This is a genomic window from Fibrobacter sp. UWH5, from assembly GCF_900142505.1.
In the GTDB taxonomy this organism is placed as follows: Bacteria; Fibrobacterota; Fibrobacteria; order Fibrobacterales; family Fibrobacteraceae; genus Fibrobacter.
On record NZ_FRBB01000001.1, the window covers coordinates 1 to 115343 of the forward strand.

107 protein-coding genes, 1 tRNA gene and 2 pseudogenes (1 of these 110 running past the window's edge) are annotated in these 115343 nt (G+C 48.4%); 67 read left to right on the forward strand and 43 right to left on the reverse strand.

Annotation, left to right across the window (positions count from 1 at the left end):
- Positions 1 to 86 precede the first annotated feature (86 nt).
- Together BUB38_RS00005 and BUB38_RS00010 are read right to left on the reverse strand one after the other, a co-directional pair.
- Positions 87 to 1004 carry a TIGR02147 family protein gene (locus BUB38_RS00005; protein WP_254794833.1) on the reverse strand — a complete coding sequence of 306 codons (918 nt, stop codon included), beginning with the start codon at positions 1002 to 1004 and terminating at the stop codon, positions 87 to 89.
- A 126-nt stretch (positions 1005 to 1130) separates the two neighbouring features.
- Positions 1131 to 2078, reverse strand: a complete 948-nt coding sequence (locus BUB38_RS00010; protein ID WP_073155339.1) for a hypothetical protein — start codon at positions 2076 to 2078, stop codon at positions 1131 to 1133.
- 83 nt (positions 2079 to 2161) lie between these two features.
- Between BUB38_RS00010 and BUB38_RS00015 the strand changes: the two genes are divergently transcribed.
- From BUB38_RS00015 to BUB38_RS00025, 3 genes are read left to right on the forward strand one after another with little or no spacing between them, the layout of a single operon-like run.
- Entirely contained in the window at positions 2162 to 2752 is a 591-nt protein-coding gene (locus BUB38_RS00015; protein WP_073155341.1) for a hypothetical protein, read from the forward strand.
- A 13-nt stretch (positions 2753 to 2765) separates the two neighbouring features.
- Positions 2766 to 3479, forward strand: a complete 714-nt coding sequence (locus BUB38_RS00020) for an SDR family NAD(P)-dependent oxidoreductase (RefSeq protein WP_073155345.1) — start codon at positions 2766 to 2768, stop codon at positions 3477 to 3479.
- A 52-nt stretch (positions 3480 to 3531) separates the two neighbouring features.
- The gene (locus BUB38_RS00025) at positions 3532 to 5283 is read left to right on the forward strand and encodes a sensor domain-containing diguanylate cyclase (RefSeq protein WP_073155346.1); all 1752 of its coding nucleotides are present in this window, start codon (positions 3532 to 3534) and stop codon (positions 5281 to 5283) included.
- A 177-nt stretch (positions 5284 to 5460) separates the two neighbouring features.
- Here BUB38_RS00025 and cysS read toward each other — a convergent pair whose 3' ends face one another.
- Positions 5461 to 6921, reverse strand: coding sequence for a cysteine--tRNA ligase (gene cysS / locus BUB38_RS00030; RefSeq protein WP_073155348.1), 1461 nt, complete (start codon positions 6919 to 6921; stop codon positions 5461 to 5463).
- A gap of 119 nt (positions 6922 to 7040) precedes the next feature.
- On the opposite strand from cysS, the gene BUB38_RS00035 reads away from it, so the two are divergent.
- From BUB38_RS00035 to BUB38_RS00055, 4 genes are all read left to right on the forward strand, one after another.
- Complete coding sequence (locus BUB38_RS00035) at positions 7041 to 7799, forward strand: VUT family protein (RefSeq protein ID WP_073155351.1); 759 nt, start codon at positions 7041 to 7043, stop codon at positions 7797 to 7799.
- Complete coding sequence (locus BUB38_RS00040; RefSeq protein WP_073155353.1) at positions 7796 to 8458, forward strand: SDR family NAD(P)-dependent oxidoreductase; 663 nt, start codon at positions 7796 to 7798, stop codon at positions 8456 to 8458. The genes BUB38_RS00035 and BUB38_RS00040 overlap by 4 nt, the downstream gene beginning before the upstream one ends.
- A 94-nt stretch (positions 8459 to 8552) precedes the next feature.
- The gene (locus BUB38_RS00045; RefSeq protein WP_073155355.1) at positions 8553 to 8924 is read left to right on the forward strand and encodes a toxin-antitoxin system YwqK family antitoxin; all 372 of its coding nucleotides are present in this window, start codon (positions 8553 to 8555) and stop codon (positions 8922 to 8924) included.
- 359 nt (positions 8925 to 9283) lie between these two features.
- Positions 9284 to 10147 carry a flavodoxin gene (locus tag BUB38_RS00055; RefSeq protein WP_073155361.1) on the forward strand — a complete coding sequence of 288 codons (864 nt, stop codon included), beginning with the start codon at positions 9284 to 9286 and terminating at the stop codon, positions 10145 to 10147.
- Between the two features lie 144 nt (positions 10148 to 10291).
- Here the strand turns inward: BUB38_RS00055 and sstT are convergent, their stop codons facing one another.
- Positions 10292 to 11512 carry a serine/threonine transporter SstT gene (gene sstT, locus BUB38_RS00060; RefSeq protein ID WP_073155363.1) on the reverse strand — a complete coding sequence of 407 codons (1221 nt, stop codon included), beginning with the start codon at positions 11510 to 11512 and terminating at the stop codon, positions 10292 to 10294.
- Positions 11513 to 11745: 233 nt separating this feature from the next.
- Here sstT and BUB38_RS00065 point away from each other — a divergent pair, with 233 nt between their 5' ends.
- The 3 genes from BUB38_RS00065 (at position 11746) to BUB38_RS00075 (ending at position 14074) form a co-directional block, all read left to right on the forward strand.
- A complete protein-coding gene (locus tag BUB38_RS00065) occupies positions 11746 to 12861 on the forward strand; it encodes an NAD(P)-dependent oxidoreductase (protein ID WP_073155365.1) in 1116 nt (371 codons plus the stop codon).
- 69 nt (positions 12862 to 12930) lie between these two features.
- The gene (locus BUB38_RS00070) at positions 12931 to 13509 is read left to right on the forward strand and encodes a hypothetical protein (protein ID WP_073155372.1); all 579 of its coding nucleotides are present in this window, start codon (positions 12931 to 12933) and stop codon (positions 13507 to 13509) included.
- A 4-nt stretch (positions 13510 to 13513) separates the two neighbouring features.
- Positions 13514 to 14074, forward strand: coding sequence for a 3'-5' exonuclease (locus BUB38_RS00075; RefSeq protein WP_073155375.1), 561 nt, complete (start codon positions 13514 to 13516; stop codon positions 14072 to 14074).
- Between the two features lie 22 nt (positions 14075 to 14096).
- Here BUB38_RS00075 and BUB38_RS00080 read toward each other — a convergent pair whose 3' ends face one another.
- The 8 genes from BUB38_RS00080 to nadA form a co-directional block, all read right to left on the reverse strand.
- Complete coding sequence (locus BUB38_RS00080) at positions 14097 to 15485, reverse strand: glycoside hydrolase family 3 N-terminal domain-containing protein (RefSeq protein ID WP_175547618.1); 1389 nt, start codon at positions 15483 to 15485, stop codon at positions 14097 to 14099.
- 58 nt (positions 15486 to 15543) lie between these two features.
- Entirely contained in the window at positions 15544 to 18117 is a 2574-nt protein-coding gene (locus BUB38_RS00085; protein ID WP_073155380.1) for a DNA topoisomerase III, read from the reverse strand.
- 3 nt (positions 18118 to 18120) lie between these two features.
- A complete protein-coding gene (locus BUB38_RS00090; protein ID WP_073155383.1) occupies positions 18121 to 19257 on the reverse strand; it encodes a glycosyltransferase in 1137 nt (378 codons plus the stop codon).
- 106 nt (positions 19258 to 19363) lie between these two features.
- The gene (locus tag BUB38_RS00095) at positions 19364 to 21526 is read right to left on the reverse strand and encodes an SF1B family DNA helicase RecD2 (RefSeq protein WP_073155385.1); all 2163 of its coding nucleotides are present in this window, start codon (positions 21524 to 21526) and stop codon (positions 19364 to 19366) included.
- Positions 21527 to 21629: 103 nt separating this feature from the next.
- Positions 21630 to 23183, reverse strand: a complete 1554-nt coding sequence (locus BUB38_RS00100) for a carbon starvation CstA family protein (protein WP_073155388.1) — start codon at positions 23181 to 23183, stop codon at positions 21630 to 21632.
- Positions 23184 to 23207: 24 nt separating this feature from the next.
- Positions 23208 to 24428 carry a DUF6588 family protein gene (locus tag BUB38_RS00105; protein ID WP_073155391.1) on the reverse strand — a complete coding sequence of 407 codons (1221 nt, stop codon included), beginning with the start codon at positions 24426 to 24428 and terminating at the stop codon, positions 23208 to 23210.
- 74 nt (positions 24429 to 24502) lie between these two features.
- Complete coding sequence (locus tag BUB38_RS00110; RefSeq protein WP_073155393.1) at positions 24503 to 25180, reverse strand: hypothetical protein; 678 nt, start codon at positions 25178 to 25180, stop codon at positions 24503 to 24505.
- A 117-nt stretch (positions 25181 to 25297) separates the two neighbouring features.
- Complete coding sequence (gene nadA, locus BUB38_RS00115; RefSeq protein ID WP_073155396.1) at positions 25298 to 26314, reverse strand: quinolinate synthase NadA; 1017 nt, start codon at positions 26312 to 26314, stop codon at positions 25298 to 25300.
- 348 nt (positions 26315 to 26662) lie between these two features.
- Between nadA and BUB38_RS00120 the strand changes: the two genes are divergently transcribed.
- Complete coding sequence (locus BUB38_RS00120) at positions 26663 to 27385, forward strand: FISUMP domain-containing protein (protein WP_073155399.1); 723 nt, start codon at positions 26663 to 26665, stop codon at positions 27383 to 27385.
- Positions 27386 to 27401: 16 nt separating this feature from the next.
- Here BUB38_RS00120 and BUB38_RS00125 read toward each other — a convergent pair whose 3' ends face one another.
- Complete coding sequence (locus BUB38_RS00125; RefSeq protein ID WP_073155402.1) at positions 27402 to 29996, reverse strand: DEAD/DEAH box helicase; 2595 nt, start codon at positions 29994 to 29996, stop codon at positions 27402 to 27404.
- A 92-nt stretch (positions 29997 to 30088) separates the two neighbouring features.
- Between BUB38_RS00125 and BUB38_RS00130 the strand changes: the two genes are divergently transcribed.
- From BUB38_RS00130 to BUB38_RS00160, 7 genes are all read left to right on the forward strand, one after another.
- Positions 30089 to 32188, forward strand: coding sequence for a polysaccharide biosynthesis tyrosine autokinase (locus BUB38_RS00130; protein WP_073155403.1), 2100 nt, complete (start codon positions 30089 to 30091; stop codon positions 32186 to 32188).
- Positions 32188 to 33075, forward strand: a complete 888-nt coding sequence (gene rfbA, locus BUB38_RS00135) for a glucose-1-phosphate thymidylyltransferase RfbA (RefSeq protein ID WP_073155406.1) — start codon at positions 32188 to 32190, stop codon at positions 33073 to 33075. Before BUB38_RS00130 ends, rfbA begins: the two co-directional genes overlap by 1 nt.
- 8 nt (positions 33076 to 33083) lie before the next feature.
- A complete protein-coding gene (rfbC, locus tag BUB38_RS00140; RefSeq protein ID WP_073155408.1) occupies positions 33084 to 33647 on the forward strand; it encodes a dTDP-4-dehydrorhamnose 3,5-epimerase in 564 nt (187 codons plus the stop codon).
- A gap of 28 nt (positions 33648 to 33675) precedes the next feature.
- Entirely contained in the window at positions 33676 to 34122 is a 447-nt protein-coding gene (locus BUB38_RS00145; RefSeq protein ID WP_073155412.1) for a low molecular weight protein-tyrosine-phosphatase, read from the forward strand.
- A gap of 18 nt (positions 34123 to 34140) precedes the next feature.
- On the forward strand, positions 34141 to 35283 hold the full coding sequence (locus BUB38_RS00150) for a polysaccharide biosynthesis/export family protein (RefSeq protein WP_073155414.1): 1143 nt from the start codon (positions 34141 to 34143) through the stop codon (positions 35281 to 35283).
- A 35-nt stretch (positions 35284 to 35318) separates the two neighbouring features.
- Positions 35319 to 36698 carry a mannose-1-phosphate guanylyltransferase/mannose-6-phosphate isomerase gene (locus BUB38_RS00155; protein WP_073155417.1) on the forward strand — a complete coding sequence of 460 codons (1380 nt, stop codon included), beginning with the start codon at positions 35319 to 35321 and terminating at the stop codon, positions 36696 to 36698.
- A gap of 109 nt (positions 36699 to 36807) precedes the next feature.
- The gene (locus BUB38_RS00160; protein ID WP_073155420.1) at positions 36808 to 37392 is read left to right on the forward strand and encodes an outer membrane beta-barrel protein; all 585 of its coding nucleotides are present in this window, start codon (positions 36808 to 36810) and stop codon (positions 37390 to 37392) included.
- 136 nt (positions 37393 to 37528) lie between these two features.
- Here the strand turns inward: BUB38_RS00160 and pheS are convergent, their stop codons facing one another.
- Both pheS and BUB38_RS00170 read right to left on the reverse strand, forming a co-directional pair.
- Positions 37529 to 38551: a phenylalanine--tRNA ligase subunit alpha gene (pheS, locus tag BUB38_RS00165; protein ID WP_073155423.1), complete on the reverse strand. Its 1023-nt coding sequence runs from the start codon at positions 38549 to 38551 to the stop codon at positions 37529 to 37531.
- Positions 38552 to 38745: 194 nt separating this feature from the next.
- Positions 38746 to 40149 (reverse strand): toxin-antitoxin system YwqK family antitoxin, encoded by a 1404-nt coding sequence (locus tag BUB38_RS00170; protein ID WP_139258134.1) that lies wholly within the window; start codon positions 40147 to 40149, stop codon positions 38746 to 38748.
- A gap of 33 nt (positions 40150 to 40182) precedes the next feature.
- Here BUB38_RS00170 and BUB38_RS00175 point away from each other — a divergent pair, with 33 nt between their 5' ends.
- The 4 genes from BUB38_RS00175 (at position 40183) to BUB38_RS00190 (ending at position 42453) form a co-directional block, all read left to right on the forward strand.
- A complete protein-coding gene (locus BUB38_RS00175) occupies positions 40183 to 40992 on the forward strand; it encodes a hypothetical protein (protein ID WP_083537946.1) in 810 nt (269 codons plus the stop codon).
- Between the two features lie 8 nt (positions 40993 to 41000).
- Entirely contained in the window at positions 41001 to 41522 is a 522-nt protein-coding gene (locus BUB38_RS00180) for a hypothetical protein (protein ID WP_073155425.1), read from the forward strand.
- 3 nt (positions 41523 to 41525) lie between these two features.
- Positions 41526 to 42305 (forward strand): hypothetical protein, encoded by a 780-nt coding sequence (locus tag BUB38_RS00185; RefSeq protein WP_073155428.1) that lies wholly within the window; start codon positions 41526 to 41528, stop codon positions 42303 to 42305.
- Positions 42306 to 42369: 64 nt separating this feature from the next.
- Positions 42370 to 42453, forward strand: a tRNA-Leu gene (locus BUB38_RS00190).
- 310 nt (positions 42454 to 42763) lie between these two features.
- Here BUB38_RS00190 and BUB38_RS00195 read toward each other — a convergent pair.
- Positions 42764 to 43666 carry a DMT family transporter gene (locus BUB38_RS00195; RefSeq protein WP_073156691.1) on the reverse strand — a complete coding sequence of 301 codons (903 nt, stop codon included), beginning with the start codon at positions 43664 to 43666 and terminating at the stop codon, positions 42764 to 42766.
- A 94-nt stretch (positions 43667 to 43760) separates the two neighbouring features.
- Here BUB38_RS00195 and BUB38_RS00200 point away from each other — a divergent pair, with 94 nt between their 5' ends.
- The 3 genes from BUB38_RS00200 to BUB38_RS00210 all read left to right on the forward strand — a co-directional run bounded on the left by BUB38_RS00200 (position 43761) and on the right by BUB38_RS00210 (position 47349).
- Positions 43761 to 44978: a fibrobacter succinogenes major paralogous domain-containing protein gene (locus tag BUB38_RS00200; protein ID WP_073155431.1), complete on the forward strand. Its 1218-nt coding sequence runs from the start codon at positions 43761 to 43763 to the stop codon at positions 44976 to 44978.
- A 227-nt stretch (positions 44979 to 45205) separates the two neighbouring features.
- Positions 45206 to 46096 carry a DUF4423 domain-containing protein gene (locus tag BUB38_RS00205; protein ID WP_073155433.1) on the forward strand — a complete coding sequence of 297 codons (891 nt, stop codon included), beginning with the start codon at positions 45206 to 45208 and terminating at the stop codon, positions 46094 to 46096.
- Between the two features lie 8 nt (positions 46097 to 46104).
- Positions 46105 to 47349, forward strand: a complete 1245-nt coding sequence (locus BUB38_RS00210; RefSeq protein WP_073155436.1) for a carboxypeptidase-like regulatory domain-containing protein — start codon at positions 46105 to 46107, stop codon at positions 47347 to 47349.
- Positions 47350 to 47501: 152 nt separating this feature from the next.
- Here the strand turns inward: BUB38_RS00210 and argF are convergent, their stop codons facing one another.
- The 3 genes from argF to BUB38_RS16680 form a co-directional block, all read right to left on the reverse strand.
- A complete protein-coding gene (gene argF / locus BUB38_RS00215) occupies positions 47502 to 48446 on the reverse strand; it encodes an ornithine carbamoyltransferase (RefSeq protein ID WP_073155439.1) in 945 nt (314 codons plus the stop codon).
- Positions 48447 to 48922: 476 nt separating this feature from the next.
- Positions 48923 to 49075 (reverse strand): hypothetical protein, encoded by a 153-nt coding sequence (locus BUB38_RS16675; RefSeq protein WP_175547619.1) that lies wholly within the window; start codon positions 49073 to 49075, stop codon positions 48923 to 48925.
- Positions 49076 to 49254: 179 nt separating this feature from the next.
- Entirely contained in the window at positions 49255 to 49791 is a 537-nt protein-coding gene (locus BUB38_RS16680; RefSeq protein ID WP_083541856.1) for a virulence RhuM family protein, read from the reverse strand.
- Positions 49792 to 49972: 181 nt separating this feature from the next.
- Between BUB38_RS16680 and BUB38_RS00225 the strand changes: the two genes are divergently transcribed.
- The 3 genes from BUB38_RS00225 to BUB38_RS00235 all read left to right on the forward strand — a co-directional run bounded on the left by BUB38_RS00225 (position 49973) and on the right by BUB38_RS00235 (position 52922).
- Positions 49973 to 51295: an FISUMP domain-containing protein gene (locus BUB38_RS00225; protein WP_083541812.1), complete on the forward strand. Its 1323-nt coding sequence runs from the start codon at positions 49973 to 49975 to the stop codon at positions 51293 to 51295.
- A 205-nt stretch (positions 51296 to 51500) separates the two neighbouring features.
- Entirely contained in the window at positions 51501 to 51833 is a 333-nt protein-coding gene (locus BUB38_RS00230) for an LEPR-XLL domain-containing protein (protein WP_073155443.1), read from the forward strand.
- A gap of 129 nt (positions 51834 to 51962) precedes the next feature.
- Positions 51963 to 52922 (forward strand): PD-(D/E)XK nuclease family transposase, encoded by a 960-nt coding sequence (locus tag BUB38_RS00235; protein ID WP_073155446.1) that lies wholly within the window; start codon positions 51963 to 51965, stop codon positions 52920 to 52922.
- A 46-nt stretch (positions 52923 to 52968) separates the two neighbouring features.
- Here the strand turns inward: BUB38_RS00235 and dusA are convergent, their stop codons facing one another.
- Positions 52969 to 53988 carry a tRNA dihydrouridine(20/20a) synthase DusA gene (gene dusA / locus BUB38_RS00240; protein WP_073155449.1) on the reverse strand — a complete coding sequence of 340 codons (1020 nt, stop codon included), beginning with the start codon at positions 53986 to 53988 and terminating at the stop codon, positions 52969 to 52971.
- Positions 53989 to 54015: 27 nt separating this feature from the next.
- Here dusA and BUB38_RS00245 point away from each other — a divergent pair, with 27 nt between their 5' ends.
- Positions 54016 to 54696: a hypothetical protein gene (locus tag BUB38_RS00245; protein ID WP_073155451.1), complete on the forward strand. Its 681-nt coding sequence runs from the start codon at positions 54016 to 54018 to the stop codon at positions 54694 to 54696.
- A 16-nt stretch (positions 54697 to 54712) separates the two neighbouring features.
- On the opposite strand, the gene BUB38_RS00250 is transcribed toward BUB38_RS00245, so the two are convergent.
- Entirely contained in the window at positions 54713 to 55537 is an 825-nt protein-coding gene (locus BUB38_RS00250) for a tetratricopeptide repeat protein (RefSeq protein ID WP_073155454.1), read from the reverse strand.
- Positions 55538 to 55609: 72 nt separating this feature from the next.
- Here BUB38_RS00250 and BUB38_RS00255 point away from each other — a divergent pair, with 72 nt between their 5' ends.
- From BUB38_RS00255 to BUB38_RS00305, 12 genes are all read left to right on the forward strand, one after another.
- Positions 55610 to 56125, forward strand: coding sequence for a hypothetical protein (locus BUB38_RS00255; RefSeq protein ID WP_101478675.1), 516 nt, complete (start codon positions 55610 to 55612; stop codon positions 56123 to 56125).
- 29 nt (positions 56126 to 56154) lie between these two features.
- On the forward strand, positions 56155 to 56877 hold the full coding sequence (locus tag BUB38_RS00260; protein ID WP_073155459.1) for a hypothetical protein: 723 nt from the start codon (positions 56155 to 56157) through the stop codon (positions 56875 to 56877).
- A complete protein-coding gene (locus tag BUB38_RS00265) occupies positions 56870 to 57637 on the forward strand; it encodes a hypothetical protein (protein ID WP_073155462.1) in 768 nt (255 codons plus the stop codon). The genes BUB38_RS00260 and BUB38_RS00265 overlap by 8 nt, the downstream gene beginning before the upstream one ends.
- A 41-nt stretch (positions 57638 to 57678) precedes the next feature.
- The gene (locus BUB38_RS00270) at positions 57679 to 58776 is read left to right on the forward strand and encodes an AI-2E family transporter (protein ID WP_254794834.1); all 1098 of its coding nucleotides are present in this window, start codon (positions 57679 to 57681) and stop codon (positions 58774 to 58776) included.
- A gap of 118 nt (positions 58777 to 58894) precedes the next feature.
- Positions 58895 to 59200, forward strand: coding sequence for an HU family DNA-binding protein (locus BUB38_RS00275; protein ID WP_073155467.1), 306 nt, complete (start codon positions 58895 to 58897; stop codon positions 59198 to 59200).
- A gap of 102 nt (positions 59201 to 59302) precedes the next feature.
- A complete protein-coding gene (locus tag BUB38_RS16195; protein ID WP_158236558.1) occupies positions 59303 to 59470 on the forward strand; it encodes a hypothetical protein in 168 nt (55 codons plus the stop codon).
- Positions 59471 to 59577: 107 nt separating this feature from the next.
- Positions 59578 to 61878, forward strand: coding sequence for an NADP-dependent malic enzyme (locus tag BUB38_RS00280; protein WP_073155469.1), 2301 nt, complete (start codon positions 59578 to 59580; stop codon positions 61876 to 61878).
- Between the two features lie 377 nt (positions 61879 to 62255).
- Positions 62256 to 62756, forward strand: a complete 501-nt coding sequence (locus tag BUB38_RS00285; RefSeq protein ID WP_175547620.1) for a hypothetical protein — start codon at positions 62256 to 62258, stop codon at positions 62754 to 62756.
- Between the two features lie 84 nt (positions 62757 to 62840).
- On the forward strand, positions 62841 to 63266 hold the full coding sequence (locus BUB38_RS00290) for a hypothetical protein (protein WP_073155472.1): 426 nt from the start codon (positions 62841 to 62843) through the stop codon (positions 63264 to 63266).
- A gap of 13 nt (positions 63267 to 63279) precedes the next feature.
- Positions 63280 to 64473 (forward strand): Ppx/GppA phosphatase family protein, encoded by a 1194-nt coding sequence (locus tag BUB38_RS00295; protein WP_254794835.1) that lies wholly within the window; start codon positions 63280 to 63282, stop codon positions 64471 to 64473.
- A 27-nt stretch (positions 64474 to 64500) separates the two neighbouring features.
- Positions 64501 to 65220: a pseudouridine synthase gene (locus BUB38_RS00300; protein WP_073155475.1), complete on the forward strand. Its 720-nt coding sequence runs from the start codon at positions 64501 to 64503 to the stop codon at positions 65218 to 65220.
- Positions 65217 to 66050: a metallophosphoesterase gene (locus BUB38_RS00305; protein ID WP_073155477.1), complete on the forward strand. Its 834-nt coding sequence runs from the start codon at positions 65217 to 65219 to the stop codon at positions 66048 to 66050. Before BUB38_RS00300 ends, BUB38_RS00305 begins: the two co-directional genes overlap by 4 nt.
- Before the next feature lie 30 nt (positions 66051 to 66080).
- Here the strand turns inward: BUB38_RS00305 and BUB38_RS00310 are convergent, their stop codons facing one another.
- Complete coding sequence (locus BUB38_RS00310; RefSeq protein ID WP_083537958.1) at positions 66081 to 66698, reverse strand: toxin-antitoxin system YwqK family antitoxin; 618 nt, start codon at positions 66696 to 66698, stop codon at positions 66081 to 66083.
- Between the two features lie 78 nt (positions 66699 to 66776).
- Between BUB38_RS00310 and BUB38_RS00315 the strand changes: the two genes are divergently transcribed.
- Positions 66777 to 68288 (forward strand): B12-binding domain-containing radical SAM protein, encoded by a 1512-nt coding sequence (locus BUB38_RS00315; RefSeq protein ID WP_073155481.1) that lies wholly within the window; start codon positions 66777 to 66779, stop codon positions 68286 to 68288.
- A gap of 279 nt (positions 68289 to 68567) precedes the next feature.
- Here the strand turns inward: BUB38_RS00315 and BUB38_RS00320 are convergent, their stop codons facing one another.
- From BUB38_RS00320 to argB, 3 genes are all read right to left on the reverse strand, one after another.
- Positions 68568 to 69431: a hypothetical protein gene (locus tag BUB38_RS00320; protein WP_073155484.1), complete on the reverse strand. Its 864-nt coding sequence runs from the start codon at positions 69429 to 69431 to the stop codon at positions 68568 to 68570.
- A gap of 438 nt (positions 69432 to 69869) precedes the next feature.
- Positions 69870 to 71063, reverse strand: coding sequence for an aspartate aminotransferase family protein (locus tag BUB38_RS00325; RefSeq protein WP_073155486.1), 1194 nt, complete (start codon positions 71061 to 71063; stop codon positions 69870 to 69872).
- 109 nt (positions 71064 to 71172) lie between these two features.
- A complete protein-coding gene (argB, locus tag BUB38_RS00330) occupies positions 71173 to 71964 on the reverse strand; it encodes an acetylglutamate kinase (RefSeq protein WP_073155489.1) in 792 nt (263 codons plus the stop codon).
- A 181-nt stretch (positions 71965 to 72145) separates the two neighbouring features.
- On the opposite strand from argB, the gene BUB38_RS00335 reads away from it, so the two are divergent.
- The gene (locus tag BUB38_RS00335) at positions 72146 to 72349 is read left to right on the forward strand and encodes a ferredoxin (RefSeq protein ID WP_073155492.1); all 204 of its coding nucleotides are present in this window, start codon (positions 72146 to 72148) and stop codon (positions 72347 to 72349) included.
- A 349-nt stretch (positions 72350 to 72698) separates the two neighbouring features.
- On the opposite strand, the gene BUB38_RS00340 is transcribed toward BUB38_RS00335, so the two are convergent.
- The 5 genes from BUB38_RS00340 to BUB38_RS00360 form a co-directional block, all read right to left on the reverse strand.
- Complete coding sequence (locus BUB38_RS00340) at positions 72699 to 74123, reverse strand: LamG-like jellyroll fold domain-containing protein (protein WP_073155495.1); 1425 nt, start codon at positions 74121 to 74123, stop codon at positions 72699 to 72701.
- Positions 74123 to 74983, reverse strand: a complete 861-nt coding sequence (locus tag BUB38_RS00345; protein WP_073155497.1) for a TIGR02147 family protein — start codon at positions 74981 to 74983, stop codon at positions 74123 to 74125. The genes BUB38_RS00340 and BUB38_RS00345 overlap by 1 nt, the downstream gene beginning before the upstream one ends.
- A gap of 118 nt (positions 74984 to 75101) precedes the next feature.
- Positions 75102 to 75695, reverse strand: a complete 594-nt coding sequence (locus tag BUB38_RS00350) for an AgmX/PglI C-terminal domain-containing protein (RefSeq protein WP_139258136.1) — start codon at positions 75693 to 75695, stop codon at positions 75102 to 75104.
- Between the two features lie 240 nt (positions 75696 to 75935).
- Positions 75936 to 78341 (reverse strand): Tex family protein, encoded by a 2406-nt coding sequence (locus BUB38_RS00355; protein ID WP_073155503.1) that lies wholly within the window; start codon positions 78339 to 78341, stop codon positions 75936 to 75938.
- A 193-nt stretch (positions 78342 to 78534) separates the two neighbouring features.
- A complete protein-coding gene (locus BUB38_RS00360; protein ID WP_073155506.1) occupies positions 78535 to 79668 on the reverse strand; it encodes a dTDP-glucose 4,6-dehydratase in 1134 nt (377 codons plus the stop codon).
- Positions 79669 to 79809: 141 nt separating this feature from the next.
- On the opposite strand from BUB38_RS00360, the gene BUB38_RS00365 reads away from it, so the two are divergent.
- Positions 79810 to 82044 carry an OmpA family protein gene (locus BUB38_RS00365; RefSeq protein WP_139258137.1) on the forward strand — a complete coding sequence of 745 codons (2235 nt, stop codon included), beginning with the start codon at positions 79810 to 79812 and terminating at the stop codon, positions 82042 to 82044.
- Positions 82045 to 82145: 101 nt separating this feature from the next.
- Here the strand turns inward: BUB38_RS00365 and panB are convergent, their stop codons facing one another.
- From panB to BUB38_RS00380, 3 genes are read right to left on the reverse strand one after another with little or no spacing between them, the layout of a single operon-like run.
- Positions 82146 to 82868: a 3-methyl-2-oxobutanoate hydroxymethyltransferase gene (panB, locus tag BUB38_RS00370; protein ID WP_249269471.1), complete on the reverse strand. Its 723-nt coding sequence runs from the start codon at positions 82866 to 82868 to the stop codon at positions 82146 to 82148.
- Positions 82868 to 83710 carry a DNA repair protein RecO gene (recO, locus tag BUB38_RS00375; protein WP_254794836.1) on the reverse strand — a complete coding sequence of 281 codons (843 nt, stop codon included), beginning with the start codon at positions 83708 to 83710 and terminating at the stop codon, positions 82868 to 82870. Before recO ends, panB begins: the two co-directional genes overlap by 1 nt.
- A gap of 22 nt (positions 83711 to 83732) precedes the next feature.
- Positions 83733 to 84089, reverse strand: coding sequence for a histidine triad nucleotide-binding protein (locus BUB38_RS00380; RefSeq protein WP_073155514.1), 357 nt, complete (start codon positions 84087 to 84089; stop codon positions 83733 to 83735).
- A 651-nt stretch (positions 84090 to 84740) separates the two neighbouring features.
- Between BUB38_RS00380 and BUB38_RS00385 the strand changes: the two genes are divergently transcribed.
- Positions 84741 to 85250, forward strand: a complete 510-nt coding sequence (locus tag BUB38_RS00385; protein ID WP_073155517.1) for a type IV pilin protein — start codon at positions 84741 to 84743, stop codon at positions 85248 to 85250.
- 188 nt (positions 85251 to 85438) lie between these two features.
- Positions 85439 to 85747 (forward strand): annotated as a pseudogene (gene tnpA, locus BUB38_RS00390) (IS200/IS605 family transposase); the annotation flags it as partial.
- 243 nt (positions 85748 to 85990) lie between these two features.
- Here the strand turns inward: tnpA and BUB38_RS00395 are convergent.
- Positions 85991 to 87478, reverse strand: a complete 1488-nt coding sequence (locus BUB38_RS00395; protein ID WP_083541813.1) for an LTA synthase family protein — start codon at positions 87476 to 87478, stop codon at positions 85991 to 85993.
- Positions 87479 to 87502: 24 nt separating this feature from the next.
- Positions 87503 to 89197, reverse strand: a complete 1695-nt coding sequence (locus tag BUB38_RS00400; protein ID WP_073155525.1) for a hypothetical protein — start codon at positions 89195 to 89197, stop codon at positions 87503 to 87505.
- Positions 89198 to 89278: 81 nt separating this feature from the next.
- On the opposite strand from BUB38_RS00400, the gene rffA reads away from it, so the two are divergent.
- Genes rffA through BUB38_RS00470 form a run of 14 tightly spaced genes read left to right on the forward strand, consistent with a single transcriptional unit; the run spans position 89279 to position 102274 of the window.
- A complete protein-coding gene (rffA, locus tag BUB38_RS00405; protein ID WP_073156700.1) occupies positions 89279 to 90412 on the forward strand; it encodes a dTDP-4-amino-4,6-dideoxygalactose transaminase in 1134 nt (377 codons plus the stop codon).
- A gap of 5 nt (positions 90413 to 90417) precedes the next feature.
- Entirely contained in the window at positions 90418 to 92106 is a 1689-nt protein-coding gene (locus tag BUB38_RS00410) for a hypothetical protein (RefSeq protein WP_073155528.1), read from the forward strand.
- Positions 92099 to 93280 carry an alkaline phosphatase family protein gene (locus BUB38_RS00415; RefSeq protein WP_073155531.1) on the forward strand — a complete coding sequence of 394 codons (1182 nt, stop codon included), beginning with the start codon at positions 92099 to 92101 and terminating at the stop codon, positions 93278 to 93280. The genes BUB38_RS00410 and BUB38_RS00415 overlap by 8 nt, the downstream gene beginning before the upstream one ends.
- A 22-nt stretch (positions 93281 to 93302) precedes the next feature.
- A complete protein-coding gene (locus BUB38_RS00420; RefSeq protein WP_073155534.1) occupies positions 93303 to 94250 on the forward strand; it encodes a glycosyltransferase family 2 protein in 948 nt (315 codons plus the stop codon).
- Complete coding sequence (locus BUB38_RS00425; RefSeq protein WP_073155536.1) at positions 94251 to 94784, forward strand: GNAT family N-acetyltransferase; 534 nt, start codon at positions 94251 to 94253, stop codon at positions 94782 to 94784.
- Positions 94785 to 94790: 6 nt separating this feature from the next.
- Positions 94791 to 95024, forward strand: a complete 234-nt coding sequence (locus tag BUB38_RS00430) for an acyl carrier protein (protein WP_073155539.1) — start codon at positions 94791 to 94793, stop codon at positions 95022 to 95024.
- Position 95025: 1 nt separating this feature from the next.
- Positions 95026 to 96084: a 3-oxoacyl-ACP synthase III family protein gene (locus BUB38_RS00435; protein ID WP_073155542.1), complete on the forward strand. Its 1059-nt coding sequence runs from the start codon at positions 95026 to 95028 to the stop codon at positions 96082 to 96084.
- A 1-nt stretch (position 96085) separates the two neighbouring features.
- Positions 96086 to 97627 carry an HAD-IIIC family phosphatase gene (locus BUB38_RS00440; RefSeq protein ID WP_083541814.1) on the forward strand — a complete coding sequence of 514 codons (1542 nt, stop codon included), beginning with the start codon at positions 96086 to 96088 and terminating at the stop codon, positions 97625 to 97627.
- Between the two features lie 48 nt (positions 97628 to 97675).
- Positions 97676 to 98860, forward strand: coding sequence for an ATP-binding protein (locus BUB38_RS00445; protein WP_073155544.1), 1185 nt, complete (start codon positions 97676 to 97678; stop codon positions 98858 to 98860).
- Positions 98857 to 99072 (forward strand): acyl carrier protein, encoded by a 216-nt coding sequence (locus BUB38_RS00450; RefSeq protein WP_073155547.1) that lies wholly within the window; start codon positions 98857 to 98859, stop codon positions 99070 to 99072. Before BUB38_RS00445 ends, BUB38_RS00450 begins: the two co-directional genes overlap by 4 nt.
- Before the next feature lie 19 nt (positions 99073 to 99091).
- Positions 99092 to 100150 carry a pyridoxal phosphate-dependent aminotransferase gene (locus tag BUB38_RS00455; protein WP_073155550.1) on the forward strand — a complete coding sequence of 353 codons (1059 nt, stop codon included), beginning with the start codon at positions 99092 to 99094 and terminating at the stop codon, positions 100148 to 100150.
- Between the two features lie 23 nt (positions 100151 to 100173).
- Entirely contained in the window at positions 100174 to 100890 is a 717-nt protein-coding gene (locus BUB38_RS00460; protein WP_073155552.1) for an IspD/TarI family cytidylyltransferase, read from the forward strand.
- 13 nt (positions 100891 to 100903) lie between these two features.
- Complete coding sequence (rpiB, locus tag BUB38_RS00465; protein ID WP_073155555.1) at positions 100904 to 101335, forward strand: ribose 5-phosphate isomerase B; 432 nt, start codon at positions 100904 to 100906, stop codon at positions 101333 to 101335.
- Positions 101336 to 101353: 18 nt separating this feature from the next.
- Positions 101354 to 102274, forward strand: a complete 921-nt coding sequence (locus BUB38_RS00470) for a LicD family protein (protein ID WP_073155558.1) — start codon at positions 101354 to 101356, stop codon at positions 102272 to 102274.
- Here the strand turns inward: BUB38_RS00470 and BUB38_RS00475 are convergent.
- From BUB38_RS00475 to BUB38_RS00505, 8 genes are all read right to left on the reverse strand, one after another.
- On the reverse strand, positions 102267 to 103253 hold the full coding sequence (locus tag BUB38_RS00475; RefSeq protein ID WP_073155560.1) for a glycosyltransferase family 2 protein: 987 nt from the start codon (positions 103251 to 103253) through the stop codon (positions 102267 to 102269). The genes BUB38_RS00470 and BUB38_RS00475 overlap by 8 nt on opposite strands.
- Positions 103250 to 104410 carry a Coenzyme F420 hydrogenase/dehydrogenase, beta subunit C-terminal domain gene (locus BUB38_RS00480; RefSeq protein ID WP_073155563.1) on the reverse strand — a complete coding sequence of 387 codons (1161 nt, stop codon included), beginning with the start codon at positions 104408 to 104410 and terminating at the stop codon, positions 103250 to 103252. The genes BUB38_RS00475 and BUB38_RS00480 overlap by 4 nt, the downstream gene beginning before the upstream one ends.
- Positions 104407 to 105084 carry a DUF3800 domain-containing protein gene (locus tag BUB38_RS00485; protein WP_073155566.1) on the reverse strand — a complete coding sequence of 226 codons (678 nt, stop codon included), beginning with the start codon at positions 105082 to 105084 and terminating at the stop codon, positions 104407 to 104409. The genes BUB38_RS00480 and BUB38_RS00485 overlap by 4 nt, the downstream gene beginning before the upstream one ends.
- Before the next feature lie 168 nt (positions 105085 to 105252).
- On the reverse strand, positions 105253 to 106767 hold the full coding sequence (locus BUB38_RS00490; RefSeq protein WP_073155569.1) for an oligosaccharide flippase family protein: 1515 nt from the start codon (positions 106765 to 106767) through the stop codon (positions 105253 to 105255).
- Complete coding sequence (locus tag BUB38_RS00495) at positions 106768 to 107775, reverse strand: polysaccharide pyruvyl transferase family protein (protein ID WP_073155572.1); 1008 nt, start codon at positions 107773 to 107775, stop codon at positions 106768 to 106770. It abuts the gene before it with no gap.
- 100 nt (positions 107776 to 107875) lie between these two features.
- Entirely contained in the window at positions 107876 to 108130 is a 255-nt protein-coding gene (locus BUB38_RS16200; RefSeq protein ID WP_175547621.1) for a hypothetical protein, read from the reverse strand.
- Entirely contained in the window at positions 108127 to 109209 is a 1083-nt protein-coding gene (locus BUB38_RS00500) for an acyltransferase family protein (RefSeq protein WP_073155575.1), read from the reverse strand. Before BUB38_RS00500 ends, BUB38_RS16200 begins: the two co-directional genes overlap by 4 nt.
- A gap of 187 nt (positions 109210 to 109396) precedes the next feature.
- The gene (locus tag BUB38_RS00505) at positions 109397 to 109825 is read right to left on the reverse strand and encodes a hypothetical protein (RefSeq protein WP_073155578.1); all 429 of its coding nucleotides are present in this window, start codon (positions 109823 to 109825) and stop codon (positions 109397 to 109399) included.
- Between the two features lie 45 nt (positions 109826 to 109870).
- Here BUB38_RS00505 and BUB38_RS00510 point away from each other — a divergent pair, with 45 nt between their 5' ends.
- The 7 genes and pseudogenes from BUB38_RS00510 to BUB38_RS00545 all read left to right on the forward strand — a co-directional run.
- Complete coding sequence (locus BUB38_RS00510; protein ID WP_073155581.1) at positions 109871 to 110707, forward strand: tyrosine-type recombinase/integrase; 837 nt, start codon at positions 109871 to 109873, stop codon at positions 110705 to 110707.
- Between the two features lie 318 nt (positions 110708 to 111025).
- Positions 111026 to 111580, forward strand: coding sequence for a hypothetical protein (locus BUB38_RS15720; RefSeq protein ID WP_083541815.1), 555 nt, complete (start codon positions 111026 to 111028; stop codon positions 111578 to 111580).
- Between the two features lie 2 nt (positions 111581 to 111582).
- A complete protein-coding gene (locus BUB38_RS00520; RefSeq protein WP_073155584.1) occupies positions 111583 to 112011 on the forward strand; it encodes a putative toxin-antitoxin system toxin component, PIN family in 429 nt (142 codons plus the stop codon).
- 296 nt (positions 112012 to 112307) lie between these two features.
- Positions 112308 to 112775: pseudogene (locus BUB38_RS00525) on the forward strand (ORF6N domain-containing protein); the annotation flags it as partial.
- A gap of 572 nt (positions 112776 to 113347) precedes the next feature.
- The gene (locus BUB38_RS00530) at positions 113348 to 113599 is read left to right on the forward strand and encodes a hypothetical protein (protein ID WP_073155589.1); all 252 of its coding nucleotides are present in this window, start codon (positions 113348 to 113350) and stop codon (positions 113597 to 113599) included.
- Positions 113600 to 113643: 44 nt separating this feature from the next.
- A complete protein-coding gene (locus tag BUB38_RS15915; RefSeq protein ID WP_073155591.1) occupies positions 113644 to 114261 on the forward strand; it encodes a PD-(D/E)XK nuclease family transposase in 618 nt (205 codons plus the stop codon).
- 642 nt (positions 114262 to 114903) lie between these two features.
- Positions 114904 to 115343 carry the 5' portion of a hypothetical protein gene (locus BUB38_RS00545; protein WP_139258139.1) on the forward strand. The gene runs 85 nt beyond the window's last position, so 440 of the gene's 525 nt are visible here — the first part of the coding sequence; its start codon is at positions 114904 to 114906; its stop codon lies off the right edge, out of view.

The window sequence follows — 115343 nt, forward strand, 5'->3', positions numbered from 1 at the left end:
ATGGATTTGTATAATTTTGACATGGGCTTTTTCTTCTGTTTTTTTTGGCGATTAAATTTTAGAAAATAGCCCATTTTTTGTTTAATTTAGGCGAAAGTCAACAAAAAAGGGTGGCGAAGCCACCCACACATGTTGATGAAGAGCCTTTTTTTACATCCTTTATTTGCGGAACCAGATTCACCTTTTAAAATTTTTTCGGTTAGAGGGAACAACTGCAGATTCACTCGATAGACTCGATTGCCTCCCTTCTTTGCTGTCGCTATGGAAATAATCCTTTTTCGACAGGCGTCAAGTTCCTCTACGATCTTGGCGTAATCTTCTTCATCGATTCCGATGGTGGCTCCAGAAAAATTTCTTTCGCTTACGGGATATTTTTCAATGGCGTCTTTCGCAAAGTTTGCCATTTCCTTGTGCATGGCGCGAACCTGCGTGGGCATGGCCGCTACAGAGGCCTGAAGCGAACGATCCTCTTGCTCATAGACATCGCTTGCTGTTTTCCTAAGAAATCTTGCGCGGGTCAGAAATGCCAGTGCGTTGCGGACTTCTTCTGCGGAGAAAACGCCTCTGCAAGCCTTGGATAAATCCGAAGGTTTTGCCCCGGGCATCATGGGCACCAACTCACGAAGCACCGGATATTTCCAGGACTCATAAAACGAAATGGACTCGCCTTCCAGTACACGGACTTGGTGAGAACTTACAATGTTGATCATTTCCGCATAGGCGTCTTCTTTTTCTGCATCTTTCTTGGCTTGGCCAAATCTGACCAGTTGCTGAAAGTAATCGTATTCTGCCCCGACAAGCCCCATCGCCTTTGCAACGCGTTTTGTTCCTGGGTTGGAAAGCCCACTTTTACCATCGCAAACGACTTTCAGATAATTTGGTGATGAAAAACCGCTGACTTTTGCAAATTCACGCCAGGAAAAAGCGGAAGTCCTTTTTTTCCACTGGTAATAATCGCTCATGAAAGAACGGTAGTCGTCGTATTCAAATACAGATTTTATCACATCTAAAATATAAACCTCCACGGAATGGTCGTGGAGAAGATTACTACATGAAAATTTTGTTTTTTTGCTGGTTTGTATTATAAAGTGTATAGTATAGCGACTTGCGGCTGAATTTTTGCTGCTATGCTAAAATAAATCCAGCGTGCTGTCCAGGTAAATTTCTTCGCGGACGTTCAGCTGGTATTCTGGCTTGATCATGTAGTAAAGCAAAAATTCCAGGATGAGGGCGCTGCCGAGGCTGCGACCTTCAATTTTAAATTGTGAAAAACCTGCGGGGGCATAAATATTTTGAATGTCGTCAATCCCGATAAAACCAGGATTTTTCATGGCGTCGGAAAAGCGGTAGCCCTTCTTTGCACCCGGCGATTTGCAGATATGATCCTTGCAATCTTCGCCCAAGTTTTTGCGGCTCACGTTCTCGTAACAAATTTTGCGATCCTGGCAACCGAACCAACAGCATTCATTGCAGAGAAATTCCACTTTCTGTTTTTGGGCTGGTGACAGCGTGGCGAACTTATCCAATTCCTTGTTTAGTCTAAAATCTGGAACAACATAACGAAATTCATCGCGGCTCAATTCTTGTTGGAACTGCGCGAAATCCGTAATGACCTTCGTTGTGGAAGAGACGAAATAGAATCCCGGATATTTTGACTTTAAATAATTCAATAGCAAGTCGGAATGAATGATGATGCCATTTTGCGCGCAGTCTCTATCTGGATTTCGTGCACGGTCCGAGTTTTGCCCGGCGCATTCACTACTAGCATTTCCTTCAAACATTTTGCATAGATCGTTGCAACGAGTGTCGGAAAGATGTTCTTCCCTTAACAGGGAATTGCTGAACGTCAATCTTGCAGAAATACCATATTCCTTTAAAAGCTCCGCCACCCGTTCTGCAGGCTCGTCGCCAAAGCCAACGCGGCCGCCGCCCCAGATGCAGTCGGCGGGAGCCCCATAAATGGAACCGATTTCACACCAGTCGTAAAACCACTCCCGATGCTCACGGAACAGCGGCAAAAACGCCTTGTACAGATCGTAGAATTCGAATAGCCCGGGAAGGTGGTAAAAAACTTTCATTTGCAATCCTTATTGCACAAAATAGAATTTCTACGGGCTTCGCACAGCCGCGACAGATTCAAAACATTTATATTTACCATGGTATGAAAAAGCGCGTTTTAAAAGATCATTTTGTTATTGCCTATGCGGTGGTGATTGCGGTCTGTTGCGTGATCTGTCTTGTTACGACTTTGAAAATTCATTCCTTGCCAGAACTTGGGTATGTAATCAATAATGACTTTTTGAAGTTGCTTGTTCAGTACAAAAATTATGAGATCATCCAGGACGCATCCGCTGTACTTGCCGTCACTTTTGGAATAGCCATTTGCATTTACATCGCCCTCAAATACAAGTTTCCAAGGTTTGAAGAGAAACACAAAAAATGGAATCTGGGTTGTGCGCTCATTGTGTTTCCTGTTATAGGCCTTTCGGCCTCTATTGCCCCTAACCTGGATTTCCCCACAAGGTTAAAGGCGGAGCCTAAACTCCATAAGGAATTTGTCGTCGATAAGTATAAGTCTCATGGATCAAAAAGCGGAACCTCTTACCACTTGCTGTTTAGTAGCGGTTCCTCATTTATGGTGGGTTCAAAAAAATATAACGCCGCTTTTGTCAGACAGGAATATTATACGGTTTATCAAGGTGATATTTTGATCCAGATTTTTTCGCCTGATAGATATCGTTTAGCTGAATAGACAAGGAAATACGATGAACGGATTTAAAGATAAAGTAATTGTTGTGACGGGCGGTGCCCACGGCATCGGCAAGACCATCGTTAGCGAATTTGAACGTGAAGGAGCCAAGGTGGCTCTCATTGACATTCGCGAAAATCCATGCTTTGTAGGTGACCTTTCCAAGAAGGATGTCCTGGAAAAATTTGCAGCCTTTGTCATTGAAAAATATGGCCATGTCGACGTGCTGGTGAACAACGCCCTGCCTTTGATGAAGGGCATTGATGAATGTTCCTATGAAGAATTCAGCTACGCCTTGGCTGTGGGTGTGACCGCACCATTTTATCTGGCGAAACTTTTTGCTCCCCACTTTGCGCCGGGCGCTTCCATCATCAACATTTCTTCTTCCCGCGATCGCATGAGTCAGCCACAGACTGAAAGCTATACGGCGGCCAAGGGCGGCATTGCTGCCCTCACTCACGCGCTGGCTGTGAGCCTCGGTGGGCGAGGCGTCCGGGTGAATTCTATTTCGCCGGGTTGGATTGATACGGACTTTACTGTTTACGAAGGTCCCGACGCTACGCAACAGCCTGCAGGTCGTGTGGGCAACCCGCTGGACATTTCAAACATGGTGCTTTTCCTGGCCTCCGATAAGGCTGGGTTTATTACAGGTGAGAATATCTGTATCGACGGGGGGATGACCCGCCAAATGGTATATCATAACGACTGCGGTTGGAGATTAGAACAGTAGTTTGTAAAATACTTTTGTTATCTTTTCAAGAGTAAAACTATATTGATATTGGATGAAACAGCTTCAGTTTGCATACGTTAACCCGGAACACCTGGGTGATGTACTTCAGAATATAGCCCGTTTCCGCGGAAACAGGCAGCTGAAGTTGTTGTTTCATATATACTCGGAACAGCCTGGTTTTAGACAGTTGAAGATTGTCTGCAGCGCCATTGTCAAGTTTTTCCCTGATGCCCTTTGTGTGGGTTGTTCGGGTAATGGCAATATTGTGGATGGCGCGTTCTCGGGCGAGTCTGTGACTGTAACTTGCTCTGTGTTTGAAGATCCCGCTACTCGGATCGAGGTTCTTCAGTATGTGCTGAAGGAGGAGTCTGCCGAACCTATTGCGGAAGATCTGGCCCGAGAAGTTGGAAAGCGCCCCTGGGTGTCGGCTGTAGAAATGCTTGCGGCTACTCCCGGATTTTCCTTTACCGGTTTTTGCAATGGCTTGAGTACCATGCGGCCCGAAGTCCAGGTTTTTGGCGGGCTGGCAGGTCAAACTTGTGAAGAAACTCCGGCTTATGTATTTTCCAACGTCTATGACTTCTCTAACGAGTCCGTCGTCTGCGTTCTGTATGGCGGTGAAAATTTCCATGTGGAGACGGTCAAGGTTTCTGGATGGAAACCCCTGGGTAGACCGTTTACGGTGACTAAGGCTCAGGGGAACGTTCTTCATGAGCTGGATGGCAAGCCTGCCTTTGAAGCTTTCTCCAAATATCTGAATATCCAGAACGACTATTACTTCTTCCAGAACACTCTGGAATTTCCCCTGTTCTATAACGAGGATGGTGAGAACCTGTTGCGTTGCCCTATGGCCTGTTCTGAAAATGGGGCCCTGCTTTTGGCATCGGACATGGGTGTCGGGATCATTACGAAGCTTGCCTATGGCGATCCTCAATCCATTATGGATAGCGTGCGCCTGGGTACGACGAAACTGTCAAAGTTCTGCCCGGATGCCATCTACATGTATTCAGGCATGGGCCGCCGAATGTTCTGGGGTGAAACAGATGTGAACAACGAAACTGTTCCCTTCGATACCATTGCTCCGGCTTCTGGTTTTTATGCGACGGCACAGTTCCTGCGCACAAGAAATTTTGTAAAGCTGCATAACCTGTCCATTGTGGTGGTAGGTATGCGCGAAGGCGAAGCGAATACGTCCAAGATGAAGACTGCCGTGGTGAATGACGATTCACGGGCGGGCAGGGTTTCTGTGATTACCCGCTTGGCGAACTTTACCAACGTGTCTTCTGCCGAACTGGTGGAAATGTACAACATGATGACCAAGAACTCCATTACGGATGCCTTGACCGGTTTGTACAATCGTGGTGAAATCCAGCGCCGCATTGCAGAACGCCATGCAGAAAATCCCGATGCTCCTATGTCGCTGGTGATGATCGATATCGACAACTTCAAGTCGGTGAACGATACCTATGGCCACAAGATTGGTGACATTGTGATTCAGGGCCTTTCTAAGCAGATCCAGATTGCTACCTACGAAAAGGCTCCCGATGCAGATGCCGGCCGTTGGGGCGGTGAGGAATTTATGATCATGCTTCCTGATATGGGTATTAAGGAAGCGGTTGAGTTTGCGGAAACGGTTCGTACCGGATTCGCCCAGGTGATGTTCCCCGAAGTGGGACGCAAGACCATCAGTCTTGGTGCTACAGAAATGAGATGGGGTGATTCCATTGACGCCATTTGTGTGCGTGTGGACGAAGCCCTTTACAAGGCTAAGAATTCAGGTAAGAATAGGGTGGTTACCCTTTAAAGAGTTTACTTCGTTGGCGTTGTAAAATTAACAATGGTTTGTTTGAATTGCCCATACCAAGGGCAATTTTCTTTTGTATAAAATGAAAACCCCCAGCTATGATGAACGCCGGGCGGTTTAATTTTTTATCCTTCGACTTTGCGCTTATGCGCTTCGCTCAGGATGACGCGGAGAACCTTATTCCTTGACGCTCCAGGTGGTGCCTTCCTTGCTGTCCTTGATCACGATATTCATGGCGGCAAGTTCGTCGCGGATGCGGTCGCTTTCGGCCCAGTTCTTGTTGGCGCGTGCTTCCTTACGGGCGGCCAGCAGTTCTTCCACCTTGGCGACGTCAACGCCTGCGGTGCCTTCGTCAGCCTTCTTCTTGTAGTCCTGACGGGGTTCGTCCAGCTTCAGGCCGAATACCTTGTCCATATCCAGGACAAGAGCTGCCTTTTCGCCGTCGTCGATGTCGGACTTCAGCATGGTATTGAGGATGCCGAGAGCGCGGGGCATATTCAGGTCGTCGCCGATGGCGGTCTTGAATTCTTCCTGGAATGCCTTGGCGGCTTCGCTCTTGATTTCGGTTGCCTTACCGATGAGGGCGTCGGTCTTCTTGTGGAGACTCTTGAGGCCTTCCTTAGCGCCTTCCAGAGCTTCCCAGGTGAAGTTCAGGTAGTTGCGGTAGTGGCTGCCCACTGCGAAGAAGCGGTAATCCAGCGGATTGAAACCGCGGTCTACCAACAGGTCAACAGTGAGGAATTCGCCGCTAGACTTACTCATCTTGCCGAAGGTAGTGGCGGTGGTGCCGTCTTCCAGCTTTTCTTCGCTGGCGGTACGGAGGAATTCACCGTGCATCCAGAAACGGCTGAAAGTTACGCCGTTGGCGCATTCGCTCTGGGCGATTTCGTTGGTGTGGTGCACGCGGATATGGTCAGTACCGCCGCAGTGAATGTCCAAGGTGGGGCCGTTGTACTTCATGGCCATAGCGGAGCATTCCACATGCCAGCCCGGGAAGCCTACGCCCCAGGGGGAATCCCATTCCATGGCGCGCTTCTTGTCGGTGGGGCTGAACTTCCACAGAGCGAAGTCGGTGGCGGCACGCTTTTCGCCCATGTCGATACGGCTACCCTTGCGGAGGTTTTCCACGTCCAGGCGGGCGAAGTCGGCATAGCGGGGGAACTTCAGGCTGTCGAAGTAGATGCCATCGGAAGTGCGGTAGGTAAAGCCCTTTTCTTCCAGGGTCTTCACCAGGTCGATCTGTTCCTGGATGTGCTGGGTGGCGGGAGTCCAGCGGGTGGGTTCCTGAATGTTCAGACGATGCCAGTCGTTCATGAAGGCGTCGGTGTAGAACTTTGCGATATCCCAGACGGACTTGCCTTCGCGGGCTGCGCCCTTTTCCATCTTGTCGTCTCCGGAGTCGCCATCGCTAGTGAGGTGGCCTACGTCGGTGATGTTCACGATGTGGTTGACCTTGTAACCGTAGTAGTTCAAGGTACGGACCAGGAAGTCTTCGAAAATGTAGGTGCGGAGGTTGCCGATGTGGGCGAAGTGGTACACCGTGGGGCCACAACAGTACATACGCACGGCGGGAACGCCTTCAGGAAGTGTGAAAATCTCTTTCTTGCGTGATGCGGTGTTGTAGAATTGAAGTGCCATTTTAGCCTCCGGTTAAGTTTGGGTGCCGCGGGATGCGGAACCATGGTGCGCCAAAGATAGAAAATTTTCTATTTTTCGTGATACAGAAGTCATTGTCTAACCTTCTTTAAAAAACAACTATGCGTACACTATTTGAAAAAATCAAGTACGAGGTGAAAGACCTCGTTGTTCTCCTGAGAAATATCCCTTCCCTGGCTGTTACATTTTTTGTATTGTCTGTGGTTTGCATGAACCTGCTCGCCAACAAGGAGCTGTTCTCTACGGAGTACCTGGCCCTTGATTGCGGTTTTACCCTGAGCTGGTTCTCCTTCCTCTGCATGGACATGATCTGCAAGCGCTTTGGCCCCAAGGCCGCCATGAAGGTTTCCATGGTGGCGCTGTTTATCAACCTGGTCACTTGCGCCTTGTTCAGTCTGCTTTCACGCACCCCCGGAATGTGGGGCGAATTCTACAGCTACGTGGATTCCAATCCCGAAATGGCGAACGTAGCCAACGCGGCGCTGAATGCCACATTTGGCGGTTCCTGGTATGTGGTGCTGGGTTCTGCTCTTGCCATGTTCACTTCGTCGGGCGTCAACTCCATTGTGAACTACCTGATTGCCAAAAGTACGAAAACCACGGGCTTTAAAAATTTTGCACTCCGTTCCTACATCTCCACCATGGTGGCCCAGTTTGTAGACAACTTTATTTTCGCCATGGTGGTGAGCCATGTGTTCTTCGGTTGGACCATGACCCAGGTGATCGTCTGTTCCATTACCGGTTCCGTGATGGAGCTGCTTTGTGAAATTCTGATTAGCCCCATTGGCTACAAGATGGTCTGCAGCTGGGAAAAGCATGACGTGGGCCGTGAATACCTGAACATGAAGGCTGCAAAATGAACGTCCTGATTAGCGGTACAAGTTGCGGTATTGGCCGCGCCATTGCGGAACTTTTTCTGCAAAATGGTTGCGCTGTTTTTGGATTGGATATTGGGCCCGCAAGTATCCAGAGCAAACTATATAGACATTACATCGCCGATGTCTCGGACAAGGATTCGCTTCCCGCAATTGATGAACCGATGGATATCGTAATCAGTAACGCTGGCGTCCAGAATTCCGGTAGGGACATCGAAGTGAATCTGAAAGGTTCCATCAACTTTGTAGAAAAGTATGCCTTTCATGCCGGCATCAAGTCGGTACTTCTGGTGGCATCCGCCTCCGCTCACTCCGGTGCCGAATTTCCGGAATATTCCGCTTCTAAGGGCGGACTTCTTTCTTACATGAAAAACGTGGCTTTGCGGGTTGCCAAGTATGGCGCCACCTGCAATAGCATTTCGCCGGGTGGCGTTACCACGGAATTGAACCGCCCTGTCATGGATGATGCAAAACTCTGGAAACAGATCATGGATGTAACGCCCCTAAAGCGCTGGGCGTCTCCCGAAGATATTGCCCAGTGGGTGTACTTCCTTACGGTGGTGAACAAGAACTGCACTGGTCAGGATATTCTCATCGATAACGGCGAGAAAGATCTGAACGCCACCTTCGTGTGGCCGGAATAGATTAGACGGAATATTTTCCGTTTTTTGATGTCGCCTGTCAGGCGACCTAAAGAGCGTTTCCGAAAGGTCCATTGTAGGCATAAGGAGGTCTACAATGGACAACATGGAAAGACGTTACCACGAAAATGGGAAAGTATGGTTTGAATGCCCTCTGAAAAACGGCTATCGCGATGGAGCCTGCAAGGAATATTATCCCTCTGGCGCACTGCGTAGTACCGCCACCTATCGGGAAGGTTTGCTAGATGGGCCAAGAATCATGACCTTTGAAAATGGCTTGCGGATTTGTCGCCATGTTTTTCGGGATGGTCGTGTGATTGATGGCTTTGTTCCTGTGTTTGGAAGGGACGGCTCTCTTGCGTTTTCTGAATACTGGGAAAAAGGCCGTTGTCGCTGTTATGATCGCAGTAACCGTCTTTATCGAGAATTTGGAATGTTGAACAGAATGGAAATTTGCCTGAAGGTGTAGAGTGCTCCTATCACGAAAATGGTCAGCTTAGTATGCGTTTGTTTTTCGTGAAGGGGATGGTGAAAGATGGACCGGTAAATTATTTTGATGGAGAAGAATGTGAATCAAGGGATGACTTTCTGAATAGAACGTTTGACCTTTTGTCTCATAAGCTGGAATGGATTCTCTGTCTAGCGGTACGTGAATTTATGTTGCGATTGCGCTTGCCTAATGACGGGCCGACTGAGGAACTTTGAACGTGTTCTGGCAAATTTAAAAAAATTAATAGGATAGCTCTTTTGAAAAAGACATTTTTTAATTTGTATAAAAATAGGTCTGCCTTTATTTCTTATATTTTAGAAATAAAGTTGAGGCCTTATATGAAAAAGTTCTTAAGTGTATTTGGTGTCGTAGCGGTGGCAGCTTGCATGACCGCTTGCAATGAACAGAAAACCGCGCAGAATCAAACTGCTGCGGAACCTGACGCAAAGGCGCAGAAAACCGCTGTGATTTATTATTCCCAGACGGGAACCACCAAGAAGGTTGCCGAGGAATTTGTAAAGCAGCTAGGTGCCGATGCCATTGAACTGCAACTTGTAACGCCCTATCCCTCCACTTACGACAGCACCATTGCCGCTGTCCGTGCAGAACGCGAATCTAAGAAGTGGCCTGCCCTCGCTAACGCCAAGCAGGATCTTTCCAAGTACGATACGCTCTATGTGGGCGCTCCCATTATGTTTGGTTTCTTTGCCCCGCCTATGTATACCTTCCTGGATTCTAACGACTTGAGCGGAAAGGTGGTGGTGCCCTTCTGTACTTACGGAAGCGGCGGTCGCCTGGCCAGTGCCAAGGAATTAAAGCAGTTGGAACCCAACGCCAACGTGGTGCTTTCCTACGGCATTTCTAATCGTCGCGCCAACAATCCCGAAGTGAATGTGGCCGAGGAAATTGAAAAGCATATTGCCGCAGTCCGCGCTGGTACCGATGAGAAAAATTTCGTAGGCGCATATGGTGAATCTCGCCAGCCCACGGAAGAAGACTTGGCTGTGTTTGCCGAAGCCACCAAGGATTACGGCTATTTGAAGCTTACACCCATGAGCGTGTCCACCCAGATTATGGCGGGAACCAACTACATGTTTACCTGCAACATGAAGGCCTTCGGCGAAGAACTTACCGCCATGGTAAAAATCTTCAAGCCCCTGCCCGGCCGTGGAAACGCACAATTGATTAGTGTGGATAAGTAGAAATCTGTTTCTAGGGGGTAGACCTCTGTGTTGGAGGCTGTATGGTGTATTATCTAATTTCTATTCTAAAAAAGTGAATAAGAAAAACCTCCCGAAAAAAATCGGGAGGTTTGCGATTTTTGATTTCTTGCGTTGCGCGAGACCTTAAATCTTCAAGCAGTTCTTTTTCCTGTGGTGATATTCCGCCGTGGCGGTGAAGATGACGTCACTGCTGGAGTTCAGTGCGGTTTCCATGGAGTCCTGTACCACGCCCAGGATAAAGCCCACAGCTACGGCCTGCATGGAAATGTCGCCGCTGATGCCCAGGATAGAGCAGGTCATGGGAATGAGGAATAGGGAGCCGCCAGCGATACCGGAAGTTCCGCAAGCGCCAATGGCACTCATAACGCAGAGAATGCAGGCGGTGGGAAGGTCCACATGGATGCCCAGGGTGTTTGCTACGGCCAGAGTCATGACGGCGATAGTCACGGCGGCACCGCACATGTTGATGGTGCAGCCCAGAGGAATGGAAACAGAGTAGAAGTCCTTTTCAAGACCCAGGCGTTCGCAAAGTGCCATGTTCACCGGAACGTTGGCTGCAGAACTACGGGTGAAGAAAGCGGTAATGCCGCTATCGCGAAGGCAGCGGAATACCAGGGGGTAGGGATTTTTACGGAGTGTGATGAAAATGATGATGGGATTCAGGGCAAGGGCGACTACCAGCATGCAGCCCACCAGTAAGGCCAAGAGCTTTCCGTAGTCGGCGAAGATGCTCATTCCGTTTTCGGCAACGGAGGAGAATACCAAACCTAGAATGCCGAAAGGTGCCATCTGGATAATCCAGCGGATGACTTGGGATATGGCGGCGGAAGCGTCGGTGATGACGGTGACGGTATGGTCTACAGGAAGTTTCTTAAGAGCCAAGCCGAATACGATAGACCAGAAGAGGATTCCGATGTAATTTGCACCGGCCAGGGCTGCGATGGGATTCTGGACGCAGTTCTTTACCAGGTTCGTCAGAACTTCGCCAATGCCGCTAGGGGCGGCACCTTCTGCAGCAGAGACGGACAATTTCATGGTGACTGGGAATAGTTCGCTTCCTGCGACAGCCAAGGCGGCTGCGCCAATGGAACTGATGACGTAAAGAAGAATCACCTTGCGGAATCTGCTGCCGATTCCTTCTCCGGCTCCTGCAATGGAACTTGCCACCAGGGCGAACACCAGGATGGGGGCGGCACCTTTCAGGGCGCCTACAAATAGGGTGCCGAGAATGCCGATGGCGCTGAGCTGCGGAGCGAATAATCCGAGGACAGCGCCAAGAATTAGTCCGATGATAATACGAATGATGAGGCTAAGCTCAATCCATTTCCTTGCAATACGTTTCATAAGAGTTCCTTTTTTATCAAGTGGAAATATAGTTATGAATCACACCGAATGAGGTTCGAGGTATGAGATATGAGATATCTCCTTTATTCTTTAAGCTTTACACTATTCACTATTCACTATTCACTATTCACTATTCACTCTCCTCAATCCTCTAGGTAGCGAAGCTACCGACCTCGGGCCTCATAGGGAGGCGAATGCCGACCGACCTGTTCGCTAATTATTAACTTTGTCGCATGCTTTTTGAAGAGATTATCAACGAACATTATGATCCCCGTGAGTATCCCGCCTTGGCTTTCCTTGCGGACCAGTGGGTTTGTGAACGCCCCTTTGAAGGCCTCAAGGTTCTTGTGGCGACTCCCATTTACAGGAATACTCTCCTGGAATACCGAACCCTGATTGCTGGCGGGGCTCAGGTCTATGTGGGACATGCGGTATCAGGCGATACCCAGATGCCTTGTGATGAATCGGTTATCGAACTTCTGACCGAATCTGGGGTCCCTGTTGTTACGGATGATGATATTAAATGCGGTAAGGTGGCTGATGACTTTGACCTGATTCTTGATTGTGCGGGTCAGTTCGCTTCTTGCCATCCGAAGCTGGGCTTTGTGGAATTGACTCGCAGCGGTGTGCAGTTCTTTGAAAAGTCTGAATTCCCCGTGTATGTGGCTGATAGTGGGATCGTGAAGCGCATTGAAACCATTCTGGGAACAGGCGATGGTTGCTTTAGAGGTTTGGAGCAACTTGGCTATAATGATTTCGAAAATAAGAAGCTGATTGTTTTTGGAAGCGGCAAGGTTGGTTGCGGCATCGCCCTGCAGGGAGTTCGTCGCGGAATGCAGGTGACAACTGTTACCGACACAAACCGCAGAAGTTCTTCGTCTGATTTTTGCCATGTGCTGGAACGCAACGATGTAACTATCGTGGATTGCTTTAACGATGGTGCTGTAAAGGCTGCTGTTGAAGAAGCTGACTTCCTGGTGACCGCTACTGGCGTAAAGGGCGCTCTGTCTATCTCGGCGACGACAGTCATCATGAACCGCCCGGAATTGGTGGTGGCAAACATGGGCGTCGAAGATGAGTTCGGTGAATTCGTTCCCGAAAGCCGTGTGCTGAACCACAAGGCTCCCTTGAACTTCATGTTAGATGAACCTACCCATCTCAAGTACATCGATACGAGTCTTGCTTTGCATGCCGCACTTGGAGAACGTCTTGTTCAGGAATACAGGACCTCGGGTAAGGCTCCCTTTGTGGGACCTGCGGATCCGCCGGACGATATTGAACAGCGTCTATTGATGACCACGATCCAGAATGGTGTCATCGGTTCTGAAGTCTGCGACATGATGAGATAGGCTGTTTATAAAAACATTTTTTCAAAAGGTTTGCAGTCCTTTTTTTGACTTTCATATATATTTGGTTCTATGATGAATAAATTTGCTTTCGTTTCTGTTGTTTCCCTGTCTATGGCCTTGACTGTTGGTGCCTTTGCCGAAGATATTATTGCCAAGACTTCCAATGGCTCTACCGTTATCCTGCACGACAATGGCCGTTGGGAATATTATCAGAACAATGCTCAGATTCGTGATGTGCGCCCGACCGCCATTCCGGAGGATGTGAAGTATCAGATTTCTGTGGATTACGAAAGTGTAGACAAGTTAAAGAAAGATGTCCGCATGGCTATGGAAGCGGACTTTGCCACTGAAGAAGAAATCAAGGATAGTCTGCGTAAGGTTCCCAAGGGTGGTATCGTCTATTTCCAGGTTCCCAAGGAACAGATCAAGAAGGGTATGGTCCGCGACTTGACATTCTACATTTACGACAAGGGCAAGAATCCCATCTTTACACAGTCTGCCAGCGATGATGCCGCCACTCCCAGCGAAAGCAGCAAGATTATGAACTTGATGGTGGCTCCTCTTTATGCTCGCCCCAAGGCAAACGTGTTGAAGGCCAAGGCTGTTTGCGGTCGCGAAACTATTGAATTTGAAATTCCTGTAAAGTAGACTCATGAAGTTTGCTGTTGTGGATTTGGAGACCACCGGCGGTACGCCGGAAAATGGTCGCATTACAGAAATCGGGATTGTTCTGCTGGATGATTTCGAGGTGGTGAAGACGTACCAGGTCTTGCTGGATCCGGGAATGCCCATACAGCCTTTTGTGCAGAACTTAACCGGAATTACCGACGAGATGGTTCAGGGGCAGCCGCAGTTTGCTTCTGTTGCCGAGGATGTTGCCGAACTTTTGCAGGGCCGCATTTTCGTGGCGCACAATGTTCAGTTCGACTGCCGTTTTTTGCGGGCTGAATTGCGTCGTTGTTGCGTCAAGATTGATCCGCCCAGGCTTTGCACTGTAAAGTTGACCCGTCGATATTTTCCGGGGCAGGGGAGTTACAGCCTGCACAACCTGATCATGAGTTTGAATCTTCCGGACTTTAATCACCACCGGGCGCTGGCAGATGCCATGGCTGCTGCGGAATTGCTGAAGCTGTGCCTGCAGAAAGCAGGTCCCGAAAAAATCCGGAAGGAAGTGAAGAACATTACCAAGGCTGAAGCAGAAGTGATGTTCTAATTTTTTGATAACCGCGTCGCGCTTACTTTAGAATGCCGGCGCGGTATTTCATTTTAAGAATACGGGCGCAGGACTCTTCGATTCTCTGTTTGTACTTGGCGTTCTGATTGGACATGGCCGTAAGGATTTTTACCATTTCCACTGCTTTCTGGGGATAGGTGATCATGAACATGTCGTTGCCTGCAGTGAGGGCTGTCTGCACAAGTTTCTTGAAATCCTTAGAGGGGTAGTTTTTGCTGGTGACTCGTTCGGTCCCACTGATCCAGGCGCGGAGTGAAACGCCCCACAGGTCGTCGGTGAGGATGACTGTTTCTGGTGACATGCGACGGGCCAGCGAAATAATCTTGGGCTCGAAAACGGCAGGGCGGTTTGACACGCGGACAAAGCGGACGCTGCTCATCATGGTGATGGGAATGTCTGCGGCGAGGGCGTTGAAAAATGCGACGTTTTTCTTGATTGACTTTTTGGGAGTGGTGCTGATGGCGATCTGGTGGTCGCTATTTGTCCAGGAATCATAACCGGGAAAATGCTTGGAAACGCAGACGATGCCGCTCTGGGCCATGCCCTTTACGAAGGCGCGGACCTTGTAGGCATTGGTGGTGTCTTCGCCCCAGCTGCGGTCCGATTCTTCCATGAAGGAACGCTTGCCTCGGCTGTCTTTTGCCGGGTCCAGGACGGGAGCCAGATTCATGTTGATTCCCGCTTCCTTCAGCACGTTTCCGATTTGCTGAGCCAGTTGCTGGATAGAGTCCGCCTCCATTTTTCTCATGGCCTTAGCGCTGGGAGTTCTTGCCCACTGGGGCGAGATGCTGGAGATGCGGTTTACTCGTCCGCCTTCCTGGTCTACGGCGACGACGGGGGGGATTGCGAGGTTGTCGTTGATGGTGCTGATGACATCCTTGAATTTTTCCAGATCCTTAAGGTGACTGCGCATTACAAGGATACCGCCGAATTCATTTTCGATCATGAAGCTGGCGGGGGTCATATAGACCATGACCATCTGGGCGGCCTTTTGCTTGATGCTCATGGAATTCCATAGGGGCATCAAGGCGTCGGGAAGGTCGTAGGGGTTTGGGACCGCTGCGGTGTCCTGGATGGACTCTGTTGCGGTGGCTGCGGTTGCAGTGGGCTCTGCGGCAGATTCAGGGGCTGATTCTGCGGAGACGGCGCCTGCGGAGGTGGTGCCTGCTGTGGATTCTGCGTCGGTTCCGGTACTTGCGACGGACTCGTTGACGGTAACGGAATCTGCGGCGGCCTTGGCGGCCATGGCAGAAAGGTCCTGCAGGACAATATCCTGGGACGTGTCCGGGGAAACCTGCATGACGGCACTGTCTAGGGCGGACGGCACCGGCTGTGCGAAAACGGCACAGAATGCGCTTGATACAATAAAGACTGCTGTTCTAAATTTCAAAATCCATACACCTCTCGACTTGCTCGTTACCCTTTAAGGTAAGGAACTTGCCGATCCATTACGGAACATAATCTTCATCGGAGCTCTTGCTTGCGGAGGCCTTCTTGGCGCCCCAACGGCGAGGCTTGAATTCTCTGGGCGGGAAGTCAAACTTTAACTTGCCTTTCTTGTCGATGTAGAGGAAAGCGTCAAAGGTGCGGTGTGTCTTGTTGCTGCGGAAACCCTTGATCAGTTCGGTCTTCACTTCGGTTCCGGAGAGCATCTTCTGGATCTGTTCCAGGGGAATTTCCTTGCCGAGAAGAATCTTGGGCAGCTGCAGGCCGCTAGGTTCCTTCTTTACATAGCTATCGCTGACGTAACCGGTCATGGTTTCGTACACAGCGGAGTTGTCCAGCGGAGAGTTGCCTACCTGCTGGCCCAATTCAATTTCGGATCCTTCCTTGTTATCATCGAAGACGAACTCGATTTTGTTCTGGTCGTTGATGATAACTACGGCAGAAAATTCTACGCCCTTCTTGCTGCGGAATCCGGTAAGGGGACCAATCTTGTGGTTGGTCAGGAGTTCCACGATTTCTTCGTTGGAAAGTCTCTTGCCGCCGATCATCTTGCGGATGACGATTCCATCTTCGGTGGTGTATCGGCTGACGGTCTCGAAAACCTTCTTGCCGTTCACCGGGCTGAAACTTGCTTCGCCTGTAGTGCTTTCTTCCTTGAAGCCCTTGATGTTCTTCACCATGGTGCGGGTCATTTCTACAATGCCGTTCATGAAGTTCTCGCGGGTTTCCTTGCCCTTCTCGATCTGCTCCATCTTATATTCCCACTCACCAGTTAGCTCTGGACTTGTGAGGGCCTCAATATCCATAGCCTTTAATACCTTGATCAGGTCGAAGGCCTTGGCCGTAGCGATCATGTCCTTGCCGTCGCGGACCACGTACTTGTCGGTGACTAGCTTTTCGATAATGGCTGCGCGGGTGGCAGGAGTGCCCAGGCCGCGTTCCTTCATGGCGTCGCGGAGTTCTTCGTCTTCCACCAGTTTACCGGCACTTTCCATCATGGAGAGGAGGGTACTTTCGGTGTAGTGGGCAGGAGGCTTGGTAAAGTCTTCCTTGGCTTCGATTTCAACGGTCTTGGCCTTGTCGCCCTTCAGCTGCGGGATGTTGGCTTCGTCGTCTGCATCCTTGCCGTACACGGCCTTGAAACCGGGTTCCACCAGGATCTTGCCTTCGGTAATGAAGGTCTCGTTTTCGACGGTGGTCACGCGGGTGGTGTTCAGGTACTTTGCAGGCGGGTAGAAGACAGCGATAAAACGCTGACAGATCATGTTGAACACTTTCTGTTCCGCTTCGCTCAGGTCTGTGGGCATGATGCCTGTGGGGATAATGGCAAAGTGGTCCGAGATCTTCTTGTTGTCGAAAACCTTGGGTGTCTTTACGACCCAGTTGTTGTTGAGGGCGGTCTGTGCGAAAGTGGACAGGGAGCCTGTAATCTTGCCGAGGGTAGCCTTGACGGGACCTACGTAGTCTTCGGGCAAGTGCTTGCTGTCGGTACGGGGGTAGGTGGTTGCCTTGTGGCGTTCGTAGAGGGCCTGGGCGATTGAAAGGGTTGTCTTGGCGCTAAAGCCGAAACGGTTGTTGGCTTCGCGCTGGAGGGTAGTCAGGTCGTACAGGGGGCCGCACTTCTGGAAACTGGGTGCGGTGGTCTCTTCGATGGTACCAGTCTTGCCCTTGCACTTGGAAAGGATTTCCTGGACCTTGGCTTCGTCAAAAATCTGTTTCTGCTTGCTGTCGCCGTTGGGGGTAAACCACTTGCCCTGATAGTTGTTGCCGCTGTTGTCGAAGTTGGCCTCGATGGTCCAGAACTTCTTGGGGACGAACTGGTGGCGTTCTTCTTCGCGGTTCACGATGATGGCGAGGGTGGGGGTCTGCACACGGCCGCAGGGGGTAATCTGGAAACCGCCCATGGAACTGTTGTAGGCGGTAAGTCCGCGGCTGCCGTTCATGCCGATGAGCCAGTCGGCTTCGCTACGGCAAATGGCGGCTGCCTTCAGGTTTTCCATGTCGGCGCCATCGCGCATGTTGTCAAAGGCTTCCTGGATGGCGGCGGGGGTCATACTCTGCATCCACAGGCGCTTGATGGTCTTGCCTGTGAACTTGCCCTTCAGCACGTAGTCCAGGATGTAGAAGAATATCAATTCACCTTCGCGGCCAGCATCGCAAGCGTTTACAAGGGTGGTTACGTCCTTGCGCTTGATCAGCTTGCTCAGGATGGAAAGCTGGCTCTTGGTGGTGGGGTTGGCAGAAAGGGGGAACTTCTCCGGCAACATGGGGAGGGTGCTCATTTCCCACTTCTTGTATCGTTCGTCGATTTCCTTGGGGTCGGCGATTTCAACCAAATGGCCGATGGCGTGACTGACGATGGTGGTGTCACTTTCGTAGACGCCGTTTCCCTTGGTGAAGTTTTTCTGGCCTAGGACCTTGACCAAGTCCAGGGCGACGCTGGGCTTTTCTGCAATAATGAGAGTCTTCCCTTCGACGGGGACTGCAGATTTCTTTGCTTTTGTGGCGGGCTTAGCTGCCTTTGCAGTTTTTGTAGCCTTTGCCGCAGTAGTATCAGTTGCCTTTGCTGTTGCCATAGATTACTTCCATTTGAAGCGTCCGAAGAGGCCGAAGAGTACGGCCAGAACGGTGAAGGGGGCGTGGATGAACTCCACCGGGATACACCATTTGATCAAGTGTTCCTGCCTAAAGATTCTTAGCCCCCGGAGTATTAAAATCAGGTCACCGGCGCACTTGACGACGAATGTTATCGCTGTGGCCAGGAAAATTGTAAAGCTGAACGGTGAAAGGGCCGCCCCGATGCATTCCATCAGCAGGAACAGGAACACCATGCTCAGTACGAAAACGATTTTCGGTGTGTAATATATGGTCTTGGAGGCCCAGCGTTTGCGCTGTTCCCAAAGTTCCTTCAGGGTTTCCTTGCCGTTAGTCGTAACGAAGGTGGCTTCGTTGATACAGTAGCGCATGGCCCAGGGGCGGTCGGCTGCCAGTTTCTGCATCAGCAGGTCGTCGTCGCCGCTCTGGATCTTGATGACGTTTTCGAAGCCCTTGACGCTCTTGAAAAAACTCTTGCGGTAGGCCAGGTTGTTACCGGTACTGGTCAGGGGCAGGTGCATGGCCAAGCCAGCGGTTCCTGCCACTCTATATATAAGAGTCTCTACGGCCTGCATACAGATTAGAACGCTAGACTTACCCTTGACCGTGGGAATGTAGGAGTGACCTGCTACCAGTTCAATGCCGGGTTCGAATTCGGCGACGATGCCTGTGACCCAGGTGGGCTTTACGATGCAGTCGGCGTCGGTCAGGCAGAGGATTTCGCCGTTGCAGGCCTCGATCATCAGGCTCAGGGCGTGCTTCTTGGGGCTGACTCCCTCGGGAATGTCCTTGATGGTCAGGACATGGAACCTGTCGGGGTATTTGTCGACGTACTCGGCCAGGATTTTGGGAGTTCTGTCTGTGCTGCGGTCATCGGCGACCCAGACTTCCCAAAAACCGCGGTAATCCTGCTTCATGACCGATTCAAGAGTTTCGCGGATCCCTTCTTCTTCGTTTCGGGCCGCAATGAGGATGCTTACCTTTGGAGCGGGTTCCACATCGGAGTCGCCCTTACGCACAGAACCCAGCGCGCGGAAAAAGCGCACTTCGAGCCATGCGTAAAAAAGGCAGAACACTGCCAGGAGTGAAACCACTGTGTATGTAAGCACTGTAAAAAGCATTTCCGCGCAAAATGTAGTTCAAGAAAAAAGTTTTTTGATTCTTACAACGTCAAATGGTAGGCGAAAAAGCGTTTTTTGAGGGAATTTGGTTCGTTTAACCCCGAAATTAGAATCCTGTAGCCAGCCTTTCGGTAAGACGGGTAAAGCGGCGGGCGTTACGGATGGTACGTATGGCCTGGTGCAGGGAACCGGGTGCCGAGAGAATCCACACATGGCCCTTGGCACGGGTAATGGCCGTGTAGATCAGGTTCCGCTGGAGCATAACGTAATGGCTGGAATCCAGTACCACGATGACTGCCGGGTATTCGCTGCCCTGGCTCTTGTGGATGGTGCAGGCGTAGGCTAGGGTCAGTTCTTCCAACTCGTCGTCTTCGTAGTCTACGGTCTTGTCGTCGTAGAAAACGGTAATCTTCTTGTTGACCGCGTCCACGCGCCAGATTGTACCGACGTCGCCGTTAAAGACGTTCTTTTCGTAGTTGTTCTTCACCTGCATGACGCGATCGCCCTGGCTCCATTCGACGCCCATCATCTTGTGGCGGGGAACATTGGGGTTCAGCAAACCTTGCAGGAAGGGGTTCAACTCGAAAATACCAAGGGGACCCTTGCGCATAGGTACCAGGACCTGCATCTGCTCGGTGAGATTGATGTCCAGTTTGCTCTTGATGCCGGTGGAGATTAACTGCTCCAGATGGGCCTTGCATTCTTCGGGAGTCTCGAAGGGGACAAAGTGAAAGTTGGGGCCGTCAAGGGGAGTGGGGGTGATTCCCTGGTTAATCTTGCTTGCCTTTTCGGCGATGTCGTTGTCGCTGGCCTGACGGAAAATGTGCTGCAGACGGATATGGGGGAAGCCGGGGCTGCTGAGTAAATCGTTCAATACGTTGCCAGGTCCGACACTTGGCAACTGGTCGGCGTCGCCAACAATGACGATGCGGGCCTTCATGGGGATTGCGTCTAACAGAGAGGCGGCAAGCCAGGTATCCACCATACTGAATTCGTCAATGACCAGCAGGTTACAATCCAGCTGGTTCAAACCGTTTTTCGAGAATTTCCTGGAAACCGGATCCATTTCCAGAAGGCGGTGGATGGTGCTTGCCTTTTCGCCACAGCATTCGCCCATGCGCTTGGCGGCACGGCCCGTGGGGGCGGCAAGCAGGATGTTGTCGCCCAGCTTTCTGGCCAGATGGAGGATGCCCTTTAGAATGGTGGTCTTACCGGTGCCGGGTCCGCCCGTGATGATGAACATCCTGTGGCTCAGAGCCTGGATAATGGCGTCGCGCTGAATGGGGTCAAAAGAAAATTTCTGTGCCCTTTCCCAGTCCCGTAATTCCCTGTTGGCGAATTCTTCGCCGATGGCTTCGTAGGCGGTATTGCATAAACGGAATTTGATGTTGTCTGCAATTCGCTGCTCGGCGTTAAATAGGAGGGGGTGGAAACAGTCGTCGTTTATACGTCTGATTCTTTCGTTGCCGCAGAGGATGTCGAACTGGTCAATAAGACGGTTTACGGAATCCTCATCGTAAATGTCAATTCGCAGATTTTTGATGGCGCGGCTCAGCAACTGTTCCCTAGGGAGGAATACGTGGCCGTCTCCCATGGAGGCTTCCTGCAGGGTGTACAGCAAGGCTTCCTGCATACGGGTGGGACTGTCCTTGGGGAGCCCCAGCTTCATGGCGATTTCGTCGGCCTTTAAAAAGCCGATGCCGAAAACTTCCTCGCAGAGCATGTAGGGATTGTCGCGGATCTTGGGGACAGTCCCCTGGCCGAATCGGGTCCAGAGTTTTTTGGCGATGCTTCCTACGATGCCGTGGCTGTACAGGAACATCATGGTTTCGCGGCTGTGGCGTGCCTCTTGCCAGCGGGCCAGGAAAAGTTCCACCTTGGCCTTGGGCAGACCTTTAATTTTTACGCTGCGAAAACGGTCTGGATCGTTGTCTAAAACGTCGAAAGTTTCTTCGCCAAAAACATCATAGATGTTCTGCGCGGTCTTGGGACCGATACCCTGGCAAAGTCCGCTACCCAGGTAGGCCACCACGTCGCTGTCGTCGGCCATGGCGATGAGTTCAAAGGATGTACACTTGAACTGTGTGCCGAACTTGGGGTGACGTCCCCATTCTCCTTCGAACTTTATATTCTCGCCTACGTTCAGTTCCGGGAGGGTTCCCGTGACCACTACCACCTTCTTGGATTCCGCCTCATTAAGGCGCAAAACGGTAAAGCCATTCTGCGGACTGTGGAATGTGATGGATTTAATGGTCCCCTGGATTTGCATAGTTTAAAAGTTTAAAGTTTAAAGGTTAAAGTTTCTCTTTCCGCTTAAACCTTTCCGCTTTAAGCTCGCTGCTCATAGCTCACGGCTCTTTACTTAGGTTGGCTTACTTTTGTTTTCTGCGCAACTGCGGATTGAAGTTATTCTTCTTGTCCAGTTCGTGGTCCCACTTGTCGGGGTCGAATTCGTTCCTCCTGGAAAGTTCCTTGCCGCGACGGACCAGCCAAACGCCCAGGGCGATGGCTACGAATACGGCCATGACTCTTGCGGTGTTATAGTCCAGACCGAAACCTACGGGAGCTCCCTTCAAGTTGGTGGGGCTGACCCAGAGGATATAATCTGCGGTAATGAAAGTCATGAACATGCAGGGCAGAAGTGCAATCCAGAAATTCTTTTTCTTGCAGCGAAGGTAGACCACGGTAACGCAGAGGCTGCAGACGGCCATGAGCTGGTTACTCCAACTGAAGTAGTTCCACAGGATGTTGAAACCTTCCTTGTCCAGATTGCTCCAGAAGATAATGGCAAGGCAGATGGCGAACATGGGAACGGTCAAGAACAAACGGTTCTTGGCGGAAGTCTGATCAATGTGCAAAAGTTCTGCAATGGTCAGACGGAGGCTGCGGAGGCTTGTGTCGCCACTGGTAATGGCAAGTACAATCACGCCAACCACGACCAGCACAGAAATGGGGGCGAAGGGCAGCACGGTAGAAACCAGGGTGCTCAAGACCTTGACGCCGCTGGCGCCAGTAATCAGTTCCGGATGGAGGTGATAGATGAACATACCGCCGGCAGCCCAGATCATACCGATGAGACCTTCCAGAATCATCATACCGTAGAATGTCTGACGGCCGGTCTTTTCGGTAAATTCGGTACGTGCCACCAGAGGGCTCTGGGTACTATGGAATCCGCTGATGATGCCGCAGGCGATGGTTACGAACAGCATGGGCAAGATGGGCTGGTGAGCCGGATGTTGCGTAAAGTTGCTGCCGAAGTCGTTGAAGTTGATTTCGTCAAGTACGTTCAGGTTGGGGGCGATGCCCACGAGAATGGCGAGAGAGGCTAAAATCAGCAAACCGCCGAACACCGGGTAGATACGTCCGATAATCTTGTCGATGGGGAAGAATGTGCTGAGGAAGTAGTAAACGAAAATGCAGGCCACCGCAATCCAGAACAGGGTGGGGGATACGGCGTTACCGACGAGGATGGGGGTGTTGATCAGCTGGGCGGGGGTGTTGGTGAATACGGCGCCCACCAAAATCAGGGCTACGGAAATCAAGGTCATTACCACCTTGGAAGGACCCTTGCCCATGAACTTGCGGGAAAGGGCCGGCACGTTGTAACCGTTGTTGCGCATGCTGACCATACCGCTAAAGTAATCGTGTACGGCTCCGCCCAGCACGTTTCCCAGAGGCAGCAAGATGAAGACGATGGCGCCGAACTTGATGCCCAGAATCACGCCAATCACAGGACCGATACCGGCAATGTTCAAAAGCTGGATCAGCATATTCTTCCAGTGAGGGAGAACCAGACGGTCCACACCATCGGGATTTTCGGTGGCGGGAGTCTTGCGGTCGTCGGGGCCGAACACGTGTTCTACGAACTTGCCGTAAGTGAAGTAGCCGCCAATAAGGATAGCAACGCCAATTAGGAAAGTAATCATCTTGTGCCTTTTTGTTTTATTTGATTAATCGTCGTAAGACGGGGAGTCGAAATCGTCGTTGGAATTATCTGCGACAGGTTCTTCGTTGGAAATCTGTTCTGCAGAGTCATTCATTTCATTGTAGGAATCCTGAGCTTCTTCCTGGACTGATTCAACCTTGGATTCTTCCTTTTCGTTCACGGCGCCGCGAACGTAACCCTTTTCCTTTGCGATTTCGTCGGGGGTCTTGTCGTGACCCAACTGCTGACGGAAGTAAAGTACGTTGGTTGTGTAGCTGGACTTGCCGGCGTAATCGAATCCGAGAACCGGGTGGAAGGAACTACCGAACTGGAAGGCCACGGCCAGGCCGAACTTGAAACCGTTATTGCCGTCTACAGAAATGTTGGGGTTAATAACGTTGGTTTCGATTTCAGCGCCGGTGAAGGGATCTGTTCCGGCAACCTGGTACATGTGGCCAGAAGACTTCATGGTGGCGCTCTGGTAACCCAAGGTCATCATCACTTCGATAAAGTTGATGGGCTTATAGCCAATGACAACGTCAAACGTGGTGGCGGAAACATCCAGATCGAGAGAGCCCTTGTATTCGTCGGGGCGGTAGCCGATGCCGCTGGTGCTGTAGCCGAAGACAAAGCTTACGTCAAGGCCCTGGGCTGCGGGAGGCAACATATACTGGAACAGGTGACCGAAACTATACTGCAGACCGAAACCGAAAAGATTGAACTTGGTCAGGTTGCTGATGCTGGGCAGGAACATACCGCGCAGGATAACGCGTGCGTGGTAGAAACTACCTGCAACTTGCAGATAGGGGTAAGTGAAAACTCCCAGACCGTTCAAGGTCTCGTTACCGTAAACTAGGCCGGTGTTTTCCTGGGGATTGCCGTGTTCGCCGAAAATGGTGGGGACATCGAAGGCCATGGGAGTTCCGTAGATGTCAAAGGTTTCGGAGAATTTTCTGTCATCATCTCCGATAGGGACGATGGAGAAGGGCATGCCCACTTCAAATGTCAGACTCTGGGGAACGTTTGCGCTTACATACCAGTTGCTGTTCAGCACATTGCCCAGATTGTCGATAATGGGCTTTACATAGCCGGGGCGGTTGTTGTAATACTCGTTGAGTACGCCCTTGTCTTCGAAGGCGGCCATGGATTCGTAGGTGGATGCCCAGCCCTTGGCGTCCATGGCAAATGTGTTGGCGGTTGCTGCGAGGCAGCTGAAAGCGAAAGCGATTCTAGAGATTGTTTTCATGGTCGCCAAAGATAGAAATTGACGACCTTTTTTGCATGGCCTCTAAATGTAAAAGTCCGAGGTTGATGTATTGTCTAGAAGGTATACTGCAGACTGACAGAGGCCAGCACGAAGGTCTGCCACAGGTACGGATCCAGATCGCAATTGTCGGTTCTTCCGCTGTATGCGTTCTTGAACCAGTTTTCGTAAACCTTGATTGCCGGAACCATGGAAAGCTGGTCTGTAAAGTAGTAATGGAGGTTGGCGATAAAGCCTACTGCAGAACCCATCAGTTCAGAACTCTGGACGCCTCCATCCTGGAAGTAGACAGAATTTTTAGTGTTGATGCTTGTGTAGGAGTAACCGCCGCCGAGGCCGATCTGGAAATAGTCGGGCCAGAATAAGTTGTATGTAAACTCAAAGCCGAGACGCCAAATGCGGGAATCTGCCGTGTAGGATTCATCGGAAAAACCGGCTAAGGTCTGGTTGGATGTCCAATACTGGAAATTCAGGGCTAGGGTGAACTGGGCGATGTTGGCACCGATGGTAAGGTCGGGTGTTGCCAGAAAATCCAGGGCGGGCTGGTGAATGAGACCTTTTTTGCCTGCGGTATCTGTGATTGCAGTCGACCTTTCGTTAAAGTCGCCCTTAGATGCAATAATGCCGAAACCTACTTCTGCAAAGTAGGACTTGGGCCAGTATCCCTCGTCGGCAGCTGCCTGAGAAAACAGCATACCGACCACGGCAATCAGAACAAAAAGAAACTTCTTCATCAATTTCCTCAAAAAGCGATGGGCTGTGAGAGGTGAGCAATGAGTTAAAGTTTGGCACCTCGCATAACTCTACCCCAGTAAACAGTCTACAGTCTACTGTCTACTTCCAACTTCCAACTATTTCGCTGCGTAGTAGAACATGGCGTCGATGCACTTCTTGGCGGCGACGCGGGTGGCTTCGTCCAGTTCCACATGCTGGGCTGCTTCCGGATGGCGCAGGGTTTCCAGGATGTTTTCCAGGGAGTTGGACTTCATGTACTTACACATGCTGCAGCTGCCGATAAAGCGCTTGTTGGGGAACTCGTACTGCATACGGGCATTGAGACCGCATTCGGTAAGGAGCAGGAACGGAGTATTTTCCGGCTGTTCCTTGATGTAGGAAACCATCTGACCTGTGCTGCCCACGTAATCGCTGAGGAGGGCGACACCCGGGTGGCATTCGGGATGGCTTACCACCTTCAGACCCGGATTCTGGCTACGGAAGAAGTTGATCAGTTCGGAATCGTAGGTTTCGTGCACGTAGCAGCAACCGCTGTGGAGCACGATTTCCTTCTTGATGTTACGCTTCTTCATTTCTTCGATGAGGTTCTGGCCCATGAGTCCATCGGGTACGAACACAATCTTGTCGTTTTCGAGACTGCTCACGATCTTCATCACGTTGGAGCTGGTAACGCAAACGTCGCAGTTTGCCTTTACGTCGGCGGTGGTGTTGATGTAGCAGACGAAGGTGTGGTCCGGATACTTTTCGCGGAGGGCGCGGACTTCGGCTCCGGTAATGGAGTCGGCCAGGCTACAGCCGGTAAGGGGTCCGGGAATCAAGACGTCCTTGGTGGGGTTCAGAATCTTTGCGGTTTCACCCATGAAACGGACTGCGGAGAAGACGATGGTCTTTGCTTCCACCTTGGTGGCGTCCTGGCTCAGCTTGAAACTGTCGCCGTCGTAGTCGGCAACACCCAGGATGATTTCCGGGGCAACGTAACTGTGGGCGAGAATGACGGCGTCACGTTCCTTCTTCAGTTCGTTGATTTCGTTGATGATGGGAAGCATCTGTTCCACTTTTTCCATGGAATAGGTGCAAAGGACAGCTCCAGGCTGGATACTCTTAAGACGGTTGTAAAGTTCTTCTGCGGTCATGGCCTAAATATAAAAAAATTAGACGGACCCCATCAGCGTCCCCACCCCAGAACCGCGAGACATTGGATACCAGATATAGGATATGAGATATCAGATACGAGATACGAATTATCATAATCGCGCCGATGGCGCCTTGCGTCGCCCTGTGGGCGCTCAGGGTCTCATGCATTCATGGGATTCTGAAACGAGTTCAGAATGACAGTCCGCTCAGCATACTTCTTTTGTGTCTCATAATTCCTCTTCACTCTAGTCTTTCTCCTCCCTTGGCATGGGTTTTGCGTATAGGGGACGTCCAATTGGAAAAGAAATGAAAAGATTTCAAATAGTGTAAAGAGTAGGATGTAAATTATGTTTTTTAACCGTACTGAATTTACGAAAACTGTAAAAGACGAAGAGCATGCCGCATACTTGATGAAAAACGGCGTGAAATTCGATTATGGTTCCTTAGTTGACGAACGTGACGGTGAAATCTACAGTACGGTAAAAATCGGAAACCAAATCTGGATGGCGGAAAACCTTCGTTATGTGAGTAAGGGCGGTGCCGCCGACGACGATGTGGGAAGTTACGCCTACGGCGAGGTGGAAAAAAATGTGGGCAAGTTCGGTAGACTTTATACCTGGGCCGCCGCCATGAATTTAAGCCCCCGCTATAACGAAGACGAATTGGGCGCTGAAGGGGAATCGCTGATTACGTCGGGCAGGTTCCGCGGAATCGCACCCGAAGGTTGGCACATCCCTTCTGAAGAAGAATGGCATGAACTGTGCGAATTTTGCAGAAGCTTGCAGGACGGTCTGCCGGGAACCATGCTAAAGTCTTCCGAGTACTGGGAAGAATGCTACGGCTCCGTGGTGGGCAAGGATAGCGTAGGTTTTGCTTCCATACCTTCTGGCGGCCGCTATAGCATGGGTTACTTTTATGACTTGAACAAGTCTGCCTATTACTGGACTTCCACCAGCATGGGAAATGAATATGCTAGATATCGCAGCATTTCATTTCGTGGCGGAAAGATCGGTGCCGATTATACCTACAAGACCGACGCCTTTGCTATCCGCTGCGTGAAAGACTGCTAGGCGCCGGCGCGATGTTTTAGACTTCCCCGATGCGGACCATGTTCAGGAGGGGCATGCCTGCCTCACGGCATTCCTTTAGATCAATCTTGAAGTCAATACTCCAGTCATTGAAATCTTCTTCGTCCTGAAGCATCTGCTGGACGTGCATGATTTCGCCTTCGTAGGTAATGATGGTGTGGTGTATGGAACGTCCTTCCACATCCAGGCGGAACTTGTGGTGTTCTGCAATGTAGGCTGCCATGATTTCCATCAGACGGTTTTCGGTCCAGGGTTTGCCTTCGCCATCCACTAGCATTTGGCCTTCTGCAAGGTCGTCTGCCAACATATCCAATACGTCGCCAAAAGCCTGCTTCTGCAATGCACTCATGAGCTGGAAAATGCGCTGGCGGACCATGTTGATAAAGCGCTTCTTGTCGTAGGTAATGTCTGCGGCCACCTTGTCGGCACCGAAGGCGGTTTCCATTTCGGTGGCGCCTGCATCGTCCATACGTTTCTGGTAGTCTTCGGGGTGGGCCATCTTTTCCCATTCTTCCAACAGGCTGCTGTCCGTTCTGCGGATCATATCGCCTAGGAAATCTTCCATGTCGTGAAGTTCCTCGTTCTTGTAGCTGTCGGGAACGGTCTGGGCCAACACCTTGTAAACCCCGTTCAGGTGTCGGAGCAAGATGGCTTCCATGCGCTGCAAACCATACTGCTTGATGTAACCGCTGAAGGTGCTGAAGTTTTCGAACATCTCGCGGACAATAGACTTGGGTTCCACATTTACGTCTACCCAGGGGTGGGTTTCGGCAAAGTTATTGTAGGTGTCGTAAATGAAATCCCGCAACGGCTTGGGGTATTCCACCTTTTCCAATTCTTCCATGCGCTGGTTGAATTCCATGCCCTGGGCCTTCAGTTCTTCCATGCGGGCGTTCTTGGCCTTGTTCATCTGGATGCGGAGAATGGCTTCGGGATTTTCAACGATGCTTTCGCATAAAGTAATGACGTCCAGTGCGTATTCGGGGCTTTCACGATCCAGCTTGGGCAAGGTATCCAGCAAGTACAGGGAAAGGGGCTGGTTCATGGAAAAGTCATCTTGCAGATCCATGTTCACGCGAAGTTTGCTGTAGCCCGGTGCCACTTGCGGGGCAAATTCGATAATATGGCCTTCTACCAGACCACGGAAAAGCTGGAAGGCGCGCTTGCTCAACTGCTTTTTGCTGGCGGCCGTTTCGTGACAGTCCTTGATCAGGTTGCGCATGGCCTTGCAACCGTCGGTGGGACGGCTGAGAATGTTCAAGAGCATGCCATGGCTGACGTGGAAACTGGACGTTAGCGGCTCGGGCTGTGCCTGGATCAAACGTTCGTAGGTGTTCTTGTCGAAGGGAACGTAGCCGTGTTCGGGCGGTTTCTTCTTCTGGAATTTCTTGCCGGTCTGTTTTGTCTTGGCTTCCAGTTTCAAGTTCTCGATAACGTGTTCCGGGGCCTGGGCCACAACGTAACCGATGTCGTCAAAACCCTTGCGGCCTGCGCGGCCTGCAATCTGGTGGAAGTCTCTAGCGGTTAGAATAGCGGTCTTGTCGCCGCTATATTTGCAAAGCTGGGTGAACAGCACGGAACGAATGGGTACGTTCACGCCTACGCCAAGAGTGTCTGTTCCGCAGATGACCTTCAGCAGACCTTTTTGGGCCAGTTTTTCACACAGGATGCGGTACTTGGGAAGTAGACCCGCATGGTGGATGCCAATGCCCTGCTTCAGCCAACGTTTTACTTCGGGGCCGTAAGGACTGCTGAAACGCATTTCCTTGATGGCCTCGTTAATGGCCACCTTTTCTTCCTTGGTGCAAAGGTCCAGACTCATGAAGTTCTGGGCGTTGGTAGCGGCTGCGGCCTGGGTAAAGTGAACCACGTAAACAGGGCCCTTCCCTTCGTTGATCAGGCGCTGAACTGTGTTGGAAATTTCGGTTTCGGAGTAGGTAAAATCCAGGGGTACGGGGCGCTGGGTGGAGCGAACGGTGACGGATTCCTTGCCCGTATGCTTGGTCATTTCCTTTTCGAAAAATTCCGTGGCGCCTACGGTGGCGCTCATGAGCAAAAAGCGGGTGTTGGGCATGGTCAGGAGGGGGACCTGCCAGGCGACGCCGCGTTCCTTGTCGGAATAGTAATGGAATTCGTCCATGACCACGTCAGAAATGGTGGACTGTTCCCCTTCGCAGAGGGCCATGTTGGCAAGGATTTCTGCGGTACAGCAGATGATGGGGGCGTCGCGGTTGACGGTAGCGTCTCCTGTAGAAAGTCCTACATTTTCGGGACCGAACTCCTTGCACAAGGCCATCCACTTTTCGTTGACCAGGGCCTTGATGGGGCAGGTGTAGACGCTGCGTCGGCCGTGGGCCAGACTGTCAAAATGGAGCGCCAGGGCTACCATGGATTTTCCTGAACCCGTAGGCGTATTTAGAATAACGTTTTTCCCGTCTAAAAGTTCAAGGATTGCCTCTTCCTGGGCGGGGTACAGCGTAGTACCCTTGGCATCAGCCCAGGCCAGAAAGTTTTCCAGCAGGGCTTCAGATGATACATCGGAATCGGCTTTAGTCAAGTAGTCTTTTAAAGAAACGGGGGCTTTTTCAGTCATAAAAGTAAAGATAGTTTTTTTGAGGGAACGTCTGATTTTTTAAATTTGAGTTCATTGGTGTGAATTTAAACTCGTTCTAGATAAGGGTCTTTATGGCATCGAAAAAGAAAGAAGAAACCGACTTGACTGAATTGCTTAAGGATGTTGCCAAAAATTGGTATATCATGCTGCCTTGCTTAGTGGTTGCTGGCATTGTAGGTGTCTTTGTCTCCTTGTGGATTAGGCCTGTTTACCAGGTAGATGCTCTTCTTCAGATTGAATCGAAAAACAGCAAGAACTCTATGGGTATGATGGGTGGACTTGGAGCCCTTTTCTCCAACGCTTCTCCTGCCGAAACAGAAATTGAGTTGATTCGTAGCCGTCAGGTGATGGGTGCCGCTGTCGAAAAGATGCGCCTGCAGTACGAGGCTGAACCCTTGAATTTCCTGGACCGTCTTCTCCATAGGGAAGGCAGACTTGACCTTGCGCAGATTGAAGTCCCCTGGGATAGCGTCCCCAAGACTGACAAGATTAAGGAATGGGAAGTGGAAATCAAGGACAGTACTGGTCGTTTTGACCTGTATGACCACCTTGATAAAGTTGTTCTATCGGGTGAACCTGGCCATACCTACAAGTTTCCCTATGCCGGTGATTCTGCCGCATTTGGCATTATCAGCTGCGATGTTCGCCCGGGTCAGCGTTTTGTCGTCCGTAAGCGTAAGCGTCTCGATGCCATCAGTTCGTTCCGTAGCGCCTTTGACGTAAAGGAAAAGGGTAAAAAGACTGGAATCCTGGAATTTACCTATCAGGATATCTATCCGGATCGTGGCATGGCCGTATTGAATGAGGTAGCCTCTTCTTATTTACGTCAGAATGTGGAAGAACGTAATGCTGAAGCCCAGAAGACGTTGGAATTCCTGGAAAAGCAGCTGCCTGATGTGAAGGCCCAGATGGATTCCTCTCTCATGAACTTGAACGCCTATCGTAACCGCGTGGGTTCTGTAGACGTGAATGCAGAAACTCAGTTGGTGCTTCAGCGCCGCATGAAGTTGCAACAGGACATTCTTGCCTTGCAACAGCGTAAGCAGGAAGCGATTCGACTTTTCCATTCTGAACATCCTACTGTAAAGACTCTGGAAGATCAGGAAGATGCCTTGAAGCGTGAACTGGCAGGAACCGCCAGCCAGGTAAAGAAACTTCCCACCACTCAGCAGGAAGTGCTAAAACTGACTAACGAAGTGGAACAGAGCAAGATTCTCTACACCACCATGCTGAACAATATCCAGCAGCTGCGTCTTGTTTCTGCCGGTGAAGTGGGCTCCGTGCGTATTGTGGACTTTGCTGAAAAGGCTCTCAGACCCACTAAGCCCAAGCCCAAGCTGATTGTTGCTGTCGCCCTGTTCCTTGGCTTCCTGTTTGGTACTTTGATTATTTCTCTGAAGACCAAGTTCAGCAGCGGTGTAAAGAGCGCTAGCTTTATCGAAAAGGAAACTGGTTTTACGGTTTATGCAAAGGTGCCCAAGGGCAATCCCCAGGGAACCAAGGGCACAAGACCGCTGGCCGTGGTGGAACCCGACGACGTGGCCGTGGAATCCCTCCGTGCTCTCCGTTCTTCCCTGGAATTCTCTATGATGGACGATAATGGTTCTGTCATTGGTGTTAGCGGCCTGATTCCCGGCGTAGGCAAGAGCTTTATTTCTGTGAACTTGGCAGCCTTGTTTGCAGGTCTGGGCAAGAAGGTCTTGCTCATTGATGCGGATCTCCGTAAGGGTCGCCTCCATAAGGAATTCGGAATCAAGCGCGGCAACGGTCTTTCCCAGGTGCTGCTCCGTGAAGTCCAGGTGGAAGAAGTTATTCACCCCACCGAAGTGGAAAACATGTTTGTGATCCCCTGCGGCAATGTCCCTGCCAACCCGGCTGAACTTCTTGGCTCCAGGCATTATGCCGATTTGATTGAAAGATTTAAGTCTGAGTATGATCTGGTGATTGTGGATACTCCGCCGATCATGCTGGTGACGGATGCTGCCCTGGCTTGCCGCCTGGCTGCCCAGATCGTTATGGTCATCGAATACAATAGGCATTCTATTGAAGCCATTCAGGAAGGTATGAGCCAGATCCTCAAGGGCAACAGTACTGCACATGCTTCTATTGTCATCAACAAGTATGAACATAGCCGCACCGAAGGTTACGGCTACAAGTACGGGAAATACTAATGAAAGGTATTGTGCTCGCCGGTGGTTCCGGTACTAGACTTTATCCCCTGACCATGGTGACTTCGAAACAGCTGTTGCCTGTTTACGACAAGCCCATGATCTATTACCCGCTGTCTACTTTGATGTTGGCGGGAATCCGTGATATTTTGATTATTTCCACTCCGACGGACCTTCCCAATTTTGAACGTCTGTTGGGTGATGGTTCCTCGATGGGTCTCAACCTTAGCTATAAGGTTCAGCCCAGCCCTGATGGCCTAGCCCAGGCTTTTATTCTGGGTGAGGAATTTATTGGAAATGATTGCTGCGCCATGGTTCTCGGCGACAATATTTTCTACGGCAACGGCTTTAGTCCCCTTCTGAAGGCTGCCGTCAAGAACGCCGAACAGAACGGTCGCGCCAGTGTGTTCGGTTACTATGTGGATGATCCCGAACGTTTCGGTGTTGTGGAATTTGACGAAGCCGGAAAGGTGATTTCTGTAGAAGAAAAGCCCAAGGAACCCAAGAGCAATTATGCCATTACCGGCTTGTATTTCTATGACAACCGCGTGGTCGAATATGCCAAGTCCCAGAAACCCAGCGCTCGCGGAGAACTGGAAATTACGGACCTGAACAAGACCTACCTGGATCAGGGTGACTTGGATGTGAAGTTGCTGGGTCGCGGTTTTGCCTGGCTGGATACCGGTACCATGGACAGCCTGATCGAGGCTGGAGACTTTGTTCGTATGGTGGAAAATCGCCAGGGCATCCAGATCAGCGCCATAGAAGAAATTGCCTACATCAATGGCTGGATCAGCAAGGACAAGTTGCTGGAATCTGCTGCCAAATATGGTAAGAGCCCCTATGGCCAGCACCTGCGTAAAGTCGCCGAAGGAAAGATTAGATATTAGGTAATCATATGGGAAAGTTCAATTTTATAAAGACCAGTATTGAAGGCGTAACTATCGTTGAACCCACCGTCTATGGTGATCATCGCGGTTACTTCATGGAGACCTATAACAAGGCCGAATTTGATGAAGCCGGTCTTGATATGGTTTTTGTTCAGGATAATGAATCCCGCTCCAAGAAGGGTGTCCTTCGCGGCCTTCATTTCCAGAAAAAGAATCCCCAGGGCAAGCTTGTCCGCGTGTTGGAAGGTGAAGTTTATGACGTGGCTGTGGACCTGCGCAAGGGCAGCCCCACTTTCGGCAAGTACGAAGGTGTGGTGCTTTCTGCCGAAAACAAGCGCCAGTTCTACATTCCCGAAGGCTTTGCTCACGGTTTTGTGGTTTTGAGTGAAACTGCAACCTTTGTGTACAAATGTACACGCCTTTATGATCCCAAGGATGAAGGCGGTCTGTTCTGGAATGACCCGGCCATCGGAATCGAGTGGCCTGTGGGAAATGGTTTTGAACCGCTTCTCAGCGAAAAGGACACCAAGAACCCTCTGTTGAAGGATCTTGGCTTCGCTTTTGAATTGTAATCGGCCTAATTTTTTTATTATTGACCTGATGAAAAATATTCTTGTTGTATGTACCGGCAATATTTGCCGTAGCCCCACGGGCGAATACCTTCTCAAGAAGGAACTCGGCCCCGATTATAATGTGATGAGTGCTGGTCTGGGTGCCCTGGTGGATCACCCTGCTCACGAAATCAGCCAGAAGATTGCCCTGGAACATGGTGTAGATATGAGTGCCCATCGTGCACGTCAGATCAACCTGGATATTGTAAAGTGGGCCGACCTGATTCTAACTATGGAAAACGGTCAGAAGATGGATATTCTTGCCCGCTATCCCTTTATGGAAGGCAAGGTTTTCCGTTATGGCGAAAACATGAGGGTCGACGTACCTGACCCCTATCGCCGTCCGGAAAATGCATTTGTTCTTGCATGGAATTACATCTCCAAGCTGACTCCCTACTGGGTCGAAAAAATTAAACAGAGTGAGGGCCAGGCCTAGGCCTGGTGTGAGGAATTTATGAAGAAGATTTGTTTGGGACTTTGCGGTGTTGCTGCTGCCCTCTTGTCTGGATGCGCCGCTGGTCCCCAGATGCAGATGGCTCTGCCTGGCGATTCTGCCGAGTATAATGGTTATACCGTTCGTGTTCACTACATTGATCAGGGCGATCTGGGCAAGGCAAACGTTGCCGCCGCCTCTGCTGAAGAAGAATCTGCCGCAGGCAATCTCAAGGATTTGATGGTGGATTCCCTGCCTCAGCTGGAATACCATATTGGACCTCTGGATATGGTCCAGATCGTGGTTTGGGAACATCCGGAACTGACTTCTCCTATGGGTCAGTACCAGCCTGCCGGTCAGAAGGTCACTACCGATGGTAAGCTGTTCTACCCCTATGCCGGTGAATTGAATGTCGCTGGCTTGACTGCACAGGAACTTCGTTTAGAAATTACAAAGCGCCTCTCCGATAAGATTTTGAACGATCCCCAGGTGGACGTGCGTGTGACGGGTTACAATGGTCGCAAGGCTTTTGTTTCTGGCGCCGTGAACAAGCCCGGTGCTGTAGGCTTTGATGAAAAGCCCATGACTTTGCCCGACGCTATTTCCCTTGTGGGTGGATTTGATGAATATGCCGATCCTTCCGCCATGCAGTTCCGCCGCGATGGCAAGGTTTATAGTATCAACTATCTGGATGCTTTCCAGAACAATCTAGCTCTTGAAAAGATTCTGCTCCGCCCCGGTGACCAGATCTTTGTTCCCGCTCTGAAGGAAACTCAGAAGAGCAACAAGGTTTACGTTCTTGGCGAAGTTGGCCGTGTAGGAACCGTAGATGTGAACAATGGCAAGCTGAGCCTTGTAGAAGCTTTGGCTTCTTCCGGTGGTCTGAATGCCTTGAATGCGGATTCCCGTTCCGTGTATGTGATTCGCAATTCCAATGAGACGACAATCGATGTCTATCTGCTGAATGCCAAGAATGCCATGGCCCTTGCTATGGCAGAACGCTTCAACCTGTCTTCTCATGACGTGGTCTATGTGGACGCTTCTGGCCTTGCAACCTGGAACCGTATCATTTCTTTGATTGCTCCGACCGGTGCTCTGCTTAACAATGCTGCAAGTACTGGACGTAATATCCAGTTGATGTCCAGCGGTCAGTGGGGACGGTAATAATTCTCTAAGTTTAATTTATAGGGTGTAACTCAATGATCAACCTTATCCTTTGTGGTGGTAACGGCACTCGCCTCTGGCCCGTAAGCCGTTCCCTGATGCCGAAACAGTTTGCTCCGCTCTTTGACGGACAGTCCCTCTTCCGCAAGACCGTGGTGACCAACTCCGCAGTCTGCGAAGCCCAGTTCATCGTTTCCAACGCCGACCAGTTCTTCCTGGCTAAGGACCAGCTGGAAGCCGAAGGCAAGAAGGGCGGCAAGTTCCTGCTGGAACCGGTGGGCCGTAATACCGCCCCTGCCATCGCCCTGGCCTGCTTGACCCTGGATCCCGAAGAAATCGTCCTGGTTTCTCCGTCCGACCATGTAATCCGCAAGAAGGATGAATACAAGGCTGTTTTGCTCCGCGCCCAGGAACTTGCCAAGGAAGGCAACCTGGTCACTTTCGGTATCACTCCCACCAGCCCCGAAACTGGCTACGGCTACATCGAAGCCGATGGCGAAAACGTAAAGCGTTTTGTAGAAAAGCCGGACCGTGCCACCGCCGAAAAGTATTTGCTGGCAGGTAACTTCTACTGGAATTCCGGTATCTTCTGCTTCAAGGCAAAGACCTTCCTCGACGAACTCCAGAAGCATTCTCCGGATATTTTGGCCGCTTCCAAGAAGGCTCTGGCCAATACGGCCATTGAAGAAAAGGAACCCATCCGCGTTTCTATGGATGACATGATGGCCATTCCTTCCAATTCCATCGACTACGCCGTCATGGAAAAGTCCGACAAGGTGAAGGTGGTTCCCAGCGATATCGGCTGGAGCGATCTCGGTTCCTTCGACAGCCTCTATGGCGAATATCCCCACGACGAAAATGGTAACAACGTAAACCCCCGCCACATTGCAGTGGGCTCCAAGAACTCCCTGGTCATGGGTTCCCAGCGTGCCATCGCAACCATCGATCTCGATAAGATGCTCATCGTGGATACTCCCGACGCGCTTCTCGTTGCTCCTCTCAGCAGCAGCCAGAAGGTAAAGCAGGTGGTGGAAGAACTGAAAGTCCGCGGCTCTGACCTGATCAGCGTGCCTCAGACTGTGAACCGCCCCTGGGGTACCTACTCCGTGCTGGAATCTTCCGAACGCTACAAGATGAAGCGTATCGTGGTGAAGCCGGGCAAGCGCCTCTCCCTGCAGAAGCACCTGCACCGTTCTGAACACTGGGTCGTAGTCAGCGGTACCGCAACCGTCACCGTGGGCGACAAGGTGTTCTACGTCCGTCCCAACGAATCTACCTACATTCCTGTTGGCGAAGTACACCGCCTGCAGAACGAAGGCAAGCTTCCGCTGGTCATCGTCGAAATCCAGGTGGGCGAATACACCGGCGAAGACGATATCATCCGCGTCGAAGATGACTTCCATCGTGTAAAGTAACATAGCTGTTTGTTTAGCAATAGTGGGCCGCGAAAGATTTTCTTTCGTGGCCTTTTTTTATGGATAAGTTTTTATATTTGCTCCACCTTAAATTAAATATGGAGGAAACATGAAAAAACTAATCGTTCTTGCTTTCGTTGCTTTTGCCGCCGTGCAGAGCTTTGCTGTGGGTCTCGGTCTCCGAGATGCTTTTATCGTTGGTTCCCTGATGGGTGATGCCGATGGTAACATCGGTACCGGTGATGCTTTCACTTTCGAAATGCTCTTCCCGGTTAACGAAAATTTCGGCATTCATACCGGTGCAGGTATTGAATACGCCATATATGACTTTGATGTGGATGATTATGATAACTACCATAGATACATCATGTATGTTGACATGAGTATCCCCGTACTGGCCCGTCTGAATTTTACTCCGGGTTTCTTCATGGATCTGGGTGTTAACCTGGGCCTTAACCTGACTACCTTGAGCTGGGCTGAATATGGAAGTAGGTCTACCGATGCAGAATCCATAGATGAGGCCAGTGGATTTAACGTAGACTTCGCTGCAGGCTTGGGCTATGTGTTCAAGTTCGGTCTGGGCATTGATGGCCGTATTACCTACGGTTTGACCAATGTTTTTGATTTGGATAATGTGGATTCAAACCGTTTCGGTATCCAAATCGGTCTTAGCTACTGGTTTAAGCAGCGCTAATTGTTGGACGTCTTAAACGAGATCGCAAACTATTAAAGAAAGGCGGACCTTGCAAGGTCCGCCTTTCTTGTTCGTAATTTTGTACGTAAAAAAAGACCTCGCCAAAGGCGAGGCCCTGTAAAGCTTTTGGCTCGGACTAGAACTGGTCCAGGAAACGCTGGTCGTTGCCGGTGAGCAAGCCGATTTCCGGGATAGCGTGGCGGAGCATGGCGATACGGTCTAGACCGAAGCCGAATGCAAAGCCGGTGTACTTTTCACCGTCGATACCGCAGTTCTTGAACACGTTGGGGTCCACGGAGCCGCAGCCACCGATTTCCATCCAGCCGGTGCCCTTGCAACGACGGCAGCCGACCCCACCGCAGAACACGCAGCTCACGTCCATTTCAGCGGAAGGTTCCGTGAAGGGGAAGAAGCTGGGGCGGAAACGGGTCTTGACGCCTTCACCGAAGAGCTTGTTCATGAACACCTGGAGGACGCCCTTCAGGTCTGCAAAGGAAATGTTTTCGTCTACCACCAGACCTTCGCACTGCTGGAACATGGGGGCGTGGGTAGCATCGTTATCGACGCGGAATACGTGACCCGGAGCGATCATGCGGAAAGGCGGCTTGTGGGTTTCCATGTAATGGATCTGGGTACCGCTGGTGTGGGTACGGAGCATCACCTTGTCGTCCACGTAGAAGGTGTCCTGCATGTCGCGGGACGGGTGGTCGGGAGGAGTGTTCAATGCTTCGAAGTTGTACCAGTCGGTTTCGATGTCGCGGCCGAAGTCCACTTCAAAGCCCATCTGGCTGAAGAAGTCGATGATTTCTTCGCGGACGTCGTACAGCGGGTGGGTCGAGCCAGACGGAATGCCTGCGCCGGGGAGGGATACGTCGACGCTGCCGCTGGAAAGTTTCTTCTGGAGGGCGGCTTCGTTGGCGGTAGCAATGGCCTTTTCGATTTCTTCGGAGACGGCCACCTTAAGTTCGTTGACGAGCTTGCCGAAAGCCGGCTTTTCTTCTGCGGAAAGGGAACCCATCTGCTTCATCAGGTCGGTTACCATGCCCTTCTTGCCAAGGTACTTCACGCGGAGGTTGTTAACGGCTTCTTGATTAGTGAGGTCAGTTTGAGCAAGTTCTGCGTCAAATGCCTGTTTTACGTTATTAATAGCTTCACTCATAGTGGGGCATAAGATAGAAATTTTTTGAGGTTCTTCTTGCAAGAGGCGATTAACAATGAACGATTAACAGTTATGAATTATGAGATATGAATTAGTAAGTTTGGCGCCTCTGGCGCGATTATAATATCTCAAGGGAGTCGCAGGCTCCGCCCTCATACCTCGCGCCTCATACCTCGCGCCTCATACCCGTCCTCTTACCGTTCGCTGCCTAGGATATGCATAATCACGGGGCGGTTCTTGCCGTTCTCGGTCTTGTGGATGGTCAGCTTGCCGGTGGAGTCGTAGCCGAATTGCTCGCCAACGCGCTCGCCGTTGACGTAGGTGAGGGAATCCTTCAGCACGCCGTTTTTGTACCAGTTGCGCCAGATGCCGTTGCGCTGCGATCCCTTGCTAAAGTGGTATTTCCAGAAGCCTTCACTGGCCATTTTGCCGCCCATGCTGTCGGGGTAGAAACTGCGTGTCGCAAGGAGGATCTGACCTGCAGATTTTGCCGTGCTGTCAAAATCCCAGTACTCTTCGTAAAGCAACTTGTGGTCAGGCTTTATGTAGCGAATCGAGGCCTTGTATTGACCAACGTTTTGACTGAAGGCGTCTTTCTGGCTTAAGGTACTGCTGTCCAGAACTCCATACCCATATTGGACGAAGGAAGTTTCCGCGCAGAACAAATTGGTTGATCCTTCGCAGAATCCGTAAGCATAACCTTCGGAACCATCATGGTTGATGTTCTTGAAAATGGTTTCTCTCAACAGTTTGTCCTGTTCATCGAACCATGATGTTTTGGACCTTACCATTCCGCAATCGCTTTCTTGATATTCGATTTTCTTTATGACGGATCCGTTTGCCCTATAGAAAGTTTGAGGGAACATTGTGCCTTCACATCCGTCGATGACGCCTTCTTCCCGAATTTTTGCAGTGTTGCAACTGGCTCCGGTGGAGTCGGGCTCGTCAAAGGATTCGTAGTAACGCTTGTATTTTCCAACCTTCATTCCCTGGCGGCAATCGTAATATTCAAGAATCTTGCAACTCTTGGCGAACTTCTCGAAGTGCCCGTTTTCGTTAGACCTGAAGCAGGAATTTTCTTCAACCAAGGTTCGGTTTTCGTCCCACTTTTTCCAGACGCCAACGGAATCTCCGTTCTCGTTATAATGTTCTTCAAATGCTTTCTCACCATTAAAGTGCCAGCCCTCCCAGTCGCCTACAGGGTGGTCTTCCTTGTAGTAACGGATGGCTTCCTTCTTCTTGTTGAAATGTCCGCCGTAATAGCTGATCCATTTTCCGTGGCGTAAGCCCTTCTTGTATTCCCCTTCGAGAACCAGGTCGCCGTAGCCCGTCCAGCGCTTGAATTCACCGTCGGGCTCGTTATCCTTGTAGGGAATTTCGTATTCCTTGATTCCGTCGGAGTACCATTCGTTGCGCTTTAGAATTTCGCCATTGGGGTAAACCCAGATGGAAGTTTTCTTGGCGCCATTGGCATGGGTGGCCAGAATGGTTTCTTCGGCTCGTTCGATTGTGCAACTGCAGAGTGCTCCGCAGACGGCAAAGGTTGCAGAAAAACGGGAAATGACCCGAAAAACAGCTGTAAATCGAAAAGCTCTCATACGAACTAAAGTAGAAAAAGGTAATTTCGTGTTGTGTTAGATATTAAGAATAAACAGCTTGCTGATACCTTCAATACGCGGGTCCGTACGCCTTGGGTCTGGCTTGTCCTGGCCATTACGGTTGGGCTTACGGCGCTGTTCTATTTTTCCCAGAAGCCGCAACTGGTTATCTACTCCCGTCATCTGAAATCTCTGACGGATTACCAGCTGCAGGAAGCTTTTACCATGCGCGGTATGGAACGTGTCCGCATCGGCTTTGGAGCGGATTCTGTTTTTGTGCAGGCCCAGACCATGAACCTGCGGGAAATGGCCGTTTCCTTTTCAAGGGAAATGGATAACATTCGCGGTCTTGGTGTAAAGGTCCCGTCCTACGAGTCCGTGTCCCGCTTTGAAAAGGAAGTGTTGAGCAAGGTGGCGGGAATGCGCCGCTATACGACCGGTCGAATGGCCTGGAATCATCAGCTGGAAGGGGTGCGGTCCCAGGTTATGGAATTGGAAGGCTCCCTTCATCAAAAGATGGTGATGTCCCTGGATTCCATGCGTGCCGGATACCTGGTGGGCTTGGGATCTCTAAGTGAAGATGAAATTGCCCGCTTGCCCCAGAACTTGAAGACGGACTTTATCAAGCTGTCTCGTGAAAACGAGGAACTTGCCCTGGCCTGGAGCCGTTTCGACAATTCCATGGCGGCTATGTATTGTGAAGACATGATCCAGTTCTTCCAGTCCCAGAATATGGATGAGCTTTCCCTGAAATCCAGGATTCCCATGGCCTTCTATTTCTTGAGTCTGGTGCTTTTGCTTTCTACATTTTTCTTTATCTTCCGTTCTAAAAATATTGACTAGTGGGTTTTATGTTCCGTTTCTATACCTCCCGTAAACCGGCCTATTTGCATTTCGCCTTCCTGCTGCTGTTCTTGGCGGGCTGGCTGCTTTCCTATATGATGCCTGCCCTCAAGGGATTTACGGAAGAAGACAAGCTTTTCTATGGTACGGTGACCCACGCCTCGATTCCAAGCATCTTTGGCGGAACGGACATTCCCTTTTTTGACAAGACCAACTTCCAGATTAACGGTGACGACAATGTGAATTTCGTGCTGTATGCTTCCAAGGACATGATGGATGATATGGCTGAATGGTACAGTTTTGCCGCCATGGATGCTGGGGATATTCCGTTGCAGATTACGGCTGTACGAGTAAAAAGCAATTTGTTTGTAGTACACTCCATTTCGTCTATGGATGGGGAACTGAGCTTTGATGAACTGGTGATGGATTACCAGGTCTATTATGCCTTTATCGGTTGCGGCATTGTGGGGGCGATGGCCCTGGCTGCGCTGGTGCTCTTGATCATGTGGCTTGTTAAAAAGCGGGCATAGCCAATGAAATTTTTTAAGTCCGTCTGGGCGCTGTTTCTTGTGGTGGGCCTTGCGGCTTCGTGCTGGGGATCCTCCGCTGAAGATACCTTGAACGTGGTCGCCTATGGCTCAGCTTCGGGCATGTCTGCTCCTAAAAAGGGATTGGTGGGCGTCTGGAATTTAAAGTCTAACGGACAAAACAAGGGCAATGATCACCGTTCTGTCGCCGTGTGGTTCCACGGCGGTATGACTAGCGGTAATTGTGAAAAGGGGTTAGTTGCAGGCGGCGATATGGCGGAGCTGCTTCCCGGTTTTATCGTAATGAGTGCGTCTGCCTGTAAGCAGGACCATTGGGTAACTCCCGTGGCTGTTGGTTGGGTGGATGCGGCCCTGGATTCCATTGCGGGGCGTCGTGGTTACCCTATCGATAACATCTACCTGGTGGGAATTTCAGACGGGGCGCTGGGTGTAATGGCTTATTCCCTGTGGGGCCGTCGACAGGTGAAATCCAGACTGCTGATCAGTTCCTATGGGGCCGCCTTTGGCGATGCCGCAGAAATTGCCCGGGAACGTCGTCTGCAAACCGGACGTTGGCGTTTTATTCAGGGCGGTTCCGACCGGCTGTATCCTGCCGATGTGACAGTTCCCTGGATTACCCGCTTTTGCAATTCCCTGGACCAGGGAGCGGAGGCAAATTCCTCTCTTCAGTGCGATATGAAGTTCGATCCGGCCGGTGAACATGACTGGAGTTACTGGAAAAGTCATCAAAAAGACTGGATTTTGGAAATTTTTAATGAAAAATGAATAAAATTTGCCCTTTACCCTTGACAAATCGCAAATAATTTTCAAAATTTGGGCACACGAACATGCGGATGTGGCGGAACTGGTAGACGCGCTAGATTCAGGTTCTAGTAATCGCAAGGTTGTGGAGGTTCAAGTCCTCTCATCCGCACTGAAAAAGACCTCTCGAAAGAGAGGTCTTTTTTTATGCTTGGAGATGGAGATGCCTCGCGGAGGTAATGAAAAAAGGCGGTGGAAAAGGGCGTATGAACCGATTTTCCACTGCCTTTTTGTTTGTTCGTTCGCAAAATTGGGGGCCAGAGGTGGGGTAAGGCTGTGTTTTTCTGCATTTTTACCCCTGTTTGAGGTAAAATTTGTCTTGTTTTGAGAGTTTGTTTGATACAAATTAAAAGAAAGGCGGTGGAAATGGAGTGGAATTTCTCTTTTCCACTGCCTTTTTGCCCCCTGTCCTTTCGGACGAGCTATTTCTTGATGCTGAGAATGACGGCTACCATCATGATGATGCAGCCAAGGCCCTCGCGAAGGGTCAGCTGTTCTCCCAGCACGGCCCAGCCTCCCAGAACCGCAAACACCGATTCCAGGCTCATGAGCAACGAGGCGATGGTGGGCTTGATTTTATTCTGGGCCACAATCTGCAAGGTAAAGGCCACACCGCTAGAAAGTACGGCGGCATAAAGCAGCGGAATCCAGGCGGATCCGTGGGAGTAAATTTCTACGGCACGGACCATGCCCGCAGCCGAACATTCCATATCCACTAGGAACATGGGGGCGGCACTAAGGACGCAGGCCACTAGACACTGTATGGCAGAAAGGCGGACGTTATCTACGTCGGGGCCGTACTTGTCTACGAATAGGATCTGGATGGCGAAAGATAGCGCGCACAGCAACAGCACCCCATCAGAAACTTCGACTGTGAAGCCGTCCTTGATGCAGAGCATGTAGAGGCCCACCAATGTGATGCCTACGCAAATCCAGGACTTTAAGTTGATTTTTTTCCCGATGAATACGCTTAAGAACGGCACGAGGATAATGTAGCAGGTGGTCAGGAATCCGGATTTTCCGGCGGAAGTCCCTAGGTACAGTCCCAGCTGTTGGAAGTTGGTTCCGAAGGTTAGGGCGATGCCACAGAGAATGCCTGCCTTCCAGAGTTTCTTGCGCTGGGCAGGAGTGGCGGGACGCCGAGGGCTTTTGCCAGTGGCATCAAGGGTCTTGGCTAGGCCGAAAAGCAGTGCGGCGGCAATGAGATTGCGGGTGCAGGTGAAAACGAAGGGGCCTGCAGAATTGCCTTCTGCCTGGGCCACAAAGGTCGTTCCCCAGATGAAGGCCGCCAGAATAAGCAGAAAACTATATCCGATGTTAGCCATAGCGATAAAAAAGATAGAAAAAAAGGTCGTTGGATCCATTTTTACGGAGGATTCAAAAAATTTTTTTATCTTTGCGATATCATTAGGAGGTTTTATGACTATCTTGAAGAATGCTCTTTATGTTGGCTGTGTGGCCGGCGTTTGCAGTGCCCTCACTTTTGGCCTTGTGGCTTGCGGCGATAGCGGTAACGGTAGTGCGAGCGAAGAACAGGAAGAAATCCTTTCTTCTTCCAGCGCCAAGATTGACAACGAAGCTGATGACGATTTGGAATCCAGCAGTTCCGTGCGCGCGAGTTCCTCTTCCGAAGAGGTTGATTTTGAAGAATTCAATCCGGCCATTTCCTACAGTGACTTTAAGGACAGCCGCGATAATAAACGTTACAAGACCGTGACTATCGGTAATCAGCTCTGGATGGCGGAAAACCTGAACTACAAGTCCTCCAATTCTTTCTGCTATGATGACAAGACAGACAACTGTGAAGATTACGGCGCCCTGTATTACTGGGGCGATGCCCAGGATGTCTGCCCCGATGGGTGGCATTTGCCTTCTAAGGATGAATGGCAGGAATTGTTTGACGCTGTGGGAAGTGACCCCGGCAAGAAGTTGAAGGCAACCTTTAGCTGGGATGATGACGGTAACGGAACCGACAAGTATGGTTTCCGCGTGTTGGCTTCCGGCTACAAGAAGGGTAACGAGTTTTTGGAGCAGGATGATTACGCCTCCTTCTGGAGTTCCGATGAATTTGACCTGAAAAACGCTATCAGCTGGCGCTTTACCAGCACCGATGGCGGTGTCAGGAAGAATACCCTGGAAAAGTCCATCTACCGTTCCGTGCGTTGTGTCAATGACAGGTCTGTCAATTCCAAGTACGATGTAGAAGTGATGACATCCTCTGATCTTTCTAAGTATGCCTGCTCCGAAAAGACCAAGGGTCAGACTGCCTACATCAAGGACGTGGAGCAGGAATTGATCTGCGCTTACGATTATGACCTGGAAGACTACATGTGGATGGACGAAGAAGATATTACTCCGCCTAGCTCTTCTTCCAGCGATGATGACGACGATGATGACGACGATCTTTCCAGCTCCAGCACTCTGCCTTCTAGCTCCAGCGTAACTCCTGCCAGCTCTAGTGGCGATTCCGGAAGCTATGATCTCATGCTGGATGAGGTTGACGACTTGGGAGTGTATGCTTGCGATGAAGATATGGAGGGTACTACCGCCTACATAGCAGATCTTGATGTAGTGGTGGTCTGCACCTATGACGAAGACCTGGAATACTACGACTGGTTTGATTACAGCGCTCCGTAAGCCGTAGGGAATTCTGACTGTTTAAAAAAAGCCCCGGGACCTTCCCGGGGCTTTTTTGTGGTGTGGTTTTACGATACCTTTAAGTTAGCTTCTTGACCGTCTGCGGTAACCCCTTGATCCAACAAATCCTTTGCAATTTTTGCAAAGGGCATTTTTTAACGGGGGCAAAAAATCAGGAGGCGAATCTATCTTATAGATGGGAAATTATATAGAATTAAGAAGGGCCTATGCTGAATATCGACGAAATTGGTGATTACAGGGATCTGCTGAAGAATTACTATGCCCAGCGCAAGCTGGAGTTGCCCCTGTATTCCTATAAGATGATGGGGCAGAAACTTGGCCTTGAAACCAGTCAGATGTTCCGCGTACTGAACAAGGAACTTCACTTGCCCAATCGCAGCATCCCCCTGGTCAAGGACCTGCTGGATCTGAAGGGCCGAAGTGGCGAACTTTTTGAAATCCTGGTGGCGGCTTCCAAGACGAAATCCCCCGCCAAGAAGGATAAGCTTTATAAGATGGCGCTGTCCCTGAAGGACGTCAAGATGCGCCAACTCAATACCAACGAGCTTCTGTTTTTAGGCAAGTGGTGGATTCCGGTGGTGCGAACCCTGATCGAGATGAACAACGGCTCGGCGGTGGTGTCCCAGCTGGTGAAGCAGATTACGCCTGTGGTTTCCAAGGAACAGGTGGAAGAAGCCATCCGCGTCTTGAAGGAACTGAAACTGATTACGCCCCTGGCGTCGGAACGGTTTGCGGTGGGGCAGGCTAACTTTACCTCGTCGGGTACCGCCAAGGTGACAGCCATTCGCAGCTACCAGAACCAGTTGCTGGCTCTGGCTCAGAATGCCCTGGCTACCATCGAACCTGACCGGCGAAATATGTCGTCGCTGCTGGTGGGCGTAGATGAAGATTGCTTTAACGACCTGAAGGAAATGACCTTGGAATTCCGCCGCCAGGTGCAGAAACGCGTAGAAGAGGTGCAGAAGCCTACCAAGGTGATGCAGTTCATGTTCTCGCTGTTCCCGGTGGCCGACATGGACGCGGTGGCGGGCAAGGCCGCTGTCAAGAATGGAGGTGTGGCGGGCAAGGCCGCTGCCACCAAAGGGGTAAAAAAATGAGGTGTGGTATGGTTAAGATGTTTAAGTGCATTGTTGCCGGGCTTGTGGGCGGCTGGCTTGTGGCCTGCTCCACGGATAGCGAGGTGGCAGGTGTCAGTACTGTCGAAACAGAAAACGCCTATGTGGTCCAGGTGGTGGACGAAGGTGGTGCCCCTGTGGCCAACGCCACTGCAGTCTTGAGGGCTGCGAACTATCTGCCTGCCTTGGAAGTCTTGAAGAAGGAAACTGCCGTCAGGATCTTTACCTCGGATTCCGTCGGCATTGTCCGCGTCGATACATTGTTTGCAGATTCCATGACCCTCGAGGTGATGGATGAAGGCCGTGGCGCATTTGCCCTGCTCCTGGCCAATCAGATCAAGATGGGGGATTCCTCTGAAATTGCCGTTAGCCCCCTGAGTGTCATGTCGGGTAGGATCGACTTGCCCGAAGGCAGCGATGGCGTCTGGATCCAGGTTTACGGTACCGATCGGAAGGTCAAGACCGATAGCGAAGGCTTCTATAAGATTGAGGGCCTTGCTCCTGCAGATTACCGCGTTCGAATCGTCGCCGGCGATTCTATTGTCGAGGACCTGGTGACTGTTCCTCTGGCGGCTCCTGAAAGTTCGTCTAGCGGTCAGATTGCCGAAAGTTCCTCCAGCGATGAGTCGGAATCCTCATCCGACGAGGAACCGGGTTCCTCCGCGCCCCTGGGATACCTAAATGTCCTGGATTTCGAAAACGGATTGAAGTCTAACGTCCTGTTTGCCGGAGATTCTAGCGAACTTTATTTGAAGCCTACGGACACCACGGTGGTCATGTCTCCTGTTGAAGATAGCGCCGCCCTGGCCGTTGTAGATGCCGGTGCAGGTCGCGAGGGCAAGGCATTCCACTGGACAACTTCTGGAATGCAGGGACATTGGTCTTTCATGGGCCTGTGGATTTGCTCCAGTTCCAATCCTTGTGACTTCAGCGGCATTGATTCCGTGGAATACTTCGTTCGTGGCACGGGCTCCTATTCCTTCAATCTTGAAGCCATTGTTGACGGAACTTCTGGCAAGGCAGTGTTCCTGGACACCCTTGGTGGTGCGGATGAATGGGAGCGTGTGGTGGTGAAACCTTCCGACTTTATGGTGGGCGACAGCACCTATGGAAACATGGGCTGGGATTACGTTAGTAAGCAGGCTACGAACATCGCAGTTTCCGCATATTTTGATACGGAAATCTGGATTGATGACATCAAATTTTATGGAGTTAATGAAAAGGACTTAAGGTAAGGACTGTTCTGAACGCGCCGGAGTGCGGAACAGCTAAAGTGAATTTGGTGGTTAGAAAGGCAGGCTCTCGCGGGAGCCTGCCTTTTGTACTCTAACGGAAACGAAAAAAGGCCCCCCAGAGGGAGCCTTTTTAAAAAGTCTACGCTGTTCAATTACTTGTTGAACGGGGGCATGACCTGCCACAGCACAGCCTTGTGGGCGTGGAGGCGGTTTTCGGCTTCTTCGTAGCTCATGTTCAGGTCCAGGTTGTCCATCACTTCGTCGGTGATTTCGTCGCCGCGGTGAGCGGGCAGGCAGTGGGAAACCTTCACGTGAGACGGAGCGTACTTCAGGAGGTCTGCGTCGATGCGGAACGGCAAGAAGTGGTTCTGCTTGGATTCCTTCTGGCCTTCCTGACCCATGGAGACCCATACGTCGCTATAAAGGATGTCGGCGTCCTTGACAGCTTCCTTCGGATCGTTGAATACGCGGTACTGGCAGCCGTGGCGCTTGAAGTCAGCCTGGGCTTCTTCGATCACGTGAGCCGGCTGTTCAAAACCCTTGGGGCAAGCCAAAGTAAAGTTCATGCCCACCTTGGAGCAGAGGGCGAGGAAAGAGTTAGCAACGTTGTTGCCGTCGCCGATGAAGGCCACAGTCTTGCCCTTCATGCCACCGAGATTTTCTTCGATCATCTGGGCGAAAGCGATAGCCTGGCAGGGGTGGTAGTCGTCGGTCAGGGCGTTCACAACGGGAATGGAACCGTATTCAGCCAGCTGTTCCACCAGGTCCTGCTTGAAGCAGCGGACAACGAGAGCGTTTACCCAGCGGGAAAGGCAGCGGGCCACATCCTTGATGGATTCGCGCTTGCCAAGACCGATGGAGTCCGGGGAGAGCAGCACAGCGTGGCCACCCAGCTGGTTCATGCCCACCTGGAAAGTAGTGATAGTTCGCAGAGACGGCTTTTCGAAGAACATACCGATGTTCTGGCCGTGAAGACGGTCGGAGACCTGGCCTGCATGGACTTCCTTTTTCAGGCGGGAAGCAATGGCTACGGTTTCGAGAATTCTTTCTTCGCTCCAGTCGGCGAGGCGGAGGAAGTGCTTGCTGCGATCGATCATTTTCTATTCCTTATTTTGGTGAGCTCAGGAACTGCTCGGTTAAAAAAACAAAAAACGAAAAACGGAGCTTGTCACTCCGTCTTTCAATTCCTTAACAGGAAAATCACAAGAGAATGCTAACGGAAATTAGCGAATTTTCTTCTTATGACGGTCACGACGACGGCGCTTCTTACGCTTGTGAGTCGCAATCTTCCTGCGCTTTCTTTTCTTTCCGCAAGGCATATTGTATCTCCGTTAAAGGTGAAACTTAAAATTGTGCCTCCAAATAGAGAAAAAAACAAGTCGTTTGTCAAGGGATAGGGGGGAAGTTTCCCCCTGGCTGCAGCCTTTTTTTACGCCGTGGCATCGCCAAAAACAGCCTAGAACATCCAAAAACGCAAAAAAATAACATTAGGAGGCCGCCCGACGGCTCCCCCTGGTCGCCGGCCCCGGCTAAAAGTCTTCCGCCACCCCCTCTCAGCCCGCTGCGGATACCGTTAAGGATTTCCCACCATTTCCATTACCTGCTCTACGGTCGCAAAATCCATAAGGCTATAGCCACAAAGTCCGTTTCCCATATCCTTGAAGCTGGCTCCAAAGTGATAGACCTTGTCATCGACGAGAAGGAACCTGTCGTGAACTTGACGCATGTTCCTGAGTTGCAACCCGGGGTATTGTCTGTTATGGATTTCCACCTGGTTTTGTAATGCCGTGGTGATGCGAGCTGTATAGACGATTGCTGTAACTTTCGGCTTTCGAAATGCTGCGAAATTTAATGCGGTGACATCTGCAAATGGGTCGATGAACACTACGGATTTTTCGGCGGATTTTACAAGTTCTGCAATGAGGGCGAAGCCGTCCCAGCGGGAATTGGCTGGGAGAGTGCAGAGTGATCCTCCTGCTCGTTTTTCAAGTCGGTAATGCGATTCTCGTGATTTGCCAAATGGTGGTCGATGCGCTCTTCTGCTATAAGAAGCCGCTGATTGATGCTGAAGCCTTTGAGGAGGTGATCTTTAAGGACTTTGTTGGCCCATTGGCGAAAACGGGTTGCATTTTTGCTGTTAACTCTATAGCCGATAGAGATGATTGCGTCTAGATTGTAAAGTTTTGTTCTGTAGTTTTTCCCATCGGCGGCAGTTAGTTCCATTTTGGAACTAACTGAACTTTCGATGAGTTCCTCTGACGAAAAAATGTTTGCTAAATGCTTTGTTATAGCTTGCCTTTTCGTCCCGAATAAATCCGCAATTTGTTGTTGCGTCAGCCATACGGTTTCGTTTTCGAGACGGACATCAAGATGCAACTCGCCATCGGTGTGGTAGGCGATGATTTCACCCTTTTCGGGCGTTTTTTCCAGTTGATTTTCCATCGGATACTCCGAGGAACGCATTTCCCATGATGCGAGGAAACTCGCGGGCCCCTGTCGGGGGATGTAATAAAAACCGGCGTTTCCGGCTGGGATAAATATACAAATTGCAAAAGTCAGATTATGACAGTCTGCGTTTTTGACTATATTTTTTTTGAAAAAAGGGAATAAATTAGGAGAACATATGAAAAATTCTTTTCCGAGTGTCATTCTGAGCGTAGCGAAGAATCTAGCGATGTTGTCCATCGCCGCGATCATGCTTATTGCCTGCGGAGGCGATAACGGCTCCAGCGCCAAGGACGAAGATTCCTCTAGCAGCGTTGCTGACGAGGAAAAATCCTCCTCTAGCACAAAGAATGGCTCCTCTAGCGATAAGGAATCCTCCAGCTCTGCTAAGGAATCTTCTAGCTCCAGCGTAGCAAAGTACGTCTGCGACATTTACACCTTGGCTGATGCCTTGAGCTGCAAGTGTGACGAAAACCGCGAAGGCAAGCTTTCTTACAACTACGACAGCAACGTGGAGCTGGTCTGCATCCACGACGCCGAACTGAATAAGTGGGGCTGGATCGTCAAGAAGGACGAATCTTCTTCCTCCAGCGAAGCCAGGAGCAGCTCCAGCTCTGCAAAGAGCAGCAGCTCTTCCAGCGTCATCCTGAGCTCATCGAGCGAAGGATCCAGTAGCTCGGTCAAGAGCAGCTCCTCTGTTGCTTCTAGCTCTAGCGCAAAGTCCTCTTCTAGCACAGCAAAGAGCAGTTCTTCTGTTGCTTCTAGTTCCAGTGCTAAGTCTTCCTCCAGCTCTGTGAAGATTTCCAGCAGTAGTGAATATGTGCCGTTTGATCATGCAAAATTCTTGTCAAAAGCAAAGTATGAAGACGGCGTGTACAAGCAGTTTACTGATGAACGTACTGGCCGTAGCTACTACTATATCACCATTACAGGTAGGGATACCAGTTACAAGGCTAATTCTGTGACCGTCATGGCCGAAAACCTGAATATTGGTGAAATGGTCCGCGGAAGAACAAACCAGGAAGATGATTCCAAGATTGAACGTTATTGTTATGATAACGACACCACCAATTGCGATAAGTATGGCGGTCTTTACCAGTGGGCGGAAATGATGGCTTTGCCCAGCCGCTGCAATACGGAAAGTTGCGCCGATTTGATTCAGAAAAACCATCAGGGCATTTGCCCCGAGGGCTGGCGTTTGCTGACCTATAACGATATGTACACCATAGTCCATGCAGATGGAAATGAGGATGGTATCAAAGGTGTTCGCTCAGTTCCTTTTGGAGGCTTTAATACTACCGGATACTCTTTGGTTGGTGCTGGGTATTTGTTTAACCAAAGTTTTAGAAACGTAAATACGGGTACATATTGGTACTATCCTGAGGAATTGAATATAGAAACTGTTAGATCGTCATTTTCTGCAAGTACAAGTACGATTCTTGAATTTGATAACGTTCTGAAAACGCAAGGTTTCTCCGTCCGTTGTGTAATGGTGGAGTAACACCAATCTCCTAAAAAATTTCCCATAAAAAGATTCTCGGGAACCCTCATGGTGAGGGCTCCCATTCCCAAGTTTAATCTATAACGACGCACATCGTGCGTCTCAAGGCTAATCTCATGTCTAAATAGCGTGCTAAACGAGCGTCGCAAAATCAAGTTCACTTGATTTTATGACCGAGTGACGCCGCTAACGCCGCAGGCGTTCAATGAACAATAACTCCCGTAAGTCCTCCAAGAAAGTCTCCTCTAAGTCAGCAAAGGCTAAAAAAGTCTCTAAGAAGAATTTCAAGATCGAAAATCTAGAACCACGCTTAATGATGGATGCCGCCTCCGGATTCGAGGTGGAAAAACTGGATGCTTATGCAGAACAGTTTGAAAGTCTGTCTGCGACAATCGGTGATGAAGTTACAAAGGCTATTGATTCCGTTTCAAGCTTTGACATTTCTTCTCTTGGCATCTCTGAAAAAATTGATTCTGTAACATCTCTGTTAAGCGATACCGCCGAAAAGTTTAAGGGAATTGAATGCAGATGGCAATGAAAACCTACTTGAGTTTTTACAATTATTTTACATAAAATCATGCAACATTTCCTCGTTCAAAACGTGTTATAGTATGTAGGGCGAAACCGCCTTGCGCCATTGCGGGGGCGTTCCCGCCTGGATAAAACTATGGCAACTTTTGAGGAAAAAGTCGAAAAGCAAGTTGAAATTTTAAAGCAGCATACGTTCCTGGATCCGACCCGGGACAGGGTCTTCAAGGAAATCTTTTCGAAGGATGCGACTCTAATCCATTTCTTGAACGCAATCTTGCACCTGCCCGAGGAGCGGAAGATTGTAAGCATCGAACGCAAGAAGCCTGCATCGACGCTAACTTCCGGAATTGACGTGGAGGAAGTGCGTTTCGATGTTCACGCCAAGCTGAACAACAACGAGTTTATTGACCTGGAGATGCAGCGGGCGTCCCACGAGGATTTTGCAGATCGTGTGGAACTTTATGCCGACCAGCTTTCCATTGAATCTAAGATTCATTTCGATAGTCAGCGCACCGCGACTGAGAAGGAAGACCATCCCTATTTGATGCCCAGTACCTACAGCGTATGGATCTGTAACTTTCCGGTGGATTTCTGCGAAAACTACCGTGAGGAACTGGGATTGTTCCGTTTTTCCAGCCTGGGTAATCCTGACGCCTTGCCGGTATACAATAAAAAAAAGTATATTGTCATTGACTTGAGCAAGGTGGATGCGAAGGTTCTGAACCTGAACACTGCCGAGACGGAATGGCTGGAGCTTTTCACCAAGATGGCCTCGGCGAAGGACGCCCCCAAGACGAAGGATCCCGTCATTGCGGATGTTTACAGCCGTCTGGCAGTAAACGCCCTCGAGAAGAACTTTATCACGGAGATTGCAACAGGTATGGTCACAGAAGCTGAAATCAGTACACGCATCGGAACCGCCCGCCGCGAAGGCCGTGAAGAAGGACACAAAGAAGGCTGTGAAGAAACCAAATTCAGTGACGCAGAAGCGCTTCTACGAGATAATGACCCTGTGGAACGAGTCTCTCGAGTCCTCAAGTTGCCTCTTGAAAAGGTACAGGAGCTAGCGGACAAAATCGCCGCCGAAAGGGTATAAAGTTGATAAGAAAAACTCCGGTGCATTGCACTGGAGTTTTTCTTGCTTATTCTTCCACCACAAATTCCATGGCCTTGCGGATTAATTCCGCGGGTCCGCCGTAATTTTTGGCTCTGGGGGCGCCTTCGCTGAGCATCTGGCGGAACTTGCGGGCGCCGGGCAGGCCTGCGAAAAGGCCGTAGATGTGCTTCACCAGGATGGTGGCGGGGCAACCTTCGGCGAACTGCTTTTCTACATAGGGTAGGTATGCTTCAAGGACGGCCTTGCGGGACTTGGCGGCGGGAGCGGTATCTCCGAAAACACGTTCGTCGGCGTCGTGCAGGAACCAGGGATTTTCGTAAGGTTCGCGACCAACCATGACGCCGTCCAGCGCCACACCCGTGCCAGCAGAAGTGGGGTCGCCATTCAAGTGGGCAAGCACCTGGTCCATGCTGCGGATGCCGCCGTTGATGGCAATATTCAGCTGGGGCATTTCTGCCTTCAACTTATGAACAAACTCATAATGCAGGGGAGGAACCTCGCGGTTCTCCTTGGGACTTAAACCTTTCAGCCAGGCCTTGCGGGCGTGAATAATAAAGTACTTGCAGCCTGCATCAGCGACGGTGCCGACGAAATTCCGGAAAAATTCCCAACTGTCGAATTCATCTACGCCGATGCGGCACTTGATGGAAACGGGAATGCTCACAGCGTCCTGCATGGCCTTGAAGCAGTCGGCCACCAGGTTCTTGTCTTTCATGAGGCAGGCTCCGAAACTTCCGCTCTGGACGCGATCCGAGGGGCAGCCGCAATTCAGGTTCACTTCCTGGAATCCGGCGGCTTCTACCATCTTGCTGCATTTGGCCAAATCGGCGGGGTTGCTTCCGCCCAGTTGCAGCACGGCGGGATATTCGAATTCCTCGTGCCCCAGGAACATCTCGGGCTTAGCGTGGAGCAGTGCATGGGTCACTACCATTTCGCTGTACAGCAAAGTATGTTTTGAAATCAAACGCAAAAAATAACGTTCGTGGCGGTCGGTGCAATCTAGCATCGGGGCGATAGACAATCTGCGGTTGAAATCAATATTCATAAAATCAAATGTAGAAAAAATGTAGATTTGGAATGGTTAGAAGGTCTGATTATGAAAAGTCTAAATTTGATTCTGATTGTGTGTTCCGCTGTGCTTTTGGGCTGTTCCAGCTCATCAAAGGTTGGTTCGATTAGTGATAATTCAGAAAAACTTTCGGAAGCAGAGCCCATAGATGAAAGCGATTTGAATGCCTACCAGTCTGCAGTTCAGCATGGTGATGAGAGAACTTTCCGGTACGAGTACGGTTCTCAGGTGACTTTTTTCGAAGCCAGCAGATACTGTTACAGCTATGGAGAGGATGCCCTAAAGTTCGTGACGAATGATTCGAAAAGCGTCATTTCCATACCGGTAGAAAAAATCCAGATTTGTGAAGGCGGAACGGAAATTTGGACTCCCAAAAGTAATGGAAAGGTTTTCCTTGATCATTTGTCCGGGGGCGCCCAAAAGGGGCTCTATTGGGGAGGATATTTCTTTTTTAACGTAGCTGAGAATACCTTTGTCGCTAATCCTGTTGTAGGCTCCTTGATGTTTGCCATGTTGCCCATTGGTTTTGCTGTTGGAGCCTCTGTTGGTACAGTTGTTGGTGGAACCGCAGGCCTGGTTGGCATGGGGATTAATTACGCTGACGGAATTAGAGTCTGTCGTGGCGATCTCACTGAAAAAGAAAAGACGGAATTCCTAGAATCCCATCTTTGCTTTAAACATTAATCTAAAAAATATTAAACTAGATGAACATGATCGTGTTCAGCTTGGCGCGGTACTTCCAAGTCAGTTCGTGCTTGGGTCCCAGAACGCCGAATAGCGTGAGCATGGCCTTCTTTGCTGCGCTGTCGTTCCATTCCGGGGCTTCTACGTACAAATTAAGGAATGCCTGGAGGGCGCTTTCAAAATTTTCGGCGGCGGCCATGCAGCAGGCTTCGTGATAAACGATGGCTTCCTTGCCCTGAACATCCTTCTTGGCGGCTTCCGCATGGAAATCCAGAAGTTCCAGCAGGGACTTGGCTTCCTTATACTGGTCGTCGGCTTCGTTGAACTTCTTGAGAATTTCCTTTGCCTTTTCGGTATCGCCCATGCCGAGACTGGCCTTGGCCCACAGGAGCAAAAGCTTCTTGTCGTCGGGAGTCTTCTGCAGAGCTTCGTTCAGCATGGGCAGGGCGACCTCGTAGTTCTTGCTGGCGATGGCGATTTCGAGGGCTTCCATAAAGCGGGATTCGTCGCTGGTGTAGAACTTTTCGAGACGCTTCTTCAGTTCGTCTTCGGGCAGCACGCCTGCGATCACGTCGGCAATCTGGCCTTTTTCCACCACGTGGATTTCGGGGACGGAACGTACGCGGAATGCCTGGATCAACTGCATGTTGGCGCGATCGTCGCAACTGACGACGCCCAGGGTAAAGTCAAGTTCGGTGCTGAACTTTCCCACCAGCTGGGAATAGGGGGCGCAATCCGGATACTCGGCGGAAGAGAAGAGGACTGCAACGGGACGGGTTTCGGAAGCCTGTGCAACTTCCGTTTCAAAATTTTCTGCGGTAATCTGTACAACTTTTGCCATGGGGTGCAATATAGTAAAGCGGGAACGCTTTTTTCGGGCAATGTTCTTTGTTCATTTTTTATATTGCATAACATGAGTAATTGCCCCTTTTGTAATTCCCAGGTAGCCGAAATTAAATTCCGCCACTTGGATCTTCGTATTTGCCCCAAGTGCTGTTCCACCTTTTTCCCTTGCGACCAGACCATGGCCTTTCGCGGCGAACTGACTGACAAGTCCCGCGAACTGTGGTTAGACGCGCTCCTCAAGAAAAACGTCCAGGATCCGGTAATCGAAAATCCCAAGTGCATTGATCATGGTGAACCGCTGGAACGGGGCAAGGTTCCCGACTATGGATTTGACGGCTACGTGACCAATTGTTGCAAGATGTTCCACTTGCCCCCTTCCCAGACCGTCCAACTTTTAAAGAGAACTTTGGAATTCAAGTTCCAGACTCCCCAGAAAGAAGGGAAACACCACTTCTTCTTTATCCGGGCATTATTTAATGTGGTGGATAAGCTTTTTGGTGAAAAGCTGCCCGACGAAGATCCGTTGGACCTGGTACAGTACAATCTTCATATCAAGCCGGTTGTGGATCCTGATGAGACCTAACCGAAAAATCTAATGCTGTTTGGTGCATAATGAAAAAGACTTGCTTCATTCTTGCGATAATTGCTGCCGCAACCTTGGTGGCGTATTTCAATTTGCCCATACGATTTTTTATAGATGGTGTTTTCCCCTTTGAATGCCAGGGTTCTGTCGTTGTTTATGATGATAGGTCGGATGGTGGTGCCTCTGTAGTTTCTTCCGAAGCGGATGAATCCAGCATTCGCTTTACCTGCGCCCTGGGCGAATCTGAAAAGGGCGGCTGGTGCGGCATCCTTTTTGACTTGCGCAAAAAGGATGAGGCTGGTTTTGCCAATCGCGACTGGAGTTTTGTAGACTCCGTTATCGTTGACCTGGAGGCCGAAGGCACTTCTGAAATTCTGCTGAAGTTGTGGGCCTTCGATCCCGAGGTTACTGATACCAATGTGGCCAGGACTTACCGTCTGCTCATGAAGGAACTTCCTCTGGTCCAGGGACGTCAGCGTGTTTCCATTCCCATGGATCAGTTCTACACTCCCGAATTCTGGTATAGCGACAATCGCGTGGATACTTCTCTGGTGGACCGTCATCAGGAGGCCATGGTGCGTCTTGAAATCGCTCCGGGCTGGAACCAACCCCATGGCAAGCCGTTCTTCCTGAAGATTTACAAGATCGAGGCCAAAGGTCTGAGCAACAAGGTATTTGGCGGAGTGCTGTTCATTATGCTGGTCTTGACCATCGTGGCTGTGGGCCGCAAGCATTCGGTACATCATGACTAAGTCTGCCCTCAAGAAAGTTCTTGTTTCCGTAGGCAGCCTGGTGGTGTTCCTGGTAGCTTGGATTTTTGTTTTTGGAAAGTTCCACGAAAATCACATGGTGCTGTTCCCTACGGGACATCACGAAGTTTATGCCTTGACCGATGGCGTGGTAGGCGGATTTTCAACATCTGAACTTTCTCGTACAGATTCTGTGGTTAGCGCCCGGGTGAATATCCGTTCGGGCATGGCTTACCCTTATGCGGGTATGGGGCTGAACTTGCTTTCGGTAGATAATCGCCCTGCTGCGGATTTCTTTGACTTTACCCGTTTTGATTCCATGGCTGTCTTGGTTGAAACAGGGAGAATGGCCAAGGTTTCGTTCCGCTTTATGAACAACGACCCGGTGTACAGCCGTCAGGGGTCCTATGCCAGCTATCGTCCGCTGGTGGCCTCGGTGCCTGTTCCGGCGAAGGCTGACCAGGAAGCCCGTATCGCCTTGTCTGATTTCAAGGTGCCCGAGTGGTGGTTGGCTGGTCTGGGGCTTGAAGAAGATGATGGCTTACGTTATATGCAACGTGGCGTTTTGTTTGAAGTCTATAATGGGGAAGGAACCCTCCGCGGAATTCCTGACGAAATCATTCTGCGCTCCATCCGTCTGTGGGGCGAGAATCGCCCCTTTAAAAGTTTGATGTACCTGGCTCTCGGTCTCGCCCTTATTGGTTTTGCACTTTCCGTGTACCTCTCTGTTCGCAAGCCCGTGGCCCGTACTTCCAAAAACTAGGAAGAAGAAAAATGACGAAAATCTGGACGCTGGACCGCATTATGCGGTTTTTGATCATGGTGCTCGGGGCGGTGGCGCTCCTGTGGGTCTTGAACTACCTGAGTGGGGTGCTGTCTCCGTTCTTTGCCGCCTTCCTTATGGCATATATTCTGGACCCGCTGGTCTGTAAATTGCAGACAAAGGTAAAACATCGTATCGTGGCCGTAATCATTGTGCTGCTGGTGGCGTTGCTTCTTATAACCGGAGCCCTGTGGATCTTTATTCCGATGGTGGTGAACGAAGTGCGGCACCTGGGGGAACTGATCCCGCGCATGTTCAGTGACTCTGCCTGGAGTAGTCGTCTAACGGCTTTCGTGCCTGCTGATATGTGGAGGACTGCCCGTTCCCTGATTTCCTGGGACCAGGTGGCCGATGCCATGAAGACATTGGATTTCTGGAATGCAGTGCAGTCTGCGGCCGGAAAGATCTTGCCCGGCGCCTGGGGTGTGCTTTCGAAGACCTCCAGCATCTTCCTGGGAATTTCGGGCGTGATTGCGGTAATCATGTACCTGGTGTTTATCATGCTGGATATGCCTAAGCTGCGTCGTGCGGCGGTGAGCGTTTTGCCTTCCAGGTTCAAGCATACGGCCAGTTCCGTGGGCAAGGAAATGGACCGCTTCATGGGTAACTATTTCCGCGCCCAGTCCCTGGTGGCCTTGAGTGTTGGTGTGCTTTACGCCATCGGCTTTAGCATTGTGGGCTTGCCTATGGGTGTAGCTTTCGGTTTGTTCTCGGGAGCCTTGAACATGGTGCCCTACCTGCAGCTGACCACCATTCCCGTGGCCTTGCTGTTGGCGGTGGTTTACGCCCTGGATACGGGCATGCCTTTCTGGGAAGTGGCGATTATCGTGCTGGTGGTCTACGCCGTGGTGCAGGTGATTCAGGACTTTTTCCTGGTGCCGAAAATCGTAGGTTCCTCTATGGATTTGCCGCCGGTGGGAATCCTTCTTTCCCTTTCGATCTGGGGCAAGTTGCTTGGATTCCTGGGGCTGATCGTGGCCATTCCCTTTACCTGTCTGTGCCTGGTCTACGTGGAGAAAATCCAGCGCAAGGCCGATGAAATCGTGGATCGCGGGGACGAAACGGCGCCGAAGGCTTGATTTTATTGGGGTTTTGTGAAAATTTTTTGAAAACTTTTTGAAAAATCTCTCGCAGAGCTTCAAAAAAAAGGTATAATATACGCATAAAAATTCTCAACCTAACTCAAGGAGTTATATAATGAACAAGCAAGATCTCATCGAAGCAATTCTCGCCAACAAGGAAGCTGGCATTGAATCCAAGGCTGCTGCTGGCCGCGCTGTTGACGCTGTGCTCGACGGTATCACCGCTGGTATCAAGAAGGACGGTCTCGTTCAGCTGATCGGTTTCGGTACCTTCCAGGTTAAGGAACGTGCAGCACGTACCGGTCGCAATCCGCAGACTGGCGCTACCATCAAGATCAAGGCTTCCAAGACTGTTTCCTTCAAGGTTGGTGCTGGCCTCAAGGCTACCGCTGCTGCTAAGAAGAACTCCAAGAAGAAGTAATCCTTCTTGCTGGCTTGATTTAGAGCTTTTGAAAATGCCTGGCTTTCAGCCTGGCATTTTTTTTGTATTTTGTTGACTGTTATTGAATTAGAAGAGGTTCTTATGAAACGTAAATTCCTGGGTCTGTTCCTGTTGCTCTCTATTGTTGCCGCTTTCTCTGCCTGCGGTGGCTCCGCTAATGCCGAAGAAGAAGACGAATGCCTTCTGGATCCTAGCTCCGAGAATTGCTCTACCGGAATTGAGGATTTGAACGGCGAAACTGCTGAATAAAAAACTTTACAAATTTTGTGAAAATTTCTATCTTGCGCGCCGAAAATTGAGCCTAAAGGGTGATCTAGCTGAATGGATCTGTTGCACAGGCTCTCAAGGAGTAAAAGATGACCTTCGAAGAAAAGGCACTTGCATACCATGCTAACGGCAAGCCGGGTAAGATTGAAGTTGTTCCGACCAAGCCCCATAGCACTCAGACCGACCTTGGCCTGGCATACACCCCGGGCGTAGCAGTTCCCTGTCTCGAAATTGAAAAGAACCCGGAAACCGCTTACGACTATACCGGTAAGGGCAACCTGGTCGCTGTTATTTCTAACGGTACCGCCGTTCTTGGCCTGGGCGATATTGGCGCCATGGCCGGCAAGCCTGTGATGGAAGGTAAGGGCCTTCTGTTCAAGATCTACGCAGGTGTTGACGTTTTCGATATCGAAGTGAACGAAAAGGATCCGAAGAAGTTCATCGAGATCGTTAAGGGTATCGCTCCCACATTCGGCGGCATCAACCTGGAAGACATCAAGGCTCCGGAATGCTTCGAAATCGAAGAAACCCTGAAGAAGGAACTGGACATCCCCGTGATGCACGATGACCAGCACGGTACCGCCATTATTTCCAGTGCCGCTCTCGTTAACGCTCTCGAAATCGCCGGCAAGGAAATCGACAAGATCAAGCTGGTGGTGAATGGTGCCGGTGCTGCAGCTGTGGCTTGCACCAAGCTGTACCTCTCCCTGGGCGTCAAGAAAGAAAACGTGGTCATGCTGGACTCCAAGGGCGTTATCTACAAGGGTCGCGGCAAGCTCACTCCCGAAAAGGAATTCTTTGCTACCGATCGTACCGACGTCAAGACTCTGGAAGAAGCCATCAAGGGTGCAGACATGTTCCTTGGCCTTTCCAAGCCCAACATCCTCACCAAGGAAATGATCCAGTCCATGGCAAGCAAGCCTATCGTGTTTGCCCTTGCAAACCCCACTCCGGAAGTTTCCTACGATGTAGCCGTCAGCGCCCGTGAAGACATCATCTTCGCTACTGGCCGTTCCGACTATCCCAACCAGGTGAATAACGTTATCGGCTTCCCCTACATCTTCCGCGGTGCTCTGGACGTTCGCGCCACTGCCATCAACGAACACATGAAGCATGCCGCCGTCCGCGCCATTGCCGCTCTTGCCCGCAAGCCGGTGCCCGATGTAGTGAACATTGCCTACAACTCCGAACGCTTCAGCTTCGGCCCCAAGTACATCATTCCCAAGCCGCTGGATCCGCGCCTGTTGACCGACGTTTCTATCGCCGTTGCCAAAGCCGCTATCGAAAGTGGCGTGGCCCGCAAGCCCATTACCGACTGGGATGCCTACGCCGATAGCCTCCGCGACATGATGGGTTACGACAACAAGCTGATTCGTGAATACGAAAACATGGCTCGTTCCAACCCCAAGCGCGTGGTATTCACCGAAGGCCTCAGCGTCAACATGATCAAGGCTGCAATCCAGGCCAAGGACGAAGGAATCGCATTCCCCATCCTGTTGGGCAACCCGGAACGCATCAAGGAACTGGCCGCTTCTGAAAAGCTGGATGTTACCGGTATCGAAATTGTGAACCCTCGTTCTCCGGAAGAATTTGCTCGCCGTCAGAAGTACGCCGAAATCTACGCTGCCGAAAATGGCCGTAACGGTGAAACCTTCGAAAAGGCCGCCTACGAAATGCCGGAACACAACCACTTCGGTATGATGATGGTGAAGACCGGTGACGCCGACGCTCTGATTTCCGGTTCCAACAGCTCCTTCGCTACCAACATCGGTCTGGCCAAGAAGATGATCGGTATCCGCGAAGATTACAAGCACTTCGGCGCTCTGCACATCCTCTCTACCAAGAAGGGTACTTTCTTCCTGGCAGATACTCTGGTGAACCGCGACCCGGATACCGAAACTCTGGTGGACATTGCAAAGCTCACTCACGACGCCGTGAAGTTCTTTGCTCATGAACCGGTGATGGCTATGCTCAGCTACGGTAACTTCGGTGCCGACAAGAACGCAAGCCTGGGTACCGCTGGTAGCGTTCGTGATGCCGTGAAGATCCTTCACGAACAGTATCCGGACTACGCCGTGGATGGCGAAATGCAGGTGAACGTGGCCTTGAACAAGGATCTCCGCGACAAGAAGTTCCCCTTCAATACCATCAAGGGCCAGGACGTGAATACCCTCATCTTCCCCTGCCTCTCTTCTGCAAACACCACCTACAGAATGCTCCTGGAAATGGGCGTTGGCGAATCCATCGGTCCTGTACAGATGGGCTTGAAGAAGCCGGTTCACTTCACCGACTCCGAAGCTTCTGTCCACGACATCTTCAACCTGACCGTTGCTGCCGTTATCGACGCTATCGTTCAGGAAAGGCTTGATAAGGCGAGTGCAGCAAAATAGGCGTAGCCTATTTTATTGCCGAGCCGACAGCCTAGCACTCGTAAGAGTGCAACGTCTCGACAAGGCTCGTAGCGTACTGAAGAAGTAATCTGAGGTGGTGCGGCGAATTTGTCGCTGACAAGTTCGTTATTGATAAGTTCGTCGCCGTCGTTGTTTGAAACGCCTCGAAAATTTAAGGGCTGTACCTAGAAGGTGCAGCTCTTTTTTTTTTGTTTTTAACGCCGATAGTTTATGCTGATTTTTTATAAAAAAATGTGATGAATGTCGCCTGAAATACTTTTTTACAAAAATTGTTTAAATAAGTGTTGATTATTTGTGGATTGGAATTTATTTTATAAACAATAAATTCACAATAACTCACCATAAGGAAGGAAAAAATGGCTACAAAAACTGTAATTGCAAAGTCCGCCGCCAAGAAGGCTGCCGCCAAGCCCGCTGCAAAGCCCGCTGCAAAGCCGGTCGCCAAGAAGGCTGCCGCCAAGCCCGCCGCCAAGCCCGTTGCCAAGCCGGCCGCCAAGAAGGCTGTTGCCAAGCCGGCCGCCAAGAAGGCTGCTGCTAAGCCTGCTGCAAAGCCGATCGCCAAGAAGGCTGCCGCCAAGCCCGCCGCCAAGCCCGCTGCAAAGCCGGTCGCCAAGAAGGCTGCCGCCAAGCCCGCTGCCAAGCCGGTCGCCAAGAAGGCTGCCGCCAAGCCCGCTGCAAAGCCGGTCGCCAAGAAGGCTGCCGCCAAGCCCGCTGCCAAGCCGGTCGCCAAGAAGGCTGCTGCCAAGCCCGCCGCAAAGCCGGCCGCCAAGAAGGCTGCCGCCAAGCCCGCTGCAAAGCCGGCCGCCAAGAAGGCTGCCGCCAAGCCTGCTGCAAAGCCGGCTTCCAAGAAGAAGTAATCGTTGTATTTACCTCCTTGTTATGGACCCTGGACGTGTTCCAGGGCCCCTTTTGTATGAACGCATTTTTCTATCTTTATCCCTATGATTTCAGAGAAAGATCTTGCTGAGTTTGAGGGTGTTCCTTACGAGGAACGCATTTCCCGTGTAGAAAAGCTTTTGGAAGGAAAGTCCGAACCCCGTCCTTTTGAATTGGGTTTGCTTCTGGCCCTTAAGATGGGTCAGGAACTTCGCCAGGGAAAGGAACTTGGTTCCGAATCCGGCGACCTGGTGGCCAGTTGGGTGGGCAAGTATTCTGAATGGACTGTGGAAGAGGCTATTGCTTCCGCAAAGGAATTTTTGACGAATCCCGCCGCCCTTGCCGAAAAGATCAAGGCTGGCTTCAAGAAGAAGGCCGAAGAGGCTGAAGCCAAGGCTGCCGAAGCCGCCAATGCTGCTGACTCTGTGCCCGCCGCCTCTGCCGAAACTCCCGCCGATGGCCGTGTAGCCGAATCAGAACAGAACGGTTAGCGTCGAGATTGTCATGAAAAACAAGCTTTTAGCTACAGTGGATATAGGAAGCCATAGCTGTATCATGCTGATTGCAGCTTTTGAAGAGGCTCCCGCGCAGGTCGCCGAAATGGCTGGCGGAATGGCTGGAGAGGCCGTTGAGTCTGCCGAGTCCAGCGAATCTGCCGCTAATGAATCCGCTGAATCGTCTGAACATGGGGAATCCGCAGCCTCCGCCGAATCTGCCGAAACTGCAGACTCTGCTGCCGCCGAACCCGTCGGCGAACCTGCCGTCAGCGAACCGGCTGCCCCCAGTGAACCTGCCGCATCAACTGCGCCTCGCAAGATTCTTGTCCCAAAGCTCCAGAAAATTGAAGTATGTCGCCTGGGCGACGATGTCTACGATGGCGATGCCGAAGATGAAGAGGGCAAGCGCCCCATTAGCGAAAAGAAAATCGCTGAACTGGTTTCCATCATGACCAAGTTCCGTATGGACTTGCATGCCTTGGGTGCAGACCTGCAGGCTGTTGTCATGACCGAGGCTATGCGCAAGGCCAGCAACTCCGAAGAAGTGATCGCTGCCGTCGAAAAGGCGATCTGGGTTCGCCCCCGCATTATTTCTGGCGAAGAAGAAGCCAAGCTCACCTTCCGTTCTGTCCGTGAATGGCACGGCAAGGATCTGGTGACCATCGATATCGGTGGCGGTTCGACGGAACTGTCCAACGGCGAAACGGCTTTCTCTATTCCGGTGGGTGCCTTGAAGATGTTCAAGGAGATGGGCCCCATTCCCGGACCCGAGTACAAGAAGTTTGTGAAGGAAGCCTTCAAGGACGTAAGCTTCAAGGGTATGACCAAGAAGCCTGTTTACCTGATTGGTGGGACGGGCCTTGCCCTGGCCATGGTGTTCCTGAACAAGCAGGTGTTCGACTACAAGGCTATCGAAGGACTGGAACTTTCCATTAGCGATCTGGATGCGGTAACGACCCGTATCAGCAACCTGTCCAAGGAACTGCGCGCCATGTTGCCGGGCCTCGAAAATGGTCGTCATGACATTATCATTTGCGGTTTGTTCTGGCTGAAGTCCCTGCTTGAAAAACTCCGCGTTGAAAGTTTCCGCATCAGTACTGCGGGACTTAGGTTCGGTTTGCTGTACCCGCCCGAAGTAGAACCAGAACAAAAACCCAAGGCCAAGCGTACACCTCCCTGGCTGAAGAAGAATAACAGTTAACCGTTCACTATTCACTGATTTCTCGTTATGCGTATAAACAAGTTTATTTCTCTTTGTGGAATTGCCAGCCGCCGTGCTGCAGATGCTCTCATTGCCGATGGCCGTGTAGAAGTGAATGGTCAGGTCATTGACGATTTGGGTCATCAGATCGATGAAAATGTGGACCAGGTCCTGGTGGATGGCAAGGTTGCCAAGCTTCCCAAGAAGACCACCACCATCATGTTCCATAAGCCGGCCGGTTGCGTTTGCACCAAGGACGATCCTCAGGGTCGCCGCACCGTTTACGACTATTTGCCGCCGGCTTACCAGTCCTTGAAGTATGTGGGTCGACTGGACTTGCAGAGCCGCGGCCTGTTGCTTTTTACCGATGATGGTGAACTGCTCCATCGTCTGACTCATCCCAGTTTTGAAGTGCCCCGCAGCTATTTCGTGTGGACGGATCGCCCCCTCAGCGAACATGCCGCTCAGCGCCTGGTAGACGGCGTGGATATTCGCGATGAAGATTCCGACGTTGAAGAAATCGCTTTCGCAACGGATGTCTATCTGGAAAAGGGTTTTGTGGAACTGGTGCTTATTGAAGGCAAGAACCGCGAAATCCGTCGTATGATGCGTGCCGTGGGTTATGAAATCCGCGACTTGAAGCGCGTTAGCTATTGCCGCCTTCAGCTGGGCGACTTGCCTGCAGGCGAGTTCCGCGAACTGACCGCCGACGAAATGAACAAGGTCCGTCAGGCAGTTCACGTATGAGTTCCCGCACACTCTACATCGGGGATGTCCATGGCTGCGCCGATGAACTGGAACGCATTGTAGATGCTTTCGGTTTTGTCCGCGGTAAGGATACGCTGTACCAGACCGGCGATATTATCAACAAGGGACCCGATATGTTGAGGGCTCTCAAGTTTATCCAGAAAAATGGGATTCTGACGGTTCGCGGTAATCACGAGGAACATCTGATCCGCATGATGGCAACCGACGAAAGCGAATGGACCGAAAAGCAGCGCGCCCGTTTTTCCCGCCTCCCTCTTGAGGACTGGCGTTACATCCTTGACGAGGTGAAGACTTGGCCCCTGTGGCGCGATACGCCTCATGCCTTGCTGGTACATGCCGGTCTTGAACCGGGCAAGTTCCGCCTCGAAGATATGGATCCCAAGGTTATTCTTTCTGTCCGCTACTGGAATGATATTCCCTGGTTCGAACAAGTGAACTGGCACAAGACGGTTGTGTTTGGGCATTGGGCCAAGATGGGTTTCGTGGATCGTCGCCCCGGTTTTGTGGGCCTGGATTCTGGATGCGTCTATGGCAAGAAGCTAACTGCCTGGTGCCCCGAAGAAGACAAGTTCTACGTGGTTCCTGCCGCCCGCGAGTATTCTCCGGTTAAGGACAAGGCGAAGACCGCCATTGATGCCCCTTGCATGGTGCCTGGCGACAAGTTGCCCGAGGCGGAACGCCCCAAGACTTTTACCGATATTAAGGAACGTATTGCCAGCGGCGATATCGCCGTTGCCGACGATTCCCCCGAGGCGAAGAAACTCCGCGAATCAAGCCCCAGCATTGCAGCCGAGTGGGCCGGATACTAGGCCGAATTTTAGAGCGGGTATTAGACTGGATTAGAAGTCGCAGTTTTCTACGCAGCGGTTGTTTGCAAACTTTGCTTCGAAGGTTTTGATGCCCTTGTTGAATTTGCGGTAGGGGCCGTGCCTTAAACCTTTTTCAAAGGTCATCTCTTCGGTGGCTGCCCCCAGTTCGTCAAACACCTTGGCGGTACCGTGGAGCTGTCCTAAAATGTAGGGGAGGCGCCTGCGAAGCTTTCCGCTTTCGTAATATTCTTCTACGTCACCATGAAGGATGCCGCTGCGGTAGACTTCCTTGCTCTTCTTGAAACCGTTTTCAAAGTAGGTGGTAGTGATGCCCTCTTCGATGCCTTTTCGGTAACCGATGGTCTGCCAGGTTTTACCGTTTTCAAAATAGCTGTGGAATACACCGTCCAGTTTGCCGTCTACATAGGGTGCTTCTACGGCCACTTTGCCGTTGGGGTGGTAGCTGATGGCCGTGCCTTGGCGGATTGTGGTGCCGTGCTGCACGGTGTAGATTCTGGAGGGGGAGCCGTCGGGATAGGCTTCGCGGATTGTGTCCAGAACGGTACTGACTTCGGGGTTAGAAGGCGAATCCTGGGCTATTGCCTCGTTAAAAGTCAGCATTAATGTTAAGAGGATCAAATATTTCATTCTGTACACAAGAAAAACCCTTATCAATTACTTAAAATGTAGCTAATACCGCTATATTTTTGTATTTTGCGAAGGCTTATGCGTATTACTTTTTTAAATCCTCCGTTCCACCCCATGTTCAGCCGCGAATCTCGCAGCCCGTGTGTAACGAAGTCTAGTACTCTCTATTGGCCCATGTTCCTGAGCTATGCCGCCGGCACCGCAGAAGCCGACGGAAACGAAATCCAGCTCATCGACAGCCCCGCCATGGAACTTGATCTGCAACAGACTCTGGAAGGCATGAAGAAGTTTGCCCCGGAGCTGGTTATTTGCAGCACCAGTACCCCCAGTATTTTAAATGATCTTAAGGTAGTTCACGCCATCAAGGAAGCTATGCCTGGTGCCAAGGTTGCCATCATGGGTACCCACGCCACCGCAGAACCTCTGGAATCCCTGGAAATGGAACCCAGCCTTGACTATGTGGTTATTGGCGAAGCAGACTACACCTGCCGCAATCTTGCCCGTGCCCTCCGTGGTGACGAAGGTGCTGCCCCTGTAGGTCAGATTGCTGGTCTTGCCTACCGCAAGGAAGACGGAACTACCGACTTCCAGCCCGAAGGCCCGAAGATTGAAAACTTGAACGAACTGCCCTGGGTTTCCAAGGTCTATCGCAAGTACCTTTACAGCTGCTACAAGAAGTATTTCTACGGCGCCAACCTGAACCCGCTGATTGTTATCTTGAGCGGTCGTGGTTGCCCCAACCGCTGTAGCTACTGCGTTATCCCCCAGACTCTGAACGGTCATGTGTTCCGTATGCGCGACCCCAAGGATGTGGTGGACGAACTGCAGTACATCAAGGAAAATTTTGAAGATCTGGGTGAAGTCTTCTTTGAAGACGATACCTTTACCGCTAACCACCAGCATGTTCGCGACATCTGCAACCTGATTCTGGAACGCGGTCTCAAGATTACCTGGAGCTGCAATGCCCGTGCAGACGTTCCCCTGGAATTGCTTAAGCTGATGAAGAAGGCTGGCGGCCGTGAAATGTGCGTCGGCTTCGAAAGCGCATCTCCCGAAGTTCTCCAGAATATCCGCAAGGGTATCAAGAATACCGACAAGGCTATCGAGTTTACCAAGAATGCCCGCAAGGCTGGTCTCCTGGTTCACGGTTGCTTTATGGTGGGTAACCCCGGCGATACTCCCCAGACTCTCCGCATGACTCTGGACTACGCCAAGAAGTTGAATCCCAATACGGCTCAGTTCTACCCGATCATGGCATACCCCGGCACCGAAGCCTACAAGGAAGCTCTGGAAAGTGGCGCCTTGCAGACCAAGGATTACAACCAGTGGTTGGACAAGGACGGCTTCCACCGTACTACCATCCAGCGTGGTGAACTGACCAGCCAGGCTCTGGTGGACTTCTGCGACAAGGCTCGCCGCGAGTTCTACCTGCGCCCCAGCTACATCCTGCGTCAGGGCATCATGGCCATCAAGAATCCCCGTGAACGCTATCGCGTGTTCCGCGGCTTCAACACCCTGGTCAAACACCTGTTCCGCAAGCACGGCGAACTGGCCCCCGTGGCAAGACAAGCCCCTACGATCAAGCAGTAGATTCCACGAAAAGTTGGAATTTGAGTGGGAAAAAGGCGGTGGAAACGGCTATTTTAGCGAGGTTTCCACTGCCTTTTCTTTATTTTGTTTGTGGTTGGCGGCGAGAATAGGGGGTGCAGAGGTGTTTTGGAACGTGATTTTGTCCTTAAATCACCCAATATGGTTGGCGAACGGTTGGTTTTCGTGACACAGTTTAATATAACGTAACAAAAAGGCGGTGGAAAAGACCTGATTTGGTCAATTTCCACCGCCTTTTTTGCGGTAAAACGTCTTACAATCTCACGATTCGCATAGATATCGCCGGATAAGCTTTTCAACGGTTTCATAACTTAAGGGATGTTCACTAGTTTCTGTGGTCATGATGAAATTATCTCCAAGGAAGAAACCATTCTGCTGATATTCCTCTAGCTTCAAGGCCATTGTCTGTGCATAGGAGCTGTCATCAATTAACCCGAAGTGTTCCCATATGATTTCTTTTCGAGTTTTTTTGTTGAGGCAGGTGAAGTCCGGAAAGATATTGATGCGTTTTGAATTGTACTTTCCTTTGATAGATTGTTGGGTGATTTTCAACTTATGCGGGAATTCATATCGATATGGCACATTGAAATGATCTAGGGCGTTTGCGATGATGACTTCTGACTTGGATCGGACCCGTTCACCTCTAGCAGTTTTTAGCTCATGATCCGTCTTGTCAAAAGGACGACCGCAGAATTCTTTAAGTTGCCATTCATTGGCGTATTCATCATCAGAAATGATTCTGGGTTGTGTTAGCTTTTGACGTCCTGGATGTTGTTCAGACCAAAAAGTTTCAGCAATTTCTGGGTGATATGTAGCGATGCATGTCTGTAATGCCGTTCGTTGGTTGATTAATTGCTCTAGTAGTTTGGTATCGTAATCGCGTTGGGCGATTCGTTCTGCAATGTTCCATTCTTTTTTTGAAATGAATTTTCCTTTTTTACCGGTTTCTGAGGATATGAGATAATACTGATATGTTCCATTGTGTGGTGAAACCTTGAGTTTTTCTGTTGGAGAATTTTTTAAACAAATCCCGAGTTGTCTTATTGCGGAGTCAAGTTCTTCAACTCTTTTCTGAAGTGAAGACAGCACACTGTCTTTGGACAAATGTATTAATACATTTTCCATGATAATCCTTTGTTATGACGCTTTTGATGAAAACCAGAATTCTAAAGTCTGGTTGTAGCGAAAATTTAGGGGGACGATATAATAAAAAATCTGAGTAATCAGATAGGGAATGTATAATAATGCGAATGAAAATATAGAAAATAAGGCGCGGCTGCGCGAAAAGCTTGGACTGTGTGCAAAAAAGGCGGTGGAAACGGCTATTTTAGCGAGGTTTCCACTGCCTTTTCTTTATTTTGTTTGTGGTTGGCGGCGAGAATAGGGGGTGCAGAGGTGTTTTGGAACGTGATTTTGTCCTTAAATCACCCAATATGGTTGGCGAACGGTTGGTTTTTGTGGTGTGATTTAATATAACATAATAAAAAGGCGGTGGAAAAGACCTGATTTGGTCAATTTCCACCGCCTTTTTTAGGGGAGGCGATTTGATTCGCGAGGCGCGGATTAGTCAGCGACCTTTGCGAATGCTGCTGCCAGCTTAGCCATGGCTTCGTCCACTTCGGCAGCGCTGATGTTCAGCGGCGGAAGCATACGGAGCACGTTACCCTTGGCAGAGAGTACCATGAGCTTTTCTGCGCGGGCTGCAGCCACAACGTTACCCACCGGCAAGGATTCATCCAGAGCGAGGCCGACGATAAGGCCTTCACCACGGATTTCCTTGATGGCACTGTACTTGGCCTTGATGTCAGCCAGAGCGGTGCGGATCTGCACAGCCCTATCCACAACATTCTGAAGTAAAGCGGGTTCTGCAATCTGGTTCACCACAGCGAGACCTGCAGCGCAAGCGATGGGGTTACCACCGAAAGTAGTACCGTGGTCACCAGCCTTCAGTTCGTCGGCAATCTTCTGACGGAGAAGAACGGCACCCAGCGGGAGGCCGCCACCGATACCCTTAGCGAGAGTCACCAGGTCCGGATTCAGACCATACTTTTCAAAGCCAAGGAAAGTTCCCAGACGGCCGCAACCAGCCTGAACTTCGTCGACGATCACCAGCACACCGAATTCCTTCTGGAGGCTGTTGATGGTTTCAACCATTTCTGCGGACAGAGTCATGACGCCGCCTTCGGCAGCCAGGGATTCCAGCATGATGGCGCAGGTGTCCTTGTTGACTTCGGCCTTCAATGCAGCGCAGTCATTCCAGGCAACGTGTACGAAGTCGCTCGGCATGTTGCCGAAACCCTGACGCAGAGCCGGCTGACCAGTTGCGGAAAGAGCGGCAAATGTTCTGCCATGGAAGCTGTTCACGAAGGTGATAATCTTCTGCCTGTTGGCTTCACCCTTGCGATCGAAATACTTACGAGCAAACTTGATGGCACCTTCGTTAGCTTCGGTACCGGAGTTGCAGAAGAAAGCCTTGTCGAAACCAGTGATTTCCAAAAGCTTCTTGCCCAGTTCAACCTGGGGCATATTCACATAAAGGTTGGAGATGTGGTTGAAGCAATCCATCTGCTTTACCACAGCTTCCTTGATGGCCTTGTTCTGATGGCCCAAGGCGTTCACTGCAATACCTGCAACGAAGTCCAGGTACTTGTCGCCCTTGGAGTCGATGAGGTAAGAGCCTTCGCCCTTTACAATTTCAATGTCAGCCTTGCCATAAAGCGGAGCAATGACGTTCTTGTCTTGTTCAATAAAACTCATTTTTAAAATTCCTTTAGTGGTTAGTGATTGGTGGTTAGTGGTTAGTTTTATAATCGCGGCGCAGCCGCCTTATTTTCACTGTTTACTAATCACTGTTTACCAATCACTTCTAGCGCTGAATAGTGCCGTAGTTGTGTTCGCCGTTGATTTGCTTGATGAAGGATTCGGCGTCCTTCCAGCCTACGATATGAATGCTCTTGAGGCCTCGTCGGATAGACTTGAAGCTTTCGCGGACCTTGGGAATCATACCACCGCTGATAACGCCTTCTTCAATGAGCTTTTCGGCATCACTTTCAGAAAGTTCAGGAATAACATTCTTTTCGCCGTCCATAACGCCCGGAACATCGCTCACCAGCACGAACTGATCAGCCTGAAGTGCCACAGCCAGTTCGCTTGCGGCAGTGTCGGCATTCACGTTCCAGCTGACGCCTACGCCAGTTTCGTCGGGACCGTAAGAAATGGGGCTAACTACAGGAACCCAGCCGGCTGCCCAGAGGTCTTCCACGATCTTCTGGTTCACCTTCTTGACTTCGCCCACAAGACCCAGGTCTACCTTGCCCTGCTTCTTGACTACTTCGAACAGCTTGCCATCCACACCGGAAAGACCGATGGAATTCACGCCGTTGTTCAGAAGCATGCGGACCAGCTTCTTGTTCACATGACCGGAGAGGGTCATTTCGACCATCTTCATAATGCCGGGTGTAGTTACTCGGAGGCCATCGATAAAAGTGGGCTGTTCTCGCAGCAGGGAAATGTTTTCGTTAATGTCCTTGCCACCACCGTGCACAACGGCGACCTGGCAGCCCATAGCCGGAAGCTTGGAAACTGCTGCCACAAAATCGGCCAACTTGGCTTCGTCAATAGCCAGGCTGCCACCAATTTTAACAACCACTTTTTTCATTTTTTGTGATGTCCTCACTTAGTTTAAGCATATGGCTGTCGCGGGCACCTCCCGCAATATATAGCAAGCCACAGGCTTCATTCTGTTGTGGGAAATTTAGAAAAACATTGTCATCCCTCAATGTTTTTTTTGTTATATTTAAACCAAACTTAATTACAAACAACCCCAAAGAGGTATAACTATGGCAATTACTAAGGTTTGGCTGGACGAATCCAGTGATGAATGCGTTTCCTGCGGCGCTTGCGAAGCTACTTGCGATGCAGTTTTCACCGTTCCCGAAAAGATGCAGGTTAAGGCTGACGCTGATCTCGCTGCTAACGAAGACGCTATCAAGGACGCAGCTGCAGGCTGCCCCGCTGGCGTGATTAAGTTCGAAGAAGCTTAATGAGATGCATGGGAGGGTTACGCACCCTCCTCCCCATTCGGGGACCATGCGCACTAAGGCAACAAGTTGCCAAGTGCTGTCCGCCCTGGACCCCACCCCTTCGCGGGTGGCTTCTGATTCCTCCCCATCGCGGGAGGATTTCTTTTTTTAGATGCAAAGGAGGACTCGCACCCTCCTCCCCATTCGGGGACCATGCGCACTAAGGCAACAAGTTGCCAAGTGCTGTCCGCCCTGGACCCCACCCCTTCGCGGGTGGCTTCTGATTCCTCCCCATCGCAGGGGAGGATTTCTTTTTTAGATGCAAAAGGCGGGCTTGTGGCTCGCCTTAATTTTTTTCGGGGGAGTTTTTTTATTTGGTGTATTTCTTGTACTGTTCCTTAACCCAGTTGGCGTCGTGGGCGACGGTCTCGATTAGGACTTCGTCAATTGCCCCGTTCCAGGTTTCGGTGCTGACTTCATCGCCGCCGACACGGAAGGGAACCTTGCGCTTTAGGTCGTTGGGAACAAACTTCCACTCGGTGTAGTCGTCTCCTTTTTCATCCTTGAAGTGCATGACTTCGCCGTTCACATACATGCTGACTTTCTTGTTCCTGGAAATCAAAGCCAGGTGGGACCACTTGCCAACGGGAACGATGGAGGAGTCGCCGAAGTAGATGGCATAGGGATCGCCGGGGGTGCTCTTCATGGCAGTGAACCAGCCGGTGCAATGTTCGAAGTGCCACTGGAATCTGGAGGTACTGTCGCTCCAGTAGGCGCGCTGGCTGAATAGGATCTGGTGCTTTCCGTTGGTACCGTTCCACTTGGTCCAGAGCGACAGGGTGAAGTTGCCGCCGGTGGGGTCCAGGGAATCCAGGCTAATGAACTGGCCCGGCTTCAGCAGGATGGCCTTGCCCGAGACGCCTTCGACGTATTCGACCTTGGTTGCGGGAGTGGTGTCGTTGTCATAGACGGATTCGGAGCCGTCCATGGTTAAGAGTAAGTTGATGGCGCTATCGGAAGATGCGGGGGCGCTTGCTGAACTTGCGGGCGTCCAATCTACGGATTTCGGGGCGGCGATTATAATGCCGTCGTGCCCCTTTTCGCTATAGTATTCCATCCTGCTTACGGTGAGCCAGCTTGTGTCTGCTTCCCAGAAGTTCATCTTGGGCAATACGTAAATCTGCTTTTCGCCGTAGGTGTTGAATTCCAGGTGGGATTGCAACTGACCGTTGTCAGAGGAGGCGCTGGTGTCGGAGTAGGTCAGGGTGATATCGCCAGAGGGCATGTCGTAGAAGATAAAGTAACCGTCTGCGTCCAGCTTGGTGGTGGCGTTGCTGCCTACGATGCGGACTATGCCGGTGTTACGGTCGGCAATCTGGCCGGAGTAAATCTTGTGCTGGGCGATGGTGACAGTCTGCTGTTCAGTGGATCTTGCGCTAATCTTGGGTTGAACCAGCTTTGCAAAACCGCTGCTGTCTCCGGCAGAGGCGAACAATACTGCGGCCTTGTTGCCATCCAGGTTCAGTTCGAACTTGCCCTCTGCGTCGGTTACAGTTTCTACGGAATCCTCGATGCCATCTTGTTGCCAGCTGTCATAGTAGGCTACAACACGGGCGCGGGCCACGGGGGTTCCCGCCACGTCAAGGACAATGCCTGTAGCTACGGAGTTTCCAATGTCGGTAACGCCGCCGGCCACATCGTTAGAATCGGAGCATCCGGTAAGTACGGTGACGCTAAATACGAAGGAGGCGATGGCAGCGCCAATCAGCAAGAATTTCAAATTCGGCATGTTCATTAGACCTTGTCCTCCTTTGAAACCTTCTTGCTCATGGGGAATGCTACCAGCATCATTTCATAGACTCGCTCCACGTTGGGGTCGTTGGCGGCGCGGGTGATGATCTTCTTGCGGGCTTCTTCCAGAACTTCGACTGCGTAGTCGTAGGAACTTTCGCTCATGGCCAGCGTGGTGAATGCGGCGAACCGTTCCTGCTTGGGCTTGGATTCCACGGCGCCGATGGCGTGCTGCATATATTCGCGGCGGATCTGTCGCAGGGCCATGGGTGGGATGCGGGTGGCATCCAGCATCTGGGCGGTTTCCTCGAAACGGACTTCTCCATTGTCTGCGTCAACCTGTCTGATTATCCCCATTTCCTGCAAGTTCTTGATGGCTTCCCGTGCCTCTTCCGTGGTAATCTGGGGTTCCACCAGGCGGGCCAAGGTCATATAGTCGCCGTTCCAGTTAGAAGAAACGGCCAGTTCCCTGACGATGGGGTAGTACCATTTTGAAAAATAGACTTGCTCTCGGGTGGTGATGTGGGAAAATTCCAGCTGCTTGCGGATTTGCAGGATCTGTTCCCAGGCGTTTTCGCGTTCGTCTACCTGATGGGCCTGGTTGTACTGCACTAGCGCCTCGAAGTAGGACTTCTGCAGGGGTTCGAATTCCATGGCCTTGGCGATCTTCTCGATGGATTTTTGGGTCAGGTTGAACCGGCCACGAATCACGTTCAGGCAGTAGGAGCTGCTACTGAAGCCGGCCTTTGCCGCAAAAAAACGATGGGAGAAAACGGCCCGCATCTTTTTCTGTTCCTCGAAGTAATCTTGCAGGAACTTGCGGAAGTCGTCGTAGTCAAACAAACGTTCAAGAGCAATACTCATGAACCGTAAAATAAACAAATTTTACACGCTGAAATCTTTCTTTTCGTTTTTTTATGGGATGTCGGGTGTAAAACGTTAAATTTTGATAAAAAGTTTTACACGTTTTTGACAACTTACGTCAATTTTCCGCAACGCTATCCGCCGGTGACTGCGGCAACGGCTTTACATTGCCCTTTTCTGAAACGGGAACCTGGTTCACGAACTTCAGGGTGAATGACAGGGTGTAGTGCCCCTGGGTCGTCTTGGGGTACTTCTGCCTAGAGAGGGAACTCTTGACTTCGTTATTGAATCTGGGGTAGCCGGTGGTGGAGGCGATTTCGGTCATGCCGACTACGTCGCCACACACGTCGATCGTAACGTCCAGGGAGAGGCTGCCTTCGAAGCCGGGGTTCTGCTTCTGGAATTTCTTGTAGATGTAATTCAGACCGTTGGTACGGTCCTTCATGAACTTTTCGATTTCTGCCATGCCGCCTTCCATATTGCCGTGGACGGATATTTCGTCGATGGTGGGCATGATGACTGTACCGGTAAAGGATTCGGAAGAGTTGCTGTTGGCCAGTTTCTGCTGTTCCGCAAAGCCTTCAGGTACGACAGAGTAGTCGCGAACAATATTTCGGGGTTTTTTATGATTTCCAGTTATGGCCAGGACCAGCAAGGTGAGTCCCGTGATGAAGATTAGGCCACAAGCGAATTTCAAAGCGAATTTATTCATTATTATAACAATATAGGAAGTGTAGATAGTGAAAACAAGTTTACATATTTAAGACAAGATTGAACGTGAGAAATTTCACTTAATGGCAAAATAAAAGCCCGGGAGCAAAACTCCCGGACTTTCAATTTCAACCTCAGCCTTGCGGCTATTTGAACTAGACTCTATTTGAACTTGGCACAGCTTCGCAGTGCTAGATGTGGCGGTTATCAAATGCAAGTGCAAGCACTTGCGCTTGATAACCTATTTCATCTTTTTCATCATAGACTTGAGGAGGGGGTTGACCTTGGCGGGCTGAGCGGGGGCGTTGCGGTTGCCCTGGCCCGGATTACCCTTGCCTGCAATCTTTGCCTTGAGATCTGCGATGGTGGCGTGACCCTGGAGGCTGCCGCGGTTCTGACCATTGTCGCGACCGCCAAAGCCGCCACGACCGTTGCCCTGACCACGGGGACCACCGACGCGCTGGCCGCGAGGACCGCTAACGCCTGCACCGGCCACACCATCAACCTGTTCGGTCTTCATGGAAAGGCTGATACGCTTCAGCTTGGCGTCAACGGCAACAACACGTACCTTCACCACGTCGCCCACGGTAAGAACGGTCTTTGCGTCTTCCACGAACTTGTCGCTGATTTCGGAAACGTGTACAAGGCCGTCCTGGTGAACGCCGATGTCAACGAAGGCGCCGAAGTTAGCCACGTTGGTAACCACACCTTCCATCCAGCTACCGGTAATCAGGTCGTTGATTTCCTTGATCTTGTCGTCGAACTTTGCGTAACGGAATTCCTTACGGGGGTCGCGGCTGGGCTTCTGAAGTTCGCGCATGATGTCCTGCAGGGTTTCCTTACCCACTTCGTCGGAAAGGAATTCTTCAAGGTTGATGGCCTTGACTGCATCGGCATTGCCCACCAGTTCCTTCACCGGTACGCCAGCCTTTTCGGCCATCTTTTCGATGAGGGCGTAGTTTTCGGGATGGACTGCGGAATCGTCCAGCGGGTTTTCTGCACCCGGGATGCGCATGAAGCCTGCGGCCTGTTCGAAAGCCTTGGGGCCAAAGCCCTTCACCTTCTTCAGGTCTTCGCGGCTGGCGTAGGCGCCGTTAGCTTCGCGGTGCTTGACGATGGCTTCGGAAAGAGTATTGCTGAGGCCTGCAACGTGAGAAAGCAGCGGGGCAGAAGCGCTGTTCACATCCACACCCACCATGTTCACGCAGGATTCCACCACTTCGTCCAGGCGCTTCTTCAGTTCGCGCTGGTTCACGTCGTGCTGGTACTGGCCCACGCCAATGGACTGGGGGTCAACCTTCACCAGTTCTGCCAGCGGGTCCTGCAGGCGGCGGCCGATAGAGATGGCGCCGCGGGTAGTAACGTCTTCCTTGGGGAATTCCTGGATAGCGATCATGCTTGCGCTATAGACAGATGCACCAGCTTCAGAAACGATAACGCGGGGCGGAACCTTGCCCTTGAACTTTGCTGCCATTTCGGCGCAGAAGGCGTCGGTTTCGCGGCTGGCGGTACCGTTACCGATAGCGATCAAGTCAATCTTGTACTTGTCGATAAGGCCCATGAGGTAAACTGCAGAGGCGGCCTTGTCGTTCCAGGGTTCGTGGGGCTTGATAATGCCGTGGTCCATGAACTTGCCGTTTTCGTCAAGTACGGCAACCTTACAGCCAGTACGGAAACCCGGGTCGAGAGCGAGAACTGCCTTGTGGCCGGCGGGAGCAGCCAGCAGAACGTCCTGCAGGTTCTTGCTGAATACCTTGAAGGCTTCTTCTTCGGCGGCGTCCTTCAAAAGCAGACGGACTTCGCTTTCCATGCTGGGAGCCAGCAGGCGGTCCCAGGCATCCTGGCACATAGCTTCAAGATAGGGGGTCCAGGTGGTGTTGCCCTTGATGACGTTTGCCTTCAGGTAGCCAACCATTTCTTCGTTGGGAACTTCGATGGAAAGACGGAGCACCTTTTCCTTTTCGCCGCGGCGCAGGGCCAGCATACGGTGAGACGGAATCTTGCTCACCTGTTCGCTAAAGTCGTAGTAGTCCTTGAACTTGGTTTCTTCCTTTTCGAAGTCCTTCTTCACCTTGGAAATCATGACGCCAGTCTTTTCCACCTTGCTACGGAGGTACTGACGGAATTCGGTGTTGTCTGCAACTTCTTCGGCCAGAATGTCGCAAGCGCCCTTGAGTGCAGCCTTCGGATCTGCCAGGCCCTTTTCTTCGGACAGGTAGATGAGGGCGATCTGTTCGGCGGTGTTGCCGGTTTCTTCCTGAGCCCACATGAGGCGAGCCAACGGTTCAAGACCCAGTTCCTTTGCGATGGTTGCGCGGGTGCGCTTCTTGGGCTTGTAGGGGGCGTAAATATCTTCCAGCAGGGTCTTGTCCTTACAGGCTTCGATCTGAGCCTTCAGTTCCGGTGTAAGCTTGCCCTGTTCTTCGATGCTCTTCAGGATGGTTTCCTTGCGGTCAACCAGTTCCTGCAGATAGTCGCGACGGTGGCTGATGTCGCGGAGTTCAATTTCATTAAGGGTGCCCGTCTGGTCTTTACGGTAGCGGGCGATAAAGGGGATGGTACCACCCTGGTCCATCAATTCAAGTGCCTTGGAGACACGCCATACTTCCAGGTTCAGTTCTTCAGCAATAACAGCAGAAAAATCCATAATTCTAATTCCAGTTTGATTTATAGGGTCCGGCAGCCTTTAACTAGGAGTCTCGGCCTAGGCCCTGGTTTACAACAGCTCCCATCAGGGGAGTAAGGGAGAATATAACAATAAAAAATGACACTGGAGTGTCATTTTTAGGTTAAAGGTTAAAGGTTGAAGGTTAAAGTCTTTCCACTTTAACCTTTACACTTTACACTCTATTATACATGTTCTCGTAATATTTTTCGTATTCACCGCTAGTAATATTGTCCAGCCATTCCTGGTTGTCCAAGTACCACTTCACGGTCTTCTCGATACCTTCCTCGAACTGGAGGGAAGGTTCCCAGCCGAGCTCGCGCTGCAACTTACTACTATCAATGGCGTAGCGGGCGTCGTGGCCAAGACGGTCGGTAACGTAAGTGATCAGGTCAAGGTCTTCGCCCTCGGCGCGGCCCAGCAGACGGTCCACGGTCTTGATGACCACCTTGATGATGTCGATGTTCTTCCATTCGTTGAAACCGCCGATATTATAGGTTTCGGCAATCTTGCCATTGTGGAAGATAACGTCGATAGCGCGGGCGTGGTCTTCGACAAAGAGCCAGTCGCGAACGTTTTCGCCCTTGCCGTAAACCGGCAGCGGCTTCTTGTGACGAATGTTGTTGATGAACAGCGGGATCAACTTTTCCGGGAACTGGTAGGGGCCATAGTTGTTGGAGCAGTTGGTCACGATGGTAGGCATGCCGTAGGTGTCGTGGAAGGCGCGGACGAAATGGTCGGAGCCAGCCTTGGATGCACTATACGGAGAATGGGGAGTATACTTGGTGGTTTCGTAGAAGAAGTCGTCACCGTATGCCAGATGGTGTTCAGAGCTGGAGGCAGTGGTGGTAAACGGCGGCTCGATACCTTCCGGATGGTTCATCTTGAGGGCACCGTAGACTTCATCAGTAGAAATATGGTAGAAGCGCTTGCCCTCGTACTTTTCGGGCAGGGATTCCCAATAAAGCTTTGCGGCCTGGAGCAGAGCCAGGGTGCCCATGACGTTTGTGCGGGCGAAGGTGAACGGATCCTTGATGGAACGGTCCACGTGGCTTTCTGCGGCCAGGTGAATAATACCGTCGATCTTTTCGTCCTGCATCAGCTTGTAGAAGGCGTCGAAGTCGCAGATATCCATCTTCACGAACTTGTAGTTAGGCTTGCCTTCGATGTCCTTCAGGTTGGCCAGATTGCCTGCGTAAGTCAACTTGTCCAGGTTGATGATGTTGTATTCGGGGTACTTATTCACGAAAAGGCGTACTACATGGCTTCCGATAAAGCCTGCGCCGCCGGTAATGACAATATTCTTCATATCTTATAATATAAAAATGAGAATTGTCTATTGTGACAACCTTTTGTCAATTTTCCTATACATTTTGACGGTCTGTTTGGACAAAAACCATTTTTTAGGTTAATTTTATGCTACAATCAATAAAAATTTAAGGTGGAAAACATGAAGACAAGTTTACTGCGTTCAATTTTTGCGGGCTCCTTGCTTGTGCTTGGGGCTGCCGGTATGGCGTCCGCACAGAGCGGTATGGCTGGTGGTCAGGATGGTCTGCATCAGATTGGTGCCAATACCCTCGGTCAATGGAATGTGTCGTTCGGTCTCGGCGGAAATGCATCTCTGGACTGCTGGTCCATGGCTGCCGGTGGCGAAATGCACGACAAGAACGGCGACCGTTTTGTGCTTAACGACGAAGCTGTAGCTCTTTCTGGCAATGTAAATCTGGCCATGGGTTTTACCAATTGGCTGGACTTGGGTGTTGTCCTTCCTTTTAACATGGATATTGTTGGCGACCACGAAGACCGTTTGAGCGACTCCGATATGCGCTCTCCGGGTCTGGGCGATTTGGAAGCCTGGTTCAAGGTTCGCGCTGTCGGTAACGACGAATCCCTGTTCAAACTCGCTATTCTGGGTCAGCTCTATGCTCCCACCGGTAGCGAAGATGCCGGTGTACGTCCCCGTCACGCTTGGTACCTGAGCAAGCACGATACCAAGCCTTACACCGCAGGTGACTTTGCCTTTGGTGGTGGTCTCGTTTTCACCTTTGACTTTAACAGCGTTGGTGCTCCTCTCCGTTGGAATACTCAGGCTAGCTATATCCGCGTAGTGGATCATAATGAGTCTGATGTTCTTTCCTATAGCACCGGCTTTAACTTTTCTCCCATCAGCCTCCTGGACATCTTCCTGGAACTCTCCGGCGAAATGCACCTGGATGATGACGTAGCTCCCATTGATCCTACGGTTGATCCGCTCCTGATTACACCGGGTGTGCGTTTCCATGCCGGCAAGAATATGGATATTGCTTTGGGTGTGGATATTGCCGGACGTATGTTCAAGAACCTGGACTTTACTGCTGACAAGGATCTCGAGGGCAAGGAAGGCTTTGACGTTCGCAACAATGTGGGCGATGGTGAAGTCTATACCTATAAGTATTCCTCTACTCCTATTGTTTCTGGCTCTCTCTCCTTTGTCTGGCGCTTTGGCAGCAAGGTGGATAAGCCCGAAGTTAACGTAGACTCCCTGATCCAGGTCCGTGCCGATTCTCTGGCCAAGGTGAAGGTGGATTCTATCATGGCAACCATCGACACTACCACCAAGATCGATACTGTTGCTAAGGTCGACACTATTGCCAAGGTTGATACCATTGCCAAGGTCGATACCGTCGCCAAGATCGACACAATTACCACTGTTGACACCATCAAGGTGATTGACATGGTGGCGGACTCCGTGAACAGAGCAAGACTTGATTCTGTCGCCGCAGTCAATGACTCCCTGGCCAAGCTCTCTGGCGACGATGACAAGGACGGCGTTCCCAACATGGTCGACAAGTGCCCGGGTACTCTGCCTGGCCTGAAGGTCGGTGCAGATGGTTGCGAAGTGGATACCGATGGCGATGGCGTTGTTGATTCTCAGGATAAGTGCCCGGGATCTAACGAAGCTGCTCCGGTTGACGCAAACGGCTGCGAATTCGACGACGACGGTGACGGCGTTGTTAACGCTCAGGACCTGTGCCCCAGGACCATTAGCGAAGCTGCCGTTGACGGCGATGGCTGCCCCACTAACAAGAATGAAGACCTGGAATACCTCCAGTCTTTGGTGACCTTCAAGAAGGGGACCGCCAAGTTCAATAAGGGTGCAACCAAGGCTCTCGATCAGCTGGCTGGCATCATGCTCCACCGTGATAACCTGCGCATTGAAATCCAGGGCCACGCCGATGACCAGAAAACTTCTGAAAAGAACAAGGATATGTCTCAGAAGCGTGCAGACGCCGTTGTAGACTACCTGGTTAAGAAGGGCGTTCCCTCTAAGCACGTTCGTGCCGCCGCTTACGGTGATACTCAGCTCCTGGTTCTCCCCAAGACCGACAAGAAGGGTAAGAAGAAGGCCAAGAGCAACCCGAAGAACAACCGCGTTGTGTTTGCTTCTCACGTAAAGCAGCCCAAGAAGACTGAAGCCGCTCCGGCACCCGCAATGACTCCGGCTGCTCAGCCCGCTGCCGCTCCGGCACCTGCAGCTCAGCCTGCAGCTCCTGCTCCGGCTGCTGAAGCCGCTCCTGCAGAACCTGCTGCCGCTCCTGCCGCAGAAGCTCCTGCTGCCGAAAAGCCCGCAAAGTCCAAGAAGGCTGCTAAGGTTTCCAAGAAGTCCGCAAAGAAGCCTGCTAAGAAGGGCAAGAAGAAGTAATCTGGCTGTTCACCCCGAGACTCTCGGGGTCGGCTAAATAGCAGAAAAGCCTCGCTTTAAAAGCGGGGCTTTTTGCTTTGTTACAAAATCGTTTGACGGCCTTACTTGCCGTTCACACTGTCAATGTATTTCTTGAAGCCTTCTACACCCAGCGTGTACATGTCTACGAACTTCGGGGCGAAGGGGGGATTCTTGCGATTGTGCATGCCCAGGGCGTCGTGCATTACCAGCACTTGTCCGTCGGTAAACTTGCCGCCGCCAATGCCGATGGTAACGCCCTTCACCTGCTGAGTGATAGCCGTACCCAAGGCTTCGGGAATATGCTCCAGCACCATCTCGAAACAGCCCAGTTCGTCGGTGAACTTCGCCGCCGCCATGATGGCTGCAGCCTCTTCATCGGTCTGACCCTTCTGCTTGAAGTTGGCTGCAGTCTGGGGCAGCAAACCGTGATGGGCGCAAACCGGAACATCGTGGGCGCGCAAAAATTCAATCACGCCTTCGGGCGTACCTTCCAGCTTTACCGAAGCGGCTCCCAGATCCAGGAATCGACGGGCGTTGTCATAAGCCGTTTGCGGATCCTTGTCGCTTAAATAAGGCATGTCGGCTACCACATGGGTGTTGGGTGCGCCACGGCAAACCGCCGCCACGAAAATCAGCATCTCGGCCATACCGATCTCGCTGGTTTTCTTATAACCTAACATGGTGTTGGCCAGACTATCGCCAACAAGAATCTGGTCTACGCCTGCAGCCTCCGCCATTTGCGCGAAAGCGTAGTCGTAAGACGTAATCATTGAAACCTTTTCACCACGGGCTTTCTTTGCCATTATGTCGACTGGACTGAGCATAATTTCCGAATCTCCTGTAAATACGTTAGTGAATGAATCTCTTTTAAGAAACCGATATGATTCCGCAGGTAGGCCAGGAGCGCATTTTCTACGAATACGCGGGCGAACCCAGCAGACTTTAAAGATAGGGCAGGGGAGTTGGGGTAAGTTCCGCCCCTAAGCTTCCATAAACCCAGCAAAGTTTCGGGCTTGGCCCTGGCAGAATCCACGCCCAGGCAGGCCTTGCAAACCAAGCCGCCCGTTTCCGGGTGAAAGTCCGCCGCCGGCTCTTCTAGAGGGCGTTCGCAACGGCTGCAGACATCCAGATCCAGGTGGTAACCCCACAAGTCGCAAGTATCCAGCAGCCACCGCGCAAAAACCTCATCCGAAGGCACCCTTCGCGGCTGCAGTTCTTCCCGCGATTCCGTCGCGGCGCCGTTGGAGCCTTCGCCAGAATTCAAGTCCCTAAGCGCCTGTTCCAACAGTTCGAACTCGTCTTGCAGCGGCACCCCCTGGGGAGCGTACCTCAGCAGAATCTCGGTCATCACCTGGGCCACCGCCTGATTCATCAGGTCCGCCCTTAAACCCGCATGCCAGTCAAGAAGCGTCGCTTCCTTTATGAACTGCAAGTCCCCGCCACCCGCCTTCTGTGGATTCTGGTTAAAAACCACCTCGCACAGCGACAGCGGATCCATAGCGCCCTTAAAAGGAGACTCCTTGCGTTTGCCTCCCTTTACAATAAACGAAACCACGCCGCATTCCTGGGTTAAAACCTTCACGATCCAGCTGGAATCGCTATAAGGGAACCGGTGCAGCACAATGGCCCGGGACTTGACGATCATGGGCGCAGAAGCCTCTTGCCTATTACTTAGCCGGGAACGGAGGCCAGCCCATCACCTGACCGCCAACCACATGCAGATGGATGTGGAAAACGGTCTGGCCTGCGTCAGCCTTGCAGTTGAACACGAAACGTGCGCCGGATTCTTCGAGACCAAGCTCCTTGGCGATACGCTGAGCCTGGAACAAAAGCTTACCCACCAGTTCGCAGTCTTCGGCCTGCATATCCATGATGCTGGAAATATGCTTCTTGGGAATCACCAGGAAATGAACCGGTGCCTGGGGGGCGATATCGTAGAAGGCGAACACATCGTCATCTTCGTAAATCTTCTTGGAAGGGATTTCACCCTTGATAATCTTGCAAAAAAGGCAGTTTTCACTCATAGTGACTATATAATAGAAAATAAAGGAAGACTCCAGTAAAACATCATTCCGAACTTGTTTCGGAATCTCGTCTAATTTCGGACTATTGCCTTGGTGTGAAATATTCGATTGATCCGATGCAAGGCGCTTAAAAAGAACTTCTGGAATGCTATTTATCGTACCGATGGGGATTAAAAGATATTTTGATGCGAATTCGCAGGATATAAGGCGGTTTAAAAGAACTTTTTGAGGGCTATTTATCGGATCGAGTGCATTTTGAACGAAAGCGTAAAATGGGAATTGTGTGAAAAACTTCACAATATTCCAAACAAGAATAACTTTTTCTCACATTTTTTTTATGAATGCCTCACACAGATGAAAAATATTTGTATACTTAAGTCCATCAAAAAAATTGAGGAAATCCCCCGTTTTTTAAGAAATTTAGACGGTTTTGGAAGACTTCTTTTGATACAAAGTAAAATTTCATGACAATTCTATGACAGAAACGTGAAAAAACTTTGACAAAAGTGCAAAAAAGTTTGACAAAACTATTGACTTTCGAAAAAATTGAGGTATATTTATCAATGTAAACGAGAGTAAACACTCTGAAACACAAACGCTTCAAGAGCTGTGAATCTCAAAAGAATGTGTCACAATAACAAGGAGTACACTATGAAGAAGCAAGGTTTTACCCTTATTGAATTGATGGTCGTGATCGTTATCATGGGCATCCTGGCCGCTGTTGCAGTTCCTAAGCTGTTCGGCATGATCGCAAAGTCCAAGGCATCTGAAGTCGGCCCCGCAGCCGGTGAATACGTGAAGTTGCAGGACGCATACGTCGCTGAAAAGGGTATCCGCGTTGGTAACTGGAAGGAAATCGGTTACTTGATGCAGAACTCCAACAACTTCTTCTATTGCGACAAGTCTGCTGATTGCGCACAGGGTGATAATACTGATGGTAAGGCCAATTCAAATGGCTCTTTCAAAGATTACGATTTTTCTGCAAACTGGACAGCAACTAGCGTTGCTACCTTGAACGACTGTAAGGCTGCCAGCAACTGGGGCCTTGAAACTGCTGGCAACAGCTCTAACGGTGGCTTGGTCACCTACACAGCTTCTGTTACAAATGACGATTGTGAAGTTCTCACCCCGAACTTCAAGCAGTTGACAACTAAGAAGTAATCGTTCTGGGTTATTTTTTGAAAAAGGTTTCCCCTTTGAAGGGGAAACCTTTTCTTGTATAAAAAGCCCCCCCCCCCAGCTATGCTGGGGTGTTCAAATAAAGTCTTCTGGCGATCATGAAAAAAATCCTCTGGCTAAATTAGTGGTGCGGTCTGCCAACTGCATCACAATAAAACCAAAGGATTAATATGAATAATAGAAATACAACCGTCCATACAACGTGGAATTGCAAATATCACATTGTATTTGCTCCCAAATTTAGAAGGAAAGTTTTCTACGGGGAACGCAGACTTGAGATAGGAAAGATTCTGAGAAGATTGTGCGAATGGAAGGATATTGAGATTGTTGAAGCCGAAGTCTGCGTTGATCATGTACACATGTTGCTTTCGATTCCCCCGAAATACTCGCCATCATCAATCGTCGGATACCTGAAGGGCAAAAGCAGTTTGATGATCAATGAGAAATATCCTGAATTACAGAAAAAATATCGAAGCCGAGTACGGAGAACAGTTAGGCCTATTCGGAAAGAAATAACCCGTTTACGGGTAGCCGGGTAAGGACCATCGCAGGTGGGTTCCTTTTTATGAAACGATAGCTTCTGGTAGGGATATTGTCTCGATTTTTTGAGGAGGGGTGTCAATGGTGTTTGCTTGTAATCGGTACTTAGGATTACCCGTATGAGTGAAACTATGATTAATTTTTCTTGTTCGCTAAAGAGCTTTTCAGTTTGTTGACGAATTCTATTTGCTCTTTTTGCCGTACAGAAAGAAATCGTATTCTTTACTTCTTCCTTTTAACAGGTTGTTTAATGAGTCGCTTCCATATTTTTCGAGAAGGGTTGGTTCGTCGGAGTAAAGAGACCTTCCGAGGCCTAGAGCGTGTGTTGTAATTTCGGCTCCCATCGCTTCTAATATAGTTGGGTACATGTCAAATGAAGTGAAATCCCGTTTTTCTTTTTTTGAAGAAGCTTTTGAATTTACGAAAAAATTTAACCAGTGGTGTGTTATCTCTGAATTTTTGAATCCAACTGCTTCTGCCGGAACGTAGGTCTCGTGATCTCCCATAACTGCTATGATTGTATTGTCAAACCAAGGCTGTTTTGTTGACCATTTTAAGAATTCATCTAAAAGTTTTGAATTGCATTGTAAAACGTATGGATACTGCTCTTTCGGGCTTTGATTCGGATGGCTACACTGTGGGTCCATGTAGCCATAAGGCATATGGGCATCTATAGTGCTAAGGAACATTGCGAAAGGCTTAGATTTCTTTGATAGAGAATCTAAATCATCTTTTGCTAACTCAAATAAGGTTCTGTCATTTATACCCCAATTTACGCGATTCTCGCTAGAGAACCTTCCACTATTTACATAGTAATCATAATCGTGTAAATCACTTTTCCCGTGGGTTTCTGCAAAGGCATTCATTGAAGCAAAATCACTTTTTGATCCTTGCGCAAAAAGAACGTTATATCCTTGATCATTTAGAATATCGGAAAGACATGTTGCTCCGGGCAAAAAATTTTTTATGCCGCTGACGCTATGGAAAACGCCCGAAGGAAAATTTAATGGTATTCCACAGGTTTTTGCAACTGTTGAGGCTATAGTCCATCCCGTTCCAAAGATTGGTTTTCCTCCAGGAGAAAAGCTGTCGTTTTCTTTTATCCATTGAGTAATTTCAGGTATTCTATTTGTATCTAAATCACCTCCATTTTTTTTATCTTGAAAGTTACTTTCTATTGATTCCAGGAAAATCACAACTAGATTCTTTTTACCTTCCTTGAAAGAAATCTTTGAATAAGGGATATATTCGTTGGTGTACAAGAATGAATGTTCTGGTTCTTTCATGTTTTCTCGCCAAAGTTTTAGGTAGCGACCAAGGGGGAATGTGTTTAAAGCAACATAGATGAAAGAAGTGAACAAAAGAATGTTGCAGATGATGCCCGTTTTAATGATAGTTTGTTTTAGCGGAAGTCGCTTTTGTTTTGCTATTGCAAAAGAGATTGCTGAGACACCGACTGTAACTAATGCAAAATAGTATGCTGATTCCAAAAATAATTTTTTCAGGAAAAAAGAAACAATCTCGTTGGAGCCATCCATGTTTTGGTTAATAGTAAATAAAACAGCTTCTACGCGATCAATTGGAAAGAAATTTTCTAATAGAGGTATCAAATTTATTAAGCTTGTAAAAAATAATGCAGACAAAGAGAGTATGATTAATAATGCAATCATTTTTATACCGCTTGTTTGATTAAACTATAATTTATTTTCACTATACTTTTCTATTGGTAAATTTGAGTACTTATAAATCTTCAAAACGTCAAATTCTTTTACAACGTTTACCTCAATTTTATTTTCTTTATAATGATGACGTTGTATATAATCAGCCAAATAACCATTGCTTAATACATAGACGTTTTCCTTTGTGATGTCTTTTAGCGGATTTGAAATGCCTTTTTCTTGCAGTGATTGGATGACATCTGGAAAATATGGGGTCCAATAGCCCATGGGAATGATTTTTTTCCAGCTTCCAAAAGGCTCGGAATTATACGGTGATGGTTTTTCATCTGTCATAAAAATATATTGCAGATGGGGTACCAAAACAACTGAATTTTGGGGTAAGGATTCGATGTAATCTAATGCATTTTTGTAGTGAATCCTTGATGGTAAAGCTTGGCGTGCTTTTCCGGAAGTGGCATCCCTTACGCTTTTCCCGTCTACATAAAATGTTACGAAAATGCAAATTGGCAAAAATGTAGTTGCTATTCGAGAGAGTTTTCTTGAAAAAAGTGGCAAATTTCTTATGAATGGAATTGCCAAAGTTGTTGCATAAATCCAAAATCCAAGTTCTACTCGATAAACTAACCGATGAATGCTAAGTAGATAACCAATCAGAACTGCTAGTATGCAAAATGAAATCCAAAGATAAGATGTTTTTTTCGTAGAGTAAAATATCGTCGCGCAGAATATTAGCCATATCCAAAAAATGGGTTTGTTTGCTGTATTGGAAATTGCTGATATGATCGAGTTTATTAGTCCTAAATAGTTGGTGCTAAGTTTATTTTTATAGATTTGTTTTGCGTAGGAATGAAGGCTGTCGACAGAGAAAACTTCTGTATCGTAAAAAGTCCAATCCCGAAGAAGTCTGTAATCTTCACTGTATAACCCTAATTCGTCTAATTCATCTTCTACTCTGTGGCTATCGAAAAAAGCTCCATCGCCAATGGTTGCTCTTACTGATTGAAATTGTTTGTAATACTTGTAATCTGGTGCTTCGTAATGTTTTTTATCAATCCATTGAATGGCGTTGATGCCTATAAAAAGAAGGACCAGGCCTGTAATGACCCATTTCTTGTTAATCCAGCAGTCCTTTATATTTATAAGTAGCGTCAAGGCGAGAAATGGCATTCCCATTAGGCAAGCTTCTCTGCGCATGATTGTGCCCCAAATCAAGAAGAACAGGGATGCTAATAAAAAGATTAGTTTCTTTTTTGTTGGAGCATCTTTTAGCTGGCTTGAGTAAAGGGCGAATAGCAGCATTCCGGTGGCGGAATACAGCGCTGCACATTGGGTAAATTGAACGGACAAATAGCAGTCAGAAGCGAATGTCGCAGAAAATAGCAAAGCCAGTAAAGGGCCCCATTGTATCCCAGCCCGCTTAATGATGATAGTTCCTATGGTGGTGAAGGATAGGAATACCCCGGTCATTTCGCCAATATAGTACCATCCGATTTTTGGGAAAAGATGGTAGAAAGGGAGCAAGGCATAACCGTAAAGCACGTTGACAAACGTTAAATGAACGTTATAATTCTCACCGTAAACACCCTCCAGCAAACGAGCCATAAAGTAGTCGTCTGTTGCTCCGAAGGCGAGATTGCCAAAGATGAGGCAAAGTCCTAAAAGGAAAAGATTTATTAAAAGAGAGATAACGAGGGCTCTTTTGTTACTCATGGTCAAAAAGATAATAAATATGTAGCATTAACTTTGGGATTGCACCAAAGAGGTGTAAAATAATGTATACTTGAACACATGATGAAGATTCCTTTTAACAAGCCCCCTTTTGTAGGGACTGAATTTGATTACGTAAAACAGGCTGTTGAAAGTGGCCGTATTTGTGGAGATGGAACCTTTAACTTAAGGTGTCATGAATGGCTTGAAAAATCAACGGGATCTTTGAAGGCTCTCCTGACGACCAGCTGCACACATGCCCTTGAAATGGCAGCTCGCCTGTGCGATATTAAGCCTGGCGATGAAGTCATTATGCCGTCCTTTACGTTTGTGTCTACGGCGGACGCCTTTGTGTCTCAGGGGGCAAAGTGCGTTTTCGTCGATATTCGTCCAGATACGATGAATATTGATGAAAACTTGATTGAGGCAGCCGTTACCGAAAAGACGAAGGCTATTGTCCCGGTTCACTATGCCGGTGTTGCTTGTGAAATGGATTCAATTAATGAAATTGCCAAGAAAAATAACCTGTTGGTTGTCGAAGATGCTGCCCAGGGCATGATGGCTACCTATAAGGGTAAGGCTTTAGGGGCCCTTGGCGATTTTGGTTGTTATAGCTACCACGAAACAAAAAATTATAGTATGGGTGAAGGTGGAGCCTTGCTTATTCGCGACAAAAAGTTCTGTGACCGTGCAGAAATCATTCGCGAAAAGGGAACCAACCGTTGCCAGTTCCATCGTGGCGAAGTCGACAAGTATACCTGGGTTGAATTAGGATCCAGCTATTTGCCCAGCGAATTGAATGCCGCCTACCTTTATGCGGAACTTGAATGTGCGGACATCATTTATGATTACCGCATGAATTGTTGGAATCAGTATAAAAAGTTGCTTACTCCTCTTGCTGAAAAAGGCTTGGTGGAGTTTGCTACGATTCCTGAACATTGCAAGCATAATGCCCATATGTTCTATCTAAAAGTCGAAGACCTGCAAACTCGAACGGCTCTCCTAAAACACTTAACCTTTAATGGGGTTCTCGCGGTGTTCCACTATGTGCCGTTGCATTCTTCGCCGGCTGGGTTGAAGTATGGTCGTTTTGATGGTGAAGACCGCTATACCACCACAGAAAGTAACAGACTGCTTCGCTTGCCCATGTTCTATGGACTGAAGCAGGAAGAAATCGAATATACCTGTCAGAAGGTTTTTGAATTCTTTGGAATGTAGTTTGTATGGATAATGCTTGCAAAAAAGCATTGTTTTTCGCCTTGGGTATAAATACCCTCTTCCTGGTTTTGTGCCTAGTCTTTGGACTGCGCCGTTTTGGTGCCATGGATGATTTCTTCATGGCGAAGATTCTAGAGGGAGCATACAGTAACGATTATAATGTTCATTTGGTTTTCGTGAATGTTTTGTACGGGTATGTTTTGTTACCCCTATATCATTTGTTTCCGAAAATCAGCTGGTATTATGTCGGTGATGTCTTAGCAGTTTTCGTGTCGTTGACGACAATAAGTTTTGTCGCCATTCGTAAAGTAGGCCTCCAATGGGGGCCGGTTTTTGCCACTTTTTTTGTAGCTTGCTTTGCTTCGGATTACTATTTGGTTTTGCAGTTTACGCAGTGTGCCTCTGTTTTGTCTGCGGCGGGCATGCTCGCAATTGTTTATGGAATATGTCAAGAATCTGGTGGTAGAAATAGAAGGTGGATTTTATTCTTTGTTGGTTTTGGCCTTTTGTTTTGGGGTGCAGCAATGCGGTATCAAGCATTTTTAATGGGGGTGCCTTTTGTTGTTCTTGCCTTGTTGATTCAGCTAAAAACATGTTGGAAAAATAGATTCAGGCTTTCATTATGCATTGTTATAGCTTTTTGCGGAACGTTCGGTTTGCAAAAAATAGATTCGGCGCATTATACATTGCCTGAGTATAAAAAATTTAAGGAATTTCAACCTTACAGAGTTGTGTTGGGCGATGGCAATGATTACGACATTAATGCGGTTTACGAAGATTTAGATGAATCTGACGTTCCCGTTGAGGATTTGATGCTCCTTAAAGACTGGTTCCTTTACGATAAGGATGTTTTTTCTGTTGGCAATTTAAAACCTTTTATAAAAACCATTCGAAATCATAAAACTCAAAATAATTTACATGATTCACTTTCTAAGGCACTTGCAGAACTTTCTGTATTGATCGAACGTTCTGTTTGTTGGCCGTGGATACTTGTTTGCTTGTTGCTGTTGTGGAAAAATAAAGAGAAAAGTTTTTATTCTTGGTTGTCGTTCTTTTCAATACTTCTTTTAATTGGGTATCTCTTCTACTTGGGTCGAGTTGTCTTCCGAGTTGAAAATGGTTTTTTGCTTTATGCAGCTGTTATGGGAATACCCCTCCTAAAACCGGTTAAGGAATTCTCGTATAAGGTGTCTGCCCTTGTTTTTGTGATATTGGTGATTTACTGTACGATTTTTTATACGATGACCTCAGGCGATTCTAGAGATCCTATTTCAAGTAAACGCGTAGATTCTATAAAAAATCAAACGGATTATTCGGGTTTTTCTGATTATATTCAGTCTGCACCAGATTCTATTTTATTCTTGGTTACAATGCAACCATATATGGGGATTGGTAAGACATTGACGCCCCATTATTTGTCAATGCCTTTTGGTGCAATGAAAAAATTCGTGTCCTTGGGATATTGGACACCCTATTTCCCCGATGTGGAAAATACTTTGCGGGAATGGGGATTGAATAACCCAGTTAAGGATGCCGTTAAAGAAAATGTGCTTGTTGTCGGAGATCGTTTTGACAGGTTTTTAGAAAGATACCATTATCCCAATGAAAGTGTTGAAGTCGATACGGTTCTAAGTATTGGTGAAACTTCAGTTGAAAAATATAGAGTAGTACATAAGAAAGGTTTTGATGAGTAGAATCCTATATCCAATAATCGCAACGGCGTTAGTTACGATAGCCCCTTTTCTATTAACCTTCGAAAAGGGGCAAAACGTTGTTCACGGGCTTTTGTGCTACAGCATCTTTGGATTGCTGCTGCTATTTGTTTATGTGCGTGAATCTCAAGCTAAATCAAAAAAGGTGTGTCTAGCCTTGATTGCGGTTCTTGTTGCGGCAACAAGTTTCCTTGATTTGAAAAATATTCTCTCTGCGAACCATGGAAATCTGTCGTGGTATTGGATTATACCTTTGGTGTCAACGGCTATAGCTATTGTCCTTTTAAAGGAGACGAGAAAGATTTCTTTAAATGGGATAAGTTTTATAATGTTTGTGAGTATGGGGGTGAATATTGTTGCCGCAAATTTCTTCCCGTCGCAACCTGTTTTTGAAATGCCTGTCCTTAGGTTCATGACTTCATCTTTTAGAGCACCGTCAGAAAGGATCGGCTTAACTGAAGATTTGAAGAAACGCTATAATGCGGTTGATTCTGCGATGGTCTCTCGGCTGTATGTAGATAGTAGCCGAAATAATGTTATGATCTTAGTAGAATCGTGGGGAATTCCTATCGATACAAATTTTTTCAATGATGAAATGAAGATATTTGAAGGATGCTTGAATTTTGCAGGAACCCACTCCCGAATCTATTCAAGAACTCGTGGTGCAGAAAGAGAAGACTTGGTTGATTCCATAATTAAAAATGAAAATGGTTCAAGGGATTCAGTGTTTATTCCTGCAGTCTTAAGCAACAAGGGCTTTAAATCTGTGTTTATGTTTGGGGGAGATTCCTCCATCCAGCACCGAGATCGGTATATTCACCGAATGGGTTTTGATGAAGTTGTCTTTACCAAAGAGATTTCTTCTGACAGTGTGATTGCGTTAAAGATTGATTCCATGTTGAAGGACTCCACATCAAAAACATTCGTGGCCTGGACTACTCGCGATACTCAATTCCCTATGGGAGATGATGCTGCTACAGTAGAAAAGATATACTTCGAAAAGATGTTTAACACCTTGAAAATTGTTGCGGAATTAGCCAAAAAACACCCCGAAACCCGCTTTATTGTGCAAGGGGACCATGAACCCATTTTGTCGCCACAGGAGTTTAGGCAAAAATTCTACCGCAGATGGGTCCCCTACGTGGTGTTGAACTGATTTTTAATACTAACTTTGCAATATGACTGCAAATGCTCAAAATCCATTGATTTCCGTTGTTTCTCCGGTTTACCGTGCGGAAGAAATTGTGCACGAGTTGGTTTCCCGCTTGGTGACGGAACTTTCTACCGTTACAGAAAATTTTGAAATTATTCTGGTGAACGATTGCTCTCCGGATAAGTCCTGGGAAAAGATGGTGGAGGTGTCTGCGAAAGATTCTCGTGTGAAGAGTGTGAATCTCAGTCGCAACTTTGGGCAGCATTATGCAATCTCAGCGGGATTGAGTCTGGTGAAGGGAGATTGGACTGTGGTGATGGATTGTGATTTGCAGGATGACCCTAAGGAAATTCCGGCACTTTTTGCGGAAGCTCAAAAGGGCTTTGATGTAGTGTTTGCAAAGCGCCAGTACCGCGTGGATGGATTCTTCAAGAAGCTGTCTTCCACGTTGTTCCATATTTGCTACCGCTATTTTAGCGGGATCAAGACCGATAAGACTATTGCCAACTTCGGCATTTACAACAAGAAGGTGATTCGGGAATTTAACCGCATGCCGGAAAAGGCGCGCTCTTTCCCTTCGCTGGTTTCTTATTTAGGTTTTAAGACCACAGCCATTCCCGTAAAGCACGGGGCTCGCTTTGCTGGTGAAACCAGTTACACCTTGGCGAAACTGATTCATCTTAGCTTTAACGTGACTATTGCAAATAGCAATAAACCGTTGAAGCTTGCGGTGGAGTGGGGTTTTGTCCTTGCTGTTTTGTCTTTCCTGTTGGCGGTGTATAATCTGGTGGCCTATAATTTGGGCTTGATTCGTGTACCAGGCTTTACGACCACAGTATTTTCTATTTGGTTTGTGGGCGGCTTGTTGCTCGCAATGCTTGGGGTGGTGGGCTTGTACGTGGGTAAAATCTTTGACCAGGTCAAGGGCCGCCAGCTTTTCATTATTTCTGAAAAGGTGAACTTCGAGGATTAAATGGAATTCTCCAAGTATGGTGTAACGTTGCAAAGACTGACTGCGGATAAGATTGAGCTTGTCCGCCATTGGCGTAATGATCCCAAGATCTCGCAGTACATGGAATACCGTGAACACATTACCGCAGAAATGCAAAAGAAATGGTTTGCGAAAGTGGATAATGAAAACAACTACTATTTCATTATCTGCTACAAGGATCAGGAAATTGGTTTGACCAATGTAAAGGATGTTGACTTCGCTGCAAAAACAGGCGAGGGCGGTATCTTTATTTATGAGGATTCTTATTTGAATTCCGATGTGCCCTTCCGAGTTATTTTTGCATTAAACGATTTTTGCTTTGATGATTTGAAACTGGAATCCATGGTGGCTCATATTATGAGCGACAATAAGCGGGCCATTGATTTCAATGTGCTGCTAGGTTACAAGATTTCCTCGGAAACACCTGCAGATACCACCAAGCTGACCTATACGCTTAATAAAAATGATTATTTTAAACAACGTGATAGATTTGCGAAAGTCCTTATAAGAGGGTAGTCCTTTATGAATATTAATGAGTTTGTGTCATTGTTTGCTGAACAGTTTGTGGACCCTTCTGAAACAACTTTTGTTCCAGAAACAAAATTCCATGATCTTTCTGGTTGGACTTCTATGACTGCCTTGCTTGTGATTACTGTGATTGAAGAAAACTTTGGGGTTCTTCTTTCTAGTGATGAATTTCGTAAGGTGCAGACTATTCAAGAACTTTATGATTTGATTATGGAAAAGAAATCCTAGTATGGCGATTTTAGAGTATAATAACATCGGGATTTCTGCGGTGGCGGCATGTGTGCCGAAACGCGTTATGAAGAATTCTGATTTGGCAGGATTCCTGAATGAAGACGAATTGAAGCGTACTTTAGGCTATATTGGCATTCAGGAAAAACGCTATGTAGATGAAGGCGTTTGCGCTTCTGACTTGTGCTGTAAGGCTGCCGAAAAATTATTCGCCGATAATAATGTTGATCCTGCTGAAATCGATGCTGTGATTTTCTTGAGCCAGACTCCTGATTACAGGCAGCCGGCCACTGCGCCAAGCCTAGCTCATCGTTTGGGACTTTCTACATCGGTACTTTCCTTTGATGTGAACTTGGCTTGTTCCGGCTACGTTTATGGCTTGGCAACGAGCTTTGCTTTTATGCAAAATCCTGGTATCCGCAAAGCCCTGTTGTTGGTAGGCGAAACCATGTCCAAGACGATTTCCCAGAAAGACCGTGCAACGGTGCCGCTGTTTGGTGATGCAGGTACTGCGACCCTTATTGAAAAGGGTGAATTTGGTGCTGCTGCATTTTCCTTGAATTCCGACGGCAGTAAGATGGACGTGCTGAAAATGCCCTATGGAGGCTATCGCAATCCCAGCTGCGAAGAGGGTTTGAAAGAAGTTGAAGACGAACTCGGTAACATCAAGAATGGTGAAACCTTGCGCATGGACGGAATGGAGGTTTTCAATTTCGGCATTCGAGCAGTACCTTCTGACATTCGTGATTTGCTGAAGCATTTAGATAAGACCATTGATGATGTGGATTTGTTGATCTACCATCAGGCCAATAAATTCATGACGGATTTCTTTAGCAAGCATCTAAAAGTCCCTGCAACAAAGACGCCGTATTCCTTGGACCGTTTTGGCAATACAAGCTCTGCGTCTGTGCCGTTGACTATTGTATCGGAACTGTTTGATAAGGAAAAGTTCTCTGCTCGTAAGTCCGTTCTTTTTTCAGGATTTGGTTCCGGGCTTTCCTGGGGAACCGCCTGGCTGAGTTTAGAGAAAACGAAAATTTCCGAATTGGTTGAATATTAGTATGACTCATATTTTTAGGAATACAACTGCAGAACTTTTGTTTGGTGGAGCTGGCTATAGCTACTCCGGCTATGAAGAACTGAACCTTCCCGAAGTGGAAGCGGATTCCTATATATGGTTTTATACAGCACCAATTTTGGCTGATGCACTGGCTGCCGCTAAAGAAATTAATAGCTATGCGGAACGCCTGAGTTTTATTCATTCCCAGTTGCCTTCAACGAAACCTCTGTATGTGTTTACTTTGGTGGACTTGTTTAGCGGTAAGAATGAAATTACGGATTTTTCTGTGGCGCAGGCGATTGCTGATTTTAATGCGTTTGCGGTGAACTTTGCCTCGAAAAATTCCAATGTAAAAATCTTGGATTTTACTGGGTTCTGCAATCGTTACGCCCAGGCAGATTTGGTGGACTGGAAATTCTACTTTATGTCCCAGGCGGCCATTAGTCCGAAGTTGGCTGGCTCCTTTAGAAAGTGGTTTGCTGCAGAAAAAGAAGCTACGGTAAAGACCGCAAAGAAATGCTTGATTCTGGATCTGGATAACACCCTTTGGGGTGGAATCCTTGGCGAAGATGGCCCGGAACATTTGAAAATTGGCGGGGACTATCCTGGCAAGGCTTTTCATTTTTTCCAGGAACAGATTCTGGAGTTGCAGAAGCGCGGAGTAATTCTTGCAATTTGCAGCAAGAACAACGAATCCGATGTATGGGACTTTATTGAACAGAGTCGTGATCAGGTTCTGCACAAGGAACATTTTGCTGCCTGGCGAATTAACTGGACGGACAAGGCTACAAACATTCGTGAACTGGCTCAGGAATTGAATATCGGCTTGGATAGCGTGGTTTTCCTGGATGATTCTCCTACGGAGCGAGAACTTGTGGCTTCCATGATTCCCGAAGTTGTAGTTCCGGAATTCCCTGCAGCTCCCTACGCCCTGCCGGTTTTCTTTAATGATCTCAAGAATCAGTATTTCAAGATTTATGAGGCCCGAGCGGAAGATCGTGAAAAGACCCAGCAGTACAAGGCCAATGCAGAACGACACCAATTGCAGACTCAGTTTACAAACATTGACGATTTCATCAAGAGTCTGAATATCGAAACAACCATTCGTGTGAACGATGAATCGGATTTTCCGCGCATCGCCCAGATGAGCCAGAAGACCAATCAGTTCAATCTGACCGGCAAGCGCTACACGGAATTGGAAATCGCCGATGTTATGGCTTCTGGCGGCAAGGTGTTCTCCCTCTCCGTAAAGGATAAGTTTGGGGATAGCGGCATGACCGGCGCTGCTGTAGTCAGTGTTGTTGGAGAGGCTGCGACTATCGACAATCTCTTTTTGAGTTGCCGAATTCTTGGCCGAAAGATCGAGAACACCTTTATGAAGGCTATTCTTGATAAACTGCAGGCTGCTGGGGTGAAAAACGTCCGCGCCAGCTATGTTAAGACGTTGAAGAATGGTTCTGTGGCTGATTTTTATGAGACAGTCGGTTTTAGTACGCTAAAAAAATGTGAAAATGAGTCGTTATACCAGCTGAAATTTACGTAATTTTTACCTGCAACTCCCAAATTACGTGAAAATAGGTATATTTAGGGCATGATTCATCGTGATTTGACAGAATCCTTAAAAAAAATGGCAGAAGTCTACCCGATTGTCACCTTAATTGGACCAAGACAGTCTGGTAAGACAACCTTGGTTAGGGAGACCTTCCCTAGCTATTCCTATGTCAATTTGGAACGTCTAGAAACGCGGCGCTTTGCAAAAGAGGACCCTAAGGGATTCTTTGAATCGTATCCGCCACCCCTGATTATAGACGAGGTACAAAATTGTCCAGACCTGCTGAGTGAAATACAGGTGCTGAGCGATAATCTTGGAAAAAACGGCAACTTTATTTTAACGGGAAGTCAGCAGCTTTCCTTGATGCAGGGAGTGACGCAGTCTCTTGCGGGGCGAACCGCCTTGTTGACATTATTGCCGTTGTCTTTGAAAGAACTAGCGCAAGCGGGTATCGATAAGAGTCGTGATGAAAATCTCCTTTGGGGAGGAATGCCTAGAATTTATGATAGTGGCATTGCCCCCGGAGTCTACTACAGGGATTATTTTAGAACGTACGTAGAACGGGATGTGCGTTCCCTAATGAGAATCAAAGATTTTGACAAATTCGAAATATTTGTCAAATTACTTGCAGGGCGAATCGGACAAGTTTTTAATGCATCCGCCTTGGCGGGTGACGTTGGCGTTTCGAACAAGACCATTGGCGAGTGGGTCTCCCTGCTAGAAACGTCAAATATCATTTTTAAATTACGGCCTTGGTTTGGAAATCTCGGCAAGCGACTAATCAAGTCCCCGAAAATCTATTTTACAGATACCGGGCTTGCAACAATGCTTCTTGGCATCGAAAATACGCAGCAGCTTTCAAGAGATCCGTTACTTGGAAATCTGTTTGAAAACCTTGTTGTGCTGGAAGTGGTAAAAACTGCGTATAATGAAAATAAAATGACGGAGTTTTTCTACTTTAGGACTGATACTGGCGTTGAAGTAGATATGCTCTTTAAAGTTGATGAAAGGTGGAACGCTGTAGAGATCAAGTCTGCTTCTAGCGTGAATTCTGATTACTTTAAGAATATGGAAAAACTCGCTAAGTTGCCGGGATTTGAAACTCTGAACAAGAATCTTGTTTATTCTGGTGAAAATCTGAAGAATTTCAAGGGAGTTCGTTGTTGCAATTTTCGATCCGTTAGTTCCTTGCTGTTATCTTATGAAGAAGGAAATAGTGTATGAAAGAAAAGCTTTTGAATATTTTCAAGGAAACTCTGGAAGTTTCTGACATTGATGAAAATGTTTCCCAGTCCAACTGCGAAGCCTGGGATTCTATCAAGCACCTGAACCTGATTATCGCCATCGAAGGTGAGTTCGGCATTTCCTTGGAACCTGAAGAAATGGAAAAGATGGTAGACTTTGGTGCAGCGCTGAAAATTGTGGAAGGGAAATAGGCTGAAGGACCGTTTTTGAATGTATTACGTTAATCCGATTATCAAGAATTTCTTCCGTTATGGCCAACCTGAAGGACGCGGCAAGTATGTACGACTTGACCAAAACGAAAATCCCGATGGAATTCCTCAGTGGCTTTTCGACAAGGCCATGAGCAAGGTGACTCCAGAATACCTTTCCATTTATCCCGAAGAATCTAAGCTGACGGAAGACTATGCAGCCGTTATCGGACTGAAGGCAGAAAACATCGCTCTCACTGATGGCAGCGTGGTTGCCATGGGCTATGTTCTCAAGGTTTTCGGCGAGCCGGGTAAGGACTTGATTTGCGTGACCCCCACTTTCGGCATGTACAAGGTCTACGCCGACATGCAGGGAATGAATACCAAGTTCGTTCACTACGAAAAAGATTTCTCCTTCGACATCGACAAACTCCTGGCCGAAATTAATGACGACACCAGTTTGGTATCCTTGGTGAACCCCAATATGCCTATCGGCAACGCATACACCCAGGAAGAAATCCGCAAGGTCCTGGACAAGGCTAAGGCTCACAATGCAATGGTCATCGTAGATGAAGCCTATTACCTTTTCCACAAGGAATCGTCCATTGACCTTCTGAAGGAATATGATAACCTGGTCATCCTCCGCACCTTCTCCAAGATGCTCTCCATGCCTGGTCTCCGTATCGGCGTCGTCATTTCTACTGCAGAAAACGCACAGTACATCCGCAATTACAAGCCTCACTACACCGTGAACGCAGTTGCTTTGGCTGTCGCCGAGGAAATGGTTGCCAATTACGACCGCGTGGTGAAGGAACTGACCGAAAAGTTTGAAGGTGGCAAGGCCTACCTGTTGAACGCTCTAAAGGAAATCGGCTATTCCTTCATACCCACTGAAGGCTGCTTTATTTGCATCACCCCAAAACACAAGACCGCCGAAGAAATTACAGAAGAACTGAAAAATCGGGGTATTCTGATTTTTTGCGGAAAGGGCGATTCTGCAGGCTTCCTTCGTGTTACCATTTGGGACAAGAAATACATGGAACTCTTTATGAAGGAATTGGTCGCGATCGACGTAGCCTAATTCTCAACGCACAGGAATAATCAATGAAGCATGTAGCTATTATTCTGGCTGGTGGTTCCGGAACCCGTATGGGCGGAGCCATGCCCAAGCAATTTCTTTCCCTGATGGACAAGCCCGTCATTGTTCACACTTTGGAAAAATTCCAGCAGCACGATAGCATCGACGAAATACTTATCGTTTGCATCAAGGACTGGATCGAACACTTGAAAGAAATTCTGGACGAATTCAAGGTACCCAAGGTAAAGTACATTGTCGAAGGTGGTGCTACCGGTCACGATTCCTCTCGCAACGGCATTTTCTTTTTGAAAGACAAACTGAACGACGACGATCAAGTCATCATCCACGATGCAGCCCGCCCCATATTGCCTCCCCAGGCCATCGACGACATGCTTCGTGTTTCTCACGAGAAGGGAAACGCCTCCTTGTCTATTCCGTGCCATGAAACGGTTCTGTTTACAGAAGATGGCGTGAGTGGGATAGAGCAATTAGATCGAAATTCCATTATGCGAGTACAAACTCCTCAGGCGTACAACTACAAACTCATTCGCACTGTTTACGAAAAAGCCGAAGCTGAAAACAAACATGACTTTATTTACGCGGACCTAGTTTGCACCTACTATGGTGAACGCATTTACTTTTCAAAGGGGTTCACTAACAATATCAAGATTACCCGCAAGGAAGACATACCTCTTTGCAAGTCCTTGATGAAGTTTAGTGACGAAGAATTGTTCAACTCCTAATCAAAGAATTCACATGATTAAGAAAATTGCAATTGGCGCGGACCACGCCGGTGTAGAATACAAACTGCTTCTCGTTCAGTATTTGGAATCCAAAGGCTATGAAATCGTAAATGTGGGTACTGATTCCACTGATGCCGTCGACTATCCTATTTACGCAAAGAAGGTTTGCGAAGAAGTGGCCAGCGGTCGCGTGGATACAGGCATTCTGATTTGCGGCACCGGCATTGGCATGAGCATGATGGCCAACAAGCAGAAGGGCATTCGTGCAGCAGTATGTGGCGATACCAAATCTGCAGAGTTTACTAGACTTCATAACGATGCTAATGTGCTTTGTATGGGAGCTCGTATTATCAGTTTTGATCTTTGTGAACGGATTACAGAAATTTTTCTTGATACTAATTTTATGGGCGGAAAGCATAAAATTCGAATAGATATGTTTGAATAACGAAAATGGTCGATTTTTATGGTAAAATTAAAGTATCCTCCACCAAAAGAATTTCTTGAAACGGAAACACGTAACGGCTATACCATTTCTACAGATATGAAAAAAGTCTGGGCGGTTGAATTGGATTTAGCTCAAGAACTGCTTAGAGTTTGTGAAAAACATAAGTTGAATATTTATGCTATTTCAGGTACTCTGCTTGGCGCTATGCGCCATGAGGGGTTTATTCCTTGGGACGATGACATGGATTTTATCATGTCTCGTAAAGATTATAAAATTTTGTGTGAAGTTGCTCCCCGAGAGTTTAATGCACCTTATTTCCTTCAGGAATCTGATTCTGGAGAAGAGCTTGTTTTTGGTTGCGCAAAACTTCGTAATAGTGCAACAACTGCTTTGGAAATAAATAGAGTTTTTTCATACAATCAGGGAATCTCAATAGACATTTTTCCCTTGGATAATTTGTCAGATGCACAATCTAAGAAGTTTTTTCAAAAGAAAAGGGGTTCTCTGTATCGTACTTTGACGTGGGGTTTTGCATTTTTCTCTACAAGGTATTTCCCTGCAGAGGGAATTTCTCGAATTCCTAAAAAGGTAATACACAAATTGTTCTCGCCGCTATTTGTGAAACTACAATCTTTTTTTTATAAAAAGATGACTCGTATTTCTCAAATATATAACAGAAATAAAACGAAACAAAGTCAAGTTTTTGTCTTTACAAATATGTATGATGATTTTTATAATGAAGACTTTGGCTCAGTTAGGTATGAACCCTTTGAATACATAAAAGTTCCTGTAATGAACGGTTTCGATAGGGTTTTAAAAGCAACCTATGGAGAACAATGGAAACAGCCTGCTAAAGAACCGAATTGTCACGGAACTATGCTGTTTGATACAGATAAGTCTTATTTAGAATATTTGAAAGAATCAGTAGAAATTAAATAAAACGATTCTTTATGGCATGCAACCAAAGCGGAAGAAAAATGTTGTGTTGTAAAAACCAGGTCTCTACTTGATAAAAACGAGATAGTTTTTTTAAATCTAAATCAAGAAGTAAATCTTGAAGGTCTTTTGACTGCCATAGAGAAATGACATCATTGACCTTTTCTTTAACACTTTTGGTGTTTTTTTTATTAAAATAACATTTTCCCCAGCATTCGTAAAATGCTATTAAAGTTGCATTTGAAATTTGTTGATTGTATGTCGGAGCAATTTCTTTGTAGCATAACATTGCTTTATGTAAAATAGCCCAAATATCTTCTCGGTATTTGTGGCATGAAGAATCGTTGTGTTTTCTCCAGTAGTAAAGTGTTCTGTGTAAAACGGTTGCTGAGCCTTTTTCTAAGGCTTGAAAATTAAAAACAGTATCTTCTTCTATGGGTAATTTTTCGTTGAATAGAATATTATTGTTTTTTAAGAAACTGTTTTTATATAATTTGCAAACAGTTAATTGGGAAAGAGCCGCAGAGAAATTGCTTCGAACAAAAATATGAGAGAGAATATCCTCTTTGTTATTGGCATTATAAGAAAGTCTGTTGGTGACTTTTTTGTTGATGTTTGTTTCTGCACATTCCCAAAGAACAATATCTGTTTTAGATTCGCATGCTGCTTTGTATACTAATTGACAAGTGTCTTTGTCTATCCAATCATCCGAATCAACAAATGTTATATATTCGCCTTGAGCTTGGCTAATCCCGAAATTTCTAGTGGCGGATACTCCAGCATGTTCTCTACGGAAGAATTTAAATCTTGGATCTCTTTTTGCATATTCCTCGCATACAGAACATTCTGCGTCTGGAGCTCCGTCTGAGACCACGATGAACTCGCATTCCTTCATTGTTTGTGCAAGAAGTGAATCAAAACATTCCCTAAGAAACTCTAGGGGAACCTTGTAGACGGGGACTATGACGGAAACTTTGATCATGATTTCAATAATGTAAATAATTTCCAAATTTTTTCGCGTAAAGTAGTTTTAATTCGGTACTTAAAGAGTAACTTTTTTAAAGAAGTGGAGTCAAGATCTTTAAAAAAATCAGCACGTTTAGGATGTTCAATACTTGAATGAATGATGCAGGGATTTCCTTCAATAGCCCTTTTTAGATCTGAAATACAAAAGTCAATTTTTCTGGAACATTGATCAAGTAGATTTTCTCCGTGTTTCGTGTTCAGTAACACAACTGAAGTTCCCTTGTCATCATCCATTGATGGATGAACCTCTGCGATATTCCAATAATCTCCAAGTGTAATATCGGCGATACGTGGAATTTTCCCGTAATGGCAATCGGAACATGATTTGTTTAGACAAAGATTCTGTAAAAAAATTTGAATGTATATGTCTTTGGACATGTGTGTGTGTGTTTGAAAAAGTTCTCTAGAACAGTATTCAATGACATTAGTCATTGAATATCGTCTCCATCCATGTCTTTTGTCTCGGAAGAACGATTGTTTCACAGAGCCATTAGTGCTTCGTTCGATTTCATCCACAAATTTTTCCCAAACCTTCACGCTAGGCGTTCCATGGCAGACGATATCAACGGTCCAGAGATTTTCGTTCCTGCTTTTGCCAAGAACTGAATACAATGCAGCAACCTGGCAAGGCGTTCCTGAGAACAAAACCTTGCGACCATCCTTCAGCAAAGAACGTACTTTTTTATAAATCAGCCCGGCATCTGCCTGAACATACTTGGATCCTCGAAGTTTTGCCAAATCAACCTTGTTATCTACAAGAATATGGCCAAATTTTGTGGAAGACAACTGCGCAACTCCAACAACCACGCCACCATCATCAAGAATCTTTTCTGCAAGAATTGAAAAAATACCACCACTTGACGATGCCAAACGAATTTTTTCATCCTTGGCGTAGGCCGCCATTGTTTTGGGAGAATTGCTAGAATCATTTGGATTCTGAACATCTGTTATCCAGGGACAGGCTCGTTCACAGGCTCCACATTGAATGCATTTTTCCGCGTCAATCAGCGGACGATAAAATCCCTCAGAATCCAACTGCATGGAGATTGCATTACGAGAACATACATTTGCGCAAGCAGCGCAAGAAGAACAATTCGTAGCTGGAATACTCATTGAAGTTCCTTCTTTTTCAATGGTTTGATAAACTGTTTCAGCAAAGAACGCCTATCATGAAACAACAAAAGTTCTGACTTTGTCAAAGAATTGTTCTCGCACTTCATTGATAGCAAATGTAAAGTGCAAAGCAAATCTGCTACTTGGAACAACTTATAATCCTTGGGCAATACTAGTTTTGTTTCAAAGTTATCAAACTCTGTTGCAAAAACCGAATTCAGAACTTTAGCCAGTTCATGTTGACCATTATCGTAATACAATAAGATACGATCAAAAGATTGAAAAAAATCGGATTTGTCCCGAAAAAAACGTGATATGATTCGTGCTATATTCGCCTGTAAATCTAACGAAGATTTTGCGACCTTTTTATCAAAACGAAAAATCTTGTACTTAAAATCAACCTTTTGAGCAAAGAAAAAAAGTTTTGAAAAAAGTGCACGACGTTCATTCGGACTCAAGCAAGAAAACATTTCTTCCCTTCGAATCAACGGAGCTGTGTGAATCACAAATTTTTCGTCATATCCTAGGTAAGCGAGGTTTTCGTTTAATTGTGTTACTGCTGAGGAAATATCCACTTTTTGATTATGGAAAAGCATACTAACCAGGTAATACGGACACCTGGAATCACAAGGTCCAAAATCTCCCGCTTCATCAACAAAAACAGATAAATCCATCAACGAACCTCTCCTATACACGCAAAAAAGGCGAGCAGTCTGCCCGCCAGTTTTGGTTGAACCTGGGTCAATTGACCAGCTCAAGTATCACTAATATATAATAAAAATTTCTTGTCGTCAACGATTTCTATAACATCCGTAGCATTTTGCAAACAACTGTTGACAAAATTATTTCCTAACCAGTTTCCGTAGTGGATTCAGCACTAGGTCTTGTTCGTATTTGTTCATAGAGAACGCAAAGAACAGGGGTAAATAAACAAGCAGATACACGCCGATACCCAAGCCAAGCAATACCCAAGAATTAAGATAAAAATGCTGCAAAGCAAAATATCCGCCCACAGTCAACATACCCGGAACAATTGACATTTTAGCAATTTCGATCCAAAATCCCACAATATTGATTTTCTGTTTGACCTGGTAATAGACGTTCATTACAATGATTTGCCCCAAAACCAGGGCTCCCGCGATAGCGCAAGCACAGCCGATTCCGCCATAATACTTAGCCAAAGGAATCTGAGCGCCCAAACTCACCAGAGAAATCGCCAAATATAGTAGTGACCTAAACTTCATCTGGTTACGGGCCTGCAAGATGGTGATTCCAAGATTTTGGATCAAGGGGACAGTCAAAGGAATAAAGAACAATAGGGCGATCTCATATGCATCGGAATATTCCTCTCCCGCCCAAAGATTGATAAATTGACGGCCAAAAAGAAAAAAGCCAGACAGAATCAAGGCCATGACACAATACTGAATTCGACCAGTCTTGATAAATAAATCAGAAATCGCTTTGCCGTCTGAATCTTTAACAGCCATAGCAGTAACTCTAGGAAGCAAGACACCGTTAATCGCCGTTGAGAATGCCATATACATATGTTGCAGCTGGATGGCTACTGCAAAAACAGCAACAACTGCAGTGCCTGCAAAAGCACCAAGAACAAATTGACCGGTACTCCAATAGATTCTATCCATAATGGCGTTCATGAAGATCCACAGGGAATAGATAGAAACCTCCTTAAGGAAACCACATTCAAATCGGCCAAACTTAACCTTGATTTTCAGGTAATGTTTACAATACCAGAAATTTGCCGCCAAGGTCAACACATTGAACACCGTAGTCACCACAACCATGGCCACAGCCTTATAACCATAGTTCAGAAGGACAATCATCGTAGCCGTATTCAATACGATACGGACAATGGCAATAACTTTTTGGAACACAAACTGTTCATAAGCGGTAATGATAGAGCCAAATAAGCTGAACGGAAAGGTAATCGCAAGATTAGCAACCATTAGCAACAGAATAAGCTTTGTACGATCTAGTTCAGAAGCAGTCATTGATGCATCAAAGATATTCTCTGCATTCAAATAAAGAACACCACCTGCAGCTAGAGCAATCAAACCTATTCCACAATAAAGCAAGAAGAACATTCCGAACATTTTATACTGTTCTTCTTGTTTACCTTCCGCCCGATACTTTGCCGTATAACGAACAATTGCGTTCCCAAAACCCAAATCAAGAATCGTCAAATAGGCTACAATGGACGCAGCAATGGAATAAAGCCCATACTCGGACTTACCCATCATGCGAAGCATGAAGGGAGTGTAGATTAATCCAACAAGATTTTGTAGGGCCAAAACTACATAAGAAAGAAGTGCGCCTATTTTAAGTTGAGACTTTGGCATTTAGGATTCCAATGCTTTCTTCAGCCAATTCAGCGAGAACTGACGCATTTCTTCCAATTTTCCGGAATTATACAAATTAAGCAAAGATTCAAAACGGGCAGCGCCACGATCGTCATTGTAGACGCAATTAAATTTTTTTTCAAAAATTATGGAAAAGATTGTCCCATGAAATGAGTCTGTTACGACGTAAGAGGCGTCCCGGAACAATGCGAGCCATTCTTGTAGTGAATATTTCGCATTTTTTTCTGCTGAGAAATATTTAATCGGTATTTTCTTCTCGGTAGCAACGTCTTCGCATAATTTTTTTATTTCGTCATTTAAATCTAGAATGTATGCGGCAATGTAGGACTCGCTTTTAACAGAAATGTTTGAACAAAGATTTAAGTAGTCATTTTTGTCAAGTAAAAGAGTTGGATCAAGAACTAAATCTGCATGAACCCCTAAATGCTTGTTGCAGAGATCTATTCCCGATTTTTCACGTACGCTTATAGCATCAAATAATTTAACTAATTTAGAGCATCTCAATGTTTGTATTTTGGTGAATTCCCATTTTTTTACACCGAAAGATGCTGCATAAGCTATACGTTTTATTGAATGCCTACCCGTAAATTTTAAAAACATATTCTCTATGCTATGGTTGTACTTAGGACGCCAAACTTGGTCGCTACCGACAACAATAGCTTCAAAGTGGTTGTCTCGTATAAGTCGTTTGGAAAAATGCTTAGAAGGATTAGATGTGTTTAAATATTTTAAAATAAAACTTTCGAAATACGGCAATCTCTTTGTGGAAGGAATTTTCGCGAAATTCCTTTTTTTTCCAGGAATGAAAAATAGTAGAATTGTTTTTATCCAAGAAAGAAAAAACATCCATAGTGGAGCGATCAATGGTGGTTGGTCAATTGTTTCTGGTTGATGGCCCAACTGCTTTAAAACTTTCTGCAAAGCATAATTTTGCAGAATACCTCCATAATTTTGAAACAGGGGTTGGGTAACAATCGCTATTTTCATGTTCTCTCAAATATACACACTTTTTTTATTATATCACCGCTATTATCGTCGGTTAAATGTCATAAAATGCAATTGTTTATTGATTTAGAGAGCGTGCGCGTTAGGGATCGAAGTGGCGAAGCCATTCGGACTCGCGACGCGAGGCTGAACGGAAAAATTTTCGCAAAAGATGTTCTGGCACGGCGTTCGCGAAAATTTTATAACGCGAGAGCCCGCCCTGGCTTGCCGGGGAACGCCCAAAGTTAGGCAGCCATATGATGGCTTTTTCAAGCTGAAAAATAGTGCCGGTCATGCGGATGTTTTGACCTGAGGAAGGAGGGAACGTTTGTTGACCATTTGCGATAGTATGTTTCACCTTGCAAAATTTTCAACTTTATGGAGAACACTTTCTTGCAACTTATAGAATTTGCAAATTTCTTTTAGCTTTTCAATTGTCACGGATAATGCGAGTGATGATAGGAGAAGCACTGCAAAAATGGCTAAAGGGTGTTTAAAGCCGTAAATAAAATTGTGAAAGAAATATGCGAGAATAAAGGTGTGTGTTAAATACATGTTTGTTGAATGTTTCCCGACAAAAGACAAAAAACTAAGCTGAACTTTTTTCCATCTGCAGAGGCTGACGACAGCTAAGCAAGTGAACAATGCTATAAAGGGATCAACAGTGTTTCCGTAAAAATAAAGGGAGAGAACGTTGTTGCGAGCATAAAAGCAAAAGGATGCCAAGCAGAAGGAAATAGGAACAACGCATTGAATTGGGATTTTGTTGAGTATGGTGTTGATGCTCTTTTTGCGAATAGCGATAAAAGAGCCTATGGCAAAAGTGCAGGCATAAGAGGATAAACCAGCTGCGAGATTTTCCAAAGGTGCTGTCATTCGGTATGGATTAAAAAAGAGAATGAATAAAACCAATATGGAAACCACATTGCTTCGCATGGCCCAGAAAATGATGGGGAATAAGAGGTAGGAAACGATAATCAACCGGTTGAACCACCATGTGGCATTGTATGATGACAGTTCCTGTAGACCTAGGAAATCTTTAAAAAGACATAGATAAATATCGGCATCACTCCCGTAAGCGGTGTGTAGCGTTCTGCCGAATATAAAAACTCCGATGGGAACGAAGATGACAAAAATAAACCAGTAACTCAAGAAAAATTTTATGAGTCTTTTGCATAGAAATTGAATTGTTTTTACAAATGATTCTTTGGTAGAATGCCCCTGGATTTTTTCATATTGAATTGAAAGACCGTAACCCGATAGGAACAAAAATATGGCAACACAGGTTTTTCCTGTTAGTGCCGCTTTAAAAAAGAAATGTCCGTATTCAGGATTTCTATAGAATAGATGATGGATTAGCATTGCGCATATGGCAATACTCTTTACAATATTGGTCTCTGCAATTGTCAGTGCGTAATCTATTTTATTGGCTTCCATGAGATTACCTCAGTCGGTCATTAAATGTAGCTTACCGGCACCGTATTGACATTTTCTGTTAGCGGAAAGTGTGTCGAAGTCAGGCACACGAACAGTTAAAATCCCGAACACTTCTCAGGAACTCCACAAAAAAGGTTCATCTCGTTAAGAGATGAACCTTTTTCAAATTTAACCCAAACTTTAAAAATTAATTGGTAGTGAGCTTGAGGAAGTTCGGGGTGAGAACAGCGCAGTCATCAGTTTCGCTAGTAGATCCGTGAATCGTAGCAGCGTACTTAACCATGCCTCCTGCAGAACCATTCTGAGCAGTAACAAGCTTCCAATCTTGCTTTGCTGCGCAATCATTCAAGGTTGCCTTGTTTGTTGCGGTCCAGTATCCAACGTAATTGTTGTCTGCAACAGAAGCGGTTGCACCGTAGCCCTTTGCATTCTTAGAGTCGTCGCATGCAGAAGAAGCATCGCAGTACCAGTAGTTAGAGGAGTTCTGCATCAAGTAACCGATTTCCTTCCAGTTACCAACGCGGATGCCCTTTTCAGCAACGTATGCGTCCTGCAACTTCACGTATTCTGCGGGAGTTTTGAAAACGGGATTTGTGTTGATATCATTTTTTTTCAAACTTTGCTCGTCCCTGAAATGTTTTTGGGGTAGAATGGAGGCTTTATGCTTTTTTATGATGCTGCAATGGAAAGTTTAAAAAATAACCCTGGTGAACTCACGGATTCGTCTATTGAAACTTATCAGTGGAATTTGAAAAAATTATATGATTTTTCTCCTGAACTTGATTGCTCTGCAATTGATGAAAGATTGATTCGCGAATTTAAGGCCCATATGCAGGAGTTGGGAAATAAACCCGCAACCGTGACGAAGGCTTTGTCTGTCTTTAGAATTTTCGTAAATCGTTTGCGTAGGGAAGGCCTTATTGAAAATGATCCGTTCAAGGGGGTGAGGATTGGACGGGTTTATACAAGACGAGGTTTCCTGACTGTACGAGAATTGAAGATGCTCTATTTAAACTTTTCGGATAACAAGTTCTTGCTTACAAGAGAAGAGTGTGAATGTGTGAAGGTATTTTTATTCAGTTGTTTTACGGGACTTCGGTATAGTGATTTGCAATCGTTAACTTGCAACGAAATTTTTGATTGGAAGATTCGTAAACAGACTCAGAAAACGGGAGAGTCTGTGTATATTCCAATACCAGTACAGGCACGCTTGCTCTTGCCAAGCCAATTAAATGGAAATGGTCCCGTATTTCATGTAGTTGAAAATTCGACTTTTAACAAGCGCTTGCGTCGTGCGGCAAAGAAAATTGGTTTTACAAAATATTTGCACTGTCACTTGGCTCGTCATACTTTTGCCACGACCTGCATTTCTTTGGGGATTCCTCTGCCTGCGACAAGTAAACTTCTTGGTCATCGCAACTTGGATACAACATTAATTTATGCGAAATACGTGGATTCATTTTTGGACAAGGAAATGAAAAAATTTAATAGGCTGTAAAACGGAAAGGAAAAAGGATATGTATAATGAAACTATGTCCTCTTTTAGGCCCGCGAAGGCTTTACCTCATAATGATCCTTTTGATCGGGTTATGCTTGCTAAAAAAAATATTATTGCTAAAATATTGGCGATTTTGTAGATTCTTTGACGATTCCTGCGGCAACCGAGGCTCTTGTGGCGCGAATGAGGGGGGGGGGCTTCGCGGCGCAAGATCTTGGTCTGCCAGAAAGTATGCGAGGTGAATGCCGCACAAATGAACTTGTTCATTTGTATGGCTGAACCGATGCTACGGACGCTTTAGCATCCATCGTTGAGGTCGTGGCTGAGCGTGTCCGTGCTTACCAAGCCCAGGCGGTACTGCTTGCTGATGTTCTCGAATTCGATTGCGGTAGCCATATTCAGGAATGTAGTAAAAAATATGGAGCCCAAGTCTGGTCGGGGGTGGCGGGAATGGGAATTTGCGGAAGAGTGAAAAAATTTATTGTAAGTGTCTTGTCAAACTCGCAAAGCTGGTGTATATTTGTGCAGTCTAACCAAAGTAAAGCCGTTTTTGTTCACGCCTGTAAAACGGAAAGGAAAATTACTATGCAACAAATGCAGAATAATATCTATATTAGCCAAGAGCAAACGGGAGTTTTTATGACTGACGAACTGACTTTGGCTTCTCTGAATCCGGCTCAAATGCTGGTAGTTGAGTCCTTCGCTAGCGTTACTAGTGAAGAAGAGTTGGCTGCGTTGACAAAACTTCTTAAAAATTTTTATGCAGAACGTCTTGAACAAGAGCTTGATAAGCGTTGGGAAGACGGATCTTTCGGCCAGGAAAAACTGGATCAACTGAAGACAGAACATCTTCGTACTCCTTATCGGGGGTAGTCATGCGAAAGATTGTTATTGATACGAATGCCATGCTGCAGATGCTTGGTAGTAAGTCTCCCTACCATTTTTTGTGGAAGAAATTTCTGAACGAAGAATATGTACTTTGCGTTTCAACAGAAATCCTATTGGAATATGAAGAAATCTTTCGTCAGAAGGCTGCAGACATTGTTGCAACCATGTTTATGAGAACGATTCAGTTTTCTTCTAATGTTGTACGAAAAGATCCGTTTTTCAGGTTGCGGTTGATAAAGAAGGACCCTGACGACAATAAGTTTGTGGACTGCGCCTTTGCGTGCCAAGCCGATTACATTGTTTCTGACGATTCGCATTTTAGAGAACTTAAAGATGTAAGCTTTCCTAAAATAAATCTGAAAACACTAGAAGCGTTTGCTCGGGATTTTGACGTTGATCGAGATGGATTTATTTAGTTGGGCTTTTGTGCAATTCTCGTTAGGGATCGAAGTGGCGAAGCCATTCGGACTCGTGAAGCGAGGCTGAACGGAAAAATTTTCGCGTAAGATGTTCTGGTTAGATGATAGCGAAAATTTTATAACGCGAGTGCCCGCCCCGGCCTGCCGGGGAACGCAAAAAAATCTTGACAAGTGGTGAACATTTGTGTGTTTTGTGATGAACCTTGCGCTGGTTTGGCTTGTCACGGCCTAGAATGCGCCGCTGTGGTTATATTCTGTGATTTGTTTTTTGCTTGTATTGCAGAAGGTTTGTTATGAAGAAAATTGCCCCTGTTGCTGGGAATGAAATTGTCCTCATTGACGAGAATTTGCTGAAGAGCAAGGTTTACACCATCCGCGGTGTAAAGGTTATGCTTGATGCCGATCTGGCGGTGATTTACGGGTATGAGACGAGAGCTTTTAATCAGCAGGTGAAATTAAACATCGACAAATTTGACGATGATTTTAGATTCCAACTTACGGATGATGAATTCAAACGTTTGATGTCAAAAAATTTGACATCAAAAACTGGACGGGGCGGAACAAGAAAACTTCCTTTTGTCTTTACCGAGCAGGGTATTTACATGCTCATGACGGTTCTTAGAGGTGGTCTTGCAACGCTGCAAAGTAAAGCAATAATCCGTCTATTCAAGGACATGAAGGACTACATTGCTGCCGAAAATCAGCAGTTACTAGGTTGTTCCAACTGCCTTCAAATTGCGAATTTGACGGCTCAACATTCCTGATTATTCCGGAGCGGCGGAGCCGCCAGTCCGGAAAAATGAGAGCCACTAGTCCGGTCTGACGGAGCCACCTGTTTTAGGGTTATTGTGCTTCAGATGGGTTCAACCCATACACTTTTCGCATGGATTTCCTTGTAAGCCCCAAGGAACGTGGCCTGAGGAAGGGGGGGGGGCATCAAACGTCTCGGAAGGTGCATGAACTTTTGACGATACCACTTCCGAGCCCTCGGAAGGAGCGTGAACTTTTTGCGACGGCCCGTTGCGTCATCCTGAGTGGCGAGCAGCCGCGAAGGAACCAGTCCAAAATTCCGCAAATGCAGCAAAAGTCTGCGCCCCAAGGGGTCAGATGAGGCTTCGCCACATCTGCCTGCGCTCGGTCATGCCAAGCTACGCACAAGTGCGTTCTTGTCACGACTCTCGCTGGGGTCACGATCGCTCCCGTGATTTAAGGGCGAAAAATTTTTACAATCTTTTTTCAAAATCCAGGGAGCATTCTACGGCAAAAAAGCGTGTATATAGCAGGCGGCGATTTAGCCACCTCGCAAAGGTGTGCGCAACACCCAGCAACACGTATGAACGAAAACGAAACCGCCGTAGGCGCTGATAACGAAACTAAAGTCATCGACTTCTCTAAAATCACCATCACCAACCGTTTCATGTTCCCGCTGGTCATGAGCCACAAGGAAATCGCAAAGCCCTTCATCGAGGCGGCGCTTGGCATCAAGATTTACGACCTGAAGGACCCCGAGCAGGAAAAGACGGACCAGGTCGGCATCTTCAGCAAAAGCGTGCAAAACGAGTGTTGCAAAATTATGCTCGCATAATTTTATAACCGAGTGCAGCCGCGGACGCCGTAGGCGTCAAAAGCGTGCGCTACGACGTTTACGCCCAGGAAACCGGCAAGGACGGCGAAGTCAAGCGCTCCTTCGATCTGGAGATGCAGATGGAGGACACCAAGGAACTCCCGAAGCGCGCTCGTTACTACCAGTCTATTCATGACACCCACGAGCTGCGCAAGGGAAGCATGTACAGCAGCCTTAAGGACCAGTACGTGCTCTTCATTTGCCCGGAAGACATTTTCAAGGAAGGCCTGCCTATTTATAGTTTCCAGAACTATGCGACAGAAAACAAAAAACTCGCCTTGAACGACCGCACCTTCAAAAATTTCTATATATTTAACCAGTACGAGAAACTTCCGGATACGCACCCGCTTAAACCGTACCTGAAGTATTTTGCTACAAACGCCGCCGAATCCTCGGAGACAAGGAAAATCCACACCAAGGTGGAGTGGTACCGTTCAGACGAAAAGACACAGGAGCGCTATATGACATGGGAACAGGAAATCCAGCTTGCCGCAGAAGCCGCTGCTGAAAAAGAACGCGAGCGCAACGAGAAAATCATCGCCGAGAAGGATGCCGAGATCGCCGAACAGGCACGCAAAATCGCAGCTCTTGAGGCGAAACTCGCCGGAAAGAACTCCAAGTAACCTCTGCGAAAAATCTCCGCGATACAAGGGACCCCGCGCGGGTCTTTTTTTGTGGGCGGCCCGGCACTCCCGTGCCGTCGCTTCCGTTGAATGTCCGATTTCCTTGTCGGTAAGGCGTTCTTCCAAAGGCCAATTCAAGTTGTGCTCCTTGGCAAGTTTCAAGACCCTGTTGACGGTCTTCTTGGACACCTGACAACTTGTCGCGATGTCGTTCTGGCTTAATCCCAGATTTCGCAACCTGAGGATTTCGCGGTATTTGGTCATTCGACCTCCTGTCTATTTTTTGCACGGAATTGTGCTTGCTAAAATTAGACAGGTTTCCTTATCCCCGGAACCGCGGTTTCCGTTTGACCGGTACGCCGGTTTCCATTACTCCGGTTTCACGGTGTACTTTGCTCCGGTATATTCAATTTTAATTATATTGCTATCCATAGGATGCTCCTTTCATCCTATTTTTTTACCCCCTTAGAGGAATTTGCGAAAGACAATATACGTTATCAAAAGTCCGCGGCATCATTGTCGTGGACATTCGCATTATAGAGTTTTCATGACATTTTGTGGGTGGCTCTCTAGTACCGGACTGGTGGCTCAAAGTACGCCGGAATAATCAATTCCCACGAAATTGCGGAAATTCGCACGGATGTGGCTCGTTTGGAGGTGGAGTCCCAGAAAACCCAAGATTCTTTGGGCAAGGTCATGGAGTTTTTCCACGACCCGTCCACCTACAAGCCCCACTTGATTCTGAATGGGCAAAAACTAGAGGCCGATGTTGCCTACACGCAGATTTATGGCATGGCTCAGAAGTCGATTTTCTTGTTTGATGATTTTGTTGGCGTAAAAACACTGGATTTATTGCGAGGTGTTGCTCAGAATGTGAATGTGACGATTTTTAGCGACCAGCGGAACAGCTGCGCTTTGACACAAACGATGATTGATGACTTCAAGGCTGCTCGTCCTGACGTTTCCTTCGAGCGGAGGCCTGCAGGCGGAATATTCCATGACCGTTATATCGTTTTGGATTACAAAACGGACCATGAAAAGATGTTCCATTGCGGCGCATCTTCGAAAGATGCTGGAAAGCG

Coding starts and splice junctions, on each gene's coding strand:
- BUB38_RS16675 (WP_175547619.1), bottom strand. CDS start 49,075: ATGCGTCAAGTTCACGACAGGTTCCTTCTCGTCGATGACAAGGTCTAT.
- BUB38_RS00285 (WP_175547620.1), top strand. CDS start 62,256: ATGGCTACAAAAACTGTAATTGCAAAGTCCGCCGCCAAGAAGGCTGCC.
- BUB38_RS00010 (WP_073155339.1), bottom strand. CDS start 2,078: ATGAAAGTTTTTTACCACCTTCCCGGGCTATTCGAATTCTACGATCTG.
- BUB38_RS00085 (WP_073155380.1), bottom strand. CDS start 18,117: ATGGCAACAGCAAAGGCAACTGATACTACTGCGGCAAAGGCTACAAAA.
- BUB38_RS00105 (WP_073155391.1), bottom strand. CDS start 24,428: ATGAAAACAATCTCTAGAATCGCTTTCGCTTTCAGCTGCCTCGCAGCA.
- BUB38_RS00305 (WP_073155477.1), top strand. CDS start 65,217: ATGAGTTCCCGCACACTCTACATCGGGGATGTCCATGGCTGCGCCGAT.
- BUB38_RS00350 (WP_139258136.1), bottom strand. CDS start 75,695: ATGAATAAATTCGCTTTGAAATTCGCTTGTGGCCTAATCTTCATCACG.
- BUB38_RS00475 (WP_073155560.1), bottom strand. CDS start 103,253: ATGATCAAAGTTTCCGTCATAGTCCCCGTCTACAAGGTTCCCCTAGAG.
- BUB38_RS00520 (WP_073155584.1), top strand. CDS start 111,583: ATGCGAAAGATTGTTATTGATACGAATGCCATGCTGCAGATGCTTGGT.
- argF (WP_073155439.1), bottom strand. CDS start 48,446: ATGATCGATCGCAGCAAGCACTTCCTCCGCCTCGCCGACTGGAGCGAA.
- BUB38_RS00090 (WP_073155383.1), bottom strand. CDS start 19,257: ATGCTTTTTACAGTGCTTACATACACAGTGGTTTCACTCCTGGCAGTG.
- BUB38_RS00125 (WP_073155402.1), bottom strand. CDS start 29,996: ATGACTGAAAAAGCCCCCGTTTCTTTAAAAGACTACTTGACTAAAGCC.
- BUB38_RS00160 (WP_073155420.1), top strand. CDS start 36,808: ATGAAAAAACTAATCGTTCTTGCTTTCGTTGCTTTTGCCGCCGTGCAG.
- rfbA (WP_073155406.1), top strand. CDS start 32,188: ATGAAAGGTATTGTGCTCGCCGGTGGTTCCGGTACTAGACTTTATCCC.
- BUB38_RS00180 (WP_073155425.1), top strand. CDS start 41,001: ATGTTCCGTTTCTATACCTCCCGTAAACCGGCCTATTTGCATTTCGCC.
- BUB38_RS00335 (WP_073155492.1), top strand. CDS start 72,146: ATGGCAATTACTAAGGTTTGGCTGGACGAATCCAGTGATGAATGCGTT.
- BUB38_RS00210 (WP_073155436.1), top strand. CDS start 46,105: ATGGTTAAGATGTTTAAGTGCATTGTTGCCGGGCTTGTGGGCGGCTGG.
- BUB38_RS00495 (WP_073155572.1), bottom strand. CDS start 107,775: ATGAAAATAGCGATTGTTACCCAACCCCTGTTTCAAAATTATGGAGGT.
- BUB38_RS00075 (WP_073155375.1), top strand. CDS start 13,514: ATGAAGTTTGCTGTTGTGGATTTGGAGACCACCGGCGGTACGCCGGAA.
- BUB38_RS00200 (WP_073155431.1), top strand. CDS start 43,761: ATGACTATCTTGAAGAATGCTCTTTATGTTGGCTGTGTGGCCGGCGTT.
- BUB38_RS00130 (WP_073155403.1), top strand. CDS start 30,089: ATGGCATCGAAAAAGAAAGAAGAAACCGACTTGACTGAATTGCTTAAG.
- BUB38_RS00275 (WP_073155467.1), top strand. CDS start 58,895: ATGAACAAGCAAGATCTCATCGAAGCAATTCTCGCCAACAAGGAAGCT.
- BUB38_RS00290 (WP_073155472.1), top strand. CDS start 62,841: ATGATTTCAGAGAAAGATCTTGCTGAGTTTGAGGGTGTTCCTTACGAG.
- BUB38_RS00430 (WP_073155539.1), top strand. CDS start 94,791: ATGAATATTAATGAGTTTGTGTCATTGTTTGCTGAACAGTTTGTGGAC.
- BUB38_RS00315 (WP_073155481.1), top strand. CDS start 66,777: ATGCGTATTACTTTTTTAAATCCTCCGTTCCACCCCATGTTCAGCCGC.
- sstT (WP_073155363.1), bottom strand. CDS start 11,512: ATGAAACGTATTGCAAGGAAATGGATTGAGCTTAGCCTCATCATTCGT.
- BUB38_RS00150 (WP_073155414.1), top strand. CDS start 34,141: ATGAAGAAGATTTGTTTGGGACTTTGCGGTGTTGCTGCTGCCCTCTTG.
- BUB38_RS00425 (WP_073155536.1), top strand. CDS start 94,251: ATGGAATTCTCCAAGTATGGTGTAACGTTGCAAAGACTGACTGCGGAT.
- BUB38_RS00300 (WP_073155475.1), top strand. CDS start 64,501: ATGCGTATAAACAAGTTTATTTCTCTTTGTGGAATTGCCAGCCGCCGT.
- BUB38_RS00345 (WP_073155497.1), bottom strand. CDS start 74,983: ATGAGTATTGCTCTTGAACGTTTGTTTGACTACGACGACTTCCGCAAG.
- BUB38_RS00500 (WP_073155575.1), bottom strand. CDS start 109,209: ATGGAAGCCAATAAAATAGATTACGCACTGACAATTGCAGAGACCAAT.
- rpiB (WP_073155555.1), top strand. CDS start 100,904: ATGATTAAGAAAATTGCAATTGGCGCGGACCACGCCGGTGTAGAATAC.
- BUB38_RS16195 (WP_158236558.1), top strand. CDS start 59,303: ATGAAACGTAAATTCCTGGGTCTGTTCCTGTTGCTCTCTATTGTTGCC.
- BUB38_RS00070 (WP_073155372.1), top strand. CDS start 12,931: ATGATGAATAAATTTGCTTTCGTTTCTGTTGTTTCCCTGTCTATGGCC.
- BUB38_RS00400 (WP_073155525.1), bottom strand. CDS start 89,197: ATGAGTAACAAAAGAGCCCTCGTTATCTCTCTTTTAATAAATCTTTTC.
- BUB38_RS00065 (WP_073155365.1), top strand. CDS start 11,746: ATGCTTTTTGAAGAGATTATCAACGAACATTATGATCCCCGTGAGTAT.
- BUB38_RS00325 (WP_073155486.1), bottom strand. CDS start 71,063: ATGAGTTTTATTGAACAAGACAAGAACGTCATTGCTCCGCTTTATGGC.
- BUB38_RS00205 (WP_073155433.1), top strand. CDS start 45,206: ATGCTGAATATCGACGAAATTGGTGATTACAGGGATCTGCTGAAGAAT.
- BUB38_RS00040 (WP_073155353.1), top strand. CDS start 7,796: ATGAACGTCCTGATTAGCGGTACAAGTTGCGGTATTGGCCGCGCCATT.
- BUB38_RS00530 (WP_073155589.1), top strand. CDS start 113,348: ATGAACGAAAACGAAACCGCCGTAGGCGCTGATAACGAAACTAAAGTC.
- BUB38_RS00415 (WP_073155531.1), top strand. CDS start 92,099: ATGAGTAGAATCCTATATCCAATAATCGCAACGGCGTTAGTTACGATA.
- BUB38_RS00420 (WP_073155534.1), top strand. CDS start 93,303: ATGACTGCAAATGCTCAAAATCCATTGATTTCCGTTGTTTCTCCGGTT.
- BUB38_RS00235 (WP_073155446.1), top strand. CDS start 51,963: ATGGCAACTTTTGAGGAAAAAGTCGAAAAGCAAGTTGAAATTTTAAAG.
- BUB38_RS00265 (WP_073155462.1), top strand. CDS start 56,870: ATGACTAAGTCTGCCCTCAAGAAAGTTCTTGTTTCCGTAGGCAGCCTG.
- BUB38_RS00100 (WP_073155388.1), bottom strand. CDS start 23,183: ATGATTACTTTCCTAATTGGCGTTGCTATCCTTATTGGCGGCTACTTC.
- BUB38_RS00225 (WP_083541812.1), top strand. CDS start 49,973: ATGAAAAATTCTTTTCCGAGTGTCATTCTGAGCGTAGCGAAGAATCTA.
- argB (WP_073155489.1), bottom strand. CDS start 71,964: ATGAAAAAAGTGGTTGTTAAAATTGGTGGCAGCCTGGCTATTGACGAA.
- BUB38_RS00230 (WP_073155443.1), top strand. CDS start 51,501: ATGAACAATAACTCCCGTAAGTCCTCCAAGAAAGTCTCCTCTAAGTCA.
- BUB38_RS00270 (WP_254794834.1), top strand. CDS start 57,679: ATGCGGTTTTTGATCATGGTGCTCGGGGCGGTGGCGCTCCTGTGGGTC.
- BUB38_RS00490 (WP_073155569.1), bottom strand. CDS start 106,767: ATGCCAAAGTCTCAACTTAAAATAGGCGCACTTCTTTCTTATGTAGTT.
- BUB38_RS00260 (WP_073155459.1), top strand. CDS start 56,155: ATGAAAAAGACTTGCTTCATTCTTGCGATAATTGCTGCCGCAACCTTG.
- rffA (WP_073156700.1), top strand. CDS start 89,279: ATGAAGATTCCTTTTAACAAGCCCCCTTTTGTAGGGACTGAATTTGAT.
- panB (WP_249269471.1), bottom strand. CDS start 82,868: ATGGCAAAGAAAGCCCGTGGTGAAAAGGTTTCAATGATTACGTCTTAC.
- BUB38_RS00250 (WP_073155454.1), bottom strand. CDS start 55,537: ATGGCAAAAGTTGTACAGATTACCGCAGAAAATTTTGAAACGGAAGTT.
- BUB38_RS00460 (WP_073155552.1), top strand. CDS start 100,174: ATGAAGCATGTAGCTATTATTCTGGCTGGTGGTTCCGGAACCCGTATG.
- BUB38_RS00045 (WP_073155355.1), top strand. CDS start 8,553: ATGGACAACATGGAAAGACGTTACCACGAAAATGGGAAAGTATGGTTT.
- BUB38_RS00170 (WP_139258134.1), bottom strand. CDS start 40,149: ATGAGAGCTTTTCGATTTACAGCTGTTTTTCGGGTCATTTCCCGTTTT.
- BUB38_RS00470 (WP_073155558.1), top strand. CDS start 101,354: ATGGTAAAATTAAAGTATCCTCCACCAAAAGAATTTCTTGAAACGGAA.
- BUB38_RS00435 (WP_073155542.1), top strand. CDS start 95,026: ATGGCGATTTTAGAGTATAATAACATCGGGATTTCTGCGGTGGCGGCA.
- recO (WP_254794836.1), bottom strand. CDS start 83,710: ATGATCGTCAAGTCCCGGGCCATTGTGCTGCACCGGTTCCCTTATAGC.
- BUB38_RS00320 (WP_073155484.1), bottom strand. CDS start 69,431: ATGGAAAATGTATTAATACATTTGTCCAAAGACAGTGTGCTGTCTTCA.
- BUB38_RS00385 (WP_073155517.1), top strand. CDS start 84,741: ATGAAGAAGCAAGGTTTTACCCTTATTGAATTGATGGTCGTGATCGTT.
- BUB38_RS00310 (WP_083537958.1), bottom strand. CDS start 66,698: ATGAAATATTTGATCCTCTTAACATTAATGCTGACTTTTAACGAGGCA.
- nadA (WP_073155396.1), bottom strand. CDS start 26,314: ATGACCGCAGAAGAACTTTACAACCGTCTTAAGAGTATCCAGCCTGGA.
- rfbC (WP_073155408.1), top strand. CDS start 33,084: ATGGGAAAGTTCAATTTTATAAAGACCAGTATTGAAGGCGTAACTATC.
- BUB38_RS00020 (WP_073155345.1), top strand. CDS start 2,766: ATGAACGGATTTAAAGATAAAGTAATTGTTGTGACGGGCGGTGCCCAC.
- BUB38_RS00440 (WP_083541814.1), top strand. CDS start 96,086: ATGACTCATATTTTTAGGAATACAACTGCAGAACTTTTGTTTGGTGGA.
- BUB38_RS00445 (WP_073155544.1), top strand. CDS start 97,676: ATGATTCATCGTGATTTGACAGAATCCTTAAAAAAAATGGCAGAAGTC.
- BUB38_RS00280 (WP_073155469.1), top strand. CDS start 59,578: ATGACCTTCGAAGAAAAGGCACTTGCATACCATGCTAACGGCAAGCCG.
- pheS (WP_073155423.1), bottom strand. CDS start 38,551: ATGAGTGAAGCTATTAATAACGTAAAACAGGCATTTGACGCAGAACTT.
- BUB38_RS00255 (WP_101478675.1), top strand. CDS start 55,610: ATGAGTAATTGCCCCTTTTGTAATTCCCAGGTAGCCGAAATTAAATTC.
- cysS (WP_073155348.1), bottom strand. CDS start 6,921: ATGGCACTTCAATTCTACAACACCGCATCACGCAAGAAAGAGATTTTC.
- BUB38_RS00110 (WP_073155393.1), bottom strand. CDS start 25,180: ATGAAGAAGTTTCTTTTTGTTCTGATTGCCGTGGTCGGTATGCTGTTT.
- BUB38_RS00155 (WP_073155417.1), top strand. CDS start 35,319: ATGATCAACCTTATCCTTTGTGGTGGTAACGGCACTCGCCTCTGGCCC.
- BUB38_RS00120 (WP_073155399.1), top strand. CDS start 26,663: ATGTTTTTTAACCGTACTGAATTTACGAAAACTGTAAAAGACGAAGAG.
- BUB38_RS00295 (WP_254794835.1), top strand. CDS start 63,280: ATGAAAAACAAGCTTTTAGCTACAGTGGATATAGGAAGCCATAGCTGT.
- BUB38_RS00360 (WP_073155506.1), bottom strand. CDS start 79,668: ATGAAGAATATTGTCATTACCGGCGGCGCAGGCTTTATCGGAAGCCAT.
- BUB38_RS00355 (WP_073155503.1), bottom strand. CDS start 78,341: ATGGATTTTTCTGCTGTTATTGCTGAAGAACTGAACCTGGAAGTATGG.
- BUB38_RS16680 (WP_083541856.1), bottom strand. CDS start 49,791: ATGGAAAATCAACTGGAAAAAACGCCCGAAAAGGGTGAAATCATCGCC.
- BUB38_RS00380 (WP_073155514.1), bottom strand. CDS start 84,089: ATGAGTGAAAACTGCCTTTTTTGCAAGATTATCAAGGGTGAAATCCCT.
- BUB38_RS00410 (WP_073155528.1), top strand. CDS start 90,418: ATGGATAATGCTTGCAAAAAAGCATTGTTTTTCGCCTTGGGTATAAAT.
- BUB38_RS00185 (WP_073155428.1), top strand. CDS start 41,526: ATGAAATTTTTTAAGTCCGTCTGGGCGCTGTTTCTTGTGGTGGGCCTT.
- BUB38_RS00365 (WP_139258137.1), top strand. CDS start 79,810: ATGAAGACAAGTTTACTGCGTTCAATTTTTGCGGGCTCCTTGCTTGTG.
- BUB38_RS00450 (WP_073155547.1), top strand. CDS start 98,857: ATGAAAGAAAAGCTTTTGAATATTTTCAAGGAAACTCTGGAAGTTTCT.
- BUB38_RS00340 (WP_073155495.1), bottom strand. CDS start 74,123: ATGAACATGCCGAATTTGAAATTCTTGCTGATTGGCGCTGCCATCGCC.
- BUB38_RS00510 (WP_073155581.1), top strand. CDS start 109,871: ATGCTTTTTTATGATGCTGCAATGGAAAGTTTAAAAAATAACCCTGGT.
- dusA (WP_073155449.1), bottom strand. CDS start 53,988: ATGAATATTGATTTCAACCGCAGATTGTCTATCGCCCCGATGCTAGAT.
- BUB38_RS00455 (WP_073155550.1), top strand. CDS start 99,092: ATGTATTACGTTAATCCGATTATCAAGAATTTCTTCCGTTATGGCCAA.
- BUB38_RS00035 (WP_073155351.1), top strand. CDS start 7,041: ATGCGTACACTATTTGAAAAAATCAAGTACGAGGTGAAAGACCTCGTT.
- BUB38_RS00055 (WP_073155361.1), top strand. CDS start 9,284: ATGAAAAAGTTCTTAAGTGTATTTGGTGTCGTAGCGGTGGCAGCTTGC.
- BUB38_RS00195 (WP_073156691.1), bottom strand. CDS start 43,666: ATGGCTAACATCGGATATAGTTTTCTGCTTATTCTGGCGGCCTTCATC.
- BUB38_RS00480 (WP_073155563.1), bottom strand. CDS start 104,410: ATGAGTATTCCAGCTACGAATTGTTCTTCTTGCGCTGCTTGCGCAAAT.
- BUB38_RS00095 (WP_073155385.1), bottom strand. CDS start 21,526: ATGCAAATCCAGGGGACCATTAAATCCATCACATTCCACAGTCCGCAG.
- BUB38_RS00145 (WP_073155412.1), top strand. CDS start 33,676: ATGAAAAATATTCTTGTTGTATGTACCGGCAATATTTGCCGTAGCCCC.
- BUB38_RS00025 (WP_073155346.1), top strand. CDS start 3,532: ATGAAACAGCTTCAGTTTGCATACGTTAACCCGGAACACCTGGGTGAT.
- BUB38_RS00015 (WP_073155341.1), top strand. CDS start 2,162: ATGAAAAAGCGCGTTTTAAAAGATCATTTTGTTATTGCCTATGCGGTG.
- BUB38_RS00395 (WP_083541813.1), bottom strand. CDS start 87,478: ATGATTGCATTATTAATCATACTCTCTTTGTCTGCATTATTTTTTACA.
- BUB38_RS00485 (WP_073155566.1), bottom strand. CDS start 105,084: ATGGATTTATCTGTTTTTGTTGATGAAGCGGGAGATTTTGGACCTTGT.